The organism is Kribbella sp. NPDC055071, assembly GCF_053608045.1.
Window position 1 is genome coordinate 1 of record NZ_JBSGUS010000023.1, and the last position, 113,306, is coordinate 113,306.

98 protein-coding genes, 1 tRNA gene and 1 pseudogene (1 of these 100 running past the window's edge) are annotated in these 113,306 nt (G+C 68.0%); 42 read left to right on the top strand and 58 right to left on the bottom strand.

What is annotated here, in order from left to right:
• Nucleotides 1-244 precede the first annotated feature (244 nt).
• From pknB to ACWF4Z_RS31010, 6 genes are all read right to left on the bottom strand, one after another.
• The gene (gene pknB / locus ACWF4Z_RS30985) at nt 245-2,086 is read right to left on the bottom strand and encodes a Stk1 family PASTA domain-containing Ser/Thr kinase (RefSeq protein WP_452246711.1); all 1,842 of its coding nucleotides are present in this window, start codon (nt 2,084-2,086) and stop codon (nt 245-247) included.
• Between the two features lie 124 nt (nt 2,087-2,210).
• A complete protein-coding gene (locus tag ACWF4Z_RS30990) occupies nt 2,211-3,665 on the bottom strand; it encodes a peptidoglycan D,D-transpeptidase FtsI family protein (protein ID WP_452246712.1) in 1,455 nt (484 codons plus the stop codon).
• Complete coding sequence (locus tag ACWF4Z_RS30995) at nt 3,662-5,047, bottom strand: FtsW/RodA/SpoVE family cell cycle protein (RefSeq protein WP_452246713.1); 1,386 nt, start codon at nt 5,045-5,047, stop codon at nt 3,662-3,664. The genes ACWF4Z_RS30990 and ACWF4Z_RS30995 overlap by 4 nt, the downstream gene beginning before the upstream one ends.
• Nucleotides 5,044-6,423 carry a PP2C family protein-serine/threonine phosphatase gene (locus ACWF4Z_RS31000; RefSeq protein WP_452246714.1) on the bottom strand — a complete coding sequence of 460 codons (1,380 nt, stop codon included), beginning with the start codon at nt 6,421-6,423 and terminating at the stop codon, nt 5,044-5,046. The genes ACWF4Z_RS30995 and ACWF4Z_RS31000 overlap by 4 nt, the downstream gene beginning before the upstream one ends.
• 10 nt (nt 6,424-6,433) lie before the next feature.
• Nucleotides 6,434-6,916, bottom strand: coding sequence for an FHA domain-containing protein FhaB/FipA (locus ACWF4Z_RS31005; protein ID WP_452246715.1), 483 nt, complete (start codon nt 6,914-6,916; stop codon nt 6,434-6,436).
• Between the two features lie 10 nt (nt 6,917-6,926).
• Nucleotides 6,927-7,760: an FhaA domain-containing protein gene (locus ACWF4Z_RS31010; RefSeq protein ID WP_452246716.1), complete on the bottom strand. Its 834-nt coding sequence runs from the start codon at nt 7,758-7,760 to the stop codon at nt 6,927-6,929.
• 159 nt (nt 7,761-7,919) lie between these two features.
• Between ACWF4Z_RS31010 and ACWF4Z_RS31015 the strand changes: the two genes are divergently transcribed.
• Nucleotides 7,920-8,003: transfer RNA gene (locus ACWF4Z_RS31015), tRNA-Leu, on the top strand.
• Nucleotides 8,004-8,050: 47 nt separating this feature from the next.
• Here ACWF4Z_RS31015 and ACWF4Z_RS31020 read toward each other — a convergent pair.
• The gene (locus ACWF4Z_RS31020; RefSeq protein ID WP_452246717.1) at nt 8,051-8,881 is read right to left on the bottom strand and encodes a carbon-nitrogen hydrolase family protein; all 831 of its coding nucleotides are present in this window, start codon (nt 8,879-8,881) and stop codon (nt 8,051-8,053) included.
• A gap of 283 nt (nt 8,882-9,164) precedes the next feature.
• On the opposite strand from ACWF4Z_RS31020, the gene ACWF4Z_RS31025 reads away from it, so the two are divergent.
• On the top strand, nt 9,165-11,858 hold the full coding sequence (locus tag ACWF4Z_RS31025) for a BTAD domain-containing putative transcriptional regulator (RefSeq protein WP_452246718.1): 2,694 nt from the start codon (nt 9,165-9,167) through the stop codon (nt 11,856-11,858).
• On the opposite strand, the gene ACWF4Z_RS31030 is transcribed toward ACWF4Z_RS31025, so the two are convergent.
• Nucleotides 11,832-12,437, bottom strand: a complete 606-nt coding sequence (locus tag ACWF4Z_RS31030) for a GNAT family N-acetyltransferase (protein ID WP_452246719.1) — start codon at nt 12,435-12,437, stop codon at nt 11,832-11,834. The two genes, ACWF4Z_RS31025 and ACWF4Z_RS31030, sit on opposite strands and share 27 nt — an antisense overlap.
• 66 nt (nt 12,438-12,503) lie before the next feature.
• Between ACWF4Z_RS31030 and ACWF4Z_RS31035 the strand changes: the two genes are divergently transcribed.
• From ACWF4Z_RS31035 to ACWF4Z_RS31045, 3 genes are read left to right on the top strand one after another with little or no spacing between them, the layout of a single operon-like run.
• The gene (locus ACWF4Z_RS31035; protein ID WP_452246720.1) at nt 12,504-13,259 is read left to right on the top strand and encodes an ABC transporter ATP-binding protein; all 756 of its coding nucleotides are present in this window, start codon (nt 12,504-12,506) and stop codon (nt 13,257-13,259) included.
• Complete coding sequence (locus ACWF4Z_RS31040; RefSeq protein ID WP_452246721.1) at nt 13,244-15,058, top strand: hypothetical protein; 1,815 nt, start codon at nt 13,244-13,246, stop codon at nt 15,056-15,058. Before ACWF4Z_RS31035 ends, ACWF4Z_RS31040 begins: the two co-directional genes overlap by 16 nt.
• 31 nt (nt 15,059-15,089) lie before the next feature.
• Complete coding sequence (locus ACWF4Z_RS31045) at nt 15,090-16,067, top strand: helix-turn-helix domain-containing protein (protein WP_452246722.1); 978 nt, start codon at nt 15,090-15,092, stop codon at nt 16,065-16,067.
• 39 nt (nt 16,068-16,106) lie between these two features.
• Here the strand turns inward: ACWF4Z_RS31045 and ACWF4Z_RS31050 are convergent, their stop codons facing one another.
• The gene (locus ACWF4Z_RS31050) at nt 16,107-19,712 is read right to left on the bottom strand and encodes a S8 family peptidase (protein WP_452246723.1); all 3,606 of its coding nucleotides are present in this window, start codon (nt 19,710-19,712) and stop codon (nt 16,107-16,109) included.
• Nucleotides 19,713-19,854: 142 nt separating this feature from the next.
• Here ACWF4Z_RS31050 and ACWF4Z_RS31055 point away from each other — a divergent pair, with 142 nt between their 5' ends.
• The gene (locus tag ACWF4Z_RS31055; RefSeq protein WP_452246724.1) at nt 19,855-20,643 is read left to right on the top strand and encodes a PrsW family intramembrane metalloprotease; all 789 of its coding nucleotides are present in this window, start codon (nt 19,855-19,857) and stop codon (nt 20,641-20,643) included.
• 370 nt (nt 20,644-21,013) lie between these two features.
• Complete coding sequence (locus tag ACWF4Z_RS31060) at nt 21,014-22,141, top strand: endonuclease (RefSeq protein WP_452246725.1); 1,128 nt, start codon at nt 21,014-21,016, stop codon at nt 22,139-22,141.
• A gap of 6 nt (nt 22,142-22,147) precedes the next feature.
• Here ACWF4Z_RS31060 and ACWF4Z_RS31065 read toward each other — a convergent pair whose 3' ends face one another.
• On the bottom strand, nt 22,148-24,754 hold the full coding sequence (locus ACWF4Z_RS31065; protein WP_452246726.1) for a hypothetical protein: 2,607 nt from the start codon (nt 24,752-24,754) through the stop codon (nt 22,148-22,150).
• Between the two features lie 184 nt (nt 24,755-24,938).
• On the opposite strand from ACWF4Z_RS31065, the gene ACWF4Z_RS31070 reads away from it, so the two are divergent.
• The 3 genes from ACWF4Z_RS31070 to ACWF4Z_RS31080 all read left to right on the top strand — a co-directional run bounded on the left by ACWF4Z_RS31070 (nt 24,939) and on the right by ACWF4Z_RS31080 (nt 27,618).
• Nucleotides 24,939-26,000, top strand: a complete 1,062-nt coding sequence (locus ACWF4Z_RS31070) for a hypothetical protein (RefSeq protein ID WP_452246727.1) — start codon at nt 24,939-24,941, stop codon at nt 25,998-26,000.
• Nucleotides 26,001-26,070: 70 nt separating this feature from the next.
• On the top strand, nt 26,071-26,901 hold the full coding sequence (locus tag ACWF4Z_RS31075; RefSeq protein WP_452246728.1) for a siderophore-interacting protein: 831 nt from the start codon (nt 26,071-26,073) through the stop codon (nt 26,899-26,901).
• 39 nt (nt 26,902-26,940) lie between these two features.
• Nucleotides 26,941-27,618, top strand: coding sequence for a class I SAM-dependent methyltransferase (locus ACWF4Z_RS31080; RefSeq protein WP_452246729.1), 678 nt, complete (start codon nt 26,941-26,943; stop codon nt 27,616-27,618).
• 3 nt (nt 27,619-27,621) lie between these two features.
• Here ACWF4Z_RS31080 and ACWF4Z_RS31085 read toward each other — a convergent pair whose 3' ends face one another.
• A complete protein-coding gene (locus ACWF4Z_RS31085; protein ID WP_452246730.1) occupies nt 27,622-28,041 on the bottom strand; it encodes a pyridoxamine 5'-phosphate oxidase family protein in 420 nt (139 codons plus the stop codon).
• Between the two features lie 56 nt (nt 28,042-28,097).
• Here ACWF4Z_RS31085 and ACWF4Z_RS31090 point away from each other — a divergent pair, with 56 nt between their 5' ends.
• The 5 genes from ACWF4Z_RS31090 to ACWF4Z_RS31110 all read left to right on the top strand — a co-directional run bounded on the left by ACWF4Z_RS31090 (nt 28,098) and on the right by ACWF4Z_RS31110 (nt 33,567).
• Complete coding sequence (locus ACWF4Z_RS31090) at nt 28,098-28,994, top strand: aminoglycoside phosphotransferase family protein (RefSeq protein ID WP_452246731.1); 897 nt, start codon at nt 28,098-28,100, stop codon at nt 28,992-28,994.
• A 12-nt stretch (nt 28,995-29,006) separates the two neighbouring features.
• Complete coding sequence (locus tag ACWF4Z_RS31095) at nt 29,007-29,465, top strand: group II truncated hemoglobin (protein ID WP_452246732.1); 459 nt, start codon at nt 29,007-29,009, stop codon at nt 29,463-29,465.
• Nucleotides 29,466-29,609: 144 nt separating this feature from the next.
• Nucleotides 29,610-30,665, top strand: a complete 1,056-nt coding sequence (locus ACWF4Z_RS31100) for a quaternary amine ABC transporter ATP-binding protein (protein ID WP_452246733.1) — start codon at nt 29,610-29,612, stop codon at nt 30,663-30,665.
• Nucleotides 30,665-32,617 carry an ABC transporter permease gene (locus ACWF4Z_RS31105; RefSeq protein ID WP_452246734.1) on the top strand — a complete coding sequence of 651 codons (1,953 nt, stop codon included), beginning with the start codon at nt 30,665-30,667 and terminating at the stop codon, nt 32,615-32,617. The genes ACWF4Z_RS31100 and ACWF4Z_RS31105 overlap by 1 nt, the downstream gene beginning before the upstream one ends.
• Nucleotides 32,614-33,567, top strand: a complete 954-nt coding sequence (locus ACWF4Z_RS31110; RefSeq protein WP_452246735.1) for an ABC transporter substrate-binding protein — start codon at nt 32,614-32,616, stop codon at nt 33,565-33,567. The genes ACWF4Z_RS31105 and ACWF4Z_RS31110 overlap by 4 nt, the downstream gene beginning before the upstream one ends.
• Nucleotides 33,568-34,119: 552 nt before the next feature.
• Here the strand turns inward: ACWF4Z_RS31110 and ACWF4Z_RS31115 are convergent.
• Nucleotides 34,120-35,571 carry an FAD-binding protein gene (locus ACWF4Z_RS31115; protein WP_452246736.1) on the bottom strand — a complete coding sequence of 484 codons (1,452 nt, stop codon included), beginning with the start codon at nt 35,569-35,571 and terminating at the stop codon, nt 34,120-34,122.
• Between the two features lie 172 nt (nt 35,572-35,743).
• Here ACWF4Z_RS31115 and ACWF4Z_RS31120 point away from each other — a divergent pair, with 172 nt between their 5' ends.
• On the top strand, nt 35,744-36,340 hold the full coding sequence (locus tag ACWF4Z_RS31120) for a ParA family protein (RefSeq protein ID WP_452246737.1): 597 nt from the start codon (nt 35,744-35,746) through the stop codon (nt 36,338-36,340).
• A gap of 361 nt (nt 36,341-36,701) precedes the next feature.
• On the opposite strand, the gene ACWF4Z_RS31125 is transcribed toward ACWF4Z_RS31120, so the two are convergent.
• Genes ACWF4Z_RS31125 through ACWF4Z_RS31145 form a run of 5 tightly spaced genes read right to left on the bottom strand, consistent with a single transcriptional unit; the run spans nt 36,702 to nt 42,433 of the window.
• Nucleotides 36,702-37,904: an ROK family transcriptional regulator gene (locus ACWF4Z_RS31125; protein ID WP_452246738.1), complete on the bottom strand. Its 1,203-nt coding sequence runs from the start codon at nt 37,902-37,904 to the stop codon at nt 36,702-36,704.
• 57 nt (nt 37,905-37,961) lie between these two features.
• On the bottom strand, nt 37,962-38,834 hold the full coding sequence (locus ACWF4Z_RS31130; protein WP_452246739.1) for an oxygenase MpaB family protein: 873 nt from the start codon (nt 38,832-38,834) through the stop codon (nt 37,962-37,964).
• A gap of 28 nt (nt 38,835-38,862) precedes the next feature.
• Entirely contained in the window at nt 38,863-40,518 is a 1,656-nt protein-coding gene (locus ACWF4Z_RS31135) for a PHP domain-containing protein (RefSeq protein WP_452246740.1), read from the bottom strand.
• 33 nt (nt 40,519-40,551) lie between these two features.
• Nucleotides 40,552-41,112 (bottom strand): GNAT family N-acetyltransferase, encoded by a 561-nt coding sequence (locus tag ACWF4Z_RS31140; RefSeq protein WP_452246741.1) that lies wholly within the window; start codon nt 41,110-41,112, stop codon nt 40,552-40,554.
• Nucleotides 41,113-41,137: 25 nt separating this feature from the next.
• On the bottom strand, nt 41,138-42,433 hold the full coding sequence (locus ACWF4Z_RS31145; protein WP_452246742.1) for an XRE family transcriptional regulator: 1,296 nt from the start codon (nt 42,431-42,433) through the stop codon (nt 41,138-41,140).
• Nucleotides 42,434-42,662: 229 nt separating this feature from the next.
• On the opposite strand from ACWF4Z_RS31145, the gene ACWF4Z_RS31150 reads away from it, so the two are divergent.
• A complete protein-coding gene (locus tag ACWF4Z_RS31150) occupies nt 42,663-42,830 on the top strand; it encodes a hypothetical protein (RefSeq protein ID WP_452246743.1) in 168 nt (55 codons plus the stop codon).
• Nucleotides 42,831-43,426: 596 nt separating this feature from the next.
• On the opposite strand, the gene ACWF4Z_RS31155 is transcribed toward ACWF4Z_RS31150, so the two are convergent.
• The gene (locus ACWF4Z_RS31155) at nt 43,427-44,464 is read right to left on the bottom strand and encodes a GNAT family N-acetyltransferase (protein ID WP_452246744.1); all 1,038 of its coding nucleotides are present in this window, start codon (nt 44,462-44,464) and stop codon (nt 43,427-43,429) included.
• A gap of 34 nt (nt 44,465-44,498) precedes the next feature.
• On the opposite strand from ACWF4Z_RS31155, the gene ACWF4Z_RS31160 reads away from it, so the two are divergent.
• Nucleotides 44,499-45,071, top strand: coding sequence for a hypothetical protein (locus tag ACWF4Z_RS31160; RefSeq protein WP_452246745.1), 573 nt, complete (start codon nt 44,499-44,501; stop codon nt 45,069-45,071).
• Between the two features lie 7 nt (nt 45,072-45,078).
• Here the strand turns inward: ACWF4Z_RS31160 and ACWF4Z_RS31165 are convergent, their stop codons facing one another.
• The 9 genes from ACWF4Z_RS31165 to ACWF4Z_RS31205 form a co-directional block, all read right to left on the bottom strand.
• A complete protein-coding gene (locus ACWF4Z_RS31165; RefSeq protein WP_452246746.1) occupies nt 45,079-46,533 on the bottom strand; it encodes an MDR family MFS transporter in 1,455 nt (484 codons plus the stop codon).
• 64 nt (nt 46,534-46,597) lie between these two features.
• Nucleotides 46,598-47,209 (bottom strand): TetR/AcrR family transcriptional regulator, encoded by a 612-nt coding sequence (locus tag ACWF4Z_RS31170; RefSeq protein WP_452246747.1) that lies wholly within the window; start codon nt 47,207-47,209, stop codon nt 46,598-46,600.
• Entirely contained in the window at nt 47,202-48,791 is a 1,590-nt protein-coding gene (locus tag ACWF4Z_RS31175) for an AMP-binding protein (protein WP_452246748.1), read from the bottom strand. The genes ACWF4Z_RS31170 and ACWF4Z_RS31175 overlap by 8 nt, the downstream gene beginning before the upstream one ends.
• Nucleotides 48,792-48,838: 47 nt before the next feature.
• Nucleotides 48,839-49,996 (bottom strand): acyl-CoA dehydrogenase family protein, encoded by a 1,158-nt coding sequence (locus ACWF4Z_RS31180; RefSeq protein WP_452246749.1) that lies wholly within the window; start codon nt 49,994-49,996, stop codon nt 48,839-48,841.
• Nucleotides 49,993-51,975: an ATP-binding protein gene (locus ACWF4Z_RS31185; RefSeq protein ID WP_452246750.1), complete on the bottom strand. Its 1,983-nt coding sequence runs from the start codon at nt 51,973-51,975 to the stop codon at nt 49,993-49,995. Before ACWF4Z_RS31185 ends, ACWF4Z_RS31180 begins: the two co-directional genes overlap by 4 nt.
• A 5-nt stretch (nt 51,976-51,980) precedes the next feature.
• A complete protein-coding gene (locus ACWF4Z_RS31190) occupies nt 51,981-53,516 on the bottom strand; it encodes an acyl-CoA carboxylase subunit beta (protein ID WP_452246822.1) in 1,536 nt (511 codons plus the stop codon).
• A 62-nt stretch (nt 53,517-53,578) separates the two neighbouring features.
• On the bottom strand, nt 53,579-54,712 hold the full coding sequence (locus ACWF4Z_RS31195) for an acyl-CoA dehydrogenase family protein (RefSeq protein ID WP_452246751.1): 1,134 nt from the start codon (nt 54,710-54,712) through the stop codon (nt 53,579-53,581).
• The gene (locus tag ACWF4Z_RS31200; RefSeq protein WP_452246752.1) at nt 54,709-56,421 is read right to left on the bottom strand and encodes an acyclic terpene utilization AtuA family protein; all 1,713 of its coding nucleotides are present in this window, start codon (nt 56,419-56,421) and stop codon (nt 54,709-54,711) included. The genes ACWF4Z_RS31195 and ACWF4Z_RS31200 overlap by 4 nt, the downstream gene beginning before the upstream one ends.
• Nucleotides 56,418-57,206: a TIGR03084 family metal-binding protein gene (locus tag ACWF4Z_RS31205; protein ID WP_452246753.1), complete on the bottom strand. Its 789-nt coding sequence runs from the start codon at nt 57,204-57,206 to the stop codon at nt 56,418-56,420. The genes ACWF4Z_RS31200 and ACWF4Z_RS31205 overlap by 4 nt, the downstream gene beginning before the upstream one ends.
• Nucleotides 57,207-57,612: 406 nt before the next feature.
• On the opposite strand from ACWF4Z_RS31205, the gene ACWF4Z_RS31210 reads away from it, so the two are divergent.
• Nucleotides 57,613-58,512 carry a phosphotransferase enzyme family protein gene (locus tag ACWF4Z_RS31210; RefSeq protein ID WP_452246754.1) on the top strand — a complete coding sequence of 300 codons (900 nt, stop codon included), beginning with the start codon at nt 57,613-57,615 and terminating at the stop codon, nt 58,510-58,512.
• A gap of 3 nt (nt 58,513-58,515) precedes the next feature.
• Here the strand turns inward: ACWF4Z_RS31210 and ACWF4Z_RS31215 are convergent, their stop codons facing one another.
• Nucleotides 58,516-59,877, bottom strand: coding sequence for a hypothetical protein (locus ACWF4Z_RS31215; protein WP_452246755.1), 1,362 nt, complete (start codon nt 59,875-59,877; stop codon nt 58,516-58,518).
• A 280-nt stretch (nt 59,878-60,157) separates the two neighbouring features.
• Between ACWF4Z_RS31215 and ACWF4Z_RS31220 the strand changes: the two genes are divergently transcribed.
• The 3 genes from ACWF4Z_RS31220 to ACWF4Z_RS31230 all read left to right on the top strand — a co-directional run bounded on the left by ACWF4Z_RS31220 (nt 60,158) and on the right by ACWF4Z_RS31230 (nt 61,904).
• Complete coding sequence (locus ACWF4Z_RS31220; protein WP_452246756.1) at nt 60,158-60,382, top strand: hypothetical protein; 225 nt, start codon at nt 60,158-60,160, stop codon at nt 60,380-60,382.
• A 66-nt stretch (nt 60,383-60,448) separates the two neighbouring features.
• Nucleotides 60,449-61,189, top strand: a complete 741-nt coding sequence (locus ACWF4Z_RS31225) for a GntR family transcriptional regulator (protein ID WP_452246757.1) — start codon at nt 60,449-60,451, stop codon at nt 61,187-61,189.
• A gap of 58 nt (nt 61,190-61,247) precedes the next feature.
• The gene (locus ACWF4Z_RS31230) at nt 61,248-61,904 is read left to right on the top strand and encodes a hypothetical protein (protein ID WP_452246758.1); all 657 of its coding nucleotides are present in this window, start codon (nt 61,248-61,250) and stop codon (nt 61,902-61,904) included.
• 21 nt (nt 61,905-61,925) lie between these two features.
• Here ACWF4Z_RS31230 and ACWF4Z_RS31235 read toward each other — a convergent pair whose 3' ends face one another.
• A complete protein-coding gene (locus tag ACWF4Z_RS31235) occupies nt 61,926-62,756 on the bottom strand; it encodes an LLM class flavin-dependent oxidoreductase (protein ID WP_452246759.1) in 831 nt (276 codons plus the stop codon).
• A 178-nt stretch (nt 62,757-62,934) separates the two neighbouring features.
• Between ACWF4Z_RS31235 and ACWF4Z_RS31240 the strand changes: the two genes are divergently transcribed.
• The 3 genes from ACWF4Z_RS31240 (at nt 62,935) to ACWF4Z_RS31250 (ending at nt 65,845) form a co-directional block, all read left to right on the top strand.
• Nucleotides 62,935-63,822: an N-acetylglucosamine kinase gene (locus tag ACWF4Z_RS31240; RefSeq protein ID WP_452246760.1), complete on the top strand. Its 888-nt coding sequence runs from the start codon at nt 62,935-62,937 to the stop codon at nt 63,820-63,822.
• Complete coding sequence (locus ACWF4Z_RS31245; protein WP_452246761.1) at nt 63,819-64,487, top strand: N-acetylmannosamine-6-phosphate 2-epimerase; 669 nt, start codon at nt 63,819-63,821, stop codon at nt 64,485-64,487. The genes ACWF4Z_RS31240 and ACWF4Z_RS31245 overlap by 4 nt, the downstream gene beginning before the upstream one ends.
• A 116-nt stretch (nt 64,488-64,603) precedes the next feature.
• Nucleotides 64,604-65,845 (top strand): hypothetical protein, encoded by a 1,242-nt coding sequence (locus ACWF4Z_RS31250; protein WP_452246762.1) that lies wholly within the window; start codon nt 64,604-64,606, stop codon nt 65,843-65,845.
• A gap of 169 nt (nt 65,846-66,014) precedes the next feature.
• Here ACWF4Z_RS31250 and ACWF4Z_RS31255 read toward each other — a convergent pair whose 3' ends face one another.
• Complete coding sequence (locus ACWF4Z_RS31255) at nt 66,015-68,078, bottom strand: YhgE/Pip family protein (protein WP_452246763.1); 2,064 nt, start codon at nt 68,076-68,078, stop codon at nt 66,015-66,017.
• Nucleotides 68,075-68,803: a hypothetical protein gene (locus ACWF4Z_RS31260; protein WP_452246764.1), complete on the bottom strand. Its 729-nt coding sequence runs from the start codon at nt 68,801-68,803 to the stop codon at nt 68,075-68,077. The genes ACWF4Z_RS31255 and ACWF4Z_RS31260 overlap by 4 nt, the downstream gene beginning before the upstream one ends.
• A gap of 56 nt (nt 68,804-68,859) precedes the next feature.
• Here ACWF4Z_RS31260 and ACWF4Z_RS31265 point away from each other — a divergent pair, with 56 nt between their 5' ends.
• Nucleotides 68,860-69,471, top strand: a complete 612-nt coding sequence (locus tag ACWF4Z_RS31265; protein ID WP_452246765.1) for a TetR/AcrR family transcriptional regulator — start codon at nt 68,860-68,862, stop codon at nt 69,469-69,471.
• Here the strand turns inward: ACWF4Z_RS31265 and ACWF4Z_RS31270 are convergent.
• The 9 genes from ACWF4Z_RS31270 to ACWF4Z_RS31310 all read right to left on the bottom strand — a co-directional run bounded on the left by ACWF4Z_RS31270 (nt 69,452) and on the right by ACWF4Z_RS31310 (nt 80,572).
• Nucleotides 69,452-70,999 carry a molybdopterin-dependent oxidoreductase gene (locus tag ACWF4Z_RS31270; protein ID WP_452246766.1) on the bottom strand — a complete coding sequence of 516 codons (1,548 nt, stop codon included), beginning with the start codon at nt 70,997-70,999 and terminating at the stop codon, nt 69,452-69,454. The genes ACWF4Z_RS31265 and ACWF4Z_RS31270 overlap by 20 nt on opposite strands.
• A 270-nt stretch (nt 71,000-71,269) precedes the next feature.
• Nucleotides 71,270-71,821, bottom strand: coding sequence for a MarR family winged helix-turn-helix transcriptional regulator (locus ACWF4Z_RS31275; RefSeq protein WP_452246767.1), 552 nt, complete (start codon nt 71,819-71,821; stop codon nt 71,270-71,272).
• Nucleotides 71,822-71,979: 158 nt separating this feature from the next.
• Complete coding sequence (locus ACWF4Z_RS31280) at nt 71,980-73,281, bottom strand: hypothetical protein (RefSeq protein ID WP_452246768.1); 1,302 nt, start codon at nt 73,279-73,281, stop codon at nt 71,980-71,982.
• Nucleotides 73,282-73,355: 74 nt separating this feature from the next.
• A complete protein-coding gene (locus ACWF4Z_RS31285; RefSeq protein ID WP_452246769.1) occupies nt 73,356-74,192 on the bottom strand; it encodes a hypothetical protein in 837 nt (278 codons plus the stop codon).
• Nucleotides 74,193-74,452: 260 nt separating this feature from the next.
• Nucleotides 74,453-77,566: an ATP-binding protein gene (locus tag ACWF4Z_RS31290; protein WP_452246770.1), complete on the bottom strand. Its 3,114-nt coding sequence runs from the start codon at nt 77,564-77,566 to the stop codon at nt 74,453-74,455.
• Entirely contained in the window at nt 77,563-78,186 is a 624-nt protein-coding gene (locus ACWF4Z_RS31295; RefSeq protein ID WP_452246771.1) for a hypothetical protein, read from the bottom strand. Before ACWF4Z_RS31295 ends, ACWF4Z_RS31290 begins: the two co-directional genes overlap by 4 nt.
• 34 nt (nt 78,187-78,220) lie before the next feature.
• Nucleotides 78,221-79,300, bottom strand: coding sequence for a hypothetical protein (locus ACWF4Z_RS31300; RefSeq protein ID WP_452246772.1), 1,080 nt, complete (start codon nt 79,298-79,300; stop codon nt 78,221-78,223).
• On the bottom strand, nt 79,297-79,803 hold the full coding sequence (locus ACWF4Z_RS31305; RefSeq protein ID WP_452246773.1) for a DUF4365 domain-containing protein: 507 nt from the start codon (nt 79,801-79,803) through the stop codon (nt 79,297-79,299). The genes ACWF4Z_RS31300 and ACWF4Z_RS31305 overlap by 4 nt, the downstream gene beginning before the upstream one ends.
• 106 nt (nt 79,804-79,909) lie before the next feature.
• Complete coding sequence (locus ACWF4Z_RS31310) at nt 79,910-80,572, bottom strand: GNAT family N-acetyltransferase (protein ID WP_452246774.1); 663 nt, start codon at nt 80,570-80,572, stop codon at nt 79,910-79,912.
• A gap of 13 nt (nt 80,573-80,585) precedes the next feature.
• On the opposite strand from ACWF4Z_RS31310, the gene ACWF4Z_RS31315 reads away from it, so the two are divergent.
• Entirely contained in the window at nt 80,586-81,512 is a 927-nt protein-coding gene (locus ACWF4Z_RS31315) for a hydroxymethylglutaryl-CoA lyase (RefSeq protein WP_452246775.1), read from the top strand.
• 171 nt (nt 81,513-81,683) lie between these two features.
• Here the strand turns inward: ACWF4Z_RS31315 and ACWF4Z_RS31320 are convergent, their stop codons facing one another.
• Nucleotides 81,684-82,364, bottom strand: a complete 681-nt coding sequence (locus ACWF4Z_RS31320; protein ID WP_452246776.1) for a hypothetical protein — start codon at nt 82,362-82,364, stop codon at nt 81,684-81,686.
• A 322-nt stretch (nt 82,365-82,686) separates the two neighbouring features.
• Between ACWF4Z_RS31320 and ACWF4Z_RS31325 the strand changes: the two are divergent.
• A pseudogene (locus ACWF4Z_RS31325) lies at nt 82,687-83,637 on the top strand (serine hydrolase domain-containing protein).
• A gap of 22 nt (nt 83,638-83,659) precedes the next feature.
• Here the strand turns inward: ACWF4Z_RS31325 and ACWF4Z_RS31330 are convergent.
• Complete coding sequence (locus tag ACWF4Z_RS31330; RefSeq protein WP_452246777.1) at nt 83,660-84,496, bottom strand: SDR family NAD(P)-dependent oxidoreductase; 837 nt, start codon at nt 84,494-84,496, stop codon at nt 83,660-83,662.
• Nucleotides 84,493-84,684: a hypothetical protein gene (locus ACWF4Z_RS31335; protein WP_452246778.1), complete on the bottom strand. Its 192-nt coding sequence runs from the start codon at nt 84,682-84,684 to the stop codon at nt 84,493-84,495. Before ACWF4Z_RS31335 ends, ACWF4Z_RS31330 begins: the two co-directional genes overlap by 4 nt.
• A 145-nt stretch (nt 84,685-84,829) precedes the next feature.
• Here ACWF4Z_RS31335 and ACWF4Z_RS31340 point away from each other — a divergent pair, with 145 nt between their 5' ends.
• Entirely contained in the window at nt 84,830-85,372 is a 543-nt protein-coding gene (locus tag ACWF4Z_RS31340) for a PadR family transcriptional regulator (protein ID WP_452246779.1), read from the top strand.
• A gap of 40 nt (nt 85,373-85,412) precedes the next feature.
• Here the strand turns inward: ACWF4Z_RS31340 and ACWF4Z_RS31345 are convergent, their stop codons facing one another.
• Nucleotides 85,413-85,886, bottom strand: a complete 474-nt coding sequence (locus tag ACWF4Z_RS31345; RefSeq protein WP_452246780.1) for a nitroreductase/quinone reductase family protein — start codon at nt 85,884-85,886, stop codon at nt 85,413-85,415.
• Nucleotides 85,887-86,002: 116 nt separating this feature from the next.
• On the opposite strand from ACWF4Z_RS31345, the gene ACWF4Z_RS31350 reads away from it, so the two are divergent.
• Nucleotides 86,003-86,734: a TetR/AcrR family transcriptional regulator gene (locus ACWF4Z_RS31350; RefSeq protein WP_452246781.1), complete on the top strand. Its 732-nt coding sequence runs from the start codon at nt 86,003-86,005 to the stop codon at nt 86,732-86,734.
• Here ACWF4Z_RS31350 and aat read toward each other — a convergent pair.
• Nucleotides 86,727-87,392: a leucyl/phenylalanyl-tRNA--protein transferase gene (gene aat, locus ACWF4Z_RS31355; protein ID WP_452246782.1), complete on the bottom strand. Its 666-nt coding sequence runs from the start codon at nt 87,390-87,392 to the stop codon at nt 86,727-86,729. The genes ACWF4Z_RS31350 and aat overlap by 8 nt on opposite strands.
• Nucleotides 87,393-87,605: 213 nt before the next feature.
• Between aat and ACWF4Z_RS31360 the strand changes: the two genes are divergently transcribed.
• Both ACWF4Z_RS31360 and ACWF4Z_RS31365 read left to right on the top strand, forming a co-directional pair.
• Nucleotides 87,606-88,301, top strand: a complete 696-nt coding sequence (locus tag ACWF4Z_RS31360) for an EcsC family protein (protein ID WP_452246783.1) — start codon at nt 87,606-87,608, stop codon at nt 88,299-88,301.
• A gap of 38 nt (nt 88,302-88,339) precedes the next feature.
• Entirely contained in the window at nt 88,340-88,726 is a 387-nt protein-coding gene (locus tag ACWF4Z_RS31365; protein WP_452246784.1) for a VOC family protein, read from the top strand.
• Here ACWF4Z_RS31365 and ACWF4Z_RS31370 read toward each other — a convergent pair.
• On the bottom strand, nt 88,669-89,544 hold the full coding sequence (locus ACWF4Z_RS31370; RefSeq protein ID WP_452246785.1) for a helix-turn-helix transcriptional regulator: 876 nt from the start codon (nt 89,542-89,544) through the stop codon (nt 88,669-88,671). The genes ACWF4Z_RS31365 and ACWF4Z_RS31370 overlap by 58 nt on opposite strands.
• A 63-nt stretch (nt 89,545-89,607) precedes the next feature.
• Between ACWF4Z_RS31370 and ACWF4Z_RS31375 the strand changes: the two genes are divergently transcribed.
• Nucleotides 89,608-90,687, top strand: coding sequence for an adenosine deaminase (locus ACWF4Z_RS31375; RefSeq protein WP_452246786.1), 1,080 nt, complete (start codon nt 89,608-89,610; stop codon nt 90,685-90,687).
• Here ACWF4Z_RS31375 and ACWF4Z_RS31380 read toward each other — a convergent pair.
• The 4 genes from ACWF4Z_RS31380 to ACWF4Z_RS31395 all read right to left on the bottom strand — a co-directional run bounded on the left by ACWF4Z_RS31380 (nt 90,679) and on the right by ACWF4Z_RS31395 (nt 94,319).
• Entirely contained in the window at nt 90,679-91,473 is a 795-nt protein-coding gene (locus tag ACWF4Z_RS31380) for an ABC transporter permease (RefSeq protein ID WP_452246787.1), read from the bottom strand. The two genes, ACWF4Z_RS31375 and ACWF4Z_RS31380, sit on opposite strands and share 9 nt — an antisense overlap.
• Nucleotides 91,473-92,462 (bottom strand): ATP-binding cassette domain-containing protein, encoded by a 990-nt coding sequence (locus ACWF4Z_RS31385; RefSeq protein WP_452246788.1) that lies wholly within the window; start codon nt 92,460-92,462, stop codon nt 91,473-91,475. Before ACWF4Z_RS31385 ends, ACWF4Z_RS31380 begins: the two co-directional genes overlap by 1 nt.
• A 141-nt stretch (nt 92,463-92,603) precedes the next feature.
• Nucleotides 92,604-93,299, bottom strand: a complete 696-nt coding sequence (locus tag ACWF4Z_RS31390) for a PadR family transcriptional regulator (protein ID WP_452246789.1) — start codon at nt 93,297-93,299, stop codon at nt 92,604-92,606.
• Nucleotides 93,300-93,365: 66 nt separating this feature from the next.
• The gene (locus ACWF4Z_RS31395) at nt 93,366-94,319 is read right to left on the bottom strand and encodes a helix-turn-helix domain-containing protein (RefSeq protein WP_452246790.1); all 954 of its coding nucleotides are present in this window, start codon (nt 94,317-94,319) and stop codon (nt 93,366-93,368) included.
• Between the two features lie 82 nt (nt 94,320-94,401).
• On the opposite strand from ACWF4Z_RS31395, the gene ACWF4Z_RS31400 reads away from it, so the two are divergent.
• Complete coding sequence (locus ACWF4Z_RS31400; protein ID WP_452246791.1) at nt 94,402-94,665, top strand: hypothetical protein; 264 nt, start codon at nt 94,402-94,404, stop codon at nt 94,663-94,665.
• 54 nt (nt 94,666-94,719) lie between these two features.
• On the opposite strand, the gene ACWF4Z_RS31405 is transcribed toward ACWF4Z_RS31400, so the two are convergent.
• Nucleotides 94,720-95,946: a DUF418 domain-containing protein gene (locus ACWF4Z_RS31405; RefSeq protein WP_452246792.1), complete on the bottom strand. Its 1,227-nt coding sequence runs from the start codon at nt 95,944-95,946 to the stop codon at nt 94,720-94,722.
• Nucleotides 95,947-96,046: 100 nt separating this feature from the next.
• On the opposite strand from ACWF4Z_RS31405, the gene ACWF4Z_RS31410 reads away from it, so the two are divergent.
• The gene (locus ACWF4Z_RS31410) at nt 96,047-96,868 is read left to right on the top strand and encodes a class I SAM-dependent methyltransferase (protein WP_452246793.1); all 822 of its coding nucleotides are present in this window, start codon (nt 96,047-96,049) and stop codon (nt 96,866-96,868) included.
• 73 nt (nt 96,869-96,941) lie between these two features.
• On the opposite strand, the gene ACWF4Z_RS31415 is transcribed toward ACWF4Z_RS31410, so the two are convergent.
• Entirely contained in the window at nt 96,942-97,085 is a 144-nt protein-coding gene (locus tag ACWF4Z_RS31415; protein WP_452246794.1) for a hypothetical protein, read from the bottom strand.
• 102 nt (nt 97,086-97,187) lie between these two features.
• On the opposite strand from ACWF4Z_RS31415, the gene ACWF4Z_RS31420 reads away from it, so the two are divergent.
• Nucleotides 97,188-98,045 (top strand): DNA-formamidopyrimidine glycosylase family protein, encoded by an 858-nt coding sequence (locus ACWF4Z_RS31420; RefSeq protein ID WP_452246795.1) that lies wholly within the window; start codon nt 97,188-97,190, stop codon nt 98,043-98,045.
• A gap of 65 nt (nt 98,046-98,110) precedes the next feature.
• Complete coding sequence (locus ACWF4Z_RS31425) at nt 98,111-98,434, top strand: rhodanese-like domain-containing protein (RefSeq protein WP_452246796.1); 324 nt, start codon at nt 98,111-98,113, stop codon at nt 98,432-98,434.
• A gap of 203 nt (nt 98,435-98,637) precedes the next feature.
• Here the strand turns inward: ACWF4Z_RS31425 and ACWF4Z_RS31430 are convergent, their stop codons facing one another.
• The 3 genes from ACWF4Z_RS31430 to ACWF4Z_RS31440 are packed head-to-tail and all read right to left on the bottom strand — an operon-like array spanning nt 98,638 to nt 101,537.
• Nucleotides 98,638-99,762 (bottom strand): sensor histidine kinase, encoded by a 1,125-nt coding sequence (locus tag ACWF4Z_RS31430; RefSeq protein ID WP_452246797.1) that lies wholly within the window; start codon nt 99,760-99,762, stop codon nt 98,638-98,640.
• Nucleotides 99,763-99,777: 15 nt separating this feature from the next.
• Entirely contained in the window at nt 99,778-100,965 is a 1,188-nt protein-coding gene (locus ACWF4Z_RS31435) for a sensor histidine kinase (RefSeq protein ID WP_452246798.1), read from the bottom strand.
• A 26-nt stretch (nt 100,966-100,991) separates the two neighbouring features.
• Nucleotides 100,992-101,537, bottom strand: coding sequence for a hypothetical protein (locus tag ACWF4Z_RS31440; RefSeq protein ID WP_452246799.1), 546 nt, complete (start codon nt 101,535-101,537; stop codon nt 100,992-100,994).
• A gap of 154 nt (nt 101,538-101,691) precedes the next feature.
• Between ACWF4Z_RS31440 and ACWF4Z_RS31445 the strand changes: the two genes are divergently transcribed.
• From ACWF4Z_RS31445 to ACWF4Z_RS31455, 3 genes are all read left to right on the top strand, one after another.
• Nucleotides 101,692-102,342, top strand: coding sequence for a response regulator (locus ACWF4Z_RS31445; protein WP_452246800.1), 651 nt, complete (start codon nt 101,692-101,694; stop codon nt 102,340-102,342).
• 147 nt (nt 102,343-102,489) lie between these two features.
• Entirely contained in the window at nt 102,490-105,861 is a 3,372-nt protein-coding gene (locus tag ACWF4Z_RS31450) for a phosphodiester glycosidase family protein (protein ID WP_452246801.1), read from the top strand.
• Between the two features lie 40 nt (nt 105,862-105,901).
• A complete protein-coding gene (locus ACWF4Z_RS31455) occupies nt 105,902-106,828 on the top strand; it encodes a S66 peptidase family protein (protein ID WP_452246802.1) in 927 nt (308 codons plus the stop codon).
• On the opposite strand, the gene ACWF4Z_RS31460 is transcribed toward ACWF4Z_RS31455, so the two are convergent.
• A complete protein-coding gene (locus ACWF4Z_RS31460) occupies nt 106,825-108,603 on the bottom strand; it encodes an ABC transporter ATP-binding protein (protein ID WP_452246803.1) in 1,779 nt (592 codons plus the stop codon). The two genes, ACWF4Z_RS31455 and ACWF4Z_RS31460, sit on opposite strands and share 4 nt — an antisense overlap.
• Complete coding sequence (locus ACWF4Z_RS31465) at nt 108,600-110,363, bottom strand: ABC transporter transmembrane domain-containing protein (protein WP_452246804.1); 1,764 nt, start codon at nt 110,361-110,363, stop codon at nt 108,600-108,602. Before ACWF4Z_RS31465 ends, ACWF4Z_RS31460 begins: the two co-directional genes overlap by 4 nt.
• 213 nt (nt 110,364-110,576) lie before the next feature.
• On the opposite strand from ACWF4Z_RS31465, the gene ACWF4Z_RS31470 reads away from it, so the two are divergent.
• Nucleotides 110,577-111,998 carry an MFS transporter gene (locus tag ACWF4Z_RS31470; protein ID WP_452246805.1) on the top strand — a complete coding sequence of 474 codons (1,422 nt, stop codon included), beginning with the start codon at nt 110,577-110,579 and terminating at the stop codon, nt 111,996-111,998.
• On the opposite strand, the gene ACWF4Z_RS31475 is transcribed toward ACWF4Z_RS31470, so the two are convergent.
• Nucleotides 111,985-113,001: a GTP pyrophosphokinase gene (locus tag ACWF4Z_RS31475; RefSeq protein ID WP_452246806.1), complete on the bottom strand. Its 1,017-nt coding sequence runs from the start codon at nt 112,999-113,001 to the stop codon at nt 111,985-111,987. The two genes, ACWF4Z_RS31470 and ACWF4Z_RS31475, sit on opposite strands and share 14 nt — an antisense overlap.
• 149 nt (nt 113,002-113,150) lie before the next feature.
• On the opposite strand from ACWF4Z_RS31475, the gene ACWF4Z_RS31480 reads away from it, so the two are divergent.
• A protein-coding gene (locus tag ACWF4Z_RS31480) for an ATP-binding protein (RefSeq protein WP_452246807.1) crosses the window boundary here: on the top strand, nt 113,151-113,306 show its start. 1,038 nt of this gene lie beyond the right edge of the window; the window shows 156 of its 1,194 coding nt (coding positions 1-156); its start codon is at nt 113,151-113,153; its stop codon lies beyond the right edge, outside the window.

Genomic DNA, 113,306 nt, shown 5'->3' on the forward strand with positions numbered 1-113,306 from the left:
AGGGTCGAAGATCGCGCAGCGACGCCGAAGGCGCCCTTGACGCACACCACCGCGACCAGCACCATCACGCAGCCCGGAGACCGCGCCACCACAGTTGCCTCGCGCCAAACCACACGAGCGGCGAACCCACCATCCGCGCCCCCCGCCGCAGGCGGCAACAGGACCAGACGCGCAGCGGCGACCAATCAACCCACACGTCCGCCACAAGAACAAAACCCCCGGCGGGGCCGGGGGTTTTGTGGGTTTAGCCGATGGTTATGACTGGGGTGGAGGGGCCGCTCGGGGGTGGGGAGTCGGTGGGGCCGCTGGGGGGTGGGGACTGCTCGTCCAGCTTGTTCACCGTCAGGGTGATCAGCGAGCCCTTGGGGCGCTGGGTGCCGGCCGGGTAGGGCTGCGAGAGGACCGTGCCGTCGGCCTTGGTCGGGTCGTTGCCGAACACGTACCCGACCCGGAAGCCGAGCTGGGTCAGTGTCAGCTTCGCGTCGTCGTAGACCTGGGTGACGACGTCGGGCACCTCGACGTTCGACTTACCGCTGGAGATGGTCAGCGTGAACTCCTGACCCGGCGGGTACTGCTGACCCGGGTCCGGGCTGACCGCGATCACGGTGCCCTTCTTCTCGTCGCTGTCCTGCTCCACCGACTTCTGCTTGACCTTGAACTGGCCCTTCGCGTCTTCGAGCGTGCTGCGCGCCTTCGACTCCGACATCCCGATCACGTCGGGCACGGAGAACGCCGACGGTCCGGACGACACCACGAGGGCGACGGTGGAACCCTGGTCGGCCTGGGTGCCACCCTCCGGCGTCTGCGATACGATCTGGCCCTTGCCAACCGTGTCGCTCTTGGCCTGGGTCGAGGTGACCTTCAGGCCCTGGCCGGTCAGCAGGCTGGTCGCCTCGGTCAGCGACTTGCCGCTGACATCTGGCACCTGCACCTTGACCGGCGTCGAGGTGGTCGGAGTGTTGCCGGCGGTGTCGTCCTTGCCCAGGTTGGTGAACAGGGCGTACGCGCCGACAGCAACCGCCACGATGGCCAGTCCGAGCAGGAAGTACGCCAGGCCGCGGTTGCGCCGCGACCGGGCGTCGTCCCGGTCGTCATCGTCGTCGCCGCCCGGAGGCAGTAGGTCGTCGGCCGCGGACTGCCGGTACGTCTGGGTCGCAGCAGGCGCGATCCGCGTCGGCGACATCGCGCGCGTCTCGGCCATCGCGGCCACCGGCGCCATCGGCGCGGTGACCTGCTGGCCGGCGAGCACCCGGTGGATGTCCTGCCGCATCTCGGACGCGCTCTGGTACCGCTCCTCACGGTTCTTCGCCAGCGCCTTCAGGACGACGGCGTCGACCTCCGGCGGGATGTCCGGATCGAACGACGACGGCGGCAGCGGCTGCTCCCGGACGTGCTGATAGGCCACCGAGACCGGCGATTCGCCGACGAACGGCGGACGCCCGGTGAGGAGTTCGTAGAGCAGGCAACCGGTCGAGTACAGGTCGGAGCGCGCGTCCACGGTCTCGCCGCGGGCCTGCTCGGGCGACAGGTACTGCGCCGTACCGATGACGGCCGCGGTCTGGGTCATCGTCGAGGACGTGTCGGCCACCGCGCGGGCGATACCGAAGTCCATCACCTTGACCTGGCCCTGCGGGGTCAGCATCACGTTTCCGGGCTTGATGTCGCGGTGGACGATGCCGGCCCGGTGGCTGTAGTCGAGCGCCTCGAGCACGCCGGAGGTGATCTCCAGCGCCCGCTCCGGCATGATCTTGCGGCCCTCGCGGATCAGGTCGCGCAGCGTCTTCCCGACCACGAGCTCCATCACGATGTACGGGATCGTGACGCCGGAGCCGTTCGGATCGGGTTCCTCGCCGGTGTCGTACACCGAGACGATGGTCGGGTGGTTCAGAGAGGCCGCCGACTGCGCCTCGCGGCGGAATCTGGCCTGGAAGGTGGCATCACTGGCCAGATCGACCCGCAGCCGCTTGATGGCGACGGACCGGCCGAGCCGGTTGTCCACACCCTGTCGGACCTCGGCCATGCCGCCGCGGCCGAGCGGTTCGCCTTCTTCGTACCGGCCGCCGACGAGACGTGCCTGCGATGTCATGACTCAGCCTTCCAACCTGTCTGCGATAGACCCAAAAACACACTCAATTTGCCCACGGTAGCTGCCGCCACACCTGGATCCCCGTTGGAAAGACGCGCTGTAACGGCATCATTCCGTATCGTCGTCATTGGCCGAGCACCGCCTCCATCACCTTTTTGGCGATCGGAGCGGCCAGCGCGCCGCCGGCGATGTCGTTGCGCGGGACGTTCGCGTCCTCGATCAGAACGGCGACCGCGATCTTCGGGTCCTCGGCCGGTGCGAACGCCGTGAACCACGCGAACGGCGGACGGTCCTTCGACGTCTGCGCCGTACCGGTCTTGCCGGCCACGGTGACGCCGTTGATCTGGCCGGGCCTGCCGGTGCCGTTCTTCACCACGTCGACCATCATTCCCGTCAACTGGGCCGCGACGTCCGCCGTAACGGCCTGATGCAAAGCTTCCGGCTTCGTCTCCGAGACCGTCTTCAGGTCCGCGGTCTTCACGTTCTGGACCAGGTAGGGCTTCATCACCACGCCCTTGTTGGCGATCCCGGCCGACACCATCGCCATCTGCAGCGGCGTGGCCCGGACGTCGAACTGGCCGATCGCGGACTGCGCGGTCTGCGGCAGGTTCGGATCGCCGGGGAACTGGCTGGCCGCGACTCCGGCCAGCTCGGTCAACGGCTTCTCGCCGAAGCCGAACTTGGCCGCCTGCTGCTGGAGCGCGTCCGCGCCGAGCGCCAGGCCCACGCTGCCGTAGGCGGTGTTGCAGGAGTATCGCAGCGCGATCGTGAGGGTCGCCTGATCGCTCCCGCCACAGTTCTTGCCGTCCTCGTTGACCAGGGTGGTGGTGGTCTGCGGCAACGACAGCACGGCCGGGGACTGCACCTTGGTCTCCGGCGTGTACTTGCCGCTGGACAGCGCCGCCGCCGCGGTGACGAGCTTGAACGTCGAACCCGGCGGGTAGAGCTCCTGCACCGCCCGGTTGGACAGCGGCTTCGTCGGATCGGTGAGCAGTTTGTCCCAGGTGGTCGCGACCTTGGGCAGGTCGTGCGAGGCCAGCGAGTTCGGGTCGTACGACGGCCGCGTCGCCATCGCGAGGATCCGCCCGGTCTTAGGCTCGATCGCCACCACCGCGCCGGTCTTCCCGGCCAATCCGTTGTACGCCGCCTGCTGGGCCGCGGCATTGATCGTGAGCGTGACGCTGCCGCCCTGCTGCGGCCGGTTGCTGATCACGTCGATGATCCGGCGGAACGCCATCGACGGGTCCGAACCGTTCAGCTCGGAGTTCATCGTCAGCTCGATGCCGCCGCGGCCGTACACGTAGGAGTAGTACCCGGTCAGCGGCGCGTAGGTCGGCCCGTTCGTGTACGTGCGCTGGTACTTGAACTGGTCGTCGGACGGCTTGCTCTGGGCGATCGGCGTACTGCCGATCAGGATCGGCCCGCGGTTGACCGAAAACTGCGAGTCGCGCACCCGCTTGTTGTCGTTGCGGCCGTTGATCTCGTTCGCCCGGAACGCCTGCAGGTACGTCGAGTTCGCCATCAGCGCGAGCATCAGGATGATGGCCGCCAGGGCCAGCCGTCGAATCGCCGAGTTCACTGCTTCTGCACCGCCATCGCGATCGTTTCGTCGGACACGGGAGCGGCCGGGGTCTGCGGTCGCCTCGCCTGGTCGCTGATCCGCAGCAGCATCGCGATGATCGCCCAGTTCGCGACCAGCGACGTACCGCCCAGGGCCATGAACGGCGTGGCCAGACCGGTCAACGGGATCAGGCCGGTGACGCCACCGACGATCACGAAGACCTGCAGCGCGAACGACATTGCCAGACCGGTCGCGACCAGCTTGCCGAAGATGTCGCGGCAGCCGAGCGCCGTCCGGAGGCCGCGCTCGACGATCAGCGTGTAGATCAGGATGATCGCGATCAGCCCGGTCAGGCCCAGCTCTTCGGCCATCGAGGAGATGATCATGTCGCTGTTCGCGTACAGCGTGAGCTCCGGGTGACCCTGCCCCAGGCCGCGGCCGAGGATGCCGCCCCAGGCCTGACCCATCAGGCCGAGCTTCACCTGGCCGCCGTCAATCGCCCACGGGTCCATCCAGTCGGTCACGCGTCGGTGCACGTGGCCGAAGGCCATGTAGGCGAAGTAGGCACCGCCCGCGAACAGGACGCCACCGATGATCAGCCAGCCGGCCCGCTCGGTGGACACATAGAGCAGGAACAGGAACAGACCGAAGAACAACAGCGATGAGCCCAGGTCGCTCTCGAAGACCAGAACGCCGAGACTGACCAGCCAGGCGATCAGGATCGGCCCGAGGTCCCGGGCCCGCGGCAGGTCGAGGCCGAGGAACCGGCGTCCGGCCAGCGTCAGCACATCGCGCTTCACCACCAGGTAACCGGCGAAGAAGATGACCAGGCAGACCTTGGCGAACTCGCCGGGCTGGAACGACATCCCGGCGACGCGGATCCAGATCGGGGCGCCGTTGACGTTGGCTCCGATGCCGGGGACGAGTGGCAGCACGAGCAGGATCAGACCGGCCAGGCCGAGGCTGTAGGTGAACGCCTGCAGCCGGCGGTGATCGCGGATCACGAGGATCACCGCAAGGAATCCCACGACACCGACCGCGGTCCAGGTGATCTGCTGCGGTGCGAACGGGACGCCCTTGGTCCGGCCGATCGCCGTCAGTCCGATGTCGACGCGGTGGATCATCGCGACGCCCAGCCCGTTCAGCAGGACGGCACACGGGAGGATGACCGGGTCCGCGTACGGCGCACGGAACCGCAGCGCCAGATGTGCGATCAGGGCGAGCAGGCTGATGCCGAGGGCGTAGTACCCGGTGCTGGCCGGGACGCCGTTCTGCAGGGTCACGCCGATGTTCACGTACGCCGCGACCGAGACGCCGACCGCGATGATGAGCAGCAGCAGCTCCACCCCACGCCGGGTGCGCGGCATGATCTGGATGACCGACGTCGAGGCGATGCTCATCGGACCCCGTCGCAGTCGTCGGGGTCGACCGGCGTACTAGGAGTGGTGGACGGTGTCGGGGTCGTCGATGCCGGCACCGTGGCCGGCGGCTTCGCGGGGGTGGTGGCCGGCGGGGTGCTCGGCTTGGGCGTCGGAGTCGGAGTGGGCTTCGCCTTGGCGGCGCACTCGTCCGCGGTCCGCTGCAGCTCACTCACGATCGTCCGCGCACCGGCCAGGTCGTCGGCCTGGATGTCGTTCTCGACCTGCTGCCGGTTGTACGTCGGAAGCTTGTCGACCTGCAGGGTCTGCCGTTCGAACACCTTCGTCAGCGTCAGCCCCGGCATGCCGGCGTCGACACCCTTGAAGATCGCCACGTAGTCGCCGTCGGAGCCGACGTAGTACTGCTTCTGGGTCCAGCTGTAGGCGAACCAGGCACCGCCGCCGATCAGGCCGAGGATCACCACCAGTACGGCGATCCGTCGCAGCCAAGGAAAGCGCTTCGGGGGACGGGGCGCGTACCGCAGCTCCTCCGGGTCGAGTGGGCCCGCGTGCCGGCCGCCACCTCCACCGCCGAGCCCGCCGGGGACGGTGAGGGTCTGCTCGCCGCGGCCCGTCCCGCCCTGGGCCAGCTCAGCGGCGGCACCGACGAGCTGCGGTGCGACTCCGCTCGTGGGCGGCGTCTCGACCACGTCCGCCACCACGCAGGTGACGTTGTCGTTCGACCCGGCCTCGAGCGCATGCGTGATCAGCTCCACAACGACGGAGTCCGGCGTACCGGAGGCCATCGAGGCGGCGATCACCTCGTCGCTCACGTAGTCGGGCAGGCCGTCGCTGCACAGCATCAGGCGGTCGCCGGCGCGGACGTCCAGGATCTCGAGGTCCGGATCGGAGTCCGGCCGGCCGTCGAGCACGCGCAGGATCAGGTTGCGGTGCGGGTGGGTGAAGGCCTCCTCCTGCGAGATCCGGCCCTCGTCGACCAGCGACTGCACGAAGGTGTGGTCGTGGCTCAGCTGGTACAGCACGCCGTCGCGCATCCGGTACGCGCGGGAGTCGCCGAGATGAGCCAGCCCGAGCCGCTGCCCGTCGAACATCAGCGCGGTGACGGTCGAGCCCATCCCCTCGCGCTCGGGGTCCTCCTCGACCAGCTCCGAGAGCCGCTCGTTCGCCCGGTGGACAGCACCGGCCAGCGCCTCGATCATGTCGTCGCCGCTGATCTCGGCAGTGTCGAGCCGCCGGATCACCTGGACCGCCGCGGAGCTGGCCACTTCACCGGCGGCGGCGCCGCCCATTCCGTCCGCGAGCAGCAGCAGGTGCGGACCGGCGTACGCCGAATCCTCGTTGTTGCGACGCACGCGTCCGACGTCGGACAGTGCGGCGTAGTCGAGCGACAGGGTCATCGAGGCAGGCCTACTTCGCGATGTTCAGCGTCGTCCGGCCGATCCGGATCGAGCCGCCGATCTCGGCCGCCATCGGGTGGGTCACCCGCTGGCCGTCGAGGTACGTGCCGTTGGTGGAGCCCAGGTCCTCGACCCACCACTGGCCTTCGGACTGGAACAACCGCGCGTGCCGGGTCGAAGAGTAGTCGTCGTCGAGCCGGATCTGACAGTCGGAGCCGCGGCCGATGATGACCGGGTCCTCGACCAGGGTCGCGCCGACACCGGCCTGCGGGCCGTCCGCGATCGTCACCGATCCGGGCAGGCCCTTGCGCTTCTTCACCGGCTTGGCGGCCTTCGGCGTCCGCGAAACCTGCGGCACGGCGGGCGCCGCGGCGCGACTGTCGACCTTCGCGCCGAACAGATCGGACCTGATCACGGACAGGACGGCCAGGACGAACATCCACAACAGGGCCAGGAACCCCAGTTTGATCAGGGTCAGGGTCAGTTCCGACATGGAAGCTCAGTCACCACCCGCTGCTCGGCGGCTGGGCCATCGGCTCGTCCGCGAGGCGCAGCGTCATCGTCGTGTTCCCGATCCGCACGGTCGAGCCGTCCACCAGCTCGGCCTCGGTGGCCCGCCGGCCGTTCACCAGGGTCCCGTTGGTGGAGCCCAGGTCGACCATGACCACCCGGACCCCGTCCGGACCCTCCGGCATCAGCCGGATCTCCGCGTGCCGCCGGGAGACACCGGGGTCGTTGATCTGGATGTCCGCGTCGGTGCCGCGGCCCAGCACCACGCCGGGCGGGTTGACCGGACGGCGCCGGCCGTTGACCTCGAGCATCACCTGAGGGTGCCCGCGGCGCGGTGGCTGCTGCTGCGGCGGTGGCGGCTGGTGCGTGACCATCTGCCCGTCGTTCGGCGGCACGTAGGGCTCCTGCGGGTAGGCCGGCTGCTGGTAGGACGGGGGTGGTTGCCGCCGTTGCGGCGTCCCGACCGTGGCACTGACGACGGCGAACTTACCCGTAGGGAGGTCGTCCTGCTGGGTCAGCTCGATCTCGATCGGCCCGGAGAACGTGTACCGCTGGATGTCGGCGTGGTCGCGCAGCTCGTTGGCGAGCTCGGTGTTCAGGGTCCGGCCGTAGGCGTTGAGTCGCTCGAAATCACCCGGGCCGAGCTCGATCGTGAAGTGGTTCGGCACCAGCCGCCGGTCCCGGGACAGGATCCGCGCGGTGTTGTCGATCTCACGCTTGAGGGCGGCGGCCAGCTCGATCGGCTCGACGTCTCCCTTGAACGCGCGCGCGAAGACGCCGCTCACCAGGCCTTCCAGTCGTCGCTCGAAGCGCTGCAGCGGTCGCACGCCTCCTCCTCCACGGTCGGTACGTCGAAACCTCGTCCACCGGTCGGGCGGACACACCGGGTACGACGATCGATCGTATCGGGAGGTTCGACCGAACCCGCAATGTGAAGCTCCACGACATCCCGTGCTAATGTTCCTTCTCGTCGCGAAAGCGGCAGCGCGCGGGTGGCGGAATAGGCAGACGCGCACGGTTCAGGTCCGTGTGCCCGAAAGGGCGTGGGGGTTCAACTCCCCCCTCGCGCACAGAAAGTCCCGGTCGACGACCGGGACTTCTTGCGTTTGAGCTGCCGTCAGATGGCGGTCCGGTTGGTTGAGCGGGGGTCGCTCACGGCTCGGGTGCGGTAGATCTCACCCTTCAGGGCCGCTGTGCGCCAGGGGCGGGCGTGGGTCAGCGGCACGGTCAGGGCCGGGTCGTCGCGGTCCAGAGTGAGGACGGCCAACTGCGCCTGGCCGGTGACCTGGGCGGCGTAGCTGCCAGCCGGGGTGATCACGCCGGACGGCATCAGGTCGAGGGTCTGGGTCGGCAGGGACATCGAGATCCAGTAGCAGTTGATCGCGGCATGCGCGCGGGCCTTCAGCTCGAAGATCGCGTCCACCGGGTAGGCCGACAACAACAGGCACTCGACGCCGAGACGCTCGTACTGACCGAACAGGTGCGGGAAGTTGATCTCGACGCAGATCGCGGTGCCGAACCGGTACCCGTCGACGTCGAAGACGACCGGGTCGAAGCCGGGTGAGTAGAAGTGGTTGATCTCCGTGTGCGAGCAGAACCGCTTGTCGTAGCGATCGATGAGCTCGCCGGTGTCGGAGATCACGTACAGACTGTTGTGCGGGCGATGTGGCGGCGTGAGCGGATGCGCGGAGCCGAGCACGACCCACAGGTTGAGCTCCGCGGCCAGCGCCATGATCCGCTCGAGCTCCTTGCGGACGATGTCCCAGTCGACCTGGGACCAGTCCGCGATCTGCTCCTTCGCATACCCGGTCAGCATTCCTTCGGGAAACTGCACCAGCCGCGCTCGCTTGGCCGCTGCCTCCCGCATCAACGCACGCACCGTCTTGCCGTTCACCCGCGCGTCCGCACTGATCGTCGGCTGCGCAGCGCCGATCCGAATCCCCGTCATCCCCCAACTCTCGCACCGACCCCCGACAAAACCAGGGACCTCGGCGCGTCCCTCCGCCACGTCCGACTTTGTGCACCGGATCCGTGTCTTTCCGCGGTGCGCGTACGGATCTCGTGCACAAAGTGCGCATCGGAGGGAGTCGGTGGTTGTCGTAGACAACTAGTTCAGGAGCCTTGGTAGGCCTCGCCTTTGTGCATCTGTCGCCTCCTTTGGTTGAGGAAAGAATCACCGGCTGGGGTTGACTGGTACCTTGTGCGGGCCTTGAATCCGCAGGTCGGTCCGGGTGGAGGCAGCGATGGAGTTCGGCGTACTGGGTGAGATCGAGCCGGTCGAGCTGGGGCATCTGCGTCAGCGCGCGGTCCTCGCCGTACTCCTGCTGGAGATAGGACGTCCGGTGACCGCGGACCAATTGATCGACCGGGTCTGGGGTCAGCACGCGCCGCAGCGAGCTCGGGAGTCCTTGTACGCCTACGTGTCCCGGCTGCGGACCGCACTCGACGACGACCTGTCCCGGCAAGCCGGCGGCTACGTCCTACACGCCCGGCCGGAGTCGGTCGACGTGCATCAGTTCCGGCGGTTGGTGGCAGACGCGACTGCCGAACAGTCCACCGCGTTGTTCGAGGAGGCGCTCGGTCTGTGGCGTGGTTCGCCGTTCGCCGGTGTGGACACGCCATGGTTCAACGAACAGCGCGATCGCCTCGAAGCCGAGCATTTCCAGGCAGAGCTCGATCTCACGGACCTTCGGCTCCGCCACGGCGAGTACGGCGTACTCCTGCCGGCACTGCGGGCCCGAGCACGGACCCACCCGCTCAACGAACGGGTCGCTGGCCAACTGATGCTGGCACTCCATCGCGCCGGTCAGACGGGCGATGCGCTGGAGGAGTACGCGCGCATCCGTCGTGCCCTGCTGGACGAGTTGGCGATCGAGCCCTCAACCAGACTTCAACAGTTGCAGCAAGAGCTCCTCGCCACCGAGCCTGTCCGCGGGTCGGTTCCCCAGCAGTTGCCAGCAGCAACGGCTTCGTTCGTCGGGCGCGCGCGGGCCCTGAAGCAGTTGTCGACGGCGCTGGCCAGTGAGGCCCAGCCGGCGACGATCGCGGTGTCTGCGGTTGGCGGGGTCGGCGGAATCGGCAAGACGGCGTTGGTGCTGCACTGGGCCCACGACAACCTCGGACGGTTCCCGGATGGGCAGCTGTTCGTCGACCTGCAGGGCTTCGACCCCAGTGAGCCGCCGCTGTCCGCGGACCGGGCCATGAGCACAGTCCTGCAGGCGCTGGGGGTCGAGCGGATCCCGTCCGAGCCTCAGGCACGGACAGGTCTCTACCGGACCATGCTGGCCGGCAAACGTCTGCTGCTCGTGCTCGACAACGCCAAGGACAGCACGCAGGTCACTCCGCTCCTTCCAGGCACAGCTGGTGGCGCGGTGATCGTGACCAGTCGGAACCGGCTCGGTGGGCTGGTGACGCGGCACGGCGCCGTACCGGTGGATCTTGACGCGCTGGAGCCGGCCGATGCCCGTGACCTCTTGCTGCGTCAGATCGGTTCGGATCGGGCGAGCGCCGAGCCCAAGGCGTTCGAGGAGCTGCTTGCGCACTGCGCCGGTCTGCCGCTCGCACTGGCGATTGTTGTGGCTCGAGCGGCCGGACGGCCCGATCTACCGCTGTCTGCGCTCGCCGATGAGCTACGCGACGCTGAGGCGCGATTGGACGCATTCGACGCGGGTGAGTCCGATGCGGGCCTGCGCGCGGTCTTCGAGACGTCGTACCGCGCGCTGGACCCAGACGCGGCCGTCCTGCTCGCTTTGCTCGCGCATGCGCCCGGATCGGACATCAGTACGACGTCCGCCGCCGCACTGGCCGGTGGTAATCCCAGACCGGCCCTACACCGGCTCGAGAGCGCCAGCCTGATCCAGCAGCACACCGGCGGCCGCTACCGCATGCACGACCTGATCCGCCTCTTCGCCCGAGACCAACACGTCCCCACCGAAGACCAGGCCCTGAACCGCCTGATCGACCACTACGTACACGGCGCGATCGAGGCGGACCGGACGCTGCGGCCAGGCCGCATACCGCTGGAGCTCGAGCCGACCGCTCCGCTGAGTCTGAGCGACAGTGCCGAGGCGCTGGCCTGGTTCGACGCCGAGATGGACAACCTGCTGGCCGCTCAGCGCTTCGCGTCCGAGACCGGCCGGTTCTCGGCCGTCTGGCAACTCGCGTGGGCGCTCGCGCCGTACCAGGCCAAGCGCGCGCAGAACGCCGCCGCGACGGAGGTGTGGGAGCGAGCGCTCGCGATCGTTCCTCACATCGACAGCGTGTCCGCGCGGGCGCTCGTTCATCGGTTCTACGGCCGCTTCCAGGCGCAGGTCGGGCATTACGACGAGGCCATCCGGCAGCTGGAGATCGCCTCCGACTACGCCGACCGCAGTGGTGACGACAAGGAGCGCGCGTCCTGCCAGCAGACGCTCGCGGTGGTCTATCTCCGGCAGGGTAACCCCGAGCGTGCTCTGCACTACGCGATCGGCCAGGTCGAGCTGTACCAGGGTATTGGTGCGGACATGCAACTGGGCGCTGCACTCGCCCTGGTGGGCTGGATCTACGTCAACCTCGGCCGGTACGACGAGGCTCGATCGGTCTGCCTGTCCGCCCTCGAGGCGTTCCGCCGGCTCGGCGACCCCGACGGCATCGGCGATGTCCTCGACACGCTGGGAGTGGCAGCTTTGCGAGGCGGTGACCCGGCCGAGGCCGTCGCGAGCTTCGAGGAGGCGCTCGCCTTGTACCGCGCCAGCGGCAACGACGCACACGAGGCAGACACCCTTGACCGCCTCGGCGATGCTCAGCTCGCACTGGGCCAACCCGCTGAGGCCCGTGTGTCTTGGCAGACCGCAGCAGCCCTCTTCGAGCGCCAGAACCGTCCCGAATCAGCCGACGAAACTCTGGCCAAACTCAACGCCTCAGTCGACGGCAGTGCTCCGACCTAGGTAGGTGACCACGGTGACGTCCGGGACCGGGATCGGGTGGAAGCCGAGGCGTTGGTAGAAGGCGCCGGCCGGGGTGTTGGTGGTGAGCATGACCAGGTGGATGGCGTCGACGTTGCGTGCCTGCAGCGTGGAGAGCAGACGCATCATCAGGGCCCGGCCGTGGCCGGAGCGTTGGTACTGCGGGAGCAGGTCGATGTGGAGGTGCGCCGGGTAGTCGGCGACCTCGGGGATGACCATCCGCTCGGGGTTGTGCAGCAGGGCGATCATCTGCTCGGCGGGGCTGGAGGGCGTGGTGGTGGGAGCCGGATAGGCGACCGTCGGGAGGTACTCGGTGCGGAATCGCCGGGTGAACGCCGGAGTGTCCGCGCAGCCGAGGATGTACCCGACCGCGCGGCCGTCGTCGTCGAGGACGAACGCGGACTCCGGCTCGAGGTCGACGTACGGATAGGCGAAGATCGTCGGCATCAGCTCGAGGTCCGGGAACAGCTCGCGGGCGTCGCCGCCGTTGTCGGCCGTCCGGACGCAGACGTCGGCGACGGCGGCTCGGTCGCTGGCGCGGTACGGGCGGATCTCCGGCATCGCGGGCCTCCTCCGGCAGGGGTGTGAGAGCGCTTGCATGCTACTCGCCGAGGATAGGTTGACCGGATGGAACAGGCGTTGGAGCTGGTAGGGCTGACCAAGATCTTCGGGTCGGAGCGGGCGGTCGACGAGCTCAGCCTGAGCGTGCCGAAGGGATCGTTCTTCGGGATGCTGGGCCCCAACGGTGCGGGCAAGACGACCTCGTTGTCGATGGCCGTCGGGCTGTTGCGACCCGACGCGGGCACCGCGCGGATCTTCGGGGTCGACGTCTGGCAGGACCCGCTGCACGCGAAGGCGCTGGTCGGCGTGCTGCCGGACGGGCTGGCGATGCCGGAGCGGTTGACCGGGCGCGAGGTGCTGACGTACCTGGGCTTGCTGCGCGGTCTCGATGAGGGCGAGGTCAACGCTCGTACGACGGAGCTCCTCGAGGTGCTCGAGCTCGATCACGAGGACGACAAGCAAGTGATCGGGTATTCGACCGGGATGCGGAAGAAGCTCGGGCTGGCCGTCGCGCTGCTGCACGCGCCGCGGCTGCTGGTCCTGGACGAGCCGTTCGAGGCGGTCGATCCGGTGTCGGCGGCGACCATCCGGACCATCCTGAACAGGTTCATCGCCGGCGGCGGGTCGGTGGTGATGTCGAGCCACGTGATGGCACTGGTCGAGCAACTCTGCGACCGGGTGGCCGTCGTCGCCCAGGGCAAGGTAGTTGCCCAGGGCACCGTTTCCGAGGTGCAGGCCGGTGGCAGCCTGGAGGACGCGTTCGTCGCGCTGGTCGGTGCGTCGACGCGAGGCGCGGACGGTCTGACGTGGCTGTCGGTCTGACCGCGCGCACGCTCGTCCGGATGCGGTTGGCGGCGTTCCGGCATGCCTTGAGAGACCCGAACCGGCTGACCTGGATCTGCACCGGCGCGTTTGTGGGCCTTGTGCTCGCGGGCGGGACGATCTGGTCCGCTGCGGGAGACAGTGACCTGCTGGTTGTGGCGCTCGCGGTGTGGATGCTGGGCTGGGTGGTCGGGCCGTTGTTCGCAGGTGGCGGAGACGAGACGCTCAAGCCGGAGTACTTCGCCATGCTGCCGATTCCGCCGCGCACACTGGCGGCGGGTCTCCTCACCGCCGCACTGGCCGGTGTAGCGCCGATCATCAGCCTCATCGCGCTACTGAGCCTCGTAGTGGCCGGTGGACAGCTGAGTGTCGTTGCTGCGGTTGTTGCGGTGCCGGCGCTCGTACTGCAACTGTTCTGCTTCATCTTGGCGTCCCGGCTCGCGGTTGCCGTGTACGGCGTACTCCTGCAGATCCGCGCGGGTGCGGTGATCGCGGGACTGGTGAATGCGTTCATCCTGGCGTTCATGGCGCAGGGGTGGGCGCTGATCGTCGCGTTCGTGTCGACGGACGTGCAGGGCACCATGGCCAAGGCGGCGCGGATTGCGCCGTCCGGTTGGGGTCTGGTCGCTGTTGAGGCCGCTGGCCGTAATGACTGGTTGAAGGCGGTCCTGGCGCTGGCGGGGTTGCTGTTGCTGGGCGCCCTGATGTTGCTCGCCTGGTCGGCGCTTCTGGTTCGTCGTACGGCGGCAACCCGGACAGGCGGCAAGATCCGCCGGGTCCTGTCCGCCACCGGACCACGCGGCGCTGCCGGGGCCAAGGAGTTGCGGTCGTGGACGCGTGACGTGCTCTACGGGTACAAGGCCGTGTTCGCGATCAGCTACGGGTTGTTCTTCTGTCTGATGCCGCTAGCCGTCGGCTGGAAGGCGATGTTGCCGTGGGCGGGCGCCGCGACCGTGATCATGGCCGGAGCGATGTCCTCGAACCTCTATGGCTCTGACGGTACGGCGCTGTGGACCACACTGATGACTCCTGGGTCGGCCCGACCAGATGTGCGCGCACGGCAGCGTGCGTTCGTCCTTGTCTTCGGTCCACCGGCTCTGGTGATCACGCTGCTGCTGACGTGGTGGTCCGGCTCCAGCAGTGCCTGGCCGCTCGTGCTGAGCGTGCTGCCTGCGCTGCTCGGTGGTGCGGCCGGTCTGGTGGTGGCCTGCTCGGTGTACGCCGCCGTACCGACGACTGATGCGCACAAGCGGTCCGGAAACCCGTTGAACTCCGGTGAGAACGAGGGCGAGACCATGGGCCTCGTCTACGTGATGCTCGTCCTGGTCTCCATCACAGCCGGACCTGCACTGCTCGTCGCCCTGGCCGCGTCCTGGTGGGGTGTCCCGGTCGGTGTGCTGACCGGCGTACTCCTCTGGTGGTCCCTTGGCCGCGCAGCCGCCACGCGCCTGGACCGCCGCGGTCCGGAGCTCCTAACCCTGCTGAGGCACGGCCGGTCCACCCCAACGCAGTCCAAACAGACCACGTCCCTGGAGTCTCTCCCGCGCTGGCGCCGGACTACCGCAGGCCTCTGCCTGGGCTTCGGAGCGATTCCCCTCGTCCCCCAAGCCGTCGTCCCGACCATCTTCAAACTGACCGGCAACGCCGGCACCAAGTCCTGGTTCCTGGCCCTCTACGCCGGCCCTCGATGGCAGTGGTCGGTCATCGCCGCCATGGCAGCCCTGGGCCTCTCCATGTACACCTACGCCGGTCTGACCTACCTGAATGCCAAGAAAACGCTACCTGCAACGTTGGAGTGACTGGTTAGGTGTGGGGGTGGAGGTGGGGTAAATGCAGGAAAGCTTGTTGTTGGACGCTCGCGAGGAGCAGGCTTACCGGTTGCTCGTCGGGCTGGCGGTGGCCCGGTCGGCGGAGCTGGCGGAGGTTGCCGAGTTGCCGCAGCAGGAGGCGGTCGACGTGCTGCAGCGGCTGCAGGCGAAGGGGCTGGTCGCGGTGCAGGAGGCCGACGAGCCAGTGTTCCGGCCGCTTCCTCCGGACGTGGCCCTTGGTACGACGCTGCTCCGGCGGCAGGAATCACTCGAGGCCGCCCGGAAGACGGTCGCGGCGCTGAGTGAGGAGTTCCGCGCGAGTGCGAACCGGCGGGACGCCCACCACCTGGTCGAAGTGGTTGTCGGCGCGACCGCGCTGCGTGAGCGACTGCGCGACCTGCAGGAGTCCGCGCGGACGGAGATCCTGTGGTTCTGCCGAGCCAACCCGCTCGCCATGCAGGGTGCCGAGAACACCGAGGAGTACGGCGCTCTGTCCCGCGGCGTCCGGTATCGCGCGATCTACGAGCGCGCCCTGCTCGAGACGCCGGGCGAGCTCGACACGATCGCCGAAGGTGTCGGCTGGGGTGAGGAGGCCCGCACCCTCCCGACGCTCCCGGTCCGGCTGGCGATCGTGGACCGGGCGACCGCGATCTGCCCGCTCGTCCGCGACGACGAGACCATCGGCGAACCGACCGCCGCGGTGATCGGCCGCGGCCAACTCCTCGACGCTCTCCTGGCCCTCTTCGAGAGCCGCTGGGAGCAGGCAACCCCGGTGAAGCTGCAGCCCGACGACGACACCGTCGTGGTGGAGGGCTTGGACGACTCCGAGCGATTCCTGCTGTCCTTGCTGGTGGCCGGCGTACCCGACAAGTCCATCGCGTCCCAGCTGGGTATCAGCCGCCGTACGGTCCAACGCCGCCTCGACCGCCTGATGGCTCTGGCCGGCGTAGACACCCGCACCGGTCTGGCCTTCCAAGCCGCAAAACGCGACTGGCTCTGAGGAGCTGGGGCGGCCGATCGGCCGCCCCAGCTCAACGGACTACTTGACGCCGTACGCCCGGATCACGGTCTGCGTGACCTTCGTACCGCCCGCACCGCTGGCCTGCACCTTGAGCGACACGCTGTCGTGCGCGTTCGGTACGACGGCCAGGTAGTGCCCGCGGGCGCCAACCGTCACGAGCCGCTTCCAGCTGGTGCCTTCGTCGAAGGATGCCCACGCCTGCACAGCCGTTGCCTTGGGTACGTCGAGGCCGACAACGTGGGTGCGGGACGCGACGCGGCCGGTGAGATCGGTGGGGACCTTGTAGCCGATCTGCAGCAGCGAAAGCGGCACGGCCTCGTCATCCGGTTGTTTGGTGGACCGGAACTCCCAGGACGTCTGCGTACGCGTTCCCCAGGCCCACTCGCCGTCCGGATCGATCCGCTCGGTCGACAGGTCGAGCTTGTACGACGCATCGCCGCTGGACGTGATCACGTCCTGCCAGGCGTTCGGGAGGTTGGCCACGACCGCGCCGTTCCGGGACAGGACCGCCGAGGACGACGTCGTCTCGCCGACCGTGTAGTGCCCGTCCGCATCCACGAACGACGGGATGCGCAACGACAACCGGTCACCGGTGCGTGTCGACACCACGCCAGGCGCCGCGGCGGGCCGGACCACCGGACCGAACCAGGTCTCGTTCGACGAACCACTGCGGTAGCTCTGCGGCAACGCCGTCATCCCGCCGGCCAACGGGTTCATGTCGTCCCAGGTGTAGAGGTGGTGGACCCGGTGTTGCCAGAGCGAGTCACCGGAGGTCACCCACTCCTCGCGTACCTTCGGGGTCTCGACGAACCGCTGTGCGTCGTTCCACGAGTACTCCTGCCACGGGCGCCACCCGAACCGCTGCTCCTTGGCCCAGTTGAAGCCACCGTTGTCGGTGTACCGGGTGGTGATCCGCGCACTGTTCGCCGCAGTCACCTTGTAGGTGATCTTCGCGGGGATAGACCCGGTCGAGACCTGCTGGACGTCGTACAGATACGGGCTCGACGTGGTCAGCGTCAGGTCGACAGAGGCGTGACCCCGGGCAATCCGATCGAGGAGCTTCTGACCGTCCTTGTACGTCGTGACCATCGCCGGAATCGGCTCCCGGTCACCCGTAGGCCGCCACACCGTCCACGCCGACCAGTCCGCCGGCCGGATCAGGATGATGGCCGCCGCACCCGCGGCAGCTGCGGCCGCGATCTGCGCCTCCTCGTCGTCGGACGGCAACACCACCAGCGCACCCTTCGCCCGATCGAGCGACGAAACGAGCGAGAACCGCCGCTTACCCTCGTACGACGGGGACTGGTGCAACAGGTTGATGTCCAGCGGTCCATTCACCCCAGAAACGGCAGCCTGGACCATTGGCGCGACCAACTGCCACCGCGACGAGAACTCGAACGTGCCGTCCTTGACCGGCTTCGTCGGTGTGACATTCACCTGCTTGACCGTGCTGAAGTGCATCACGCCGTGACTGATGGACCGGCCGTTCGCGTACTGCCGGTGCACGTAGTAGCTCAGCACCGCCTGCTGCTCGGACGGTTTCGGCGTTTGGATCGTGATCGGCACCGCCTTCCGCGCGTCGATCAGGATCTCCGTGTCCTTGCTGACCACGATGTTCGGGTCGGTGAAGAGACTGACCTGCTCGTCCTGCGGATCGCTGTTCTCGACCAGCGCGTGCAGCAGGTAGGTGCCTTCCTCGACCTCAGCCGTGTACGACGAACCGTCACCGATCCACCCGAGCACGTCCGATCGCGAGTTGTCGCCGAACAGCGAGACCACCGGAACGCCGGTGGGCTTCCCATCCAGACCAACGGCCCGCAACGTCACCTTGTGCTTCGCACCGGACCGCAGCGCACCAACGGCAGTGTGCGTGACAACCCCATCAGGGCCGGTGGCAACGATCCACCCGCTGTACAGGCCACGCGCCAGCCCCGCAGCCTGCACCGGTACGTCGACACTCCCGCCCGCCGGCACCGTCACACTGGCCGGAACGCCGAACCCGCCGGCGACCGGCTGACCGCTGTCAAGGTTGGTCATGGCAACGGTCAGGTTCAGCGTGACCGCAGTCGCACCCAGGTTCTGGTAGGTGATGGTCCTGGTGGCCGCGTCGGCCGTGCTCTGCAGTCCGAAGTCCGCGACGCCGGTAGCGAAGACCTTCTGCGCGGTCGCGCGGGTGAGGTCCACACGGCCGCCGCCCTGCTGGTAGACGGTCTGGTTGGCCTGGGTCTTCGCCGTACTGACCAGCGCGTTCTTCAGCTGGTCTGCCTTCCAGTCCGGGTGCTGCTGCGCGATCAGGGCCGCCGCACCGGCCACGTGCGGCGTGGCCATCGACGTACCCGAGGCGGCCGTGTAGAGGTCGTCCACCGGGTCGCCCATGATCGTGCCGGCCGCGCGGGCCGCGATGATGCCGACGCCGGGTGCGGTGATCTCCGGCTTCAGGCCGCTGTCGCCGAGCCGCGGTCCGCGGCTGGAGAAGTCCGCCAGTTGGTCGTTGCGGTCGACGGCTCCGACGGTCAACGCGGCGGCCGCGGCACCCGGCGTACCGACCGTTTCGTCTGCGCCTTCATTGCCGGCCGCGACGACGAACAGGGTGCCGGACTGTGCGGTGATGTCGTTGACCGCCTGGCTGAGCGGGTCGGTGCCGTCGGTCGCTTCACCGCCGAGGCTCATGTTCACGACCTTCGCGCCCTCGGCCGCGGCCCACTCCATCCCGGCGATGATCCACGAGTCGTAGCCGTACCCGTCGTCGCCGAGCACCTTCCCGACGAGCAGATCGGCCTTGGGCGCCACGCCCTTCCGGGTCCCACCGGCGCCTGCGCCCGTACCCGCGATGGTCGCCGAGACGTGCGTCCCGTGGCCGAAGTGGTCCTGGGTGCCGGACGGGCTGCCGGAGAAGTCGACGGACTCCTTGACCTTGCCGACCAGGTCCGGGTGGGTCGCGTCGACACCGGTGTCCAGTACGGCGACCTTCACTCCTGAGCCTTCGTAGCCGGCCTTCCAGGCGTCGGGTGCACCGATCTGCGGGACGCTCTTGTCCAGCACCGGACGCACCTTGCCGTCCAGCCAGATCTTGCTGATCCCGCTGTTCAACGCGCGCGCACCGGCGGCAGGTTTGAGCGACTTCCACAGCTCCGGCAGCTGGTCCTTGGCCGCATCCACAGCGCGGCCGCCGATCGACGGGAGGTCGCGGGTGGTCGTCGTACCGGCGAGGGCCTGAGCGCTCCGCAGGCCGCCACTGTCCTTGACGATCAGCGGGAGCTGCCGCGCGGCAGAGTCGCCGAAGCCGTCCGCGATCAGCTCGTCGACGTCGAACAGGTCCGCGTCGAGGACGCCGGTCGAGATGTACGGAACGGCGTCGCTCGGCAGAACCCGGAGGCCGCCGTCGGCCTCGATCGTGTGGAACGAGACGCCTTCGCGGCCGGCGGCCGGGTGGACGGTGGCCGCCTTCTTGCCGGCACCGGCGTCGGTCACCTCGACGACGTCACCGGTGATCAGGGTGACGGTGCTGACCTTCGGGTCCGCAGCGCCGGTCGGGGGTGCGGCGGCCGCGGACGGGGTCACCGTCACCGCGGCCAGGGTCAAGGCCGCTGCGAGGGTGGCAGCGGTGATCCTGAGGGAGGACATGGGCAGGTTCTCCTCTTCCAGAGGTTGGGGGCACACCTCTTCTTTCGACAGAGTTTGCAATCAGGTCACGGGGATGCGCCCTGTCCATCACTGCCGTCCCTGCGACATGGCGCAACCACGCCAGTCCGGGCACCATCTGTCCATGAGCGCACAGATGCTGGTCCGCAGGTGGGCATGGGTCGGGACGTTCCTGATCGGCGGGGGTCTGTACCTCGCCGTGCTGGCGGTCCTGACCGACACCGGGAACCCGAATCTGTTCCCGACCATGATCCTGCTCGGGGCGCTCGTCGTACCGCTCACGTTCGTCACGTTCGCGGCCGGCCGATCCGGGCGCTGGCTGATCGACGGACCGACGCTGGGCGGCTGCCTGCTCTTCGGCGGTGTGACCGGGGTAGTCGTCGCGGGCCTGCTCGAGTACGACGCGATGCGGCGACTGGGGACCCTGCCGATGGTCGGGGTCGGGCTGATCGAGGAGGCCGCCAAGCTCGTCGTACCGGCCGTCCTGGTGGTCTTCTTCGGTCACCGCTACCGGAACTCGCTCGGCCAGGGGATCGTGATCGGCGTGGCCGTCGGCACCGGCTTCGCCGTGCTGGAGACGATGGGCTACGCGTTCGTCGCGCTGCTGCAGTCCAACGGCAACGTCGGCGCCGCCGAGGCGACCCTGTTCATCCGCGGCCTGTTGTCACCGGCCGGTCACGCCGCCTGGACCGGACTGAGTTGCTGGGGCCTGTGGCGGTTCGTGATCGCGCCGAACGGCAAGCACTTCGCCGGCTTCGTCGGCATGTACGCGCTGGCCGTCGCTCTCCACACCGCCTGGGACGATATCGGCGGGCGGATCACGTACGCAGTCGTTGGCGTGATCTCGATCGGCCTGCTGCTCTACGGCCTGAAGCGAGCCCAACGCAGCGACGCCGTCCTGGTGCCCGCCTGATCGGTCAGTGACCTGTCAGTAGCGTGAGACGGCCTCTCCCAGCCATGGACAACGCGTGCCGGGCTGAGTACCGTCCGTAAGCGGCGTCCGCACCACGCCACCGCTGGAGGGCCCGTGCGCCCTCCCCTTGTTCGGTGAGGTGCTGCCCGCCAGTAGCGCCTCGCTGGTGGATGGGCAGAGCGGCCCGCGGCAGTTCGTCGCGGCCTGATGGGGGCCCAGCCACCCAGGTGGGGCGGCGAGCGACACTCACTCGTTCACCGCCCCACCGGTTCAAACCTTCACCTGGTGTTCGCGATCGTGATGTTCGGCGGCCGGGCGCGGTGGGCAGACTGATCTCAGTTCGGTCCCCCAACCGCCCCTGGGAGTCACCGTGTCGCGCTGGTTTCGTCCTGCCCTGATTGTCACCACTGTCCTCGCGCTGCTCGGCTTCGGCATCACGCCGTCGACCGCGGCGACGCCCATCACCGTCGGTACGGCGATCGGCCGCCAGGACGGATCGAGTGCCTCGGTCACCGGCTACGTGGTCGGTCAGCCGACCGCCACCACGACCGTCGTCCGCAGCAACTTCCCGAACGACTTCGCACTCGCGCTGGCCGACTCGGCCACCCAGACGAGTACGTCGTCGATGCTCTATGTCCAGATCCCGTCCGCGTTCCGCGCGTCGTACGGACTGCAGACCAACCCCGGACTGCTCGGCCAGAAGATCACGGTCACCGGGACGTTGGCGGCGTACTTCTCGCACGCCGGGTTGAAGGACGCGACCGCGTTCACCGGAGGCGGGTCGTCGGATCCAGGTGATCCGCCGACCGATCCGGGTGACTACTACGCGGCCGCCGCGGGCAAGTCCGGCGCGGCGCTGAAGGCCGCGCTGCACACGATCATCTCGAACCAGACCAAGCTCAGCTACGACCAGGTCTGGACCGCGCTCCAAAGCACCGACCAGGATCCGAACAACAGCAACAACGTGATCGAGATCTACTCCGGCCGCTCGATCAGCAAGACCAGCAACGGCGACGGCGCCGACGACTGGAACCGCGAGCACGTCTGGGCCAAGTCCCACGGCGACTTCGGTACGGCGACCGGCCCGGGAACCGACGTCCATCACCTGCGCCCCGAGGACGTGTCGGTGAACGCGGCCCGCGGCAACCTCGACTTCGACAACGGCGGTACGGCGGTGGCCCAGTGCTCCGGCTGCACGGCCGACTCGGACTCGTTCGCTCCCCGGGCCGCCGTCCGTGGCGACATCGCCCGGATGATCTTCTACATGGCCGTGCGCTACGAAGGCGACGACGGGTTCGCGAACCTCGAGATCAACAACTCGGTCAACAACGGGAGTGCGCCGTACATCGGGAAGCTCTCGGTGCTGAAGGCGTGGTCGGCGGCCGACCCGCCGGACGCGTTCGAGCAGCGGCGCAACGAGGTCATCTACACGACCTTCCAGCACAACCGGAACCCGTTCATCGACCACCCGGAATGGGTGACCTCGATCTGGCCGTGACCGCCGCTACTGGCGGAGGTTGACCACGTCGGCGCCGCGGGCCGTCGTGGTCGGCCGCGGCGCCGGAGCCGCCGCCAGTTCGTCCTGAGCAGCCTGGGCCGTGGGGTGGGCGATACCGGAGTTCGCGGCGGCGAGGCCCATCCGGTCCTGGACCCAGGCCAGCATGCCGGGGTCGGCGATCGAGACATGCCGGCCGTGGTCGCGCAGCAGGCCCTTGGAGACGAGCTCCCAACGGGCACCGTCGAGACCCCAGTTGCCGACGCCGACCACTTCCTTCATCGGCAGGCCGTGCGGACGGGCGGCGGCCTTCGCCAGCAGCTCCCGCTCGTTCGGATCGCTGTCGCGCCAGGCGGCGTCGTACAACAGCTGGGACCGCAGGTTCAGCTGGAGCATCGCGGTCCTGGCGATCTGGTCGGTGACACCGACCTTGGGGTCGGACAGCTCGAGCGCCGAGCCGGCCAGCGTCCGCAGCCTGCTCGGGTTGCCGTTGGCCGCCTTGACCAGGCTCTTCACCGCCTCCGGCTCGATCGCGATCCGGGCCTGCTGCAGCGGCACGGTGAGTGCGGTACTCAGCTGGGCGTCGGTCAGCGCGGTGACGTTGCGGATGTCGAACCGGTCGGTGACCGAGGTCTCGATCTGGGAGTGCCCGCCCGACGCCTCGGCCAGCCGGGTCGCGGCCATGTCGCCGCCGGCGCCGATCAGGAACAACGGCTTCCCGTTCGCCTGCAGCATCGCGGACAACTCGGTCAGGCGGACCAGATCGTCGTCGTTGGCGCAGTCGAGGTTGTCGACCATCATCAGGATCGGCTCTTTGTGCTTGGCGGCCACATCGCTCAGGTACGTCGCGAGCTCGCGCAGCGTGCTGCCGACGTTGTCCTTCGACACATCGTCGGCCCGTTGGTTGACGCCGAGCTCCAGGACACCGGACGGGCCGACGCGCAGCTGCTTGTCGGTCCAGGCCTTTCGGCTCCGCACGGCCAGGTCGCCCGCGAGCTTCTTGAGCTTCGCAGCCTCGGCCTCGCCGTACTTGGCGCTGAACTTCGACATGTTCTCGTTGATCGAGCGGACGAAGCGAAAGGCCAGCGGCTCGCGCGACGACGCGTCCACCCGCAGCGAGACCCACTGTTGCCGCTTGGCCAGTCGCTGCACCTTGTCCAGCTCCTGGCTCGTGCCCATGCCCGGAGGGCCGGTGAACAGGATCGACGTTCCGCCGGGGCGGAGCCGGTCGAGTGAGATCGGCTCACCCTGGTCGTTGACCCGCTCGACTTCGTGCACCGGCTTCGTCGTACCGAAGACCTTGCCGGCCAGCGCCGCGCCGTCGGCGGTGGGGTGAACCGGCGCCATCTGGTCGCCCGGCTCCGCGTTGCGCATCAGCTTCCGGGTGGCGACCTCCGGCCGGGTGGGTGCCGCCTGCCGGCCGGTGACTTCCTTGTTGATCCACTCCATGAAGCCGGTCGTGGAGATCGTGACGAGGCCGCCTTCCTCCTCCCGGAGCAGACCGCGAGCGACCAGGTCCAGGCGGGCCTGGTCGAGCCGCTGCCAGGCGTCGCGACCGGCGTCGCGGTAGACCTCGGGCATCACCAGTCCGTTGAGACCCTGCGCGGCGACCATCGCGAGCAGGTCCTTCTGGGCGTCGTCCTTGGTGTTCGTCCAGTCGATCCGGTGCTCGGCGCGGTCCTTGTGCTTCACCCGGGCGATCGCCTGGCGGGCGACCTCGGGGGTGATGCCGGTCCTGGCCCGGCGGGCGTACGACAGCGACGTGTCGGCCAGGCGGCGAAGCCGGCTCGGGTCGCCGTTCGCGGTCTTGACCAGCGCGCCGATCGCGTCGACGTCGTACTGGATGCCGCGGTCTTTCAGTGGCACCGTCAAGGTCGACCACAGTTCGACGTCAGACATCGGCCCGACGGCGCGTACGTCGAACTGGTTGGTGACCGTGGTGGCGATACCGGACATCCGGTGGGACGCCTTCATCAACCGGCTGGGCGCCTTCGTGCCGCCGGCCGTGATCAGCCAGACGTCGCGCTTGCTCTTCTCCAGATGGATGGCGAGCTCGTTCAGTCCGGCCAGGTCCCGGTCGTCCGCGACGTCGATGTTGTCGACGAGCAGGAGGATCGGCTTACCGTTGCTGGCGGCAAGCTCTCCGAGCTTGTCACCGAAGTCGTTGAGGGTGGTGCCGATCTTGTCGTGCTTGGTCGTGTCCCACTGCCGCTTCAGGATCCACGTCGTGAACCACAGGCCGACCCGCGCCTCCACACCGGCCTGGGTGTTGCGCGGGCTGGTGGTCAGATCGCGGACGGTGCCGCGCAGATCGCCGGCCCGCAGGACTCCGTAGCGCTGGTGCAGCAGGCCGAGATTGGCCTTGATCGCGCGGGTGAGCAGGTTCTCGAGTTTGTCGCCCTTCGAGGCCCGGATCGAGATCGTCGTCCAGCCGTGCTTGTCCGCGGTCTCCTTCGCCTTGTCCAGCTCCCGGGTCTTGCCCAGACCGGGTGGCCCGGTGAAGAGGATGGCCTTGCTCTTCGGAAGCGGGTAGCCGATCGAGATCGATCGGCCGAGCCGGTCTCGCCGCATCACGGTGTACGCCGGGCGCGGCGGCGTACCGAAGACCGGGTCCATTGCTTCAGCGTGCGGATCGCAGCAGTCCCTGACACGGGCTGTACATGTCCTGACGGTTAACAATCACCTGCCGGAAGTTGAATGGCGGACCGTCCCGCCGAACTGGTCTAATCTCGCGACCCGATCGCGCAGGGTTACGCCGAAAACCTTGTCGGGGCGTTCGGGCCGCGGTCACCCTCGGTGCATGACGATGAAACGAGTGATGGCGGCGCTGTTCGCAGTGCCTATGGTGGGGCTGTTGCTTGGCGCGCTGCCGACGGCGGCACAAGCGGCCCCGAACCCGAACCTGCACGTCACCTCCGTGACGCTCAGCAGGGCCAATGTGGTGGTCTCCGGGACCAACACCGTGCCGGCGACAGTCACGGTCAAGGGTGGCTACGACTCCACCGACCCCAGTGACCAGAAGCTGACGCTCTACGTGATTCTGGAGCGCGCAGGCGGTACCGGACCGCTGCACTATCTGTTCTCCACCGACCTCCCGCGCACTGCGGGCACGGTGCAGGACGGCACCTGGAGTGGACCAGTCAATGTGCCGTCCACGGCCAACGGCACCTTCAAGGTGACCGGTGTGTTCGCCGGCACCTTCGGCGCCAACCCCGGTGACATGACCGACCCGACGCCGTACGCCGGACCGTCGATCGCGGTGAAGGGGAACGACATCCCGAAGATCACCGCCAAGGTCACCCCGAAGATCGTGCCGTTCAACAAGCCGTTCTCGATCACCTGGGCGGTCACCAACTCGGCCACCGGCAAGGCGTACGGCTCGAAGATCAAGGTGGTGCTCGGCGGCGACAACGTGTGCGCCGAGAACTTCGGCCCGGGCTACACGAACCTGACCGGCACCAACGGCCTGATCACCAAGTCGTACCCGGCGGGCGCCGCCAACTTCCTCAACTGCCTCATCCTGCCGGGCAACCCGAGTGGGATCAACGGACTGGGATTCTTCGTGGCGCGCCCCGGCATCGTTGCTGCCGCACCGTCGAAGACCAGCGCGCCGGTCGGCTCGCTCGTGCCCGTGAACGGCTCGGTGGCCGGACCGCCGTCCGGCTGCCCGGTCAACCTGCAACGCCTGTACGGCGCCACCGCCTGGCGGACGGTCGGTACGACGAAGGTCCGTCAGAGCGGGCGATTCACCCTGACGGCGCAACCGGCGTACAAGGGTCCGATCTCCTACCGGGTGTCCTTCCCGGCCTGTACCCCGTATGTCGCGGGGGTCAGCAAGGCGTTCTCGATCCGCGGTCTCTGACGCGTTGGGCGGGTGGGTTAGGCTCAGTTAGGTATACCTAACCTGCCCGCCCCGAGAGGATCGTGGTCGCGTGACCAGCCCCGCACCCCGCCGTAACCGTGTCTGCAAGCGCGCCGTCGTCCGCCGGACCGAGCGGATCACGCCGCACATGATCCGCGTCGTGCTCACCTCCGACGACTTCGCGGACAACGGATGCAGCGATCACTACGTGAAGCTGCTGTTCGGCCGGCCCGGTGTCGATTACCCGGAGCCGCTGGACATGGGGGTCATCCGGGAGACGTACCCGTCCGATCAGTGGCCGACCATGCGGACCTACACGGTGCGTAGCTGGGACGACGACAGCAAGGAACTGATCATCGACTTCGTCTACCACGGCGACGAGGGTGTCGCGGGCCCGTGGGCGGCGTCGGCTCAGCCGGGTGACGTGCTGTGGTTCAACGGTCCCGGCGGTGCCTACACACCGGAGGAGGCCGCCGACTGGCATCTGCTCGTGGGCGACGAGAGCGCGCTGCCGGCGATCGCCTCGGCGGTCGAGGCGCTGCCGGCGGGTTCGCGGGCGACCGTCCTGCTCGAGGTGGAGGACGAGACCGAGGAGCAGAAGTTCAGCGGTCCGGGCGACGTCGAGGTGACCTGGTTCCACCGGTCCGGCGGCAGCGATGGTCGAGGGGACGGTCTGGTCGCTGCGGTCGAGGCGCTCGACTTCCCCGCGGGTGACGTGCAGGTCTTCGTGCACGGCGAGGCCGGATTCGTCTTCCGGATCCGCAAGAATCTCTTCGCCGACCGCGGTCTGCCGCGCGACCGGGTCTCGCTGTCCGGCTACTGGCGACTGGGCAAGAACGAGGACGGCTGGCAGGCCGAGAAGGCCGAGACCGCCCGCAAGGAGCGGGAAGCCGCCAACTGAGCTGAAAACCAGATGCGCGCGGGCGGCGTCGTACGGGTCATGGAAGACCCTGTCTCGTTCGACCGATTCGCCGCTGAGTACGACCGTTTCGTGAGTCTGCAACCCGGGCAGCACGCCGAATGGGTGCTGGGGCTCGGCCTGCAAGGGCAGCGGGCGCTCGACGTCGGCTGCGGCGCCGGACACGCGACCGAACCGCTGGCCGACCAGTACGACGAAGTCCTCGGCGTCGACCTGAGTGAACCGATGATCGAGCTCGCCCGGCGCAAACGGTCCAGGCCGAACATCGAATACCGCGCGGCCGATGTCTTCGCGGTCGACGACGACGGTTTCGACCTCGTCTACAGCCACACGATGATGCATCACCTGCCCGACTACCGGGTCGGCCTCGAACACCTCAAGGCGCTGGTACGTCCGGGCGGGACGGTCGCCGTGGTGGACAACGTGAGCGATCGGTATCCGACCCCACCGCGGTGGGTCTACCTGCTGGGCGCGTGGCTGGGCCTCCCGCGGCAGGTCCGGCGGCTTGGGCTGCGGGACGCGTGGTTCGAGTTCCGGTTCTGGCACAGCAAGCCGTGGCTCGAGCACCTGCTCAGTGACAGGTACCTGTCCCGGACCCAGTTCCGCGAGGTGTACGACGGCGTCTTCCCCGGCGCCCAGTACACGGACCTCGGCTTCGCCCTCGCGATGCGCTGGACCGACGGCCGTCTCGTGGCCTGACCGCTACTCGATGACCCCGGTGACGATGCGCCGTGGGGTGATCTCGAACATCGAGTCCTCCGGCGGGTCGGCCAGGTACGCGTCGCGGAACTCCTTCGGCAGGTACTTCGCCACCATCGCGTGCAGCAGCTCGGTGGACAGTGGCTGGAGCCGAGTGTCGCCCTGAACGTTCACGTACTTCGCGGTCGGGCCTTCGGCCGTCTGGACCGACAGCGACAGCCCACCCGCACCTTCGCGATACAGCCGTGCCTTCTTCGAGTTGGCCGGAGTCATCACCTGGAAGGTGTTGTCCGCCGGCACATGGTGGAACCAGACCGGCGCCACGTGCGGCGGCCAGCCCGGGTCGTTGATGGCAAGCACCGCCACCAGCGGCTGCGCGAGGAACTCGGCGATCTCATCGTCACCCATCTTCCGAAAACCCATGCCGTCCACCCTTGCAGCAGCTACCGACAAATTGGCTTGTTGGCTTGCCTAGGGTGATGAGGGTGTTCGAGATTCCCGCGAAGTTGGTCCGGAACCACAGCGTGAGCGGAGCCTCGTGGCTCGCGGAGTTGCCCGCGACGGCAGCGTCGTACGTGCAGCGGTGGCAGTTGACGGTCAGTGGTGAGCCGTTGAGTGGTGAGGCGTCGCTGATCCTTCCCGTCGTACGGCGGGATGGCACCGCGGCGATGCTCAAGCTCCAGCAGGTGAACGACGAGAGCGAGGCCGAGGCGCTCGCGCTCCGGACGTGGAATCACGACGATGTCGTCGAGGTTCTGGAGGACGATCCGGCGACCTCGACCCTGCTGCTCGAACGACTCGAGCCGCAGACACTGGATGATCTCCCTGATCACGTTGAGGCCACGTCGATCGTGGCGGAGTTCCTGGTCCGGTTGACCGCCGTACCTGCTCCGCCTGGGGTTCGGCGGCTCGCGGACATCGCGGCCGCCATGGTCGATGCGGCACCTGGCGTGATCCCGCGGTTGAGCGATCCGGAGGAGCAGCGGTTGACCCGGCGCTTCGTCGCGCAGACGGCCGAGCTGCTGCCGGAGTCCGGCGATCGCTTACTGCACTGGGATCTGCACTACCTCAACGTGATGGCCGCGCAGCGGAAGCCGTGGCTGGTCATCGATCCGAAGCCGCTGGCGGGCGATCCGGCGTTCGACATCTTTCCGGTGTTGTGGAACCGGTGGGACGACCTGGTCGCGACCGGGAACCTGCCGGGCGCGATCCGGGATCGGTTCGACCTGATGCTGTCGGTCAGTGGGATCGACCGGGACCGGGCGCTGGGCTGGACCGCGGCCCGCATTCTGCAGCAAGTGATCTGGGCGGTCGGCGGTGGCGACACCCGGATGGATCCCGAGCTGGGTGCGGTCGCTCGTGCCCTCTTTGCGTGATTACATCATTACGTGACCACTCCGACGTTGTACGAATGGGCCGGCGGGCATGAGGCACTGCGGCGGCTGACCGAGGTGTTCTACGACAAGGTCCTCGAGGACCCGATCCTCGCGCCGGTGTTCGCGCACATGAGCGATCAGCATCGCGAGCACGTGGCGATCTGGCTGGGTGAGGTCTTCCGTGGACCGACCCGGTACACCGACGAGCTCGGCGGCTACCCCGGGATGCTCTCGCACCACATCGGCCTCGCGTTGACCGAGGAGCAGCGGGCCCGGTGGGCGACCCTGATCGCGGCCAGTGCGGATCCGGCCGGGCTGCCGGACGATCCGGAGTTCCGGTCGGCGTTCGTCGCGTACGTCGAGTGGGGTACGCGGATCGCGCTGGCCAACTCGCAGCCGGGCGCGACCCCGCCGCCGAAGGCGCCCGTTCCGCACTGGGGTTGGGGCGAGGCCCCGCCGTACCAGCCCTAGGTGCCTGGCTGGGCTTACCTGGTTGCGCTTAGCTGACTGCGCTTAGCTGACTGGGCAGACACCCGCGCGGGCGCCGACGGACTAGAGGTTGGATACAGTCGCGGTTCACGACGAATCCGCCGGCGGGGATGCGAGGGTTAACCTGTGACCGCTCAGCTCGAGTATCCCGAGACCCAGGACGACGACGCGCTGCTGTCCGTCCAGGGTCTGTGGAAGGTCTTCGGTCCCAAGGCCCAGCGGGTCCCGCGCCGGCCCGAGCTCGCGGCCCTCGACCGGGCCGCGCTGTTCGCGAAGACCGGATGTACGGCGGCCGTCCGCGACCTCAGCTTCGACGTGGCGCCGGGCGAGGTCTTCGTGGTGATGGGGCTGTCCGGGTCCGGCAAGTCCACGCTGGTCCGCTGCCTGACCCGGTTGATCGAGCCGACGGCCGGCGGGTTGTACTTCGAGGGCGAGGATCTGCGCGCGGCCGACGAGAAGCGGCTGCGGGCGCTGCGGCGGAGCAAGTTCTCGATGGTCTTCCAGCACTTCGGCTTGCTGCCGCACCGCAAGGTGATCGACAACGTCTCGTACGGTCTGGAGATCCGTGGCGAGAGCAAGCCCGATCGCCGGCGGCGTGCCCAGGAGGTCATCGACCTGGTCGGCCTGGCCGGCAACGAGCAGCTTTATCCCGAGCAGCTCTCGGGCGGCATGCAGCAGCGCGTCGGCCTGGCCCGCGCGCTCGCTAACGATCCCGACGTCCTGCTCTTCGACGAACCGTTCTCCGCACTCGACCCGCTGATCCGCCGGGAGATGCAGACCGAGGTCGTCCGGCTGCACCGCGAGGTCGGCAAGACGATGGTGTTCATCACCCACGACTTGTCCGAGGCGCTCAAGCTGGGTGATCGGATCCTGCTGATGCGCGACGGCGCCGCGATCCAGCTTGGCACCGGCGACGAGCTCGTCGGTGCGCCGGCCGACGACTACGTCCGCGAGTTCGTCCGCGATGTGCAGCGAGCCGACGTGCTCACGCTGCGCTGGATTCTCCGCGAGCCCCGGCCCGACGAGCCGCTCGACGGGCCCGAGCTCGGTCCTGACGTCCTGGTGCGCGAGGCGACCCGGCTGGTGCTCGAGGCGGATCGCCCGGTCAAGGTCGTCCAGGACGGCACGCTGCTGGGCGTGATCGGCGACGAGGAGATCCTCGCCGTCGTCGCGGACAGCTGATGGCGTCCATCACCGGCGGGGTGGAGATCGAGGTACGGCGGCCGCGGCGTGGCGTGGTCGTCGGAGTGCTGCTCGTCGGGTGGGTCGCGGCGTACTTCGTCCTGCGCGGCATCGACACGCTGGCACTCGGCGGCCAGGAGACGACGCCGTTCCATCGGTGGCTTACCGACCATCGCGACGATGCGGGCCAAGGCAACGTGGTCTTCGACGCGATCCGGATTGCCGTCGACCACTTCGTCGTACTGCTGCAGAACGTGATCTCGCAGCCGTCGTTCGACCGACCGGTTCCGGTGATCGGGTGGCTGGGGGTCGTCGCGGTGTCGACGTACCTGGCCTGGGCGTTCGGCAACTGGAAGGTCGCTCTGCTGACCGCTGTGGGGCTCGGCTTCGTCGGGGCGCAGGGGTTGTGGCAGGAGAGCATGGACACGCTCGCGCTCACGATCGCGGCCGTACTGTTGTCGTTGCTGGTCGCGATTCCGCTCGGCATCTGGGCCGGGCTGTCCGATCGAGCCTTCAAGGTCGCCACGCTCGTGCTGGATCTGATGCAGACGCTGCCGACGTTCGTGTACCTCGCGCCGTTGACGCTCTTCTTCGCGATCGGCCCGGCCGCCGCGACGATCGCCACGCTCATCTACGCCGCGCCGCCGGCCGTCCGGTTGACCGCGCACGCGATTCGCTCCGTCCCGCCGGAGAGCGTTGAGGCGGCTCGCTCGCTGGGATCGACGCGCGGGCAGACGCTCACCAAGGTCCTGCTGCCGATGTCGCGCTCGACGGTTGTCGTCGGCATCAACCAGACCATCATGGCTGCGCTGTCGATGGTGACCGTCGCCGCGCTGATCGATGCGCCCGGCCTCGGCCAGACCGTGCTGAAGGCCTTGCAGACGCTGGATGTCGGCGTCGCGTTCAACGCCGGGCTCGCGATCGTGGTGATCGCAATCGTGCTCGACCGGGTGACGACCGCTGCCGGTGACCGGCCGTGGCGTACGGCGAACGTCCGCCGACGGATCCTGCTCGGTGCGGGAGCGGTCGGGGTGCTGGTCGCGATCTGGTTCTCGCGGACGTATGTGTGGGCGGCGTCCTTCCCGTCCGAGCTGAACCTCGGCCCGCGGATCGCGGCGATCGCTTCCGACGTGACGAACTGGATCCAGGACGTCTTCGGCGGATTCACGTACGGCGTCCGCGACCTGGTGACCAATGCGTTGCTCAACCCACTCGAGGGGCTGCTGACCGGGTCGCCGTGGTGGCTCGTGTCCGCAGTCATCGTCGTACTGGCAGCTGTGTTGGGCGGTTGGCGCGGTGCCGTGCCGGCGGTCGTCTGCCTGGGGCTGCTGGTCGCGACGGGGGTCTGGAACGACAGCATGATCACGCTCGCCTCGACGCTGCTCGCGACGGTCGTGGTCGTCGTGGTCGGGCTCGCGCTCGGCGTGTGGGCCGGACGGAACCGACGCGTGGACATCTGGATCCGGCCGGTGCTGGACGCGGGGCAGACGATGCCGCCGTTCGTGTATCTGGTGCCGTTCCTCGCGCTGTTCGGCACCAGCCGGTTCACCGCGATCGCGGCCGCGGTGGTGTTCGCGGTGCCGGTCACCACCAAGATCGTTGCCGATGGCATCAAAGCGGTGCCGGTCGCGACCGTCGAGGCGGCGAACTCGGTCGGGTCGAGCGCGTGGCAGGTGATCAGCAAGGTGCAGCTGCCGGTGGCCCGGCGGGCGATCACACTGGCGGTCAACCAGGGCCTGATCTACGTGCTCTCGATGGTGGTCGTCGGCGGTCTGGTCGGCGCGGGTGCGCTCGGCTACGACGTGGCTGCCGGATTCGCGCAGAGTGAGTTGTACGGCAAGGGGTTGGCGGCCGGGCTGGCGATCGTACTGCTCGGGGTCATGCTCGACCGGGTGACGCAGGCGGCGGCACGCCGTACTGGGAATTTTCGAAGTAGAGGAGACAAGCGGTGAAGAAGCTCCGGTACGCCGGCGTCCTGACGGTCGTCGCACTCGCGCTGGCGGGATGCGGCGGGGAGAAGGTCGGCGCGGACAAGCCGGCCGCCGGTGGCAAGGAGTGCGGCAGCTTCAACCTGACCGTCAGTCCTTGGGTCGGTTACGAGGCGAACGCCGCGGTGGTCGCCTATGTCGCGACGAAGGATCTCGGCTGCAAGGTGGTGAAGAAGAACCTCAAGGAAGAGATCGCCTGGCAGGGCTTCTCCACCGGCGAGGTCGACGTGAACCTGGAGAACTGGGGTCACGAGGACCTGAAGAAGAAGTACATCACCGACGACAAGGTCGCGGTCGAGGCCGGTTCCACCGGAGTCAAAGGCGTGATCGGGTGGTACGTGCCGCCGTGGATGGCGGCCGCGCATCCGGACATCACCGACTGGAAGAACTTGAACAAGTACGCGGCGCTGTTCAAGACGTCGGAGTCCGGCGGCAAGGGACAGTTGCTCGACGGGGACCCGTCGTACGTCACGAACGACGAGGCGCTGGTGAAGAACCTGTCGTTGAACTACAAGGTGGTCCAGAGCGGTAGCGAGACCGCGCTGATCCAGGCGTTCCGCGACGCGGAGAAGAACAAGAAGCCGCTGCTCGCGTACTTCTACGAGCCGCAGTGGTTCTTCAACGAGGTCAAGCTCGTCAAGATCAACCTGCCGGCGTGGAAGGCCGGCTGCGACACCGACCCGGCCAAGGTCGCCTGCGACTACCCGCCGTACGACCTGGACAAGATCGTCTCCAAGAAGTTCGCCGACTCCGGCAGCCCCGCCTACACCCTGGTCAAGAACTTCCAGTGGACCAACGAAGACCAGAACGCCGTAGCCCGCATGATCGCCGTCGACAAACTGACCCCCGACGCAGCAGCGGAGAAGTGGGTCAACGCCAACCAGCCCAAGGTCAACACCTGGCTCGGCAAGTAAGCACAAACAAGAGAGAGCGTTATTCAGAGAAGAAATATCGGTTCTTGTAAGGGATGTGGGCAAGACCGTCACCGCTGCGTGATCGTGCTGGTCGGTGCCCGCGGGGAGTTGTGAGCCGGGTTCAGGTGATTCGGTCGGTCGGCGTGGATCCGTGCCCGGTGTGGTTCGGTGCAGAGTTTGGTGATCGGACCGGTCCGGGTGCAGCGCGGGCGTAGCCGGGTGGTTGACACACCTTCTGGTGGGTGTGAACAAGAAATAACTTGTGTACACCCACCACAAGCTGTTCAAGCCCTCCGCGAATCGTCCGTTCCACGCCCAATCCCGCCACCCGGACAACACCGACCACATCGCGAGAACCCGGCCCGCCCGGGTGTCGAGTCGTGGATCCGGGTCAGGAATCGGCCGCGAGTTTCGCCGATATCCACGACTCGAAAACCCCGGCCCGAACCACTCGCCACGACTCGAAAACAGCCGCCGCGCAGCGGTGTCCGCTCAAACCACACATCCGCCACCGGGACCTGTTGTTGTCTGTTCCTTCTTCAAACCTCAGAACTAGAAGATGCCTGGGCCGGGGGTGAGGATGTTGGCTGGGTCGTGGTGGTGCTTGAGGGTTTGGAGGTGGGGCCAGCGGGGGCCGTAGTGGCGGCGCCAGTCGGTGGGGGTGAAGGGTGTGGACTCGATGGGGTAGCGGGTGGCGCCCAGGTCTCGGGCTCGGTCGAAGAGACGCTGGTTGCGCTTGACCATCCGGGTGCCGAAGTCGGTCGGGGCGCCGTGGGGGCCGGCGGTCATCAGCGTGAAGAGGTAGACCCAGTCGCTGCCGTCGCCGACCGGTAGCCGCAGGGACGGGCGGGTCAGCCTGGACCTGCGGTGGGCGTACATCAGGACGAAGCCGCCGACGCCGACGTCCTCCGGGGTGAGCGTGCTGACGACCTCGGTCACGTACTGCTCGACCGACACCTCCGGGAGCCACAGCGTCATCCACGGCTTCTGCAGGTGACTCCAGTCGAGGGCCTGGTTCAGCTGATCCACCGCGTCGTCGATCCGGGTGACGTGCGGGAGGAAGTCGTTCTCGGTGACCATCGCCTCGGCGGCGGGCTTGGTCAGACCGCGGAGCAGGTGTGCGTCATCCGGCGGGGTCGCGGCCGGGTGGAAGGTGAAGGCGTTGAGGTGGTGAACCTCGCCGTGCTCACCGGGCCGCCACCAGTCGCCGTAGATCTCGCTGATCTCACTACGGTTGATCAGCGTCTTGAAGTCGGCAAAGAAATCCTTCGAACTCGTGTACGCGAGCTCGTGACCCCGCACCCGCTCCGGCGCCGGGATCAACCGGACGGTCGCCTTGGTGATGATGGCGTACTGACCGAGCCCGGCGAGCACCGCCTCGAACAGGTCCCGGTCCCGCGTCTGGGAGCATCGACGTACCTCGCCCGTCCCGGTGACGACCTCGAGCTCGAGCACGCTGTCCACCTGGCTGCCGGACTGGATCGCGGGCGGAATCCCGCCGAGCGACAGCGTCCCGCCGAAGGTGAGACCGAGGAACCCGGTCAATGCCGGCGGGGTCAACCCGTGCGCGTTGGCCGCGTTGGTGAGCTCCAGCCAGTCGGCGCCCGCGTCGACGATCGCCCGGTCCGGCCGGATCTCGTGGATGGTCTTCAGCGCGCGCATCTCGATCAGCAGCCCGCCGACCAGCCCTTGCCCGTCGGTGGTGTTGGCCAGGCCGCGCGGCGCGACCGCGATCCGATGCCGGACGCAGTACCGGATCATCGCCTGGATGTCGGCGACCGAGCCGGGCACAAGGACCGCCTGCGGTACGACGGAACGGTAGTGGCCACCGTCCGTGGCGTCCTTCTGGCGGCTCGGCAGATCCAGCAACAGCCGACCGTCCAGCCGCGGAACCGGGTCGACATCGTGCCCCGATTCGGCGGCCCAGGACCGTCGGACCGGGCTGAAGCCCGCCGCCAGTACGCCGAGACCGAGCACTCCCAAGACCGTGCGACGACTGCTCATCAGACCCCTCCCGGATGGCATCCGAGCCGCACGTTATCCCCTCGACGGCTCACCCGAACAGGTTGAAGAAGGGTTGAGCTTGTTCATCGGGGCCGTAGGCAATTATCACGAACACGTCGAGCAACGCCGACGACACGCCGAAAATTGGGCCGAACCGGGTAAGTTCACTCTCATGATCATCGTGACAGCTGCACTGAAGGGCGGGGTCGGGAAGACAACCACGTCGGTGTACTTGGCCTCGTTGGCATCTTCCAACCGTCGCACAGCCACTCTGGTCGACGCGGATCCACAAGGCAGCGCAGCCGACTGGATCGAAGCATCCGACGACCAGCACCTGGCCAGGATCGAGATCGCCGAGGCGCCGACCGAGCGTCTCCTGACCAAAGCTCTGGACAAGGTCCCGCCGGAGGGGATCGGCATCGTCGACATGCCGCCGTCCCACGAGCGCCTGCTGAACAAGGCACTCGAACGGGCCCGGATCGTGATCATCCCGACCCGGATCGGCGGGGTGGAGACACCCCGGGTCAAGGCCGTGCTCGAGTTGGTCCCGGACGGGGTGCCGGCGGGACTGGTGATCTGCTCGGCCCGGACCTACACCCGCAGTTACCAGGACGCCATGCAGCAGTACGCCGACGACGGCATCCCGGTGTGGGGATCGATCCCGGAGCGGGTCTCGATCACCGCCGGCCCGACCGGCCCCCTCGCCGCCGACGGCCTGGAGTCCTACAAAAAGGTCTGGCGCAAAATCCTCGCCGCCGCCCGCACCTGACGCCCTCCCAACCAACCACCCTCACGCCACCCCCACCCTCACGCCACCCCCACCCTCACGCCACCCCCACCCTCACGCCACCCCCCACCCTCACGCTCACGCCACCCTCACCCTCACGCCACCCCCACCCCACCCCGGCCGTACGCCACCACCGCCCGGCCCCGAACAATCTCGTGGGAGATCCCGTCAGCTTGTCCCTTCTCCGCTCGCATTCCAGGGGGAGAACGGACCATCTCATGGGATCTCCCATGAGATTGCGAGGGGCCGGTGACAGCCCGGGCGGGCGGGAAGGCGGGCGGGAAGGGTGGGGTGGCGGGAAGGGTGGGGTGGCGGGAAGGGCGGGCGGGGTGTGGGGTGGCGGTCAGCGGTGGAGGGGTGGTTCGCCGCGGACGTAGGCGCGGATCACGGTTGCGGCTGCGCCGCGGGCCCAGTCGTCGAAGGTGTGTGAGCGCAGCATCAGGCGGCAGTTGCCCGCGGCGCCGAACGCGTGCTCCGCGAACGCGAGGCGCATCCGCTCCTCGTACAGGTCGTACTCCGCCACGCCCTCACCCGCGATCACCACCAGTTCGGGGCCGACCAGGTTCACCATCGCGGCCAGTGCCGCGCCGATTACCTCACCGGCCCGGTCGAACGCCTCCCGCGCATGGGCGTCACCCTCGTGCGCCAACTTGATCGCACCGGCCAGATCCAGGTCCGCCTGCCCGGTCGTCTCCCGGGTCCGTGCCAGGATCGCGTCGGACGAGGCAACGGTCTCCACGCAACCACGCCGGCCGCAGGTGCAGACGAGGTTGCCGGGTGCGAGTGGGAGATGGCCGAGCTCGCCGGAGACGCCGTACGCGCCGGACACGACCTCACCGTTGATGTAGAGCCCGCAGCCGATCCCGGAACCGATCGTGACCACGGCGAACGAGTCCGCGTTCACGCCGACACCGAACCAGTGCTCGGCCACGGTCAACGCCCGTACGTCGTTCGTCACGACAATCGGCACCTTGAACCGCTCGCCGAGCAGCTCTGCCACCGGTACACCACGCCAGCCCATCAGCGGCGAGTCACGGACGACGCCGTGCTCTCCGTCCACATCGCCGGACACCGCGACGCCGATCCCGACCAGCGGTCCAGCCATCGCCTCACCGGACTTCAGCGCACCGATCAGGCCCTTGACCAGCTCGGCGACCTGCTCGATCACCAGCTCCGGCGCGGTGTCGTCGATCTGCTCGTGCCGAACGCTCAGGATCGCGGAGGTGAAGTCCGTCGCGACCCCGATCAGACCGGTCGGGGTCAGCTTCACCCCGATCACCGAAACGCTGCTCGGTACGACGGTCAGCGGGCTGACCGGCCGCCCGATACCGAGCTGGTTGTCCAGCTCGACCGGTACGGCGGCCTGGTCCGTGACGAACCCGGTCTCGATCAGCGGCGCGACCGCCTTGGTGACGGCCGCCTGGGACAGTCCGGTCCGGCGGGCGATCTCTACCCGCGGAATCGGCCCCTGGGTCAAGATCTTGGTCAACACCTCGACCCCGGCCGGCGTGGCCAGGGGAAGGGGACGATGAGGACGCAGCGGCACAGGACCAACCTACCGGCGCAAGGCCGCACAACCGCACAAATCCGGCGCTGCGGAGCGCTATGACAGCGTTGGTGAGGCCAACGCCCAGCGGATTGTCCGGGTGAGGGCTTCGCCGGAGGCGCGGACCACGGTGTGCTCGGCCAGCGGGAGGTAAGGCAGTCGGAGCGGCCAACGCGTCCACCACGGCAGCAGCCCGACTGCAGCCGTAGAGAGGATGCCGTACGCCGGTCGGGCCGCCCACGGCACCGGTGGGTGCACAAGCATGAAGCGCGCGGCTTGGCGGGCTTCCGCCGTACCGCGGAGCTCTGGCTGGTATTCGGCCAGCACTTGGCGCAGCTCGGCCACCGTGGTCGGTGGGTCGACCACACCGAGCTTGCCGGCCACGAGGGCCGCGTCTTCGACGTACAGGTCCTGCTCGGCTGAGGTGAGCGGGTTGGCGCCGTACCGCTGGTGGGCGGCGAGGAAGCTGTCCACCTCGGCCACGTGGACCCACTTGAGCAGGTGTGGGTCGGAGGCTCGGTACTTCACCCCGCTCGGGCTGGTCCCACGGACCCGCTCGTGCACCGACTGGACGTGCGCGATCGCCGCTTCCGCCGCCGGGATATCGCCGTACGTCGTGATCGCCAGGAAGTAGCTGGTCCGGCGCAACCGTCCCCACGGGTCGCCGCGATAGCCGGAGTGCGCCGAGACCGCGGCCATCGCCAGCGGGTGCAGCGATTGCAGCAGTAAGGCCCGGAGTCCGCCCGCAAACATCGATGCGTCGCCGTGGACGCGACGAATCGGGCGGTCCGGGGCGAACCAGCGCGGACCGGGTGTGTTGTGCACCCGGTCGCGCTCGGCATGCGGGTCTGGACCCGCCACCTTCGTCAGGATCATCCGCGCCAGCCCGTCCCGCAACGGGTCCAGCGGTCCAGTCGTGGTGGGGGCCATGCACCCAGTCTCCCCACCACTCCAAGCTTTAGTAGACGTCCACGAAGATCGGGTTCGTGTACAGCCAGGTGTCGAGCCACGGGTCGCCGTCGGCGTTCGGGTGCTGGATCGGGCCGGCCGGGTCGATCCGGCGGCCCAGGTAGCCCGGTCCGTTCCGGCGGCCGTCGCTGCCGCGGACCCGGACGTAGTGTGACCGCTCTGCGCGGCCGAGCGGGATGCGGAGCTCATACGTGCCGGACTTCCGGTGTACGTCGACCTGCTCGACCACTCGAGTGTCAGGCGCCTTCCAGCTGTCCTTCTCTGCGGTCTGCCCGGTGACGATCCCGCGGATCACGTCCACGGTCGCCAGCCGCGGGAGGAGGCCGTGGAAGTTCGGCCGGGTCGCACTGGTCACCGTCACCCGCAGCTCCAGCCGCTGGGACCGGTGCGCGCGCAGACGCCCGCCGAGGGTGACACCACGCTGCGGCGAACCCACCGGAGCGAGCCGTACGTCGATGCCGTCCACCAACTGCCCGTGGTCCACCCACACGCGCCCAGCCCGCAGACCGGCCATCACCTCGAGGTACCCGTACCGGCTGACGCCCACGTGAGTGCGGCTGAACTGACCCGGCCAGAAGTCACTACCAGGCTGCGGTACGCCGGAGTCGGTCGGAGAAGGCTTCCACCCGAGGCTGTCGAAGTTCTGACCGGGCGGGAAGTCACCGTCCTTCCAGGTGTCCCAGATCGTCCGGTGGTTGTCGCTGTTCGACGTGATCGAGAACAGTCGGCCCTCGGCGAGCATGCTGTCCCACAGACCGCCGACTGTCGCGGTGGCCCAGTCGAAGCCGCCGTACGTGCGGTATGCGTCGACCGGGTACCCGGGGAAGCTGCCGGCGCCGGGCGAGTTGACGTACTCGCCGCGCTGGTTGGTCGTCGTACCGCGGAAGGCGGCCCAGGCCGGGTCGGCGTCGCCCTGCGAGCCGGGTGCACCTTCCATGCCGATGCAGACGCCAGTGTCGCGCCAGGCGCGGATCTCGTGCGGTGCGTCGATGCCCAGCCTGAGCGGATGGTTGGCGAGCACCAGCACGTCGTCGACGTACTTGCTCTGCTTCTGCGCGGCCAGCCACTGCAGCGCCTTGATCGCGTGCTGCTCGTTCTCCGGTGTGTCCGCGGACCGGCTGGTGAGCTTGCCGTCGTACTCACGCTCGAACTGCTGCAGCAGGGCTACGTTGTTCGGGCCGGGCGCGACCAGGACCGTGGCGTGCTCGGCCGAGGGGATGTACCACTCCAGGCCCTGGAAGATCAGCATGCGCGGGTTCTCGGCGCGGGCCTTGAGCACCTCGACGTTCTCGGCGGCAGCACCCTTGTCGGCGTGGCCGAAGTTGCTGTGCTCGGTGAACGCCATCCAGTCCAGCCCGAACTGCGCACCGCGCTGGGCGTGCTGGCTGAAGTCGTACTTGGCGTCGTGGCTGTACCGCGTGTGCACGTGGTGATCGCCGACCAACCAGGCCAGCTCAGGATCACTCCCGTACGACGAAGTCTCGCTGGAGGCAAACGCCTCCGTCGAACCCACCGCCGCGACGGCGAACCCGGCGCCCAGCAGACCGGCGCCGCGGATCAGACCGCGCCGCGACACCCCCTGCGGGTCGAGTGCCTCTTCCGGCACCTCTGGATCGGCCCACTCCGGGACCTGCTGTGTCACCATGAGCGGCAACCTTGCTGGTCCGGACAAATGCCGTCAAGGCGCCAGTCGACGCTCAGATGAACGATCGGCGTACTCGTGCTCGAGCAACGAATAGAGCAAGGAATCGCGCCATTCACCGTTGGTGAACACGTGATCGCGGAGATGACCTTCGTAGCTGAAACCGAGCCGCTTCACGACCGCGATCGAGGCTGCGTTCTCCGGGCCGATGGCGGCGGTGACCCGGTGCCGCCCGAGCGTGGTGAACGCGAAGCGCAGCAGCACCCGGGAGGCATCCGTTGCGTACCCGCGGCCCCACTGGTCGGCGTTGATCGCGTAGCCCAGCTTCGCGCCCCACGACCCGCTCGGCGCGATCCGCCCGAAGCCGATCACGTGATCGTCGTCCTGGCGGGTGACGGCGAGCATGTGATCGGGCCGGTCCTCCCGTGCCGATCGCTCGATGATCCCGGCCAGGACCTCGGCGGCCCTGGTCCGGTCGTAGCTGTCGAACGCCATCCAGGCGGTCACCCGGTCGTCGCCGGCGATCGCCAGATAGTCGTCGAGATCAGAGGTCCGAAATTCGCGCAGTGTCGTCAGTTCACCGAGCAGGGGCTCCATGCGCGCAGGCTATCCGTCAACTGGTCTAGCGATTGAAGGTCTGCATCGGGGTCCGGGTGAACATCTCGATCTCCTCCTGGAGATCCCGGGCGTCGTCGGCACGGCCGGACAGCCGCAGCGCCTGGTGGACCCGGCGGGCCGAGTGCACCACGCCGTTGATCCGGCGCTCGGTCGGCAGGCCCAGCACCGGCGCGATCGCGTCGGCCGCGCCGTCCAGCTCGCCACTGGCGATCCGGCTGATCGCCATCGCGGCCTGGCTACCGGCCGCGTCGCCGAAGGCCCACTCCGGGTGGTTCTGGTCGGTGTAGGCGTCGACGGCCTGCCGCGAGTACCGCTCGGCCTGATCGACTTCACCGGGCAGCCAGGCGAGCGCGTCAGCGGCGTAGTACAGCTGGCGGTTGCGGCCGAAGGTGCACAGGCCGCCCATGTCGTCGAGATCGTCGTTCCGCACCGAGCTCCAGGCCTGCTCGGCCCGCTCGAGCGCGGCGCGGGTGGCCTCCGGGTTGCCCAGGGCGGCCCAGGCACGAGCCTCGCTGACCGGGAGCCAGACGCTGGTGGTGCTGTTGGCCTGCTCCGCATACCCGGCGCCGAGCTGGGCATACCGGACCGAGTCGTGCGGGTTGCCGGCCCAGTACGACACCAGGGACTGCAGGCCGCGGACCCAGGCGCGCAGGCCGTGGTGGTCGGCGTTGTCTGCACACAGGAACGCCGTCCGCGCCTGCGTCAGCGCAGCGTGCGGGTTGCCGAGGTCGTGGGACGCCTTGGCGAGCAGACCGCCGGTGACGCCGCCGAGGAAGTACAGCTGCCGCAGGTGCTCCGGGCGTTGCCGGCTCTCCAGCAGGGCGAAGACCAGATCCTGCGTCTCGACCAGCTGGCCGAGGATCTCCGGCAGCGGTCGCTGCGGATACGCCTTCGCGACGTGGCGTACGTCGTCGTACACCTGTTCCATGGCCTCGCTTCCGAGACCGGACTGGGCCGCGAGGGCAAATGCCCTCGCGCGGCTGGCAGCCATGTCGAGAACCTCCATCTCATTACCTGTCGTGATCCGTCCACTCGCGGCAGGTGCCGGCACCACCTGGGCGGCCTGCTCGGGGACGTACGGCGCGAGGAGCTCCTCGACCGGCTTGCCGAACATGCGTTGCAGGGTGCGCCGGGTCTGAGGAGTGGTGCCTGCACGCTCGCCCGATGCGAGGCGCCGCAGGTGCCGCTCGGTGATGGTTCCACCCAGCTCGACGAACTCGGCGACGATCTCGGAGTAGGTCTGGTTCCGGCGCTGGATCAAGTGCGCCAGGACCGTCTTAGGCGCCAACCTCGCCGCCATCGTTCCTCCCGTTCACGTCAGAACAGACGTTGTCTCGACTCATGCCCCACGACAAGGTGCTGTCCTCCAGATGTCCGCGAGAGGTCCGGAAGAGGTCCGGCAAAGGTCCTCTTCAGGTCCTAGAGCGGTCACGTTGGGCTCGTGCACCATTACTGCCATGACAACCAGTAAGTCCAACTGGTTGCAAGGGCTCAGAGTTACGGGGTGAGAGGTAGTGACCATCGCGGAAATGACGTCGAGGCAGCACCGACGCAGGGTTCGGGTCTGGTTCGGTGAGCATGTGATCGCGCAGTACGTCGCGGAAGCGCCGCTCGCCGCCCGCTACGAACAGGCCATGCGGCGCCGTTTCGCCGGTCTCCGGGTCACCAACGACCTGCTCGGCCCGCTCGACAACTGAAGCACCTGAAGCACCTGAGACACCTGAAACAACCTGATCTCCGGGTCCTCCTCAGACTCGGTAGCTGCCGCCTGGAGTCTCCTCACGTCCAGGAGCAGCACAACTGGAAGGTCCGTGGCACTCCTCAGTCCCGGACGAAACCCAGGTGCGGTCCGGGGCACTCCTCAGCTCCGGACCGCACCGCCCAACAAGCCCGGCTGGGCTTGGCGGCTGAGTTCCCTGTATCGCCGCCGCCCAGCCGTTCCAACCCACCTCCTGGCCGACACCTCGGGCCAGGCGGGGCCGAGTGTCCTGGGCGGTAGGACACCGGAGACTCCCGACACCTCACCGGGAGTCTCCCCCTGAGGTGGCCGACTCCGCTGTGTGACCGCCGCGCCTGGGTGGTCACACAGCGGAGTCTTTCCCGTGTAAGCGCCCGCTGTGGTCCCCCACCCGACACCCCGAGCCCGTGCCCGTGCCCGTGACCATCTCATGGGATAACCCACGGGCTTGCTCGTTCTCCCCCGAAATCCCCGGGGGAGAAGGGCCTATCTCATGGGATATCCCATGAGTTGGGGCTTGCTGGTGGGGAGGGGGTTCAGGGCCGGGCTGGACCGCTAGATGTCCGGTTTGGGTCCGGTGTCCTGGTCCGGCTCGATCGCGTAGACGGCGAAGGGGGCGTCGGGGTGGAGGGCGTCTGAGCCCTCGCGGTAGGCCTCGGTGGTGATTTCGCCGGTATAGGTCATGCCGATGCGTTCCATCACCGCCCGGGACGCGGTGTTGTGCCGTTCGGTGAAGGCGATGACCGCTTGGGCTCCCAGCGTCTCGAAGGCGAACTCCAGACCGGCCCGGCCGAGTTCGCTCGCCAGACCGCGACCACGTGCGGACTCGGCAAACGCCCATCCGAGCTCCAGCCGATCCGCGGCCCACGCGGGGCCGACCAGCGCGGCGATCGCCGCCGTGACCGGGTAGTCAGCCGACAACCGCGACAATCCGCCGCGGCCGGCCAGTGCGTCATCGGTCCGCTCGTACGCCATCCACTTCCCGACGGACTCCCGCTCCCAGCCCGCCTGGAACTCGACGGCCCGCCGCGCGGCCTCGTCGACGGACCAGGAACCGGCGTACCAATAGGCGACCAACGGGTCCGAGTACAGCCGGACCAGGTCCGCCACATGTCCGGTCAGGACCCCGTTCGGTCCGGTGATCGGCTCGAGCCGCAGGCGCGGGGTGAACCTGGTCCCGACCACATGCGCCACCAGATCGCGCAACCGACGATCGCCGTCGGTCCGGTTGACCATCAGCAGCTCGAGGTCATCCGGCCCGGCCCACGCCGACGCGTCGTGCTTGCCGATCTCCAACAGCGGACGGCTGAGGTCCCCGTCGACGGTGATCAGGTAGTCGAGCTCCCGCCGTACGCGTCCCTCGTACTCCCACTCCCAGTCGGCGACGGTCCACACGATGTCGCGGACCTTCCACCCGGTCTCTTCCTCGACCTCCCGGACCAACGCCTGCTCCGGCGTCTCGCCCGGCTCCAGGTGGCCCCCCACGATGTCCCAGATCCCGGGGAGCAACCGTCGTTCCGGCGTACGACGTTGCAGATAGACGCGATGCTGTTCGTCCCGGATCAAGGCACCCACACAGTCGACCGCTCGCATGACGTCAACCTAAGCCGTGGCAGAGTGCAACCTCGTGTCGAGCACTCAACCAGACGACGCAGCGAAGCGGTCAGGCAATCGCATCACCCTGCTGTTCTTCGTGGCAGCGGTCAGCTTCGCTGTTACCGGCGCTGTTGCCGGCGAGCGCCTCGCTGGCTTGCTCGGCGCGGCGGTGGGCCACAGCGAGTTGGCGCTTCGAGCGATCGGCTGGTGTTGGGGCGGTCTGCCGTGGGTGGTGCTCTCGACGGCGATCGTTCTCCACCACCGCGCGCTCCTCACCAGCGGTGTGCGGACGGGACTCAAGTACGTACTCCCGATCTGGGTCGGCAGTGCGGCGTTTCTGCTGCCCGGCCGAACCAGCAGTCTGGAACGCCGCTTCGGCAGCGCGTGGCCGGACGCCAGGCCACTGGGGTTCGGCTGGGGCTGCGGCGCCGCCACGGTCGCGGCGATGCTATTGGTCGTGATCATTACCGGGGTGATCCTGAAGAAACTCCCCGGACAACGAACGAAGCGCGGCCTCGGCGCTCTGGGTGTCGGCGCAGCAGTCGTCTGGGCGGCACTGACCGCGGCCGGCCTGATCGCGGCCTTGGCGGCACCACTCCCCTAGGTGTTCGTCAGCGGGTGCCGAGTGGTTGTTCTTCGATTCTGTTCGGCATGAAGAGGACGGCGGCGACGAGGAGTACGGCGGCGATCGCGGCACCGTAGTAGACATCGTGGATCGCAGGGGCCAGGACCTCGCCCGGGAGCTTCTCGAGGTCCGCGTGGTTGTCGCCGAGGCGCGCCGCGACCACGCCGTTCGCCACCGCGCCGAAGACGGCGACGCCGACCGCGCTACCGACCGACCGGGCGAACATGTTGGCGCCCGTCACGACCCCACGAGTCGTCCAGTCCACCGACGACTGCGCGGCCACGACCGACGGTGACGCCGAGAAACCGAGCCCGATGCCGATCACGAAGCACGCCGCCGCAAGCCGCAGTACGCTGCTGCCGGCGTCGACCGTGAGCAGCAGAGCGGCTCCGAGTACGACGATGATCGCGCCCATCAACATCGTCGTACGGAATCCGACCCGCAGGTAGATCCGGCCCGCCACCGACGCCGCGATCGGCCACCCCAGCGTCATCGCGGCCAACGCGAACCCGGCGACGAGCGCCGACGTGTGCAGCACCCCTTGAGCGAACAGCGGCACGTACGTCGACAGCCCGATCATCAACAACCCGATCAGCAGCGCGGCCGAGTTGGCGGAGTTGAGGACCCGATGGCCGAGCACCCACAACGGCAGGATCGGCTCGGGCGCGCGACGTTCGACGATCACGAACGCCGTCAGCAGGACCGCGGCCCCGGCCAGGATCGCGATGCTCAGCACCGAGTCCCAGTCCCACATCACGCCGCCCTCGAGCAGGCCGAGCAACAGCAGCGAACCGCCGACCGCGAGCAGAATCGCGCCCGCGTAGTCGATCTGATGGCTGGTCTTCTGCGTGACGTTCTCCTGGAACCGGCGGACCAGCACCCAGGCAGCGGCGAGGCCGAGCGGGACGTTCACGAAGAAGATCCAGCGCCAGGAGATGTAGTCCGAGAACACGCCGCCCAGCGTCGGGCCGACGAACGACGCGATCCCCCACACGCTGGCGATGTAGCCCTGGACCTTGGCCCGTTCCGCGACCGTGTAGATGTCGCCGACGATCGTCATGCCCATCGGCTGGACCGCGCCCGCGCCGAGCCCCTGGATCAGCCGGAACACGATCAGCGCCGGCATGCTCCAGGCGAACCCGCACAGGATCGAGCCACCTACGAACAGCCCGACCCCGAGCAGCATGATCGGCTTGCGCCCGCGCAGGTCGGCGAGCTTGCCGTAGATCGGTACCGAGACCGCCTGCGCCAGCAGATAGATCGAGAACAGCCACGGGAACTGCGTGAACCCGCCGAGATCGTCGACGATCGACGGTACGGCGGTGGCCAGGATCGTGGCGTCGATCGCGACCAGCCCGATGCTCAACATCACCGCGAGCAGGATCGGTCCCCGCTCCGACCGCAGCCCCACACTCGCCCGGTCGATCCGCTCAGTAGTCATATCGCTGATCAATGTATGTGATCAGACAACAATTCCCGTATCCACCAACCGACAGATGGGACGGTCACACCGCGGGATCCCCTAGTGCCTGATCCAGGATGCGGCTCCATTGCCGGACGATGCCTTGCCGCCGGGCGCTGTCGTCGGTCAGTAGGTCGGCGAGGCCGAGGCCGCGGGCCATGTCGAGGACGCCCTGCACGGTCTCCCGTACGCCGGGGGTTCGTTCGCTCACGTCTAGGACCTCCAGCAGGGCGCGGTGTGCCTGCCGTCCGACATGGGCTTCTAATCGGACGATCTGGGTTCTCAGCGCTTCCTCGGTTGAGGCGGCGACCCAGAGGTGGAGGGCGGCTCGGAAGAGGGGGCCGGTGTAGACGCCGGCCAGCATGCCGACGATGGCCTCGGTCCGGCCTGGGCCGCTTGGAAGGGCAGCGGCCTGGGCGCGGATCTCAGCCAGTCGCACTTCGGTCATGTACTCGACGGCGGCCGCAAAAAGATCCGCCCGGGTGGGGAAGTGGTGCTGAGCGGCTCCCCGTGACACCCCGGCTCGGGTCGCGACCACGCTGACCGTGGTCGCGGCGTACCCGACTTCGGCCAGCGACTCCAGAGCGGCCTCGAGCAAGCGCTGCCGGGTGGCCCGGCTGCGTTCCTGCTGGGGTTCCTTGAGGGTCTCAGTCACCGGCCGCCTCGCGGGCCCGGAGTTGTCGCCGCAGGATCTTCCCCGACGCCGCCTTCGGCACCGCGTCGATGAACTCCACCTGACGGACCTTCTTGTACGGCGCCACCCGCGCCGCGACGTACTCCATCACGTCGTCGGCACTCAGCGACACCCCAGGCATCGGCACCACGAACGCCTTCGGAATCTCGTTGCCATCGGCCTCGACCCCGATCACCGCCGCGTCCGCGATCCGGTCGTCGGTGAGCAGCACGGCCTCCAGCTCGGCCGGCGGCACCTGGTAGCCGTGGTACTTGATCAGCTCCTTGACCCGGTCGACGACGAACAGGTAACCGGCCTCGTCGACCCGCCCGAGATCGCCCGTGTGCAGCCAACCGTCGGCGTCCACGGTCGCGTCGGTCTCGGCCGGACGGCCCAGATACCCCTTCATCACCTGCGGCCCACGGATCCAGATCTCGCCGGTCTCGCCCGTACCAACATCGTTGCCGTCGGCACCGACCAGGCGCATCTCGGTGTTCGGGAAAAGCTTGCCCACGGCACCGGGTGACGGATCCGGATCATCCTGCGGTACGGCGTGCGTCCCCGGCGACAACTCGGTCATCCCGTACGCCTGCAGCACCGCGTGCAACCCGAGCCGCTTCGCGCACGCCTCGGCCAGGTCGGCGTCCAAGGGAGCTGCCGCCGACGTCACGTAGCGCAGAGCCGACAGGTCCACGCCGTCCACGGCCGGGTGCTTCGCCAGCGCCAGTACGACGGGCGGTGCGACGAACGCCCGCGTGATCCGCTGCTCGTCGAGCGTGGTCAAGAACTGCTGCAGCTCGAACTTCGGCAGCACCACCACCGTCGCCCCGAGCCGGAACGGCAGATTCATCAACACCGACAGCCCGTAGATGTGGAAGAACGGCAGGATCGCGATGATCCGCTCGTCATCGCCGACCGTGATCATCACCTCGGCCTGCGCCATGTTGGACGCGATGTTCCGGTGCGTCAGCATCACGCCCTTGGCCGCGCCGGTGGTCCCGCTCGAGTACGGCAGTACGGCGATGTCCTCGCCTGGATCGATCTCCACCTCGGGCTCGGGAGCCGTCGACGCGACCAGCTCCAGCACCGACCGGTATCCCTCGGCGCTGTCGCACACGAAGATCTCACCGACGTCCGTGTCCTCGACGGCTGCCGTCGCGACCGGCAGGAACAGCGAAATCGTCACCAGCAACTTCGCCTTCGAGTCGATCAGCTGCTTGTGCAGCTCGTCCGCGGTATAGAGCGCGTTGACCGTGGTCACGGTCGCGCCGGCGCGGGTGGCGCCGTAGAACACGACCGGCCAGAGGATCGTGTTGGGGCTGTAGAGCGCGATGACGTCGCCCTTGCGGATGCCGAGCTCGGCCAGCCCGGCCGCGACCCGGCGGGTCATCGCGTCCAGTTGCGCGTAGCTGATCTCGCGTCCGCTCACCCCGTCCACGAGCGCCGGGTGATCGCCGTACTCCTGGGCCTTTCCGAGCACCGCGTCATGGATCGGAACGTCGAGGAGGTCGACGGGCGGGAACTGGCTCGTGATGATCGTCTTGCCCCTTTCAACGCTGCCCACTGCCTGGTGGAGGAACTCTGACCTACTCCGCAGTAATACGGAAGATGTCAGTACGACTTCGGCAGTCCCAGGCTGTGCTGCGCAACGAAGTTGAGGATCATCTCGCGGCTCACCGGCGCGATCCGGGTCGCCCGCGCGGCCGCGACCAGCGAGGCCACGCCGTACTCGACCGTCATGCCGTTGCCGCCGAGCGACTGCACCGCCTGATCGGTGGCGCGCACCGCTACCTCGCCGGCCGCGTACTTGGCCATGTTCGCGGCCTCACCCGCGGCCAGGTCGTCGCCCGCGTCGTACAGGGCGGCCGCCTTCTGCATCATCAGGCGAGCCAGCTCGAGCTCGATCTTGATCTGCGCGAGCGGGTGCGAGATGCCCTGGTGCGCGCCGATCGGGCTCTTCCAGACCTGGCGGTCCTTGACGTAGGCGGTCGCCTTGCCGAGCGCGTGCCGTGCGATCCCCAGTGCGAACGCCGACGCCATGATCCGCTCCGGATTGAGCCCGGCGAACAGCTGCATCAGCGCCGCATCCTCGGCGCCGACCAGCGCTTCTCGCGGCAGCTGGACGTCGTCGAGGAACAACGCGAACTGCTTGTCCGGGCTGATCAGATCCATCTCGATCTGCTGGAACTCCACCCCGGGCGCATCGACCGGGACGATGAACAGGGCGGGCTTGAGCTTCCCCGTCCGCGCGTCCTCGGTCCGGCCGACGACCAGGACAGCCTGGGCGACGTCGAGTCCGGAGATGAAGACCTTCCGCCCGGTCAGCGACCAGCCGTCGTCCGTACGGCGTGCCGTCGTCGTGATCTGGTGCGAGTTGGAGCCGGCATCGGGCTCGGTGATCGCGAACGCCATGATCGTCGTACCGTCGGCCAGACCGGGCAGCCAGCGGTGCTTCTGGTCCTCGGTACCGAAGCGCGTGATCACCGTGCCGCAGATCGACGGCGAGACCACCATCATCAGCAACGGGCAGCCGGCCGCGCCGAGCTCCTCCAGCACGATCGACAGGTCGGCGAGTCCGCCGCCTCCGCCGCCGTACTCCTCGGGCAGGTTCACGCCGAGGTAGCCGAGTTTGCCGGCCTCGAGCCACAGCTCGGTCGTGTGCCCGCCGCTGCGCGCCTGCTGGGTGAACCACCCGTAGCCGTACTTCTTCCCCAGCTCACCAACCGCCTGACGCAGGGCCTGGCGTTCCTCGGATTCGATGAAACTCATGCCTGCTCTCCAACCACGGCCAGTACGGCGCCGACCTCGACCTGTTGACCTGCTGCGACCTTCAACTCGGTGAGCACCCCGTCGGCCGGGGCGGCGATCGTGTGTTCCATCTTCATCGCCTCCAGCCACAGCAACGGCTGCCCTTGCTCGACCTCTTCACCCACCTGCACGCCGACCCGGATCACGGTCCCCGGCATCGGCGCGAGCAACGACCCCGCCGACACCTGCAGGGCCGGGTCCGCGAACCGCCCGACCGGAATCAGGCTCACGCTGCCCAAGGACGAGTCCACACACGTGATCCCGTCGTACGCCGCGACCTCGAACGTTCGTCGTACGCCGTCAACCGCCAGCACCACGCGATCCGGCGCGCTCTCGACGAGCTGAATGTTGCCCTCAGCAACAAGACCGTCCCGGGTCAGCCGATACTCCACCTCGTACGTCGACTCACCCACCCGGAAGCTCTTCCGTTGCGCCTGCGACGGCAGGTTCCGCCAGCCGCTGGGCACCCGCACCGGCCCAACCCGGCCGGCCGCATCAGCCAGCGCCGCCGCCAACGCCGACACGCGCGTCACGGCGGGATTCGGCGGCACTCCGATCCCGTGCTTGTCGAAGAACGCAGTATCGGTGTCCCCAGCCAAAAACGCCGGATGCCGCAGAATCCACACCAGCAAATCCCGGTTGGTCCCCACCCCGTGAATCACCGCCCGCTGCAGTTCGCCGGCCAACCGCCGAGCCACCACAGTCCGATCCGCCCCGAACCCAATCACCTTCGCCAGCATCGAGTCGTAGTACGGCGAAACCTCCGACCCATCCTCCACCCCAGAATCCACCCGGAGCCCGCTTTGCGGAACTTTCTGGTCGCTATACGCAGATTTACTTCCGGAAAGACTTCGTGATCCCACGGCGAAGGCGTACACGCTGCCCGTCTGGGGTTGCCAGTCGTTCAACGGGTCCTCGGCGTACAACCGCACCTCGATCGCATGCCCGACCGTCGGCGGCGGATCCGCTGCCAACCGACCCCCGGCGGCGACGTCGAACTGCAGCTCCACGAGATCCAGTCCGGTGGTTTCCTCGGTGACCGGGTGTTCGACCTGGAGGCGGGTGTTCATCTCGAGGAAGTAGAACGCACCCTCCTCGTCCGCGAGGAACTCGACCGTCCCAGCCCCGACGTACCCGATCGCCGCAGCAGCTTTCCGCGCCGCATCGAAGAGCGACGCACGCATCGACGGGATGCGCTCCACGAGCGGCGACGGCGCCTCCTCGACGACCTTCTGGTGGCGACGTTGGATCGAGCACTCGCGCTCGCCCACCGCCCAGATCGTCCCGTGCTGATCAGCCATGATCTGCACCTCGATGTGACACCCGGACGACAGGTAGCGCTCGCAGAAAACCGTCCCATCACCGAACGCCGACAGTGCCTCGGCCGACGCCGCCTCGATCTCGCCCGCGAGGTCCTCGAGGCGCGTGACGACCCGCATCCCGCGACCACCACCGCCGGCCGACGCCTTCACCAGCACGGGCAGGTCGGCGACCGAGACCTCAGCAGGCGTGAGCTCGGCGAGCACCGGAACCCCGGCGGCCGCCATCAGCTTCTTCGACTCGATCTTCGAGCCCATCGACGAGATCGCATCCGCCGGCGGCCCGATCCAGGTCAGCCCGGCGTCGATCACTTGCTGGGCGAACGCGGCGTTCTCCGACAGGAATCCGTAGCCCGGGTGGATGGCATCGGCGCCCGCGCGTAAAGCCGCCTCGATGATCAGGTGGCCGCGGAGATAGGTCTCGCTTGGTGCGTTGCCGGGGAGGTGTACGGCCGCATCGGCCTCAGCCACGTGGGGCGAGCTCGCGTCGGCGGAAGAGTAGACGGCAACCGTGGACAGGCCGAGCGACCGGGCGGTCCGGAAGATCCGCCGGGCGATCTCAGCCCGGTTCGCGACAAGGACCGAGGAGATCACGCCGGGCGTGTCGGCTGGTGAAGGCATCGCGATCACATCCTGAAGACGCCGAAGGACGAAGTGCCTTCGACTGGGGCCGAGTGGATCGCGGACAGGCAGATGCCGAGGACGGTTCGGGTGTCTCGGGGATCGATCACGCCGTCGTCGTACAGGCGACCGGACAGGAACATCGGCAACGACTCCGCCTCGATCTGGCCCTCGACGTACGCGCGCATCTTCGCGTCGCCCTCCTCGTCGTACGGCTGACCCTTCGCCTCCGACGCCGCCCGCGCCACGATCGACAGCACCCCGGCGAGCTGCTGCGGTCCCATCACCGCAGACTTGGCCGACGGCCACGCGAACAGGAACCGTGGATCGAACGCCCGTCCACACATCCCGTAGTGCCCGGCGCCGTACGACGCTCCCATCAGAATCGAGATGTGTGGGACGGCCGAGTTCGAGACGGCGTTGATCATCTGCGCGCCGTGCTTGATGATGCCGCCCTGTTCGTACTCCTGCCCGACCATGTAGCCGGTCGTGTTGTGCAGAAAGATCAGTGGGGTGTTCGCGCGGTTCGCGAGCTGGATGAACTGCGCCGCCTTCTGCGACTCCTCGCTGAACAGGACCCCGCGTGCATTGGCGAGAATCCCGACCGGATACCCGTGCACCGACGCCCATCCGGTCGCCAACGACGACCCGTACAACGGCTTGAACTCGTCGAAGACCGACCCGTCCACCACTCGGGCAATGACGTCCCGCGGATCGAACGGGATCTTCAGATCCCCGGGCACGATGTCAAGCAGCTCGTCCTCGTCGTACCGGGGCTCGTCGTACGACGGCTTCGGCGCCGGGCCCTGCTTCCGCCAGTTCAACCGCGACACGATCTGCCGGCCGAGCCGGATCGCGTCCTGCTCGTCGACCGCGAAGTAGTCCGCGAGCCCCGACCTGCGCGCGTGCATCGACGCGCCACCCAGCGACTCGTCGTCGGCATCCTCGCCGGTCGCCATCTTCACCAACGGCGGACCGGCCAAGAACACCTTCGCCCCGCCGTCGACCATCACCACGTAGTCGCTCATCCCCGGGATGTACGCGCCACCCGCGGTCGAGTTGCCGAACACCAGCGCGATCGTCGGAATCCCCTCGGCCGACAGGCGGGTCAGATTCCGGAACATCGCGCCGCCGGGTATGAAGATCTCCTTCTGCGTGGGCAGATCCGCGCCACCGGACTCGACCAGGCTGATCACCGGCAGCCGGTTCGCCCGCGCGATCTCGTCCGATCTCAAGGCTTTGCGAAGTGTCCACGGGTTGCTCGCGCCACCCTTGACGGTCGGGTCGTTCGCCGTGATCAGGCATTCGACGCCCTCGACGACCCCGATCCCGGTCACCAGACTCGCGCCGACCGTGAAGTCCGAGCCCCATCCGGCCAGCGGCGACAACTCGAGGAACGGCGAGTCCGGGTCGAGCAGTAGCTCGATCCGCTCCCGCGCCAGCAACTTCCCACGCTTGTGGTGGCGTTCGACGTACTTCTCCCCGCCACCTGCCAATGCCTTCGCATGCTCGACGTCGAGCGCGGCCAGCTTCTCGAGCATCGCGTCTCGGTTGCTCGCGGCCGCTCCGCTTCGCTCCGCGACCGCGGGGGTGATGTGTGTGGTCATGCGGTGAACCCCAGTCGTTTCGCGGCCAGGCCGGTCAGGATCTCGGTGGTGCCGCCGCCGATGCCGAGGATTCGTTGGTCGCGGTACTGGCGTTCCACCTCGGCCTCTCGCATATAGCCGAGGCCGCCGTGCAGCTGCAGTGCCTGGTCGCACACCCACTGCCCGGCCTCGACGGCGGTGTTCTTCGCGAAACAGGTCTCGGCGAAGACGTCCTCGCCTCGGTCGGACCGCTCGGCGACCGAGTGCACGTAGACCCGGGCGACGTCGATCCGGCGGGCCATCTCGGCGAGCGTGTGCTGCACGGTCTGCCGCGAGATCAGCGGCCGGCCGAACGATTCCCGCGCCCGGCACCACTCGACCGTGAGATCGAGCGCCCGCTGGGCTCCGGCGTACGCCTGCGCCGCCAGGATCAGCCGTTCGGCGACGAAGTTGATCGCGAGCTGGACAAATCCCGTCCCGGCCTCGCCGACGAGGTTGGCAACAGGCACGCGTACGTCGGTGAACGACAGCTCGGCGGTGTCCGAACAGAGCCAGCCCATCTTCTTCAGCTTGCGAGAAACCGTGAAGCCCGGCGTGCCCTTCTCGATCACCAGCAGACTGACTCCGTGCGAACCCGGCCCGTCGGTGCGGACCGCAGTGGTGACGAAATCCGCGCGGCACCCCGAGGTGATGTAGGTCTTGGCGCCGTTCACGACGAACACATCGCCGTCGCGGCGGGCCGTCGTACGCAAGGAGGCGACGTCCGAACCGCCGTCGGGTTCGGTGATCGCGAGCGAGCCGATCAATTCGCCGTCGAGGGTCGGTCGCGCCCAGCGGTCGATCTGGCCCTGGTTGCCAGCGGCAACAATGTGGGGAACGGCGATTCCGCACGTCAGCAGGGATGCGACGAGTCCGCCCGATCCGCCAGCGTAGTGCATCTCCTCGACCACGGCGAGCGAGTCGAGCAGCGAGCCACCACCGCCACCGGCCGATTCCGGGAAGGCGACGCCGAGCAGTCCGAGCTGACCCGCCTTCTTGTGCAACTCTCGCGGCAGCTCACCGTCCCGTTCCCAGTCGTCGAGGAACGGCAGCACTTCGGCGGCCATGAACCGGCGGACGGTCTCGCGGAGGGCGTCGCGTTCGGTGCTCACAGCAACTTCTCCGGGACGTCGACGTACCGGGATCGGAGCCACTCGCCGACGGCCTTGGCCTGTGGATCGAAGCGTGCCTGCGAGGCGACGCCTTCGCCGAGCAGACCCTCGACGACGAAGTTGACCGCCCAGAGCTTCGGGAAGATGTAGCGCGTCACGGTCAGCTCCCTGGTCTCCGGCAGCAGCTCCTGGAAGAGCTCGACCGTCAGGGTGTGCGCGAGCCATCGCCACGCCTTCTCCTGCCGCACCCACACGCCGACGTTGGCGTCGCCGCCCTTGTCGCCGGACCGCGCGCCGGCGATCCGGCCGAGCGGAACCTCCCGGGTGCGCGGTCCTCCGCTGGTCGCGAGCTGTGGCAACGGCACTGGTAGGTCGATGTCCTCAACCGGAGTCAATGGCTGTGTCTCCGCGGCCGGCTCAATCACACGCCGAGTCCCATCCGGCAGGACGACCACGTGCTCGACTTCGTGGATGTCGACGTACCCGGCCTTGAAGACGCCGTACGGCGACCCCTCGCCCGGCGGCGCAGTCACATGGAAGCCCGGGTAGCTCGCGAGCGCCAGCTCGACTGCGGCGCTGGAGAATCCGCGGCCGACCAGCTTCGGGTCCGCGTCCTTCACCTCGCAGCGGAAGAACACGCTCGCCTCCCGCTCGGTCTCGGCGTTCGGCGTTTCGGTCCAGGCGACGCTCCACTTCAGCTCGGCCGGCCGCTTGGGGAGCGCCTGCTCGAGCTGCTGCTTGACCAGGTCCGCCTTCTCCTCCAGCTGCAGACCGGTCAGGACGAAGTCGACCTCGTTGCGGAACCCGCCGACGCTGTTCAGCGAGACCTTGTACGTCGGGGGCGGCGGCTCACCGCGGACACCGGAGATGCGGACGCGATCCGGTCCGGCGTCAGCGAGCTCGACCGTGTCGAGGCGCGTGGTGACATCGGGACCGGCGTACCGGGCACCGGTGATCTCGTAGAGCAGCTGGGCCTTGACCGTGTCGATGGTGACCGCGCCGCCGGTGTTGTCGTGCTTGGTGATCACGCTGCTGCCGTCGGCGTGGATCTCCGCGATCGGGAATCCGGGACGGCCGAAGTCGTGCAGTTCGGTGAAGAACGCGTAGTTGCCGCCGGTCGCCTGGCAGCCGCACTCGATCACGTGACCGGCTGCGACGGCTCCGGCGAGTTCGTCGTACTGGGTCCGCTTCCAGCCGTGGTGTGCGGCGGCGGGGCCGACGATCATCGAGGCGTCGGTGACGCGGCCGGTGACGACCACATCGGCGCCCTCCTGGATCGCCTCGGCGATACCCCAGGCACCTAGGTAGGCGTTGGCCGTCAACGGGTCTCCGAGATTGAGCTCCTGGCTTCGCGGGAGGAGATCGTCGCCGGTGACGTAGGCGATCTTCGGCTGCAGGCCGAGTCGCTCGGCGAGTGTTGTGATCGCGTCCGCGAGTCCTGCGGGGTTGAGCCCACCAGCGTTACTGACGATCGTCACGCCGCGATCTAGCGCCTCGCCGAGTCCGGACTCGAGCTGCTTGAGGAACGTCCGCGCGTACCCGAGCTTCGGGTCTTTCAGGCGGTCACGGCCGAGGATGAGCATGGTCAGCTCGGCGAGGTAGTCCCCGGTGAGCACGTCGAGCGGCCCGCCGGTCAGCATCTCGTGAACGGCGCTGAACCGGTCGCCGTAGAAGCCGGACGCGTTGCCGATGCGGATGGGCTCAGTCATTGGAACTGTCCCGGACGTCGGCCCTTCCCGGGCAATCCGGCGAAGGCCTGGATGATCCCCAGCCACTCATCGGCCTGCGCTCCCTCGACCACCACCGCGAGGTCGTCGCGGTGCCGCCGCTGGGTCGCGAGCAGGCAGAAGTCCACGGCTGGCGCGCTCACCCGCTGAGCCGCGTCCTCCGGTCCCCATGACCACGGGTCACCGTCCGGCCCGGTCAGCTCGACGCGGAACTCCTCCGCGGGTGGGGTGCGATCGTTCAGCAGGTACGCGAAGTCGCGGGTGCGGACCGCGAGGTGTGCGACATGCCGCAGCCGGTTGCTCGGCGTACGACGAACGCCCAGCGCGTCGGCCACGTCCTGCCCGTGCGCCCAGGTCTCCATCAACCGGGCCGTCGCCATCGAGGTCGGACTCATCGGAGGCCCGTACCAGGCGACCTTCGCACCCGCGGGCACCTTCTTCAGCGCGTCGGTGACGTCGGCCCGGGTCTCGCGCCAGTACGTCAGAAGCTGGTCGGGCGGTAGCGAGGCCGTCTCCGCCGCACCCTGGTCCACATAGCCGGTCGGGTTCGCGGCAGCCGTCTGCAACGAAACCTTGAACCCGTCGGGATCGGTAGCAGCCAGGTGAGTCGCCTCGTCCGTCCAGGCGAGATGCGCAATCTGATGCGCGATCGTCCACCCCTCAGCCGGCGTAGGCGTCGCCCACTCACCAGCCGCCAGACCACCCACCAGCCGGTCCAACTCAGCACTCTCGGCCCACAGATCAGCCAGCACTTCATCCAGTCGCACGCCGCACTCCCTACGCCGGGACCCGTGCCCCCGACCCTGACACCAATCCCCAAAAGAATCAAGCGTGCTTGTTTTTCCCGCAAGCCCAAAGGACACCGCTTCGCGGCGGCAGTTCTGTTGGCCGCCTCCGGCGGCGCGGGGATCCTGGTCCCGCCCGCATGTACTCGGCGGAAGCTCCTGTAGACAGCGCGCTAGGTGGAACCCGATCCTGTGGTCCCGGCAAAAGGTAGAAGGCAGCACGAACATCCGAGAGCGCGGCGCGCACCTTGGGGCTGGGGGGAGTTCGCCCAGCTCGCTCGTTGGAGCTGATGCCAGGAAGCAGTCGGTTCGTCATCAGACCACGGCACACCGCCCAGGCGGCGAAGCTTCAGACAGGCCTGCATCGCTGTGGTGAGAGACTGCGGGTATGGCTGGGGCAGTTGATCGGACGGCTGCGTTCCGGGTGGTTCGATCTGTTGCCGCCAAGCTGGGGGTGGGGGTCGGGGCGACAGGCGCCGAGTTGCTCGGACCGATTGCCGACAACGCGGTCTTCCGGTTGCCGGGTGGCCTGGTGGCTCGGGTATCGGCTGGATCGTCGTACGAGCGGGCATTGCTCGAGGTCCGGACGGGCCGGTGGCTGGCCGAGCAAGGCGTGTCGGCGGTGAAGCCGCTCGAGTTGATCGACCAGCCGTGGATGGTCGAGGGGCATGCGGTGACGATCTGGCATGAGGTGCCGGACGCCTCGATGGCCAGCACGGCGGAGCTGGCGAGTCTGCTCGGGCGACTACACGCGTTGCCCGTGCCGTCGGACTTCGAGATCCCGCTGTTGGACCCGTTTGTTCGGCTTGCGGAGCACCTGGACGCAGCCGACGGAGCGCTCGACGCCGGCGATCGCCAGTTCATGTCGGAGCGGTTGGACCAGCTCCAGGACGAGTACACGCAAGTGAGTGCCGGCCTGCCGGTGTGCGTCATCCACGGCGACGCCAACCGCAAGAACGCAATTCGTGGGAGTGACGGCATCGCCGTACTCCTCGATCTGGAGCGGTTCAGCATCGGCCCGCGCGAATGGGACCTCGTCGTACCGGCGGTCTACCAGCGGCTCGGCTGGTACGACAACGCCGAGTACGACGCCTTCGTCACCGCCTACGGATGGGACGTGCGCACCTGGGACGGCTTCCCCGTCTTCGCGGCCCTCCGCGAGTTACGCATGACCGCCTGGCTCCTCAGCCGCCTAACCCGAGAACCCCGCCTCCACCCCGAAGCCACCCGCCGCATAGCCACCCTCCGCAACCCAGAAGCCCCCAGATTCTGGACCCCGGGCACCTGACAGCTAAGACGCCACAACGAGGATCTCTCGCGCTCGCTCGCGGAACTCGGAGATCGACCGGTGCCGTCCGAAGCTGGTCAATGCGTTGTCGAACGTTCGCACGTACTTCCGGACGCGCGCGGACTTGATCTTGCCCGCAGCCGCCAGTGCCTCTCCGGCTGTCGCGCAGGCTTGCGCGATTTCACCTGCATCCAGGTAGGACGTTGCGAGCGAGATCCGGCAGAACGTTCGGCTCCGCGGGTGCAGATCGATCGAACCTCTGAGTGCTGCCTGAGCATGTCGCTCGGCCTCCCGCGGCGTGCGGAGGCTCGTGAAGCAGTGCGCCAGTTCGTCGTGGAGCTCTGACTGATCGAAGTACCCGATCCAGTCCGGCTCGCCGTCGGCCTCGGTGCTCTTTGCGAAGCTGGCCTCCGCGTGCCGCATCATCCGGAGGCACGCACGCTTGTCTCCGATGCTGGCCAGTCCGCGCGCCTCCATGGCCGCGTACATTGACCTCACCCGTGGTGTGGCATCCGCGCCCGCTCCGAGCGCCGCCGCCCTCGCCAGATCAACGGCTTCGCGGTGTTCACCAAGGTAGTTGGCCTGGTGGCTCATCAGTGCCAGGACCTTCCCACCCAATGGCCGATGCCCAGAAGCGTGCGCGAGGTTGAGCGCCTGAACGAAATAGCGTCGGGCAAGTCCGTGCCGGCCGACGTCGTACGCCATCGCTCCGGTCTTATATGTGAATTGTGCCGCGACCGAGAACAGTTCACGTCCGATCGCGTCGGTGTAGTTCGCGTGCAGTAGTGGGGTCACCGCGTCAGTCAGGTACTGAACGGCCGCGGATCGCGCGTGGCCGCCACCGAACTGGTGATCAAGACGTTCGAACATCTGCAGAGTTGCGCGAATCGCCTCGACATCGTCGACGCCGACCCGGCCGAGGCCGTGTGTGCGGTAAGGCGGATCCGCGGGAGGCGATACCAGCCATCGAGCCATCGGTGTCGTCAGCGCGCCGGCAGCGACGGCCATGCGAAGGAAGTCCGAGCGTCTCAAGTCCTCTGTCCACAGTCTGCGAGAGGTACGGATCGTTGCCTCGCGGGACTCGGAGAAGGTGAGGCCGAGCGTCAATGGTCGTTCGGCTGTGAAACCGAGCTCACCGAGCGACAACGCGCGGCCCAGACGACGACCAAGCGCCTCGGCGATCAGGTCCGGCTTTGCGCCGCGAGGAACCATTCCTTTCAGCCAGCGGCCGACGTCCACATGGTCACAGCGCACGTCCTTGAGCCCTCGGGCTGCCGCGAGTTCACGAATGTCGCGCGCGAGCGCATTCCGCGAGCAGGCCGCCTCGTCCAGTAGGGCGGCGAGCGACTCGTTGGGCGATCTCATGCAACCTCTTCAGAAGCACTGGTCTGATCCACTCACAGTAGTCGGTTGATCGCGCGGCGGACAGCTGCTCTGTTCGGCGATCCGTGCTCAAGTGCACATGCTCTGCACAGGTTGTTGCCGAGTGCACGGTGTTTGCATCTGCCGGGCGAGCTGACGCAGCGCTGAGATGGAGACATTCCCCTGATCGGCGGGGCCGGCGTTGTGGATTCCCTGCGACCGACGCCGGCTCCGTCCACCACGAGAGGGCTCCCATGCTCAACAAGTCCCTGTGCGGCGGGCGATGACCGACACCACGCGGGTGCCCGACGAGGAGCTGAAGTGGTGGCAGCTGAAGCAGGGTGATCGGGTCAGCCACTTCGACTACGGCGTTGGGACTGTGGATGGCGCCGGACCGGTGTGGGTGTGCATCACCTGGGACAACCCCGACGAGCACGTGAACTGTCACACCGTTGAGATTGTCAGGTACCTCTGCCTGGAGGGGGTGGCTGGTGGGGAAGTGGTCTAGGGCGAAAGGGTTCGACTGGTGTGGAAAGGCTTTTGGTGGGGTGGGGGTGGGTGTTACGTAAGACCAATGCATGCGTCGTTGCCGGGGAAGGCTGCTGAGATTCGGGCGTTGTTGTTGAGTTTGATCGACACGTTGCCGGAGGGTGCGGCGTTGCCTGCGGAGCGGGAGCTTGCGGTGCGGTGGAACGTGGCGCGGATGACGTTGCGGCGGGCGGTGGACGAGCTCGTGATCGAGGAGCTGCTGGTGCGGCGGCACGGCAGTGGGACGTACACGACGCGGCCGAAGGTGGCGCGGTGGCTGGGGATGATCGGGTTCTCCGAGGACATCCGGCGGCGCGGGATGCGGCCGGGGAGCACGATGCTGGAGTTCCGGCACCAGAAGGCTGAACGCTCGGCCGCCCGACGACTGCGGATCCCGGTCGGCGATCCGATCCTCGCGTTCACCCGGGTCCGGCTCGCGGACGATCACCCGATGGTCGTCGAACGTACGACGATGCCGGCCGCCTACGTCCCGGGCCTCCAGGCCGAGGACCTCGACGGCTCCCTCTACGACCTCCTCACCACCCGCTACGGCATCGACCTGGTCAGTGGCACCTCCCGCCTGGAACCAGCCATGCCCGACGCGAAAACGGCCGCGTGGCTGGACATCCCCACGACCCAGCCCTGCCTGGCTCTCCACGGCATCAGCTTCGACAGCCGCGACCGCGTCTTCGAATACACCTCAGCCCTCTACCGAGGCGACCGCTACGCCTTCACCACCGAACTCCGCACCACCCCAACCCCCCGCGCCAACGCCAAGGGGCTGTAGTTGACGGGGCATGATGATTACTTGGTGTGGTTGGTAGGTAACTATCGTGGGGTGGATCATGGATCTCAGTAGCCCGATCAGTGTGGTGGTGCCCTCGTTGGATGGGCCTGTGTTGCGGGTTTTGGTGCAGGCGGAGGAAGGGCTGTCGGGGCGGCAGATCCATAAGTTGGCGGGGTCGGGGAGTGTCGCCGGGGTTCGGCTGGTGCTGCAGCGGCTGGCGGCGACGGGGCTGGTGCATGTTGACGATGTGGGCAACTCGTTGCTCTATCGCCTTAATCGCAAGCACCTCGCGTATCCGGCGGTCGAGTTCCTGGCTGACCTGCGTCGTACGTTGATCGGCCGGCTTGCCGATGAGATCAATGGGTGGAGGGTCCTGCCCGTGCATGCCAGCGTGTACGGCGCTCTCGCTCGTGGCGATGGTGATCTCGACAGCGACGTCGACCTACTGCTGATCCGTCCCGATCACCTGGACGCGGGCGACGTCGGCTGGGAGGAGCAGGCCGGTCGCCTGATGCAGACCGTTGTCGACCTGACCGGCAACCCGGCGCACATCTTTGAGCTGAGCCGCACGGAGCTCGCCGACCACCTGAACGCCGGCGACTCCATCCTCAACGACTGGGCCCACCCCAATCTCCAGCTCACCGGCCTCCCCCTCGACACCCTGCTCGAAGAAGCCGGCCGGCTGGACGACCTCGAGGTAGTCCTTCCCAGGTAACGCGGAAACGGCGCGTGCTGTTCAGCGGTAGTCGTCGAGCCGGCTGACGACCTTGTCGAACACGGCCCGCTCGTGCTCCTTCGGCGCATACAGAACGAGCTCGTCGAAGCCGATCCCGCCGTACCGCTCGACGAGCTGCCCGAAGCCTTCCTCCGACGCCCACGGATCGATCTGCCCGTACGCGAGCAGCAGCCGCCGGATCGTCCGACCGTTGAGCGCCGCGTCCAGCGCCTGCGAGCGCTCGATCGACTTCGCGTAGAACTCTTCCTCGGTCGCCGCACCCGGGAACGTCACCCACCCGTCGCCGTGCGCCGCGACGACCGCGAGCGCTCGCGGCGCGTTGGCGGCAATGATCAGCGGCAACCGCTCCTGCACAGTCCCAGGCGTCATCGCGGCCAGCGAGTACGGGTAGTGCGGGCCGTCGTGGTCGGCCACATCGCCACTCAGCAGCCGCTCAACCACGGTGACGAACTCGTCCAGTCGTTCGGCCCGCTCGCGCGCGGTCCACATCGGCGTACCGGCCATACCGTGGTCGGTCGGCCAGACGCCCGAGCCGATGCCCAGGTCGAAGCGCCCACCGGAGATGTGGTCGAGCGTGGTCGCCTGCTTGGCCAGTATGGTCGGGTGCCGGAACACGACGTTCGCGATCAGCAGCCCGACCCGGATCCGACGCGTGGTGGCGGCCCAGCCCGCGATGACCGTCGGGCCGTCGTGCACCGGTACGGCGGCGTCGCGCGGATTGCGCAGGTTGTCACCGGTCCACAGACCGTCGAAGCCGGCGTCCTCTGCCACCCCCGCCCAGTACGAGGCGTCGTCCCAGCCTGCCGCGTTGACCTTGAGCCCGAATCGCATATGTCCCCTCCCGAGGTTCCCGGCCAGCCTGCCACGCCGACTGGTCCCGAAGCATCCGTTTGCCCGGCCGGACCGCAGGATCGACCCGAGTGGTCTACTCGGGGTGCTTTACCTGGACCCTCAACCACTCGATACGCTGCATTCCTCCCTGGCAGGACTACTCGCACTGGATCACAGCATGACGCAGATCGCGATCGACGGCGGCCAGTCCGCCCTCCGGCTCCGAGTCCTCCCGTCCCGTCGTACCGGCAAGGGCCCCGGCTATACGCACGGTCCCGACGCGATCGCCCGGATGCTCGACGCGATCCGCGTCGCCGCGGTTGAGGCGGAGGTCAATGGGCCGGTCGAGGTCGTGGCGCTCGGGCTGACCGGGTATCCGCAAGCGCATGGAGCGGCCGAGGTGTTCGCAGCCGAGGTTGGCGAGCTGCTCGACGCCGACGAGGTGCGGCTGACGCAGGACATGGTGACCGCGCATGCCGGTGCGCTACCCGACGGGTACGGCGTAGTAGTTGCCGCAGGCACCGGATTGGTCTGCCTGGCGGTCGATCGTGACGGCACCTGGCGCAAGCTGGACGGGCACGGGTACCTGTTCGGCGACGCGGGCAGCGCATTCGCGATCGGTCGTGCCGGCCTGGTCGCGGTCCAGCGCGCGCGGGACGGCCGAGGACCGGTCACCAAGCTCTCGGACACCGCGCTCGATCCGGTCGCCCTGTATCGGTCGTCGACCCTGGTCGACGACGTAGCCCGCTTCGCCCCCGAAGTACTGCGATGTGCCGCCGAAGGTGATCCGGTCGCGGTCGACGTGGTCGTCTGGGCGGCCGAGGACATCGCCGAGACCATCAGCGCGGCAGTGGCGCAGCTCGCCGGCGAAGGGCCGGTCCCGGTCGCGTGTGTCGGCGGCCTGTTCGAAGGCGCCGGCGAACAGCTGCTGGCGCCGGTCCGCGCGGCCGTGGCCCCCCGTGCCCAACTCACCCCCGCGGCCGGGAACTCGCTCGACGGCGCCGAGCGACTTGCGACCGGTCCGGTTCGGACCTACGCCGACCTGATCGTGACACACCATCGATGACCTCACTTGCCCCCGGCATCTTGGTGGTGTCCTGCCAGGCAGATCCCGGGACGCCGCTCGACGCACCCGCCGCGATGGCTCTGATGGCCCAGGCCGCCGAAGCGGGCGGTGCCGGTGCGATCCGGGCCAACGGGCCGGGGGACATCGCGGCGATTCGGGCCGTGACCACACTGCCGATCCTCGGGCTGCACAAGGTTGGTGACCGGACCGGCGTGTTCATCACTCCGACGTACGACGCCGCGGTCGGGGTCGTGGCAGCCGGCGCCGACCTGGTTGCACTGGACGGCACCGACCGGCCGCGACCCGATGGGCAGCGGCTGGATCAGCAGATCACTCGGATCCACGACGAGCTCGGCGTACCGGTCCTGGCCGACGTGGACAGCTTCGAAGCCGGGCTGGCCGCGCGTGCCGCGGGTGCCGACCTGGTCGCGACAACGCTGTCCGGCTACACCGACAGCCGTCCGCCGGCCGGACCCGATGTCGAGCTGGTCAAGCGGTTGGCCACACGGCTGGATTGTCCGGTCGTTGCCGAAGGCAGGATTCGTACGCCGGATGACGTTCGTACCGTCTTCGCCGCAGGCGCGTACGCCGTTGTCGTCGGGCATGCGATCACGGACCCGCTGGACCTCACGGCGCGGCTGGTGGCCGCGATCCCGGCCGGATAAGCAGCCGTCGTACCGGAGCCCGGCATCGGACTCTTCGGGTTTCTGCGCACGCGGAACGAATACCTGCTTGTCTTGATAGTGAACTGACCATCTCGTATGACCGCGGGAGCCCTGAAGTGAGCGAACTTCTCTTGGCCGCGACGTCCCTGGACGTCACCCCACCGCCCGGCCACCGGCTGGACGGCTACGCCGCGCGTGCCGGAGTGGCGACCGGTACGGCGGACCCGCTGCGGGCGACCCTGATCTGGCTGAGTACGGCGGATGGCCCCGGCGTGCTCTGGCTCACACTGGATGCGATCGCGGTCACCAAAGACCTGACCGCCGCATTGTCAGCCGCCGCCGGTGCCGCCGCCGGCATCCCGGCGTCCCACGTGGTCGTGTCGGCCTCGCACACGCACTCCGGGCCGTCCGGCTGGACCGGTGAGATCCATCCGGTCATCCCGGCCGAGCGCGAGTCCGAGCTGGTCGACGCCTTGGTGTCGTCGGTCCTCGGGGCATCGCTGGTGCGGGCGCCTGTGACCGCGTCGTGGCGGTCGGTCGAGGTGGTCGGTGTCGGTACGAACCGGCATCACCGCAACGGGCCGCACGACAACACGGCTGGGATCTTGGCCCTGCATTCCTTGGATGGTTCGCTCGAGGCCGTGCTGCTGGACTTCGCGTGTCATCCGACCACGTACGGACCGGAGAACCTGCAGTACTCCGCCGACTGGCCGGGTGCCGCGCGGGCCGCGTTGGCTCCGGCGGTCGTTGGGTTCCTGCAGGGCGCGGCCGGTGACGTGAGTCCGCGCTTTACGCGCCAGGGCCGCGGTGCCGCGGAGGTGAGTCGGCTGGGCGGGTTGTTGGCGAACCGGGTTCGCGAGGCGCTGGCCGGCCCGGGGCTGGCGTTAGGCGGGTCTGCGCCGGGCATCCGCCGTACGACGCTGGACCTGCCTGTGCGCGCGTTTCCGTCACCGGCCGCGGCGGCCGAGCTGGTCGCTAGCGCTGAATCCCGTGTCAATGGCAACGACGACCCCTCCGGCCGCATCTCCCAAACCCGGCTGGACGGAGCCCGAGGCCAAGCCCTGATGGCGGTCGCCTCCATCCCGCCGGCCCTGGAGCTACCCATCAGCGTCGTCACCCTGGGAGACGTCTGCTGGATCAACCTCCCCATCGAACTCTTCGCTGCCCTCGGCGCCACCCTCCAACAAGACAGCACCCACCCCATCACCCGAGTAGTTGGCTACACCGACGGCTACTACGGGTACGTCGTCGACCCCCCAGCAGCAGACGCCAACACCTACGAAGCCCTCATCACTTACTTCAACCAACCCACCACCAAAACCCTCCTCACCGAAACCACCCACTTCCTCAACAGCTGAACCTCCCCCGCGTGCTGCGGGCTGCCGCCGCTTCCCCGGCAGCGGGTGTGGGCTCGGCGACTGTTGTCGGGGGAGGTGGAGCTCCAGGCCATCGCAATCCGCTGGTCGGCTGGGTTTCAGGCGTGGCGCCTGGGCTCGACGGCGATTGTGATGGCGTGGGGATCGGTGCCTACAACGCCAGTTCGGGTTGGAGTTTTTTGGCTGGCCAGATGCGTTGTTTGCGGGCGGCCAAGGTGGAGGCTGCCAGGGCTATGGCGAACCAAGCGACCAGGGCGAGGAGGTCTCGGCCCAGGGAGGCGTCGGGGCCGCCGTACATGAGGTGGCGGACGCCGTCGATCGCGTAGCTCATGGGGAGGGCGTGGTGGAAGAAGTAGAGGGGGCCGGGGATGGTCTGCCAGGGGAAGGTGCCGCCGGCGCTGACCAACTGGACGACCATCAGGACCAGGCCCAGGAACTTGCCGACGGCACCGAACCAGGCGGACAGCGCGTGCAGGATCGCCACGAACGTGAACGACGTGAGGATCAGGAAGCCGACGGTGAGCCACGGATGGGCCGCGTGGATTCCTAGACCCAGGGTGACGGCGACGAAGACGATGACGGCCTGGCCCGCGCCGATGAGGGCCGGAGGCAACCAACCGCCCAGGGCTACGCGGAACGGCGATTGCAGCGCCGCCAGGGCCCGTGGGGACAGCGGGCGGACCAGGAGGAAGAGGACGTACGCGCCGATCCAGCAAGCCAGACTGAGGAAGAACGGAGCCAGCCCGGCGCCATAGCTGTCCGCTGTTGCTTGGGAGACGTTCTGCAGGGTCACCGGCGCGCCCAGCGTCTCGGCGACCGCCTTGCGCTGGTCGGCAGTGGGGTTGGGGATCTGCTTGACGCCGTTGGCCAGTCCGGTGTTCAGCTGCGTGGCGCCGTTCTTCAGCTGGGTGACTCCGGTGGCGAGACTGTTCACGCCGGTCAGCAGTTGGCCCTGCCCGACGACCGCCTGCTTCTCACCGGTCGCGAGCTGCTGACTGCCGGTCTGCAGGCTACCGAGCCCGGTCTTGAGCTGCGCTGCACCCGTGTTCAGCTGATGCGCGCCAGTTGACGCCGTACTGATGCCAGTCGTCAACGCAGGTGTCGCCTTGGCCAATGCGGCTGCGCCGTTCGAGACCTTGCGGGCTCCGGTGGCGAGTTGGTTGAGCTGCTTGGACGTGGACTGGATCTTCGTGTTCGCTTGTACGACGGGGGCCCGCAGCTTGGCCGTCTCCGTCAGCACCTGCCGGATCTGGTGTTGGCTGAACCCTTGTGCCTTGAGCCTGGCCGCCAGTCCGGTGTCGAACGTCTTGAGATCCTTCACGAGGGTGCCGGACGCGGTCGCGACCTGACGGCCGACACCGGCGATCTTTTCGTTGCCATCGGCAACCTGATCGGCACCGGCGGCGAGCGACTTGGTCTGCGCGGGAAGGGCTGCGGTCTTCCGCTTCAACGTGCCCAGGCCGGTGTCCAGCTGTGCAGCACCATTCGCGAGCTGGGTCGCACCCTGCGAGGCCTGCGTCGTACCGGTTGCCAGCTTGGTCGCCCCGGCGGAGAGCTGCTTCTGCGCGGTGTTGAGCTGGGTCGCACCGGTCTGAAGCTTGGTCGCACCGGCCGCCGCAGTGGTGAGGCCGCTCTGGAGTTGAGCCGCACCGGACGCGGCCTGGCTGATCTGCGTGTGGATCGTGTTGTACCCGGCCAGCAGTTGACTGGCCGCTGTCTCGCTCACCTGCGACGCAACGGTCTTGGTCACCTGGGCGACGACCTGGTTCGCGATCGTGTGGGCGATGTAGTTGTTGGCGTCGTTGGTGAGTAGCTCGAGTTTCGCCTGCCTGGGCGTGAAATCCGCGGTCGACGCGAGGTCGGCGGAGAACGTCGTCGGCAGCACGATCGCGAACTCGTACTTCCCGTTCGACACTCCCGCGGTCGCGTCCGCGCGGTCGACGCGGTGCCAGTCGAAGCTCTTCGACTTGACCAACTCGTCCGCGACCTGCGGTCCGACGTCGAGCTTCTCGCCGGTGGACAGCGTCGTACCGGCGTCTTCGACCACGACTGCGGTGGGGACCTTGTCGAGGCGACCGTACGGGTCGTGGTTGGCGTAAAGGTAGAGGCCGCCGTACAGCACCGGCACGAGCAGCATGGCGATCACGGCCAGCTTCGGCAGGCGGCCGGCGGTCAGCCGCCGCAACTCGCTCAGGGCCATCCGTAGCGCGGTCACGCCTTCTTCTCCTCTACAACATCAACGTCATCGGGTGTGTCAGTTTCTTCTTCGATCGGTACGACGGGCTCGACCGGAGCGATCGGCGCGACCTGCACGGGATCCGGTTGATCGGTCGCCCCAAGCTGCGCGGCCTCGACGTTCAGCAGTCGGGTCGACGCGTCGGCGCAGGTGATGATCACGCCGTACCCGCGTCCCGCCAGCTCACGACCGAGCGCGTACCACTCATGCGGATCGCCACCGTGCCGGTCCGGCATCGTGAAGATGACGAACTTCACCTCCGGCCGCGCCACGGTCAGCTCAGCGAGCAGTCTGGTCCGTACGGCGACCGGCAGGTGCTCGAACCGCTTGTCAGCATGCTCCGCAGCGTCATGCGCGTTCAGCCACTCCAGCACGGCCTTGCGACCAGCCTTCTGGCCAGCGATCGCCAGCTCCTCGCCAACCACCGTCTGAACGGGCAGTGCGTCGTCCGGCTCAGTAATACCGGGTGCGTCGATCACAGCGACTCGCCTACGCAGTACGCCGGGATCGGCGTTGCCGTCGAGCCGCACAGTGCCGGTATCAGGCTTAAGCCGCCCAGACAGACCCAGCGCGGCCGCTACGTGCCCTGCGCCCGGGTAGCCGGCCAGAAGCACCACCTGATGATCGGCAACGCGCACCGACGTCGCGTTCAGCATCGGCGCGTGCGGACCTTGCGCGCTGATCCCGGTGGCCTCGAGCTGCATCCCAGTTCCCCGTTCAATACGGTTGTGTATTCAATACAGAACTGTATCCTACTCCTATGGAAGCACCCAAGCGCCGCCGCTCAGCCACCCGGGCCCGTCTCCTCGACGGTGCCCTCGAAGTGTTCGCCGAGCGAGGGTTCCACGGTGCGTCCGTGGAGGACATCTGCGAGCGGGCAGGCTTCACCCGCGGCGCCTTCTACTCGAACTTCGGGTCCAAGGACGAGTTGGTCCTCGCGTTGTTCCAGGCAACCACCGATCGCCTGCTCGAGCAGATTGCCGCGCTGCTGCCGGACCTTGCGAATCAGCCCGGCACGCTGCTGGACGCCGTACTCGGACTCCTCGACGATGCCGCGCCGGATCAGCGCCAGTGGCACCTGATCTCCACCGAGTTCACGCTGCACGCGCTGCGGCATCCGGAGGCGGCCCGGGCGTTGAACGAGCAGCGGGCGATGTTCCGGGCCAGTCTGACGCAACTGGTCGAGGAGATCGCTCAGACCAGCGGGATGACGTTGAGCGTGCCGGCCGAGCAGTTCGTCCGGATGGTGATCGCCTTGCACGAGGGCGCCCGTTCGCAGAGTCTGCTGGAGCCTCGGAAGGTGCCGGCCGGCTCACTCGAGCACACCTTCCTGCCGATGGTCCTGACCGCGGTCAGCCGACCTTCACGCTGACGGTGTGCAGGCCGGTCGAGCCGTTCGGAGCGGGTGGTGCCGACGCCTCGATCTGCGGGTTTCCCTGGTCGTCGATCGCCCGCACCTGCAGGACGTGGTTGCCCTGCGCCGCGTCCCAGGTCCAATGCCACTGCCGCCAGGTATCGATCGACGCGTCCGTCGCCAGTGTCGCTTGTTGCCAAGCGCCACCATCGACGCGGACCTCGACCTTCGACACTCCGACATGCTGATCCCACGCAACCCCGGCCACGGTCACCGGACCAGGTGACACCTTCTTGCCACCCGGTACGTCGATCCGCGACGACAACTTGATCGGCCCGAGCTCCGACCACCCACGCGGCGTCCAATACCCCTCGAACTGGTCGAACCGCGTCACCTCGATATCCACCAGCCACTTCGTCGCCGACACATACCCATACAGCCCCGGTACGACGATGCGCACCGGAAACCCGTGTTCCACCGGCAACGGCTGGCCGTTCATCGCGAACGCGAGCATCGCCTGACGCTCGTCGAGCAACGTGCTCAACGGCGTACCGGCGGTGAACCCGTCCTTCGACATGGACTGGATCGCGTCCGCGTCCTTGGACGGGCCGGCTTCCTCGAGCAGATCCTTGAGCACCACGCCGGACCAGAGCGCATTCCCGATCAGGTCACCGCCGACCTCGTTGCTCACGCACGTCAGCGTGACCCACTTGTGCACGACCGGGCGCTTCAGCAAGTCGTCGAAGGTCAGGTTGATCTCGCGGTCGACCATGCCGTGGATCCGCAGCTTCCAGTCCGTCGGCATGATCTGCGGGACCGAGAGAGCGGTGTCGATCCGGTAGAAGTCGTCGTTCGGCGTTGCCCAGGGGACCGCGCCGTCGGCCTGTACACCGGCCGGTGGTGCCAGCGTCGGGGGCTGCGGGAGGTTGAGTCCCTTGCGGGCCTCGGCGACGGCGGCGCGGTTTCCGCTGACGACCTTGCCGAGTAGTCCGAGTGCCGCCGAGCCGAGCGCGACGCCGCCGGACAGTTGCAGGAATCCCCGGCGGCTGACGCCGTCCTCGGGGTAGTCGATCAGGGGCTCGAGGCGTCGGGTGAACAGCCGAAGGATGCCGAGCGCGGTGAGCCCGGCGATCAGCGAGGGCAGGAATCCGGTCTGGCCGGAGTCTGCCCGGGTGAGCGCGGCCGCGACCGCTACCCCGGACAGCGCGATGACGATCAGGGCGCCGGCCCAATAGCGGCGTACGGCGAGAATCCCGCCGACTGCGGCCAGTGCGAGCAGGACGATCAGGATGCCGGTTCGCAGGGCGGTCTTGTCGTGGGTGCCGAACAGCGAGATGGCCAGATCCTTCAGCCACGGTGGCACGCGATCGATGAACGCCGAACCGATCGCGACGACCGGGGTCTGCGACGTACCGAGAATTCCGGCGACCACGCTGCCGGCGGCCAGACCGGCCACGGCGGCGAGGATGCCGCCGACCGCTCCACGCCAGCGGGTGACGCCCGGGCCGCGTTTCGTCGCTGACCCGTCCGAGCGGTTTTGCTTCACCTCTCAACCATTACACGCGGCGGGGCGCTCGACACCAGCCGAGCGCCCCATCCGTTGGTCGCGGGTAATGCAGCGGTAATGCTTGGAGATCCAAAGTCCGGGTAGTGCGAGTGGTTCAGGCCCGATCGAAACGCCAGCTCCGGTCAGGTTCAGGTCCCGCCGGGACGTCTGCTCCGGTGGGGGTTCGGATCCGATCGGGACTTCACATCCGGTCGGTTTCAGGTCCGATCGGGACCGTCGGGTCCCGTCGGGCTTCGGTCCGAGCCGGTGTCAGATCCGGTCGGGTGTGATGGGCCCCAGGCCCGGCCGGCCGTTCGGCCAGCGGCGTGCGTTGTCCCGGACCCGGCGGAGCTTGCCGAGAACGGCGTCCCGATCGTCGGCCAGCTGGGACATCCAGAGGCTGTCGATCTCGAGGAGGTGATCCGGCAGTGCTTCGCGCAGCCGCCGCTTTCCCTCCTCGGTCAGCACCGCGAACGAACCGCGGGCATCGTCGGGACACGGCTCCCGGCGAACCAGGCCGAGATTCTCGGCACGGTCCACCAGCCGGGTGATGCCGCCGGTCGTGACGGTCAGCTCCCGGGCCAGAGACGTGAGTCGCTGTTTCTCCCCGTGGCTGCGGGCCAGCCGCAGCAACAGTTCGAACATTGCCATTTGCAGACCACTGCGCTTGAGGGAATGACGCATCAGGTGATCGAGTTCGGCTGCTGCTTCACGCAGCAGGCCGTACGCGCTGATCACGTCGCTTTCCCAGGGTTCGGCGGCGCGAGTGGGTTCTGCATCGGCGAGCGCTAGGGGCGAGCAAAGCGAAGGCGCGATGGTCATGCGCGGACTCTATTAGCTGACTAGGTCACTTCGCTACACGGGGTGACCTTTCAGCTACAGGTCGAGTCCCAACCGAGTCCCCGCTGAGCGTAACCTCGCCCATTCCACCGCGTCCCTGCAGCCCCCAACTCAATCCGGTCTAGCCCGAACCGTCTCACCTACCGGGCGCCGGATGGGCCGGTTGGTTCTGGGGTCGGGGTGGGAGGTGAGCTCGTCGGGCTGCTGCCTCGGGGGCTTGAGCCGAAGCTGCCGGAGCCAGAGGCGCCTGAGCCTCCGGAGCTGGATCTTCGAGGGGGTGTCGACGAGGAGCCGGATGCGCCTGAGCCCGAGGAGCGGCTGCCGGAGCCGCCGCGGGACATCGGGCCGACCGGCGTGGTTGGTGTGGTCGATCCACCGCCTGCCTCGCCGGCGGAATGTGCGGCGGCCCCGGCCACCCCACCCGCCACCTTGCGCGCGCCGTTGATCGACGCGCCGGCGGCGGCGACACCCAGGCCCACCGGGCCGGCCGCGGCCGCTCCGGTCGCGCCCCCGGCGGCAGCCCCTCCGCCGGCCCCTCCGCCCGCGCCGGCGCCTGCTCCGGCGGACTTGCCCATTCCCGAACGTCCGATGTTGAGCGCACCGGTGGCCATCCCGCCGGGATCCGCGACCGCGGTCCCCGACCCGGAGCTGCCCCCGGCAACGGCCGACGTCAGCGGCACCATGAAGCGCAACAGCGCCGGCAGCGCGAAGATCGCCAGGAACAGCATTGCCAGGCCGGTGGCGGTCTGGACGAACGCGTTGCCGGACTGGCCTGCCGGGGTCTCGTTCATCTTCATGGCGGCCGCGTAGATGAGCGCCGCCGCCGGCTTGTACGCGAGGAATCCGAGCGCCCAGCCGCAGTACTTCTTGAACCAGTTCCGCCCGATCTCGGTGTTGGTCGCGGCGGCCGCGAGCGGGAAGGTCCCGGCCAGGATGATCAGCATCGCCGATCGGATCATCAGCAGGATGACCTGGATCAGTGCGCCGACGATGACGAAGACCGAGATGAAGATTGCCAGCAGGCCGGTACCGGAAGGGCCGTAGAGCACCAGCTTGCCGAACGAGGCGCCGAGCGTGGTCTGGTCAGGATGCACCGTGGTCATGATCTGGGACGAGAGCTCGTCGGAGTACGCGGACAGAAGCTGCATGGTGGCGGCACCGGCGCCGCTGACGACCACGAAGATCATCGTTGCCTTGAGCAACTGTTGGAGTGGTTCGGCCCGGTGCTCCCAGGCGGTCCTGATACCGGCCATCACGACCGCCAGGAAGAAGACCACTGCCGTGATCTCGAGGAGATTGTCGTGCAGGAACGCGACGGCGGTGGAGTTCTGCGGTGCGGACGTGTCCGCGTCCGTGGCCAGGACCGGGGCCGGCTGGTTGATCCAGAAGGTCGCGACGCCGTTCATCGCGTTCACGGCCGCCTCACCGATCGACTTCGTCATCGCGTCGAGTTCGTTCCCGATGACAGTTGCGAAAGCGTGACGGATTTGACAGCCAACTTGAGCCGGTCCGCACATCAGACACCACTCCAAGCCACGAAGTCGCTGAGGTCACGGTGCTGGGTGTACGGGTCGCCGACCGCCCCACCCGGCGTCGGTGATTGCACTCGCCAGTCGTCGCCGTACCAGACCAGCGTGAGCGTGAGGCTCATGTACTCCGTCTGCACCGGAGTCGCGAGCATGATGGTGGCCCGGTCGTGCCCGGCGTCGAGGATCCGGAAGCCCGCCAGCTGGACCGTCTCGGAATCCGCGGTCGGTGGCTCCGCGCGCAACACCCGAATCAGCGAATCGGTGTTGGGACCGGGAAGCATCAGCTTCTGCGCGGTCGCGACCGTCTGCCGCTGGTCGGCCAGCGCAGCCACCGCGTTGTAGGCGGCGAACAGTGCACCGGTCGGTGAATGCGCGAAACACCGCCGGAACCCGTCGGCATCGGTCTTCGCCGGGCCAAAAGCGGTTGATCTCGGTACGACGACGCGCCGGCTGACCTCCCATCCGTCCACGGCCGGTGCCTTGGCCGGAACCGTCTGATCCCCGTCCGCCGGACCACAACCGGCCCCACCCTTCGATCCAGCCTGTGATCCAGCAGGCGAGCCGGTCGTAGCCCCGGCCACTGGCTCAGCGGGGTTGGAAGCGCCGCTCGGCTGAGCCATCCCCGAGCCCGGCGACGCCGCCGAGCCCTGCGACGCCCCCGGATCCACCCGCGCCGAGGACGACGTCGTACCCCCGGAGGCGTCGGAATCACCCGATCCGCCGACGAGGAGCAGGATGCCGCAAACCAGCACGGCTCCCACGACGATGCAGGCCGCGACGAATCCCGGCCCGAAGGGTGACTTGGTGTCGTCGTTCTCGCTCATCCCGCTCCCCGCTCTGTCGGCTGAAAACCTCACGACCCAAGCGTGGCAAAAATCGGCGAACCGCCGCGGAAGTTATCCACAGGCCTCCCGAGCGGGTCCGGAGTGACGAGATTTCCCCAAGGTTGTCCACAGCTGTGAATTAGGTGCTGTCAGCAACAATCCTTGCGCTGTTCACCTGGCGGACACCCTCGCGGCGCGGTGCTGGAAAGGTGCGGTGCTGCAAAGGGTGCAGTGGTGGAGCGATGCGGTGATGGAACGGTTCAGGCGCGCTTCCGGGCGCGTTCGACCACCTCGTCCGGCGTGAGTGGGCTGGGTGGGTGGTAGCTGAGGCACATCGGCGCCTTGACGCGCTCGAACCGGAGACCTTCGCCGGCAGCGTAGAAATCGCCGGTCCGCAGCCGGGCGATGTCGTCGACCCGCCCGCCCTTCGCCTTCGCCAGCTCCGTAGCGGCGTTGATCTGCGCTCCCGCGTTGAGCAGGCCGAAGAACTGCGTGGTCGCGTTACCAGGGATCCAGTTGTGCAGTCCCTTCGGAGCCTGTGTCGCAAAGACAAGACCGAGGCCGTATTTCCGGGCCTGAGCGGCGAGCGCGAGGGTGCTCGCCGTACAGGCGGTTGCCGCTCCCGCAGGCGCGTACGTCTGCGCTTCGTCCATCACGAGCAGACCGCCGAGTGGCCGGTCGCCGGCCGGGTTTCGCTTGATCCACGCGAACAGGGCCATCTGGAGCTGATTGACGAAGCTCTGCCGCTGATCCTCGCTGGGCATACCGACGAAGTTGATCACCGAGACGCGGGCACGGTAGCTGTCGGCCGGAGTCAGCAGTACGCCGGGATCGAGCGCCTCACCGTGTCCGCCGAAGAGCGGGTCGACCACCATCTCGGCGTGGAGTGCATCCGCGATGTCGCCCGCGACCTTCGGGCCGTTGCGCAGTCTGCTCACGCCCGGCGGCAGGTCGGCGAGCAGTTCGATGAAGCCCGTGAGATCCGTGCCACCCGCGCGGGCGTAGTCCTCCAGCGCCTCCCGCAGGACGGCTTGCCCGGTCTTGGCCTTCCGCCCGGTCAGCTGCGCCCGCGGGAGCAGACCCGCGACGGCGGCATCGAGCGCATCATTGAACTCGTCGGCATCATCCAGAACGTCGGCAAAGTCGGGCAGCGGCCGGAAGGCCAGCGGTCGTCCCTTGGCTCGTCTCGGCGTCCAGACGACGACCTCCGTTCCTTCCAGGTACGCGCGGGATTTCGCCGCGTCATCGGGTCCCCAGCCGTCCGGCGGCTGCGGCCAGGCGTCGCCGAGCCTGGCGAGGTCGTTGTTCGGATCGAGCACGATCGAGGAGACACCGTGCAACGCGCACTCCTCGATCAGCCGCCGGAGCAGCACCGTCTTCCCGGACCCCGAACCGGCGAACGCGACCGCATGCTTGCGCAAAGCCTTCAGCGGTACGGCGAACGTCCGGTCCCCACCAGCAGTCCGCCCGATCGGCACCATCGGCTCACCCGCCGCCTCAGCCTCAGCCGGACGTGTCACCCGCTGCTCCGCCCGTACGTCGACCTTCGGCTCGTCAGCTTCAGCCAGATCGGCGAAGACGCGTCGGAAGAGCTCGGACGAGCCGGCCGGTCGCCGAGCGATCAACCACTGCAGGAACCCAGGATCAGGATGCGTCCGCAACGCATCCAGCGCCGCGAACGTCTTCAGATCCTCGACCGTGATCGGAACCGACAGCCCACCCGCGGCGGCGAACTCGTTCACCTCGTCGCGCGTCTTCGGCCCACTCGACCAGGGCGTGTTCCGCAGAATCACCAGCCGTCGCTTGCTCACCCCAGGCTCCAGCCCGGCCTCGGTACGCGCGGCCCGCAACCGTGTCAGCGCAGCCCGAGCGTTCTCGCTCCCGATGGCCCGGAAACACCAGTGCATCTCGTCGTCGGTCTGCTCGTCGAGCGTCCGCCGCAACCGAGCGTGCAGCGCGGGCTTCCGACCCCGCGGAGGGTCGAGCTCAAAGTCCTGACCGTCCTCACCGAGCTCGGCGATGTACGAACTCAGCGCCGCGGCCAGCAGGACCGGCACCCGCTGATCCTCGGTCTGGTGATCGAGCGCCGCATCGATATCCGCAGCCTCCCGCAACTCCGCGAACCTGGTATCCAGTCGACCCATTCCGGTCGGCGCCGCATGCTTACCAGGCCGAACCGGCTCCGGCTCCGGTTCCGCGTTCAGATCGGCGAGCTCGACCAGTCGATCGGTCTCGAGACACCGGCGGATGTGACTGTCCACCCGCTGCAACAACCGCCGCGGCGTGAAACTCCTGGCGCCGTTGTTCTCGAAGGCGGCCGGAAGGATCGGCCAGGTCGCGTACGGCGGAACGAAGTGGGCCGTCGCGTACAGACTCGCCAGCCGCCGGGCAACCAGGTCGATCGCGATCTGCGCATCCGGGAGTTGACTCTGCATCGGGACGACCCGGAAGCGATCGGACGCCGGACTGGTCGCCACAGTCGTGATCAGCGTCCACGTCGCCGGGATACAGGCGACCACGGTCAGCGTGCGCTGAGTCTGCTCCCGGAGTTCCATCAACCCGTCGGCGAGCTCATTGACCAGCTTCACAGTTGCCGCCTGCGCCGAAGACTCATCCGTACGTCCGGTCGAGACCTGCGCCATCACACTGTCGATCTGGTCCACTGCGAGCACGGTCGGACCAGTGAGCGCCAGCAACCGGGACAGGTCACCCAGAATCTGTTGGGGCAGCCGGCGCCCACGCCGGAATCCCCAGGTGTCTCGGTCCTTCTCCTCGACATCGCCGTCCAGCTCGAAGTAGCTGTAGCCGACGTCCTGCGCGGCCAGATCCGGACTGCGGTACAGGACGAGTGCCCGCGCGGTGTTCTGGCAGTCCGTCCCAACGCGCGCGTCGATGCGCTTGAGCCCGGCGATGAACGCGTCGAGGTCCACCCGGGTGGCGGCACGCTCACCGCGAAGGGTGGCCTGAAGGTCCGGGTCGAGACCCGCCTGTTCTCCCAGCCGATGCAGCAGGATCGTCAGTTGGTCGCCCAACCCGGGATGGAATCCCTCGAGAATGCCGCGGACCGCGCTCGGCCAGAACGAGGTGCCGTTGACGAGTTTGATCAGGAAGAAGTACCCCTCGGTCTCCTGAACCCGCTGCCGAACCCACCCGAGCAGATGCGTCTTACCGACACCCTTCTCCCCTTCGAGCGCGATTCCGATCGGGCTTCCGCTCGTACTGCGGCGTGCGGCCGCGACCGAGGCAAGCACGGTCTGGACCACCGTGGCGTGCAGTCCGGCGACGTGGTGTTCGGCAGGGCTCCAGATCGCGTCCGGTGTCACCGCCCAGTTGAACTGGGCTGCGGCGAGAGCCGCCCGTTCGTCGTTCTTCACGGGTTCTCGATCTTCAGCAGGTGTCGGCTGCTGCCGCCGAACCGAACCGCCGCGTCATGGTCGGCCGGGCGCAGAGCCTGCTGATTCGCTTCGGCCTGGACGTGCACCCCGGGCTGCCAGGAGAGCTGTTCGAGTGCGCGGTCGAGGTCCTCGCGTGGCACGTCGGGCAGCTCCGCCCGCAGCGCGGCGAGCCCCACCCACGGCAGACCCGACGCCGCACTGAGTTTCGAGTACGCCGTTCGGACCTGAGACTCGACGTCCGACGCGGGCTCGGTGGCGGGGAACAGGTCGGCCAACCGTTGTCCGGTCCGTTGCAGGTATCGGTGCAGACCGCCGAGGATTGCGTACAGCGCACCGCCGACCGAGCCGGCCCGGTCCGGGCGCTCCGCGGAGAGCTCGGTCTCGCACCACACGGCGCCGTCGTCGGTGAGTTCGTGGACGAAGGAGCGGCCGACCTTCTCGCTGGTCACGAGCTTGAGGTCGTTCAGTTTGTGCCGGTTCGCGCCGTCGAGGGTGAGCCCGGTGACCTCGCGAAGTTCCGGGTTGGTGAGTGGTCGTCCCTGGGCCAGCAGCGCGAACAGGACGGATCGCTCCTTGAGGGTCAGCGATTGAGCGGGCACGGGGTCCTCCGGTCGGATGAGCTGGTACGTCGGTTCATTGCGGGTCGTGCTCGTTGACAACGCGGACGCCGCCGGGCTCGGCGAGTATCCGGACGTTCTTCACGCTCTCGGTCCACACCCCACGGACCTCGATCCGGCGATGGCTGCGATGCGCGGCAAGGGCGATCTCGTACGCCGCTTGATCGGCCAGCCGGACCCAGATCACCCGGCGAGCCGGTGCGCGGTCCGCGATCACCAACCGGCCGCGCACCTTGACGCGGTGCCGGTCGTCGCCGGTCTCACTGTCGTGCAAGGCCTCGACCACGCCGGTGATCGTTGCGGGCCCCTCCGGCGGCGCGGCTGCTCCCGACGACTCGCGCCGGCGTCGCGACAGGTCCTGGATGAGCTGTCCCGCCCCGGCCGGAAACGACACGACCTGATCGGGGAGATCGGACGGAACCCCACGACCCCAACGGAACGCGAGCTGGAACGGCCGCCCTAGCTCCTCGCCCGCCAGCGTGCTCAACGCCGCGCAGAACTCCGGCCCGACGGCCGGATCCAGGTCCGGCTCGACCAAGGCTCGTCGTACGTCGTTGGTCGCTTGGAACATCCGGATCAGGACCTGGCGTCCGACCGGGATGCGATCGGGTCGGGGTTCGAGTGGGATGAGGAAGGCCCAGGTGATTTCTCGCGCGGTGACGTTGCCGAGGTGGATGCCGCCGAGCAGGTCCGCCACGGCGTTCGCCGTACCGGGCTCGAGTCCCGGTGCGGCCAGCACGTCGGCGGCCGCCGTACGCAGCATGTCGTGGACGCCCTGGAGCGCGCCCAGGCCCGAGGGTAGCGGTACGAATCCGTCCGGGCCTGTCTGCGCGGGTGCTTGGTAGACGGCCGAATCGACCAGTGGATAGGCGATGTCGCGGGCGATCTCGCGGGTCGGGCGGCTTTCGATGTGTTCGAGGGCGACGAGGAGTTCGCGCAGACGGGCGGCGCCGTCGCCCATTCCGTCGTGCGGTGGGACGAGGACTTCGTCGGTACCGTTCGACCAGATCGCGGCGCCGTGCCAGGTTCGTTCGGTGCGGGACCAGCCGGCATCCGCCAGATAGTCGTTGACCTCGCCGACGCCGATCTCGGTCATGGCTGCGTGCTCTCCACGCCGACCAGTTGCCGCAGTGTTGTGACGGTCAGCACGTTGGCCGTCGGCACGGTGACCCGGACGTGCTTCTTGCTGCTCGGCTCCGCGATGAGCTGCTGATCCCGTAGCGATACGTAGTAGCCGACATCCCGCAGCAGGAGGCCGCCGGTGTTGAGAGCGGCGTACTCGGCTGCGTTCTTCGGCACGATCACGAGGAACAGGTACCGAGGCGCGGTGAAGTTGGAGCCGGCGAGTTGGTTGAACTGGGTCTGGCTCAGGCCGTCGAAGTCGAAGGCGGCCGCGCGGCGTTGCGGGCGCGAGGTCGTCTTGACCTGCACCTCGATCATCGGCGACCAGCCGTAGCGGGACAGGCCCGGCAGCTTGATCCCGAGGTCGACGCCGTCCTGGTCGACATCGTCCTTGAAGACCAGCAAACCCGCCGCGGACGCGAGGACCCGAACGTAGTCCTCACCGAACTTGCCTTGGTGCACGAGCGCATCAAGCATCCGACCCCCGGAACGCAACCTCTCCCCCGCGATCCACTGTCGCCATCGACCCTAGGGGCCGCACGACCAACTTGTCAGCCGATCGGCGTTTCGCCTTCTACAACAGTCATTTGATCAACAGGGCTTCAGATCCGACGGGTGCGTAGCCCGCGGCGAGGAAGGCCCGGAGGGAGGCCGCGTTGCCTGGCGTTATCTGTGCCCAGATGTGGGTTTCTGGAGGGATGAGAGCTCGGGCGGCCATTGCCAGTCGGCGGCCGTGTCCTTGGCCCTTGGAGTGATCAGGGACCTCGATCGCGACCTCCAGGCGACCGGCGAGGCCTCGGCCGATGACGACGAATCCGCTGCTGGGATCCTGGTCGGCGCCGTACACATGGACGTCGTCGCGGTACTGGAGCGCTCGGGCGACGCGGTGGTGGTGGGCGAGGTCGGTGAGCTCGGTCAGGCCCGCGGTCTCGGCAGTGCGGTCGGCCGAGTTGGTGAGGGCGGGCGCGAGCAGCATGGCGTCGAGGGAGCTGACGCGGCGATCGGTTGCCTGTTCGAGCGCCGTGAGGAACGGCGGGTTCGTCGGGGCGGCGAGGTCATCCGGTGGGAGGTGTTCGGCGACCCATGCGGCGTCGACGTCCGCGGCGATCACGATGTGGCCGGTGAACGCGATCACGGCCGACTCGCGGTTGGACGGTGGTGGTACGACGGTGATGGCGAGATCCGCGGGTGGGAACACGCCGCGTTCGACGGCGTGCAGAATGTCGGCGAGACTCTGCACAGGCATGGAGGTGAGACTAATGCGGAAGCCGCAGCTGGTCCGGGCCGAAGGGCTGCCGGATCGCGTGACGATCTACGAGGTCGGGCCGCGGGACGGTCTGCAGAACGAGTCCGCGATCGTCGATGTCGCGGTCAAGGCCGAGTTCATCCGGCGTCTGGTGGATGCCGGGCTCACCACCATCGAGACCACGAGCTTCGTGCATCCGAAATGGGTCCCGCAGCTCGCGGACGCCGCCGAGTTGCTCGAACAGCTCGACCTCCCCGAGGGCGTGCGGGCGCCGGTCCTGGTTCCGAACGAGCGCGGTCTCGACCGTGCCCTCGCTGCCGGCGTTCGCGAGATCGCGATCTTCGCCAGCGCGACCGAGACCTTTGCGGCCAAGAACCTGAACTCCACGCTCGACGACCAGTTCGCGATGTTCACCCCGACGATCCAGCGCGCGCTGGCCGAAGGGTTGAGCGTCCGCGGGTACGTGTCGATGTGTTACGGCGACCCGTGGGAGGGCGACGTACCGATCGATCAGGTCGTGAAGGTCGGCGCGCGCCTGGTCGACCTCGGCTGCCACGAGCTGTCCCTGGGCGACACGATCGGCGTCGCGACACCAGGCCAGGTCACCGCGCTGATCGATTCCTTCACCGGCGCCGGCGTCGACGTCGACAAGCTCGCCGTCCACTTCCACGACACCTACGGCCAAGCCCTGGCCAACACCCTCACCGCCCTCCGCGCAGGCATCACCACCGTCGACTCCTCCGCCGGCGGCCTCGGCGGCTGCCCCTACGCCGAATCCGCCACCGGCAACCTCGCCACCGAAGACCTCCTCTGGCAACTGGACGGCCTAGGCATCCAAACAGGCGTCAACCTGGAAAAACTGGTAACCACCAGCACCTGGATGGCCACCCACCTAGCCAAACCCTCCCCCAGCCGAGTAGTCCAAGCCCTAGCCGGCTAACTACCTACAACTCGGTGGAATCTTGTGGCCGATCGCTCGACCAACCAATCCGCACCAAGGCAAGCGAACGGCACACACGACTCCGGGTTGGCCACCCTGCTGCTGCATGGCCCAAGTCTCAAGAACCGGACCTGTCGAGCGATTTCTCTGCGACCCACGGTCAAGTGTGCATCAGTTGTAGAGCCAGTACAGATTGGTTCGGTCAGTGGAGCCGGCATAGCTGTAAGTGTGCGCGTAATAGTTGTTCATGATCGAGGCGTTGTCCGACGCTGGTCCGTTGTACTGCGACAGGCCTAATACCACGCCAGTAGCCTGCGAGACACGGTTCGCCCGGTACTGGACTGTGGCCTTGCAGCTGGAGTAGGAGTTGTTCATCTGCACGTTGATGTTGCCTGCCCACAATCTTGGTGCACCATCGTAGGCATCGCCGGAGACTTTGAAGCAGGCTCCGTCGGCGGCGTTATAAACGGAGTATCGGATGACCCGCCAATCAGGCCACTGACTTGCAACGCAGTTGCTTCCAGGCGGGGCATAAACCAGCACTGGATTGACAGATCCGGACTCGAACCCGTTTCCGGCGGCCTCGATTGGCCACGTGGTTCCGATATTGTTGTCCTGACAGAGCTGCTTGCTGTCGAACTTGAAGCCGTTGTAGTAGGCGTCGACCTTGTTCGCGGAAGCGACAACTCCATCGATGCGCGTGGTGATCCCGCCAGAAATACTGCCGGAAATCTCAACTCGATGGGTGGGCCTAGCTGGCTCGGCCGTCGCGCCGTTGGCGGTCGCGAGTGGCAACGCGGCCGTGCACACTAACGCCGCACCTGCGAAAGCAGCGATGACATGATTCCTCATTCTATTGCCTTCCGTCGGTTTCCGGGAGAGCTTCGCCTGAGCGTCGAGAATAGGAGGCGCCGAGTACCGCGCCTCGATTATCTGATGATCTTCGAGTGCAGTGAGGAAATCAACGGAGGGTGACGAATCTGCAGCTTGTTGCAAAACCGTCCTAGGCTACCTGCGGTTCTCCAGGCATGAGCGAGGACAGCCAGCCGGGTGCAGCGCAGCTCTGAACCGTATCGAGCAAGCCCTGATGGACCGTCTCCAGGACACTTTGCTGGAGTTCGGTTCTCGTTCATCGGCCGCCAAGTCACCCTCGATGTAGTCCGGCAGTGTCCTGATCACCTACCGCGGTCGGGCCGTGCCGTCCCGCTCGTACGGCCTGGCCGACAAGGCGCGGTCGTTGCCCAACAGACCCACCACGTTGTTCGGCCTGGCCTCGATCGGCAAGGTGTTCACCGCCGTTGCGGTCGCGCGGCTGGCACAGCGCGCCAAGCTGCAGTACTTCGACACCATCGGCCGACACCTGGACGGGTTTTCGGCCGAGGTCGCCGACCAGGTGACGATCCACCAGATGCTGACCCACACCTCGGGCCTGGGCGACTACTTCAGCGACCCCGGGTACTTCGAGGCTGCCCGCACGTGGACCAGCGTGCAGCAGGTGATGGACGGCACCGGCGAGTTCGTCCGGAAGGAGACACTGACCTTCCCGCCGAGTTAAAGCAACTTGGCGTACCACGTGCTCGCGGAGATCGTGGCGCGGGTGTCCGGGCAGGAGTACCACGACTACGTCCGCGAACACATCTTCCGCGCCGCCGGGATGGGCAGCGCCGACTTCTACACCACGCCGCAGTGGCGCACGAACCCCTCCATCGCCCATAACTACTATCGTCCGGAGGGGTCGGCGGACAGGGTCGAGTCCATCGACCAACAGGGCTTCCTGCCCGGCGCGTTCGCGAGCTGCGCCCAGCTGGAGCGCTTCGCCCGCGCGCTGTCGGAGGAGAAGCTGCTGAACCCCGCGTACACCCGGCTGACGCTCAGCCCGAAGCTGCCCACGGAACCGCCGCCCGGCTCGGGGCTGACGATGTTCACCGGCTACGGCCCGGGCGCCAGCCTCGCCGGCGACCGATGGTCGAATGGACACAACGGTGACAGCAGCATCGGCGGCGTGGCCGAGCTGACGCTCTACCCCGAGCACGGGTATGTGACAGCAATCATGTCCAACTACGAGATGGACAGCATCCGCGGGATCCCGAGCCTGGCTCGGAAGCTGATCATCGAGCCGGGCTGACAAACGGGCCGGTCAGCTTTGATCAGGTGAACGGTCCGACCGGGAAGGGGCCCCGCAGCTTCTCGGTGGCTGACCAGAGTCGGGCCGCGAGCGCTTCGTCGTACGAGGTGGACGAAGAGCGAACCGGGGTGAAGCGGTTGTAGTACCGGCCGGGTGTGAAGTCGGGGCCGACGGCGAGTTGGACCACCGGCTCAGCACCGCGCCGGGTGGACAGGGAGAGTGCGTGCATGGCGGCGACCTGCAGTCTCGGGAACTCTCGGCCGAGGTCGGTGCGGACCATCCCGGGATGCAGCGCCGCGACGGCGAGGGCGGGATAGCGGCGCTGGAGTTCGTAGCTGAACAGCAGGTTGGCGAGCTTCGTCCTGCTGTAGGTGAGGAACGTGTCGAAGTCCCGTTCATTGTCCAAAGCGTCCGGGTCGAGTCGGACGACGCCGCCGCCCATCATCGGCGCCCGATGGCCTTCGGAGTTCACGTTCACCACCCGGCTGCCGGCGTGCAGGAGAGGGAACAGCAACGCGGTCATCGACCACGGCGCGAGGTGATGGACGGCGAGGTTCAGCTCGAGTCCTTCGGCGGTCGTCCGCCGGGTCCGGGTCATCACTCCGGCGTTGTTCACCAAGGTGTCGACCTTGTCGGTGACCGCCGCGAGCTGCTTGACCGCCCGCTCGATCCCTTCGAGCACGGACACGTCCGCGACGATCACGGTCGCGCTCTTGAGCTCGCGACCGAGCGAGGCCGCTTTCGCCGGATCACGGCCGATCAGCACCAGCCGGTGACCAGCTGCCGCGAGCCGGTGGGCCGCGCGGCGGCCGAGGCCTGACGTAGCGCCGACCAGGACCACGGTCTTCGGGGTGCTCACCGCGGGGCGTCCACGGTGATGCCGCGCAGTTCGAACCCCGCGACCACGACGCTGTCCCGGGCACCGCGCACTCCGGCGTACGCAGTGAATCCTCGCAGGGCCAGGGCCAGGGCACGGGTGGTGGCCCTGCCGGTCCCCCCGTTCGCCCCGGTGATCAGTACTGCGCCCTGCTGCTGACTGTCGGACATCGTCGACTCCTGGTTGCTTGAATCCTGACACTACCCTAGGGACATGTCCCATGGGACATATTACGAGAATGCAGGTGTCCGGAGGGACATGTCAAGATGTTCGGCAGAACCCGCCGCGACGGTGGGACCAACGGGAGGCTGGGAGATGTCGCTGCGGCATGGTCTGCTCGGCCTGCTCGCCGAAGGCCCGGCCAGCGGCTACGACCTGGCCCGCCGGTTCAGTGAGCTGCTCGGGACGGTCTGGCCGGCCCAGCATCCGAAGATCTACGCGGAACTGAACAAGCTGGCCGACGAGGGCCTGATCGAGGTCGAGAGCGAGGGGCCGCGCCGGCGGAAGGCCTACCGGATCAACGAGGCGGGCCTGGCCGAGGTGAAGCACTGGCTGTCGCAGGTCGAGGTCGACCACACGATGCGGTTGCAGCCGATCCTGCGTTCATTGTTCTTCTGGCTGATGGACGCCGACGACCTGCAGCGCCATCTCGCGGCCGAAGCCGAGTTCTACAACGGCATCGCCGCGCAGTACCGGCAGTACGCCGAGGCCAAGGACCGCGGCGAGTTCGGCAACAGCCCGCAGACGCAGGCGCTGCGAGTCGCGATCGAGGCCGGGATCAAGCTCTACGCCGCCCTCGGCGAGTGGGCCGAGTGGGCCCAGACCGTTCCCCCCGCCAGCAAGCCGGACGAGACCTAGCCGGCCAGTCGGTCGAGCCTACCGGAGCCTGATCCCGACGTCAGGCTGTGTGGATTTTGAAGATGGGGACGCCGGGGGCTATGCGGTGGAGGGTTTCGTCGGGGGAGTTCTTGGTGACGTCGCCGCTGAAGAAGGTGCCTACTTCCCAGGCCCACTTCTTCAGGTAGAGGCGGAGGACGGGGAGTTTGTCGGCGTCGGGGAGTTCTTCGGCGCGGAAGGTTTCTACGGTTCGGCCGATGCGGAGTTGGCCTTCCTGGGTGGCGCGGAGGTTCTTGACCCATTGGGTGTGGCCGCGAGGGGCGGTCAGGTAGCGCTGGCCGTCCAGGACGAGCAGGTTGACGGGGTTGCTGCGCCACTCGCCGCTCTTGCGGCCGCGGACCGACAGGACCCGGCTGCCCATCAGGCTGATGCCGAGGTTGGTGAGGCCGGCCACGATCCCGTTCATCGCGCGCATGCTGCCCTCGCCGCCCGTGAACACCCGCTTGCTGTCGTAGGTCTGCTTGTACTCCGGCATCGTCGTACTCCTTGAAGTCTGTTTAGAGAGCGGTGCTCTCTGTTGTGATCAGTGAACATCAGAGCTCTGCTCACTGTCAAGAGCACTGCTCTCGGTTTTGTGGCACACTGGCAGTCATGAACGCCGGACGTACCGCACGCGACCGAGCCAGGGCCGAGCTGACCGACGAGATCAAGGCAGCCGCCCGGCGGCAGCTTGCGACGGAAGGACCGGCCGGGCTGTCGCTGCGCGCCGTGTCCCGCGAGCTCGGGATGGTGTCGTCCGCGCTGTACCGGTACTTCCCGAGCCGCGACGACCTGCTGACCGCCCTGATCATCGACGCGTACGACGCTCTAGGTGCGGCGGCCGAGTCAGCCGCGGTGAAGTCGGGTGCCGCGTTCGCGGTTGGTGGGGGCGAGGTGCCGGACGACTGGGACCCGTTGCGGACCTGGATGGCTGTGTTCGCCGCCGTTCGCGATTGGGCGCGGGCGAATCAGCAGGAGTACGCGCTCATCTACGGATCGCCCGTGACGGGCTATCAAGCTCCGCAGACGACGATTCAGCCGGCGATCCGAGTGCCGCTGGTGATCCTCGCGCTGCTGCAGCAGGCCCAGCAGGTAGGGCGATTGACCCAACCCGAGGACGCGCCCGAGCCGGACGGCGTACTGGCCGAGCAGGTGAAGGTGCTGGCCGCGCTGGCGCCGCTCGTACCACCGCCGATCCTGCTGCGGATGATGATCGTGTGGACGCAGCTGTTCGGGATGATCAGCTTCGAGCTGTTCGGTCAGCTGGTCGGGTCGATGGATCCCGCGGACGAGTTCTTCGCGGCGGCCGCCCGGCAGATGGCCGCGTTCGTGGGTGTCAGCTGAACGCCGCAGGCAGCGGCAGCTGCACAGCCTTCGTGACCCGCTGAATATAGGTCTCGCGCGGAATCGCGATCGCGCCAAGAGTGGCGAGGTGATCGGTGACCCACTGGATGTCGAGGACGCGACCCTCGGCGTACTCGTCGTCCAGCAGTTCGATCAGCCCGGCCACAGCAGCCTTCGACCCATCCGTCCGGTGGTGGAACATCGACTCACCGGCGAAGAGCCCGCCGATCGCGACGCCGTACAGCCCGCCCGCGAGCTCGTCACCGTCCCATGCCTCGACCGAATGCACCCAACCCATCCGGTGCAGTTCCGTGTACGACGCGATGATCCCGGCGTCGATCCACGACCCGGGCCGGCGCGGGTCGGCACACGCGCGGATGACCTGATCGAACGCCGTGTTCACCCGGATCTCGAACTTCCCCCGCGCCCGCCGCATCGTCCGCGTCGGCCGATACCCGGCCACCTCGATCACGCCGCGATCGACCGGCGACCACCACAGCACCGAGCCCCGGTGATCGGGCATCGGGAACAGGCCCCGCCGGTACGCCGCCAGCACGGTCCCGGGAGCCAGATCCGCACCACCCGCGACCACGTCGCTCGCGCCGGCGACCCCGACCGGCGGAAACTCCCACACAGAAGCAGCTGGCTCGACAGGCACACCCCCATCCTGGACCACAGCTGTCCTGGACCAGAGCAGCAGGGCAGCGCGGGACGAGCGAGGCGGTGTGAGCGCAGGAGGAGGAGAGCAGCCGGGTGGTGTGAAAGCTCCAGGGAACACCCGGGGTTTCTCCCGAGTGGCGGGGGCACCGGAGCCACGTAGAGTTGAAGCACGCCCGGGCTCAACGCGTGGGGACGGGCGGGAAGGAGCACCGTGGCCGGAGTAGCCAGGTTTGTCGCCAGCAGTCTCGCGCCCGCCGCGCAGCGGTTCGCGCCGCAGGCGGCCGGAGGCGTGCTGCGTCAGATTCTCGAGATCGCGATCGACGGATACCAGCGGTTCCCCGGCGCGGAGCGGATCGCGGACAACAAGCTGGCCAAGGCCGGTGGCGATCCGGAGCTCGCCATCGACGCCGTGATCGACCAGCACATCCGCCTGGCCGGGGTGCAAGGCTTCGTGACCAGCATCGGCGGCCTGATCACGCTCCCGGTCGCCCTGCCCGCCAACCTGACCGGTATCGCCGTGGTCCAGGCCCGGATGGTCGCGTCGATCGCGCACCTGCGCGGGTTCGACCTCGACGATCCGCGCGTCCGGACCGCCGTGATCACGTGCCTGCTCGGCGAGGACGGTGTGACCGATCGGCTGAAGAAGTCCAGCCTGGTGACGTCGCCGCTGGCGATCGCGACGGCGCCGGTCTTCGACCCGGAGCTCGATCGGCAGATCTCCGGTGAGGTGGTCGCCGAGCTGATCGCCCGGATCAGCGGCAAGCGGATGGCGCTCACGGTCACCCGTCGCGTGCCCCTCCTCGGTGGCGCGGTCGCCGCGACCGTTGACGGCTGGTCGACGTACCGGGTCGGTCAGTTCGCCGACCAGAGCCTGATCCGCCGAGTCCGCCGCCCGATCGAGCCCTGACGTCCGTACGGCGACAACCGGCAGGGAGGCCGTGTCACGTGGCAGCGCCGTTCTGGGGGCCGATGCTCGACTGCCCTGACCCGTTGGAGCTGGCCGAGTTCTATCAGCGGGTCGCGGGTGGGGAGCTGGCCGTCGTCCACGAGACGTTCGTGGAGCTGCGGTTCGATGCGTTCAGCCTCGGTTTCCAGCGCGATCTGAACTATCGGGAGCCGACGTGGCCGGATCCGCGCGTACCGCAGCAGTGTCACCTGGACTTCATGGCCGCTGACCTGGATGCCGAGCAGGCGCGCGTGATCGAGGCCGGCGCCACACCGACCGCCGTACAGCCTGACCCGAGAGCCTTTCGGGTCTTCCTGGATCCGGCCGGTCACCCGTTCTGCTTGACCACCTGGCGTACGCCGACCGGGCCGTCCGAATCGCGCTGAGCCAGTCGGGTCAGCGGCAGTCGGTTGCGCGTCTCCTCGTCCGCCGGTGTCTCGATGAACAGGATCAGGTCCGGGTGCGCGGGCAGCGCGAACTCGGTGACCGTGAAGCGCAGTTCGCCGGCGATGGGATGGACCACGTGCCGCGGTCGCGGTGAGCAGGCGGCGACCTCGTGTTGCGCCCACAGCCGGGCGAACTCGGGACTCACCCCCCGCAGCCGCTCCAGGTCGGTCTCCCAATCGGGGTCGCCGACGTGTTCGCCGTACGCCGATCGCAGGCGGCCGACCAGATACGGGACCTCGGTGTCGTAGTTCAGCAACTGCTGCCGGGCGGTCGGCTCCGTGATCACGCACCAGAGCAGATTCCTGTGGATGCACGACACCGCATGCCAGTTGTGGAAGAGATCGCCGTACGCCGCATTGCTCCGGATGATGTCGAACCGGGTGTTCGTGATCAACGCCGGCAAGGGGTCGAGTGCGTCGAGGATCTCGCCGAAGACGATCTCGCTCGCACACTCGGTCGACCCCGGTGGACGCGACGGCGTCGCCTCGGCCAGGCGGTAGAGGTGCTCACGCTCGATCGAGGTGAGCCGCAGCGTCGCGGCAACCGCATCGAGAACCTGCACGCTCGCCTTGATCGGTCGGCCTTGCTCGAGCCAGGTGTACCAAGTCACGCCGACCCCGGCGAGCTGAGCCAGCTCCTCGCGGCGCAGTCCCGGCGTACGACGTCGTCCGCCGGCGGGCAGGCCGACCTCGGCAGGCGACACCCGCGCCCGCCGCGCCTTCAAAAACTCCCCGAGCTCACCCCGGTGTGTACTCACCCACCCATGCTGACTGACCGCGCCGACAGTTTCGAGCCGTTTCACGGTGCGATCATGGCTTGCATGATCACTCCCGAGCAGCTTTCCGCGGCGCCGAAGGTTCTGTTGCACGACCACCTCGATGGTGGGTTGCGGCCGGAGACGGTGGTGGAGCTCGCGCGGGAGATCGGGCATGTGTTGCCGCGGACGGACGCGCGTGAATTGGGTGAATGGTTCGTCGAGTCGGCGGACTCGGGGTCGCTGGAGCGGTATCTGGAGACGTTCGACCACACGGTCGCGGTGATGCAGAACGCCGCCGCGATCAAGCGGGTGGCGAGCGAGTGCGTGCAGGATCTGGCCGCGGACGGGGTCGTGTACGCCGAGATCCGGTACGCGCCGGAGCAGCACCTGACGGCCGGTCTGACCCTCGAGCAGGTGGTGGACGCGGTGCGGGAGGGCTTCGAGGAGGGGATGGCGCTCGCGGAGCGGCCGATCGTCGCGCGGCAGTTGCTCACCGCGATGCGGCACCAGGCGCGGTCGATGGAGATCGCGCAACTCTCGGTCGCCTATCGGGACGCGGGTGTGGTCGGGTTCGACATCGCCGGCGCGGAGGCGGGATACCCGCCGACCCGGCATCTGGACGCGTTCGAGTACCTGCAGCGCGAGAACGCGCACTTCACCATCCACGCCGGCGAGGCGTTCGGGCTCCCGTCGATCTGGCAGGCGATCCAGTGGTGCGGCGCCGACCGGCTCGGCCACGGCGTACGCATCATCGACGACATCACGTACGACGAAGCCGGTGAGAAGGCCGAGCTCGGGCGGCTCGCGGCGTACGTCCGGGACCGCCGGATCCCCCTGGAGATGTGCCCGAGCTCCAACCTCCAAACCGGCGCCGCCGCCTCGATCGCCGACCACCCGATCGGCCTCCTCACCAAACTTCGCTTCCGCGTCACCGTCAACACCGACAACCGCCTGATGAGCGGTACGTCGATGAGCCGCGAACTAGCCCTCCTCGCCGAGGCCTTCGGCTACGACCTCACCGACCTCCGCTGGTTCGCCATCAACGCCATGAAGTCCGCCTTCCTCCCCTTCGACGAACGCCTCGCCTTGATCGACGGCGTGATCAAGCCCTGGTACGCGAACGCACTAGCGGGCTCAGACTGAGCGCTGGTACGTGCGGAAGGCCCGGGTGGAGAGCCAGCCGACTATCAGCGTGAACGCCAGCAAGTAGGCGCTGTGGCGGAGGACCGAGGGCCAGTCGGGGTTGGCGGCGAGGGCTTGGCGGGCGGCGATGGCGGCCCAGTCGACCGGGTTGAAGCGGGCGGCGACGTTCACCCAGTGGGGTGCCACCTTCGGGTCGATCATGATCGACGACATGAACGTGAGCGGCAGCGAGACGAACTGCGAGATGCCGATCAGTGCCGTCTGTTCCCGGGTCAGCAGCGCGACCGCGTTCGACAGCGAACCGAACGCGACCCCGACCAGCATCGCCACCCCGATCGTCACGAGGTAACCGGCCACGCCACCCTGATACCGCGCGCCCGCGGCGAACCCGATCGCGAAGACCAGGATCGTCTGGATCACCGTGTTCGTGGCGTTGCTGACCAACTGCCCCGCCATCAACCCGCCGCGGCTGACCGGCGACGCCAGCATCCGGTCCATCACCCCACGCTCCATGTCGGCGATGAACGTCGTACCGTTCCAGCCGCTCGTCATCAGCGCCGTCATCATCACGATCCCCGGCGTCAGGAACGCGATGTACGACGAGTTGCTGAACCCCGGCAGGTTCACAATCCCCTTGAACAGCTGGCCGAACAGCAGCAACCAGATCGCCGGCTGGATCAACGTGAACGCGATCAGTGCAGGCTGTCGGTACGACGCCCGCAGCCATCGACCCGTGATAAAGCGCGTGTGGGCAACAAACCCACCGGGCACAGTCGCGATACTCATCACGCCGCCTCCTTCTCCTGCGAAGCAACCTTGAACGACCGACCCGTGTACCGCAGATACACATCGTCGAGCGACGGCCGTGAAACAGTCACCGCCGACACCGGAATCGCCTTGTCCTCAAGGGCTCCCAGTACAGCGGGAACCGCGGTCGCACCGTGGTCGACCCGCGCCCGCAGGATGTTGCCCTCGACAACGATCTCACCGACCCCCGGCAAGTGACCCAGCAACCGTCGGATCCCTCCGTCGGTGTCCGGCGAGACCAGCTCGACCTGCACGGAGTCACCACGCAGCTCAGCTTTCAAGGATTCCGGGGTGCCCTCGGCAACGATCTTGCCGTGGTCGACGATGGCCAACTGATCAGCCAGCCGATCGGCCTCTTCCAGGTAGTGCGTGGTGAGCAACACCGTCAGGCCTTCGTCTCCTGACAGCCGGCCGACCTCGTTCCACAGGTCGGCCCGTGCCTCCGGATCGAGACCGGTGGTCGGCTCGTCGAGGAACAGCACCGACGGCCGATGCACCAGACCGAGTGCGACGTCGAGCTTGCGCTGCATCCCACCGGAGTAGGTCTTGACGGCCCGCCCACCGGCCTCGGTGAGGTCGAAGCGCGCGAGCAGTTCGGCCGCTCGCTCAGCCGCCTGCTGCCGGGACAGGCCGTAGATCCGCCCGCTCAGGACGAGGTTCTCGATCCCGGTGGCCATCGGATCGGAACTCGACTTCTGCGGGACGTACCCGATCGACCGCCGGACCAGGTCCTGCTCGCGGGCAACGTCGTACCCGGCGACTCTCGCCGTACCGGAATCGGCCCGGGACAGCGTGGTGAGGATCTTGACGGTGGTGGACTTGCCGGCGCCGTTCGGCCCGAGCAGGCCGAGTACGACGCCTGCCGGCACACTGAAGCTCAATCCGTCGAGCGCGCGGAGTGGTGGTTTCTTGCGACCGGCCGGATAGGTCTTGACCAGATCGATCGCTTCCAGGGCATGCGTGGACATCAGACTCCCTTTGCTGTGATGGGGAGTCGGTCCGACCTGGCTATCCTGATGAGTGCGCCTTGGGTGCCAGGTCTTCGGACCGACTCGAGGAACCGCGGCCCTTGACCCTGGTGTTGCCGCACCGTGGGTCGAGGGCCGTACTTATCGGGCTTCCGGTGGGACCGCCTTCATCCAGGCGAACTCCGTACCGAAATACTTGACCGGGTCCTTGAGCTGCTCGCTCGGCGTGATGCCCTCCGCCTCGAAGAGCTTCCACGCCTTGCGCCAGAACGCGGACCCACCGAGGGAGTCCGCGCGGATCTCCTCGGTCAGTTGATGGACGTACGCCGACTCCGCCTGCAGCAACGCGAGCCGGAACTCCGACTCCACCCAGAAGATCCTGGGGAACTCCATCGACGCCATGTGCTCGTGCATCGCGCTGATCTGCTCGATCTCCGCGTCGACAGCCTTCGCCCGCTGCTCCAGCAGCTCGACCGTCCGGTCGGGCGACAGGCCGGCGAGGTAGGAAAGACCGGCCTCCAGCGGGTGGAACTCGCGCGACGGCGTCCCGACCAGCTCGGTCAGCCAGTCGGTGAACTCGGCCTTGCCGGCCTCGGTGATCCGATAGATCGTCCGCTCGGGGCGGTTGCCCTCGCGGACGGTCTCCATCGCCTCGATGAAGCCGTTCTTCTCCAGTGCGGCGACGACCGAGTAGAGCGAGCCGTAGTTGACCTTGATGCTCCCGTCCTTGCCGCGGGACCGGAGCATCGTGGAGATCTCGTACGGGTGCATCGACCGCTCGCTCAAGCAGCCGAGCACGGCGAACGCCAGCGGATTCGCGACCTTCCGCTTGGCCATGGCGATCCTCCTCGATCTCAAGTACTCGAAATCGAGTATTAGGCCGAGAGTATCCGCTGTCAAGTATTAGCCGGCAGTCTGGAACGTCCGGCGGTAGTCCTGCGGGGGTACGCCGACGACGCGGCGGAAGTGGTGTCGCAGCAGTGCCGCCGTACCGAACCCTGACTCGGAGGCGATCTGCTCGATACCCATCCGGGTCTGCTCGAGGAGCGTCCGTGCGCGCAGCACCCGCTGGGTGGTGACCCACTTCAGCGGAGTCGTCCCGGTCTCGGCGACGAAGCGCCGGGCGAACGTCCGCTCCGACATCTGCGCGCGCCGGGCCAGCGCCGGCACGGTGTGCTCGATGGTCAGGTTGTCGACCATCCAGTCGAGCACCGGCTGCAGGCTCTCGCCGGACGACTCCGGGACCGGGACCTCGACGTACTGGCGTTGGCCGCCGTCGCGCTGCGGTGGGACCACCATCCGCCGGGCGATGCGGGTGGCGACCGCGCTACCGAGCTCGCGGCGGACCAGGTGCAGGCAGGCGTCGATACCGGCCGCGGTGCCGGCGCTCGTGATGATGTTGCCGTCGTCGACGAACAACACGTCCGCATCCAGCTTGGCGGTCGGGTACAGCTCGTTGAACAGCTTCACGTACCGCCAGTGCGTCGTACACGGCCGTCCGTCGAGCAGTCCGGCTGCGGCCAGCACGAAGGCGCCGGAGCAGACCGTCAGCAGGATCGCGCCGCGGGCCTCGGCCTTGCGCAGCGCGGCCAGGATGCGTTCGTCGTACGCGTCCCGCCAGGTGGTCGCCGGGACGCCGATCAGGTCGGCGGTCTCGAGCTCTTCCAGCCCGTACGGCGCGACGACGTGGGAGTGGCTGCTCGTCCGCAGGGGTTCTCCCGGGCGGGTCGAGCACACCTTGAAATCGAACGCGGGCACACCGTCGTCGGTCCGGTCGATCCCGAACACCTCCGACAGCACCCCGAACTCGAACAGGGCGACGTCCTCCATCAGGACCACCGCGATCTTCTGCAGCATGCGAACAGTATGGCAGGAATTTGTGGAAGTATGTCAATAGTGCCAGTGGTGGCTGTATCTGATTGGTAGCATGATTACTGCCATGACCGGATACATCGTTTTCGTAGTCCTCATACTGGCCGTGATCGCGGCTCTGGAGATCAGCAACAGGCGCAATTCCACCGGTCTCAGCACCGGTCGGGACGGCAGCTGGGTGGCTGACGACCGCGACGTGGCCCGGACCAAGCTCGACCTGCTCGCCCTTGGCGCGTCGGCCGAGCCCTTCAACCACAAGCCCGCCGGGACCACCGCGACCGTTCACTCGATCCGACTCGCCCGGCTTCACCACGGCCGCCACGCAGCCTGAACCACCCGAGCGGATATCCCTGCAGGGGTAGGGATATCCGCTCGCGTGCGTCGGTCAGGCGCTGGCGAGCTTCCGCTTCCAGGTGGGAGCAGCGGCGTTGGTGACTGCGCGCAGGACACCTTCGACCGGGCCGTAGCCGAAGCGGGCCAGCCAAATGTGACTCAGCAGCACCTGCAGGGCGAAGACCCCGACCGCGATGCCAGTGGTCTCCAAGGGCGACACCTGACCCACGAGGCCAAGGCCGACGCCGGTGAAGATCAGCATCATTGCGACCGACTGACCGAGGTAGTTGGACAGGGCCATCCGTCCGGCCGGAGCCAAGAGGCGCCGTACGTCCTGTCCTCGGTCGGAGTGCATGATCCGCAGCACGGTCGCGACGTACGCCGCACTTAGGAACGGCGCGGTCATCACACTGATCAGCACGGCGCCTGTGTCGTTGTTACCGCCCGTGGATGCGTAGATGACCCCGCCGACGATGCCGATCGGGAAGCCAACCAGCTGCATCAGCCGCAGGACTGCCTCGCGGCCGGTGAGGTTGGCGAGCAGCCGGCGCCGACCGGCCACCATGCCGAGTAGGAAGACGGCCAGTGTGGTCGGGCCTTGCACTGTGAGCTGAGCCAGGCCGAACGTCGGCAGCGCGCGGAGGTGTTCACCGATGATGTCGCCGAACGAGCCGGCCAGGTTCGTAGCAGTCTGCTGTGCGGCCGCGACCGCCGAAGTGGGGTCGAGGATCGCCGAGGTGTCGACGAACATCGCCGCAGCGGCCAGCGTGACGAACAGGTAGACGTAAATCGCGCCGGCGGCGATCAGCGCGGTCCGGTCCTTCACTCGCCGCATCGCCAGCAAAACAAGGCCGATCAGCGCATAGACGCTGAGGATGTCCCCGGTGGTCAGGAAGATCGCGTGCAGACCGCCGATCACGAACAGGCCGGCCAGCCGCCGCAGCATGCGTGGTTTGAAGGCCGCTCCGGCCCGCTGCGCCGCCTCCATCTGCAACTGGAAGCTGTAGCCGAACAGGAACGAGAACATCAGGTAGAACTTCATGTCGACGAACGCCGCGCCCAACCAGGTCACCGCGTGGTCGAGCCCCGACGAGTACGCCGGGTCCTCGGCGACGTGGATCGGATAGCCGGAGGCGGCGAAGGTGATGTTGACGATCAGGATGCCCAGGAGGGCGAAACCGCGCAGCGCGTCGATGTCGTGGATCCGCGCCCGATTCAATACCTGGCTCATGTGCTCCAGCACATCAGCGCAGGCTCCCGCGCACAGTCGCGCTGCCACCTCCCTCAGGGTGGAGTTTGCTCTACCCCCCAACTACCGCCACTGCCCCTGAGGGCAAAAGGGCAGGCGCTCGGCGGACCAGGCGTGGGACAGTTCGGAGGTGGCGGATTACCGGGAAGTGAATCGGGCCAGCTGGGACGAGCGCGTGCCTGCGCACGTGGCGTCCCCGGGCTATCAGGTGGCGTCCTTCGAGGAGGACCCGGCGTTCCTCAGTGGGGTCGTGCGGTTCGACGCTCCACTGCTGGGTGACATCACGGGGTTGCGTGGGGTGCACCTTCAGTGCCACATCGGCACGGACACGGTCTCGCTCGCGCGGTTGGGCGCCAAGATGAGCGGCCTGGACTTCTCGCCACCCGCGATCGAGCAGGCGCAGGCACTCGCGGACAGGCTCGGGTTGACCGTGGACTTCCACGTCGCCGATGCGTACGACGCGGTCGAGACGCTGGGTGCTTCGTCGTACGACCTGGTCTACACCGGGATCGGTGCGATCTGTTGGCTCCCCGACATCCAGCGGTGGGCGCACACCGTCGCCGGGCTGTTGAAGCCCGGTGGACGGCTCTTCATCCGCGAAGGTCACCCGATGCTGTGGGCGCTGGGCGAGACCGATGCCGGTCCGCTGCTGAAGTACCCGTACTTCGAGACCGAGGCGGGCATCGTGTTCGACGCCGGTGGGACATACGTCGACACCGACGTCGTCTTCACCGAGAACCTCAGCCACGAGTGGAACCATGGTCTGGCCGAGATCATCACCGCGCTCCAGACCGCCGGTCTGACCTTCGGGTCGCTCGCCGAGCACGACAGCGCGCCGTGGAACGCCCTCCCCGGCCTGATGACCGAGGATGCTGCCGGTGAGTGGCGTCTCACCGACAACCCGGAACGTCTACCAGCCACCTACACGCTGCAGGCGCACAAGCCGCTCTAGTGCGGCGACTAGTGAGCTGCGCGCCGCTGCTGGACCTTCCTTCCACCTACACGCCGCAGGCACACAGGCCGAACTAGTGAGCTGCGCGCCGCTGCTGGACCTTCTGGAAGGCTTCCTTGATCTTCCGCTGGTTCTCCGGCTTGCTCAGCTCACGCTGCGCGACCCGAGCCACTGTGGCGACGACGGCGCCCTTCACCAACGTCTTGACGAATCCCATGGGGGGACCTCCTCTGTGTTCCTACCGACGGTAGCCGTTCGGTCAACCAGCCTCCATGGGTGATCCTCCCGAACTGTCCCTGGCGTCAGGCACACTAGGTGGGTGCCTGAGTTGCCGGAGGTGGAGTCGCTGGCGGTGTTCCTGCGGGAGCGAGCCGTCGGCCGGGCGTTCGTGCGCGCCGATATCACCGCGATCAGTGCGTTGAAGACGTACGATCCGCCGATCTCGGCGATGGTCGGGCTGCTGATCGACGATGTGCAGCGGCACGGCAAGTTCCTGGACATCTCCGCGCAGGGCGTGCACCTGGTGATCCACCTGGCCCGCGCCGGGTGGCTGCGGTGGAAAGAGGAGCAGTCCACCACGCTGGTGCGGCCGGGGAAGGGCCCGATCGCGCTGCGGACCGTGCTGGACGACGGCTCCGGGTTCGACCTGACCGAGGCCGGCACGCAGAAGAAGCTCGCGGTCTACGTGGTGCGCGATCCCGCCGAGGTCCCCGGGATCGCCAGGCTCGGGCCGGATCCGTTCACGCTGACGCTCGAGGAGTTCGGCGACATCCTCAAGCGCGAGGGCCGGGTCCAGCTCAAGGGCGTGCTGCGGAACCAGTCGGTCATCGCCGGCATCGGCAACGCCTACTCCGACGAGATCCTGCACGTCGCGAAGATGAGCCCGTTCAAACCCGCGTCGAACCTGTCCGCCGACGAGCTGAAGATCCTGTACGACGCCATGCGCGAGACCCTCCAGGACGCGGTGAATCGCTCGGCCGGCCTCGCCGTTCAGGACCTGAAGTCGGAGAAGAAGTCCGGGCTGCGGGTGCACGGCCGGACCGGCCAGAAGTGCCCGATCTGCGGGGACATCGTCCGTGAAGTGAGCTTCGCCGACTCCTCGTTGCAGTACTGCGCGACCTGCCAGACCGGCGGCAAGCCGCTGGCCGACCGGCGCCTGTCGAAGCTCTTGAAGTAAGACCGCTGGTAGCGCGGGTGAACGGTGTGCATGATGGCCGCCCGGTCATCTGACATGCTTGTCACATGGCTCAGAATCAGGACATCCCGTCGGTCGTCGTGGCCGAGCTCGACGACGCGTTGCTGGCGGAGGCGTTCGTGCTCGACGTCCGCGAGCCGGACGAGTGGGACCGCGGGCACATCGACGGTGCCAACCACATCCCGCTCGGTCAGCTGCAGGAGCGGGTCGGCGAGGTGCCACTGGACCAGAAGATCCTCTGCGTCTGCGCCGTCGGCGGCCGCTCCAGCATGGCCACCCAGTTCCTCAACACCGTCGGCCGCGAAGCCATCAACCTCGACGGCGGCATGCACGCCTGGCAAACCGCCGGCCGCCCAGTAAGCACCAACTAACACCCCACCCCACCCCACCCCACCCCCCGCGGTACGCCCCCCGCTCCCCGGAACCATTTCAGGGGTCGGCCCCTGAAATGGTGGGTTGCGCACCGGCATACGAGCGGGCCACCCACAGTTTCAGGGGCCGGCCCCTGAAACTGTGGATCGGCGGGGGACGGGGTGAGTGGCGGGGGTCAGGGGGGTGGGTGAGGAAGCGGGGGTCAGGGGCGGTGGGCTCGGCGTTTGGGGGTTGGCAGGGTTACTTCTACTCGCCAGCCGCCGCCGGGGATCGGGCCGGCGACCAGTCGACCGCCTTGTTCTTGGATGCGTTCTCGGAGGCCGATGAGGCCGCGGCCGGTGCCGGACAGGCGGGGGTGTTCGCGGCTTGCGTGGTCGTTTTCGACGCTGACGGTGAGGCTGCGGCCGGCGCCGTTGACCAGGACTCGTACGGCGGCTCCCGGCGCGTACCGTAATGCGTTCGTCAGGCTCTCCTGCACTACGCGGAAGGCGACGTGGGCCGTCGGTGCGGCCAGGCCGTCGCGTTCGCCTTCGAAGCGGCACGACACATCGAGTCCGCCCCGAGCGGCCCGCGTCACCACCTCGTCGATCAGCGACAGATCCGGCCCGCTCACCTCGGTCCCGCCGAGCAACTCGACGAGCCGCTGCAGGTCGTCCTGACCCTGCCGCGCCGACTCCGCGATCCCCGAGAAGACCTGCTGCGCCTTGACCGGATCGCGATCGATCAACCGCTGCCCGGCCGCGGCCTGGATCACCATCACGCTGATCGCGTGCCCGACGATGTCGTGCAGCTCGGACGCGATCCGGGTCCGCTCGTGCCGTACGGCGAGTTCCGCGAACAGCTCGCGTTCCTCCTCGAGCTCGCGTCCCCTGCGCGCGAGCTCGAGGGCCGCCTCACGACGAAGCCGTAAGACGGTGCCGGCCAGGAAGCTGGGCACGCTGAACATCACCAGCGCAACCTCACTGGTGTCGCCGAGAACCCACCACAGCACCGACAGATACACGACCAGCCCCACCGCAACCACCCAGGCCGCACGGCCGGACCACCCCAGCGCGGCCACCACCGTCAGCAGCGCAACGATGGCGAACGTGGTGTCCGGAAACCACCCGTAGTTGCCGAGGATCGCCGGGACCAGCAGGAACAGACCGCCGAGCAGCGCGACGATCCGTGGATGGGTCCGCCACCAGATCAGCGTGAGCCCGCAGCACATCAGCATTGCCGTGAAGACGTTGCCGAGCAGGGTCGTAGGCCAGCCGTGCACCGCAGTTGGCACCGCGACCGCGGCGGCAACCGTCACCGCGATCCCCACCTGCTCGAGCCTCCGCACGGCCGTCACCTCGGATCAGCCGACAACCGGTAGTTGCGCGACGGCCCCGGCCCGGCCCTTGCTGACCTTCACCTCGAGCGAACCCCCGAGCAACCGGGCCCGCTCCTTCGCCCGTACGACGGCCGCCTTCAGGTCGGCGCTCTCACCCACCTGCCCGTTCACCCGGATCTCGAGAGCGTCCGCCTCGAACCGCACCGCGACCTCGATCGGAGCATCAGCCTGATCGGCGAGCGCGGTGATGAGGTGCTCGACGATCCGGTACGCCGAAAGCTCGACAGTCGCCGGCAGTGCGCGCGGATCCCCCGTCACGCTCAACCGCGAGTGAGCCGTCCGCAGCCGGGCGAGCAAGGTATCGAGGTGTGCGACTGTCGGCGTCGGCGCCAACGCCACATCGTCACCACGCAGCAGGCCAACGATCTCCCGCATGTCGTCGAGCGTCTGCCGACTGCCGGACTCGATCGACTCCAGCACCGCCTTGGCCTCAGCCGGCGGCAGACCGTCTGCCGACTCCGCCGCCGTCGTCAACTCACCAAGCCGGTCTTGCAACAACCCGTCAAGCTGCTGGGACAGCCGAGCCCGGTCGTCCGCAACCTCGAGAGCAGCACGCTCGTCCCGCAATTGCCGCAGCTCCTCCTCGCGGATCGCCAATTCCTGGTTCATCGCGCTGCGATGCCGAGCCGCCAGGCCAACCGCGAACACGATCAGAACGACCGGCGCGGCCAGCGCGATGACGGTCGGGCCGGTGGTCGCGTCGACCACCAACACGACGCTGGTCAGTACGACGCTGAGCCCGCAGACGATCCACGCCGCGGCCCGCTTGACCGTCAGCGCCCCGAGGAACGTCAGCACGAAGACGAGTGGGAGGCCCGCACCGCAGCGGGTCACCCACCCGAACAGGACGTCGTGCAACACCATCACCGCGATCGAGACACCGGTGACGGCGAGGATGCCTCGCCGCCACCAGAGCACCGGAATCGTGGCCCCCGCGAACACCGGGATCATCCAGACCGAGTGCGAGCTCATCGCGTGAGCCATCGACCCCTCCGCGATGGCCTTGCTCACCTCGGCATCCGGCATGTTCACGTTCTCCAGCATCAGCGCCACACCGAGCGCGGTGAGCCCGCCCGCAAGGAGCCAGTCGACAGGCTTGATCCGTCGACTCGACTGCATACCGCGACTCGTCTGCTGCTGGATCGCATTCATCGCAGGCTCCTACTCGCAGCAATCGCTCAGGCGGCCAGGCGCTGGTCGGCCGACGCCAGGCTCGCGGACTGCTTGGTGACTCGATTCTGCACGAGCAGACCGATGCCGTAGAAGAGTGCAGTGCCCGGAAGGGCAACCATCAGGCCGTTCCAGATCGTGTCGATCGACGCGTCCCTGGCCAGCATCACGACCAGGAGTACGACGATGCCGGCCAGCCCGATCACGTGGTTCAGACGGGCGCCGGCGAACCGGGCGACGCCGTACGCGAGGGCGAATGCCAGCGGGAGGACCACGCCGCACCGGGTGACCCAGCCGAACGCGAGGACGTGGGCCAGTGTGGTGACGGTGGTGACTCCGATGACCCCGAGGATGTTGGTCCGCCGCCACAGGATCGGCAGCGTGACCAGCAGGAACGCCGGAATCATCGCCCAGGTGGTCGTCGAGAGCGGGTGGGCGAGGTCTGAGCTCGACCCGGCGGACGTGTTCTCGACCATCAGGAACACACCCACTGCGGTCAGTACGCCGGCCAATACGTAGTCGAGGGGCCGGATTCCCTTGAAGATCTCGTTCATCGGACTGTCCTTTCGCTGCGGGCCCGGATGACCCATGCAGCGAAGGTAGATTTCGGCGTACGTCGTCCTCGTCTGGCGCAAGGACGATTCTCGGGACCGGCCGTCCTCCGTGAGGATGACGCGGTCGCCGTCCGGATGAGGGCACAATCACCGTGTGATCCGCGTGCTCGTCGCCGACGACCAGACCCTCGTGCGTACCGGCTTCCGGGTGATCCTGGAGGCCGAGGGCGACATCGAGGTGGTCGCCGAGGCCGACACCGGTACGGCGGCGATCCGGCAGTCCCAGCTGGTCGAGCCGGACGTGATCCTGATGGACATCCGGATGCCCGAGCTCGACGGGCTGTCCGCGACCGAGGAGATCCGCCGGCACCCGAACCCACCGACGATCATCGTGCTGACGACGTTCGACCAGAACGAGTACGTCTACCGGGCCTTGCGCGCTGGTGCGGCCGGGTTTCTGCTCAAGGACTCCCCGTCGACCCGCCTGATCGCGGCCGTCCGCGCCGCGGCCACCGGCGACTCGCTGATCGAGCCGGCGATCACCCGTCGGCTGGTCGAGCAGTTCGTCGTGCCGACCGAGCCGACCGCGCTGCCGTCGGAGCTCACCGCGTTGACCGACCGTGAACTCGACGTACTGCGGTTGATCGCTCGCGGACTCTCGAACGCCGAGATCGCGGCGGAGCTCGTGGTCGCCGAGACCACGGTCAAGACGCATGTCGCCCGGGTGCTGACCAAACTCGGGGTCCGGGACCGGGTGCAGGCCGTCGTGGTCGCGTACGAGACCGGCTTCGCCAACCGGGGCTGAGCCAACCGCAGCTGAGCCAACCGGAGCTGAGCCAACCGGAGCTGAGCCAACCTCGCTGAACAGCAGGTGAAAGACCTTCCGGTTCCCCGCTGGAGAGGTTAGTTTGTCACCGGTCGTGCGCGCGACCGTTCCGTTGGGGAGGCTCCTGTGTCGCTACTCCGTCCGCTGACCGCTGCCATCGGGGCCGGCGGCCTGTTCGCCGGTGCCCTGGTCGGCCCAGCCGTCGCACATCCCGCGCCGAGCGGGAGCATCCCCGATGCGGGCATCGCCGGGAACGGCGTACTGACCAGCCGAGCGGACAGCCCGGTCGCGCCGGGCGTCAACTACACCTCGTTCGAACGCCTTGATCCCAAAGGCTGGCAGCGCGGCGACATCCTCACGACCGATCTGGACAAGTACGGGGTCACCGTCGACTACGTCAATACCGGCAAGGTCTCCGGCGGCCAGCCACTCAGCCAGCAGTTGGCGCGCAAGGGCGCGATCGCCGGTGTCAACGGCGACTTCTTCGACATCAACGACACCACCGCGCCGCTCGGCGTCGGCGTGGAGCGGACCGGGCAGCTGATCAACGCGCCGGCCGCAGGCCACAACGACACCGCGGTGATCGGCACGAACGGTCTCGGCGCGATCGCGCAGCTCTTCCTGCAAGGTACGGCGACCGACGGCCCGACCAAGCTCGAGCTCACCAACCTCAACTCGCCGAGCGTCAACTCGGGCGGCATCGGCCTCTACACCCCGCAATGGGGTGACGTCGCCCGGACCAGGACCGTCGACGGCCTGCCGACCGTGCGCGAGGTGATCCTCCGCGATGGCGTGGTCGTGTCCTCCGCCACCACTCCGGCGGCCACCCCACTGGCCGCGAACGAGCAGGCGTTGATCGGTCGCGAGGCCGGGGCCGACGCACTCACCGCTTTCCAGGTCGGTGACAAGGTCGAGGTGCAGTACGGCCTGCGCCCCGACGCGGCGAACGTCGCGGTCGGCATCAGCGGCAACACCCAGCTCGCGAAGGACGGCAAGGTGCCGGCCGACGTACCGGACGCCGACCTCGCGCCGCGGACCGCGATCGGGTTCGACGCCGACGGCAGCCGGATGATCCTGCTGACGGTCGACGGCCGGGCGACCGGTTCGCGCGGATTGTCGCTCAAGGAGATGGGTGAGCTGATGATCGGCCTCGGCGCCGACGATGCGCTCAACCTGGATGGCGGCGGCTCGTCCACGATGCTGGCCCGGACTCCCGGCGAGGCGGCGCCGCAGGTCGTGAACGACCCGTCCGACGGCAACGAACGACTGATCCCGAACGGCGTCGGCCTCGTGCCCGTCAAGGGATCCGGTCGACTGAAGGGCTACCGCGTCGAAGCGGTCGGCACTGCGGCCGAGAGCCCGGACAGCGACCTGTCCCGCAGCTCCCGCGTCCTGACCGGTCTCAGCCGCGTCCTCACCGCCACCGGGTACGACGAGACCTACGCGCCCGCCTCCGGTACGCCGTCCTGGCACGCCGGCAGCAATGTCCGCGTCGATCAGCACGGTGTGGTGACGGGCCGCAAGGCCGGCGACGTCGTGGTCACGGCAGCACGCGGTTCGGCGAACGGGAGATTCCCGATGACAGTCCTCGGTACCCCGACTCGCCTCGCACCCTCGACCCGGCAGGTGTCCCTGTCCGACGCATCCTCCAAGGGTTTCTTCGAGATCGACGGGTACGACGCCGACGGCTTCTCCACCTGGATCGAACCGCGCGACGTCGAGCTGACCTACGATCCGGCCGCCGTGAAGGTGGTTGCGCGAGGCAACGGCTTTGACGTCAACGTGCTGAGCAACGACGCGGTCTCGACCGTGATCACGGCCAAGGTCGGTGCCCTGAGCACCCAACTCAGTGTCACCTCCGGCCTGGCGAGCACAGTCGTGGACGAGCTGGACGATGTGACCAAGTGGGCGGCGAACGCCGTACCGGTCGGTGCTGCGACGGCGTCACGGTCTGCAGCCGTTGGGCACGACGGTGGTCAGGCGATCGCGCTCGACTACTCACTCACGGGCAGTACGGCGACGAGGGCGGCGTACCTCTCCCAGACTCCGCAGCAGACGCTGCCCGGACAGCCGCAGAAGCTGGGCGCGTGGGTCTACGGCGACGGCAAGGGCGCGTGGCTGCGGGCGAACGCGTACGACGCGGCCGGCGGGACTGCGCAGACACTCAACCTCGCGGCGGCGGTGGACTGGACCGGCTGGAAGTACGTCGAGGCCGCCATCCCACCGGGGTTGACGATGCCGCTGCGGTTCTGGCGGATCTATGTCGTGGAGACCGTCCCGACGCGGCAGTACTCGGGCCGGATGATCATCGACGACCTGACCGTGCGGAGTGCGCCGCCGGTGACGGTTGCCCCGCCGGCGAAGGTGATCGACCCGATGGTCGTGACGGACGGAACGGTGACCGGCAGCGGTCGGTGGCGGTTCGCGGTGATGTCGGACGCGCAGTTCACCGCCGACGACCCGAACTCGGACTACGTGAAGCAGGCGCGGCGGACGATCCGCGAGGCGCTCGCACAGAATCCGGACTTCCTGGTGATCAACGGCGACTTCGTCGACCGTGCGTTCGGGCCTGATATCGCGCTGGCCAAACAGATCATCGACGAAGAGGTCGCGGGCAAGGTGCCGGTGCACTACGTGCCGGGTAACCATGAGACGTACGGGCCGAGTGACCTGTCGGAGTGGACCAAGGTGTTCGGCTCACCGACCAGCACGTTCGACCACAAGGGCACGCGGTTCATCCTGCGTGACTCGTCGCTGGGGTCGCTGCGGGCCGGTGGATTCGACCAGATCCTCGACCTGCGCAAGCAGTTGGACTCCGCGGCGACCGACCGGACCATCAAGAACGTCGTGGTGATGGCGCACCACCCGATCGACGATCCGTCGCCGACGCAGAACTCGCAGCTGGGTGACCGCAAGGAAGCCGCGATGATCGTCAAGTGGCTGGCCGACTTCCGGGCCTCGACCGGTAAGGGTGCGGCGTACATGGCGGCGCACGCGGGCACCTTCGCAGCGACCCGGACCGACGGCGTCCTGCTGCCGCTGACCGGCAACTCGGGTAAGAGCCCGGCCGCCGCTCCGGACGCGGGTGGCTTCACCGGTTGGGCTCTCGTCGGGATCGACCCGAAGGCCATCGCGGCTCCGGCCGGTGAGCGCTCGTGGTCGGCGCCTGAGCGCTCATGGTTCCAGGTGGAGCTCCGGCCGCATGTGGACTCGCTCGAGCTCGCCGCGCCGACGTCACTCCAGCGTGGCCAGACCGGCACGGTGGCGGCCACAGTCATCCAGGACGGGCGACACGTCCCAGTGGCGTTCCCGGTGTCGTCGGACTGGTGGGGTTCGTCGTCGCTCCACATCGGCTCGGCCCGGACCGCGCCGTTCTGGTCGGTTGCGTCGTACGACCCGGCAACGGGTCAACTCACCGCACTGCGCCCCGGAACCGTCCAGCTGGGCGTCACCGTCAACGGGGTCTCGAAGAGCACCACGGTCACGGTGGATTGGTAGGAGTCGTGCTGCACACGTCTGCGGGGGTAGCGTCTGGCCGGTGGATGAGCTGAGGGTGCCGCGCCGATTGGTGGCCGGGGATCGGGTTGCTGTGGTGGCGCCGTCGGGGCGGGTGGAGGCCGAGCGGCTGGAGGTTGGGGTCGAGCACCTGAAGGGGTGGGGGCTCGACGTCGAGCTCATGCCGTCGGTGCTGACCCAGCACGAGCGGCTGCCGTACCTGCCGGCCGACGACAAGGCGCGGGCCGAGGATCTCCGGAACGCTTGGCTGGACCCGCAGTTCGCGGCGGTGTTCTCCGCCCGTGGTGGAGTCGGTGTGCAGCGGATGATCGAGTACGTCGACCTTGATGCGCTGGCCGCGGTGCCGAAGTGGTTCATCGGGTTCAGCGACATCACCGCGCTGCACGAACCGCTGAACGCTCGCGGCCTGGTCACGATCCTTGGTCCGGTGGCGTCCGGTGTGGAGCAGTTGGGTGACGCGGACGGCCGCGAACGGCTGCGGGCGTTGCTGTTCGAGCCGGAGAGCGTCAAGGATCTGCTCGCCCCTCGCGGCGGTCGCACAGTCGTCGAGGGTGTCGCCGAAGGTGTCCTGAGTGGCGGCAACCTTGCGCTGCTGGCATCGAGCGTCGGTACGCCGACGCACGTGCGGCCGGACGGGATCGTCGTACTGGAAGACACCAATGAATACCCGTATCGGGTGGACCGGTTGCTCACGCAGCTGCTGCGGTCCGGGTGGTTCGATCAGGTCACCGGTGTAGTGGTCGGTGACTTCGGTAGTCGAGACGATCAGATCGGCGAGGTGATCCGGGAGCGGCTCGAGCCACTCGGCGTACCGATGGTGGAGGGGGTGGCGGTCGGACACGAGACGCCCAACCTCGCCGTACCGCTGGGGCTGCCGGTCCGCCTGGACGCGACCGCCACCACCCTCACACCTTTGTTCCCGACCCCAACCCTTTCCCTTAGCTTTTAGCGGTCACCGTGCCAGGAGTGCCAGAGCGCCGCGTAGGGGCCCTGAGCATCGACCAGCTCGTCGTGGCCGCCCAGCTCGACGATCTTGCCGTCCTCGACCACCGCGATCACGTCCGCGTCGTGGGCGGTGTGCAACCGGTGTGCGATCGCCACCACGGTCCGGCCTTCGAGGACGCCTGCCAACGAGCGCTCCAGGTGCCGAGCGGCCCGCGGGTCCATCAACGAGGTCGCCTCGTCCAGGACCAGCGTGTGCGGGTCCGCCAGCACCAGCCTGGCCAGTGCGACCTGCTGCGCCTGTGCCGGCGTCAGCGAGACCCCACCGGAACCGACCTCGGTGTCCAGCCCGTTGTCGAACCCGGCGACCCAACCATCGGCGTCAACCGATCGCAGCGCTGCCCACAGGTCCGCATCGGTCGCCTCGGACCGTGCGAGCCGCAGGTTGTCGCGAACGCTGCCCACGAACACGTGGTGCTCCTGGTTCACCAGCGCAACGTGACTCCGGACCTGCTCTGCTGACATCTCGTCGAGGGCTGCACCACCCAGGGTGATGTCACCGACCCGCGGTGAGTAGATGCCTGCCAGCAGCCGGCCGAGCGTCGATTTCCCTGCTCCAGAAGGACCGACGAGCGCTACGCGCGCACCCGGCTGCACGGTCAGGGTGACACCGTGCAGCACGTCGCGCCCCTCCAGATAGCCGAATCGCACGTCGTCGGCGTTCACGGTCCGGCCGTCCGGCTCGGCACCTCCGTCGACAGCAGCCTCTTCGACCTCACGGACGCCGACCAGCCGGGCCAGTGACACCTGGGCGACCTGGAGCTCGTCGTACCAGCGGATCATCATGTTGACCGGCTCGACCAGCATCTGGATGTACAGCGCACCCGTGGTGAGTGCACCGACGGTGATCCAGCCCTGGATGGCCATGCCGCCGCCGAAGACCAGCACGGCGGCCAGTGCGACGGTGTGGGTCATGTTGATCACCGGGAACAGGATCATCCGCAGATACAGGGTGTAGCGCTCCCAGGCGACCCACTGACCGATCCGGGTGTCGCCCAGCTTGATCCGGCGGTTGCCGAGCCGGTGCGACTCGACGGTCCGGCCGGCGTCGACCGTCTCGGCCAGCCCGGACGCCACCGCGGCATACCCGGCGGCCTCCGATCGGTACGCCGAAGGCGCACGCCGGAAGTACCACCGGCCACCGATGATCAGGATCGGCGTCGCGATCACCACGGCCACCGCCAGCGCGGGCGCGGTCACGATCAGTGCGCCGATCAGCAGCCCGGCCCAGATCACGGCGATGGTCAGCTGCGGCACGGCGTCGCGCATGGCGTGCGAGAGCCGGTCGATGTCCGTGGTGATCCGGGACAGCAGGTCACCTGTCCCGGCCCGCTCCAGCACACCTGGCGGCAGGCCGACCGCACGGACCAGGAAGTCCTCCCGCAGGTCGGCGAGCATCTCCTCGCCGAGCACTGCGCCGCGCAGCCTGGTCAGCCGGACGAACACCGTCTGCACGGCGAGCGCACAGACGAACCCGATCACGACGGACGGCAGCTTCACGTCGGTGCGGCCCTGGGACAGCGTCTCGACCACATTGCCGAGCAGCCAGGGGCCGACCATGCCGCTCAGCGCGGCTACCGCGTTCACCAGCGTCAGCCAGAGGAACTTGCGGCGGTGCCGCTGGAACAGCGTTTTGATGTAGGCACGCACGGTTGCGCTGCCTGCCACCGGCAGCCGAGCAGCTTCCTGCGGGGCAGCCGGGTCGTACACAGGGCGCTTCACAGCGACTCCTCGAGAGTTGGTTCGTCTTCACGGGTGACGGTCGCGCGGTAGCGCGGGTTGGTGTGCACCAGCTCGTGGTGGGTGCCGACGGCATCGACTCGCCCGTCCGGCACGAACACGACCCGCTCCGCGCGATCGAGCATCAGCGGGCTGGACGTGAACACCACAGTGGTCTTGCCGGCTCGCAGCAGCACCAGACCGTCGGCGATCCGGGCCTCGGTGTGCGCGTCGACCGCACTGGTCGGCTCATCCAGCACCAGCACGGACGGGTCGACGTACAGCGAACGCGCCAACGCCACCCGCTGTCGCTGACCACCGGACAGGGATCGTCCCCGCTCGGTCAGCAGCGCCTGCATCGGATCTGACACACCATCCGGCAGGGTCTGCCGCAGTACGTCGAGAATGTCCGCGCACTGTGCTGCGTCGAGCGCGGTCTCCGGAGAGACCTGACCACTCGCAGGCACGTCGAACAGCTCGCGGACTGTCCCCGACAACAGCACCGGGTCTTTGTCCTGTACGAGCACGACAGTCCGGGCCGAGTCCAGCGGGAGATCGTCCAGTGCCACCCCACCGAGCAACACCGAGGCGTCTTCGGCCTCAGCGGCCGGACTGTGACCGCCCAGCCGGTCAGCCAGTCGGCCGCCAGCATCCGGGTCGCCGCAGACCACTGCGGTGAAGCTGCCGGCCGGGACATGCAGGCCGGAGACCGGGTCATCCAGGTCACCGTCGGGCAGCTGAGCCGCTCCGGTCGCCTTGGTTTCGTCGGTCCGCTGCAGCGACAGCACCCGGGCAGCCCGGCGCGCCGACACCTTCGAGAAGATGAACGCGCTCGCCGTCTCCTCGAACGTCTGCAACGGCACCAGCATGAACGTGACGAACCCGTACGTCGTGACGAGCTCGCCGACCGTGATCCGGCCCGACAGCACCAGCCGGACACCCAGCCACACGATCACGACCAGGAACACGCCGAACATCAACACCTGCATCGCCGAGATCAGCGACCACATCCGGGCGCTCCGGACCGCGCTGGCCCGGTACTCCTGCGAGGCCGTGCGGTAGCGGTCCAGGAACAGTTGCTCACCGCCGATGCCGCGCAGTACGCGCAGCCCGGCAACGGTGTCGGCGGCGAGCTCGGTGGCCCGGCCGCCCTTGGCCCGCTGAACGTCGGCGCGACGCTCGGCGGGACCCATCAGCGGCACGATCGAGAACGCCAGCACCGGAACGGCGACCAGGACCACCAGGCCGAGCTGCGGTTCGTAGAACAGCAGGCCGACGACCACCGCGAAGCAGGTCAGCAGCGCGGCCGTGAACCGGCCGACCACCTCGACGAACCAGCCGATCTTCTCCACGTCGCTGCTGCTCACGGCCACGACCTCACCGGCGGCGATCCGCCGGGTCAGCAGCGAGCCGAGGTCAGCGGCCTTGCGGAACAGCAACTGCTGCAGGCGTGACGCCGTACTGATCCAGTTGGTCACGACCGCCTTGTGGAAGAACGAGTCGGCACCGGCCTTGGCCGCGCCGAACGCGAGCAGCAGCAGACCGGCCAGGATCAGCTTGGGCCAGGACTTGTCGATCGCCGCCTGGACAGCGATACCGACGGCGACCGGCGCAGCGGCGATACCGCCGAAGAAGAGCATCCCCCAGAAGACCGCGACGGCCTGGCCGCGGAGCTGCTGATGCTCCAGCCAGAGGATGAGTCGGAGACCGGACCGGGTGTCGGGCACACCCGGATCGGCGAACGGGACAAGGCGCAAAGACATGACGTCTCACAAGAGGCGTAGAAGGGGTGTGAAGAGGGGCACCTGACCAGGCGAATAGATCAAGCCTAGGCGCCGCCTCCGACACTCCGTCAAACCGTTTTACGCCGGAAGCGCCGGCCTGCGTCCAGGCCGTGTCCAGGCCGTGTCCAGCCCGGGGGAATCGTTTCCCGAGGCGGTAGTACAGTTTTCAAGCGGGCGATCGAGAGGAGACCGGTGGAGGCGCCTACGCGGAGGCGGCGGCTGCTGGTCCTGGCGATCTGCTGCTCGAGCCTGTTCATCGTCGGCCTGGACTCGACGATCGTGAACCTGGCGCTGCCGGCGATCCGGTCCGAGCTGGGCGCCTCGGTGTCGAAGCTGCAGTGGACGATCGACGCGTACACGCTGGTGCTCGCGAGCCTGCTGATGGTCTCCGGCTCGACCGCTGACCGGATCGGCCGCCGGCGGACCTTCCAGGCCGGGCTGCTGATCTTCGGGGCCGGGTCGCTGCTGTGTGGCTTCGCCCCGACCATCGACCTGCTGATCGTGTTCCGGATGGTGCAGGCCATCGGTGGCTCGATGCTGAACCCGGTCGCGATGTCGATCATCACCAACACGTTCACCGATCCGCGGGAGCGCGCCCAGGCGATCGGGGTCTGGGGTGGCGTGGTCGGGCTGAGCCTGGCCGTCGGCCCGGTCGTCGGTGGGGCGCTGGTCGACTCGGTGGGCTGGCGGTTCATCTTCTGGATCAACGTGCCGGTGACGATTGCCGCCGTACTGATGACCGCGTTCTTCGTGTCCGAGTCGCGGGCGGCGGTGCCGCGCCGGATCGACCCGGTGGCGCAGGTCCTCGTCGTACTGCTGCTCGGTGGGCTGACGTACGGGATCATCGAGGGCCGGTCGGCCGGGTGGGGCTCGCCGCTGATCATCGGGTGCTTTGTGCTGTTCGCGGTGGCGCTGGTGTCGTTGGTTCTGTACGAGCGTCGCCGTGCGGAGCCACTGCTGGATCCACGGTTCTTTCGGAGTGCGCCGTTCTCGGGCGCGACTTTGATCGCGGTGTGCGGGTTCTCGGCGCTGTCCGGGTTCTTGTTCCTGAATTCGCTGTATCTGCAGTCGGTGCGTGGGTTCACCGCACTGCATGCCGGTCTGCTCACGTTGCCGATGGCTGCGATGACTGTGGTGTTCGCACCGATCTCAGGCTGGCTCGTCGGCCACCGTGGCCCGCGACTGCCGTTGGTTGTCGCCGGAAGCATGCTCACGGTCGCTGGCCTGTTGCTGTCGCGCCTGGGCAACTCCACGTCGACTGTGATGTTGCTGGTCAGCTATCTGGTCTTCGGACTCGGTTTCGGCATGCTGAACGCGCCGATCACGAACGCCGCGGTTTCCGGCATGCCACGCGCGCAGGCCGGGGTCGCAGCCGCGATCGCGTCGACCAGCCGTCAGGTCGGCGTGTCCCTCGGCGTCGCGATCGCCGGCACGGTCCTCACCGCTCGCCTGGTCGGTCCGTTGGAGACCGGGTTCGTACATGCGGCCCAGCTGAGCTGGTTCATCATCGCGGGATCCGGCGTACTGGTGCTGATCCTCGGACTGATCACGACCAGCGCGTGGGCACGTCGTACCGCATCCTCAGTCGCAGACGATCTCGTCAAAGCTCGATGATGCCGGCTCGGCCGAGGGCTTTCAGGCGGCCGCGGAGGATCTTCTGCCGGCGCTCCTCCTCCGGGAACAGGTCGATGTACGCCGTGCCCTTCGCGGCCAGGAGGTCGTCGTCCAGGCGTCGTACCGTGCCGGCCGGGAAGCGATGGGTCATCGCGGCCTGCACCGCGGACATGTCGATACCGGTCAGGAGCTCGGTGAGCTGCTCCTCGGTACTGATGCCGAGCCGGCCGAGGATGCCGAGGATCCACGCGTAGTGGTTGGTCTTCGCGTGGGGCGCGTCGGGATAACGACGGGTCAGGTACGACGTGAGTGTCGCCGTCGTCAGATCACGGGGGGTCTTGTCCGGCTCGGCCGCGGCGAGCTCGCGGTAGAGCCGGTCGATCTCGGTGAACTCGTTGTCGGCCAACTCCATCAGCGCCGCGGCGAGCAGGAAGCGCCGGTCGAACTCGGGCTTGCGGGCCGGCGGGATGTCCAGCTTGTACCGGATGTCGTGCTCGAACTCGGCCCACGCGTGCTGGACCGCCGTACGCACCTGGATCTCCATCGTCAGGTTCTTCAGTACGGCGTACTCCGGCAACTCGCGGCGATGGGCGTTCAGCCGGACCAGGTAGTGCTTGCTCGCGTACCCGAACACGCCCTGCGCCCGGGTGTGCGCGCCCATGTCCGTGTGCTCGACGATGTCGAACTCCGCCTCGATCACCTCGCAGACCCGGTCCACCGCCTCGACCAGGAACGTGATCACCCGAGCCGCGACCAGGTCGGTGATCTGGTTGAGCGGATCGTCGTACTTGGGCCGAGTGGGGTCGTCGGGGTGCGGTTTGGCCGCCTTGACCAGGAAGGACTCGGGGTCCTTGGCGCGTGCGGTCGCGCTGAGGTAGTTGATGCCTTCCTCGTCGCCGATCAGCTCGTCGATCAGGGACTCCAGCTTGCGGGCACCGCCGACGTACTGCTGATGCACCCGCTCGTACAGCGCTCCGGCCTGCTCGGCCCACTCCACCCGCATGCCGGAACCATAGTGCGCTACCACTCGCTCGTGCTGTCTACCATTTTCTACTCTTTTCACTAGAAAGCTGTAGAGACCGATCGCGACACGCTCTCGCGCCGGCTAGGTCAATCTAAGGAAAACGCTAGACGGGCTCATACAGTGACAGCATGGATCCGATCCGGAATCCCTATGCGCCCGGCGCCGGTCAGCGGCCGCCTGAGCTGGCCGGTCGCGACACCGAGGTGCGGCAGTTCGAGGTGGTGCTCGAGCGCGTCGCCGCGGGCCGGCCCGAGCGGAGTCTGGTGCTGTCCGGACTGCGTGGC

What these genes read in the sequence shown, in the direction of transcription:
- ACWF4Z_RS31280 (WP_452246768.1), bottom strand. Translation starts at nt 73,281, where the DNA reads ATGACGAAGTCGATCGGTGAGGCGGCCGTGAACGCGATGAACGGCGTC.
- ACWF4Z_RS31465 (WP_452246804.1), bottom strand. Translation starts at nt 110,363, where the DNA reads ATGTCTTTGCGCCTTGTCCCGTTCGCCGATCCGGGTGTGCCCGACACC.
- ACWF4Z_RS31035 (WP_452246720.1), top strand. Translation starts at nt 12,504, where the DNA reads ATGGAACAGGCGTTGGAGCTGGTAGGGCTGACCAAGATCTTCGGGTCG.
- ACWF4Z_RS31150 (WP_452246743.1), top strand. Translation starts at nt 42,663, where the DNA reads ATGACGTCGAGGCAGCACCGACGCAGGGTTCGGGTCTGGTTCGGTGAG.
- ACWF4Z_RS31210 (WP_452246754.1), top strand. Translation starts at nt 57,613, where the DNA reads ATGGCTGGGGCAGTTGATCGGACGGCTGCGTTCCGGGTGGTTCGATCT.
- ACWF4Z_RS31375 (WP_452246786.1), top strand. Translation starts at nt 89,608, where the DNA reads ATGATCACTCCCGAGCAGCTTTCCGCGGCGCCGAAGGTTCTGTTGCAC.
- ACWF4Z_RS31285 (WP_452246769.1), bottom strand. Translation starts at nt 74,192, where the DNA reads ATGAGCGAGAACGACGACACCAAGTCACCCTTCGGGCCGGGATTCGTC.
- ACWF4Z_RS31080 (WP_452246729.1), top strand. Translation starts at nt 26,941, where the DNA reads ATGGAAGACCCTGTCTCGTTCGACCGATTCGCCGCTGAGTACGACCGT.
- ACWF4Z_RS31475 (WP_452246806.1), bottom strand. Translation starts at nt 113,001, where the DNA reads ATGCGGGTGGAGTGGGCCGAGCAGGCCGGAGCGCTGTACGAGCGGGTG.
- ACWF4Z_RS31275 (WP_452246767.1), bottom strand. Translation starts at nt 71,821, where the DNA reads ATGACCATCGCGCCTTCGCTTTGCTCGCCCCTAGCGCTCGCCGATGCA.
- ACWF4Z_RS31400 (WP_452246791.1), top strand. Translation starts at nt 94,402, where the DNA reads ATGACCGGATACATCGTTTTCGTAGTCCTCATACTGGCCGTGATCGCG.
- ACWF4Z_RS31215 (WP_452246755.1), bottom strand. Translation starts at nt 59,877, where the DNA reads ATGAGATCGCCCAACGAGTCGCTCGCCGCCCTACTGGACGAGGCGGCC.
- ACWF4Z_RS31180 (WP_452246749.1), bottom strand. Translation starts at nt 49,996, where the DNA reads ATGAGTTTCATCGAATCCGAGGAACGCCAGGCCCTGCGTCAGGCGGTT.
- ACWF4Z_RS31020 (WP_452246717.1), bottom strand. Translation starts at nt 8,881, where the DNA reads ATGACGGGGATTCGGATCGGCGCTGCGCAGCCGACGATCAGTGCGGAC.
- ACWF4Z_RS31245 (WP_452246761.1), top strand. Translation starts at nt 63,819, where the DNA reads ATGACCTCACTTGCCCCCGGCATCTTGGTGGTGTCCTGCCAGGCAGAT.
- ACWF4Z_RS31340 (WP_452246779.1), top strand. Translation starts at nt 84,830, where the DNA reads ATGTCGCTGCGGCATGGTCTGCTCGGCCTGCTCGCCGAAGGCCCGGCC.
- ACWF4Z_RS31390 (WP_452246789.1), bottom strand. Translation starts at nt 93,299, where the DNA reads ATGGCCAAGCGGAAGGTCGCGAATCCGCTGGCGTTCGCCGTGCTCGGC.
- ACWF4Z_RS31425 (WP_452246796.1), top strand. Translation starts at nt 98,111, where the DNA reads ATGGCTCAGAATCAGGACATCCCGTCGGTCGTCGTGGCCGAGCTCGAC.
- ACWF4Z_RS31130 (WP_452246739.1), bottom strand. Translation starts at nt 38,834, where the DNA reads ATGGCCCCCACCACGACTGGACCGCTGGACCCGTTGCGGGACGGGCTG.
- ACWF4Z_RS31395 (WP_452246790.1), bottom strand. Translation starts at nt 94,319, where the DNA reads ATGCTGCAGAAGATCGCGGTGGTCCTGATGGAGGACGTCGCCCTGTTC.
- ACWF4Z_RS31385 (WP_452246788.1), bottom strand. Translation starts at nt 92,462, where the DNA reads ATGTCCACGCATGCCCTGGAAGCGATCGATCTGGTCAAGACCTATCCG.
- ACWF4Z_RS31085 (WP_452246730.1), bottom strand. Translation starts at nt 28,041, where the DNA reads ATGGGTTTTCGGAAGATGGGTGACGATGAGATCGCCGAGTTCCTCGCG.
- ACWF4Z_RS31200 (WP_452246752.1), bottom strand. Translation starts at nt 56,421, where the DNA reads ATGACTGAGCCCATCCGCATCGGCAACGCGTCCGGCTTCTACGGCGAC.
- ACWF4Z_RS31050 (WP_452246723.1), bottom strand. Translation starts at nt 19,712, where the DNA reads ATGTCCTCCCTCAGGATCACCGCTGCCACCCTCGCAGCGGCCTTGACC.
- ACWF4Z_RS31300 (WP_452246772.1), bottom strand. Translation starts at nt 79,300, where the DNA reads ATGACCGAGATCGGCGTCGGCGAGGTCAACGACTATCTGGCGGATGCC.
- ACWF4Z_RS31005 (WP_452246715.1), bottom strand. Translation starts at nt 6,916, where the DNA reads ATGTCGGAACTGACCCTGACCCTGATCAAACTGGGGTTCCTGGCCCTG.
- ACWF4Z_RS31345 (WP_452246780.1), bottom strand. Translation starts at nt 85,886, where the DNA reads ATGCCGGAGTACAAGCAGACCTACGACAGCAAGCGGGTGTTCACGGGC.
- ACWF4Z_RS31155 (WP_452246744.1), bottom strand. Translation starts at nt 44,464, where the DNA reads ATGCGAGCGGTCGACTGTGTGGGTGCCTTGATCCGGGACGAACAGCAT.
- ACWF4Z_RS31235 (WP_452246759.1), bottom strand. Translation starts at nt 62,756, where the DNA reads ATGCGATTCGGGCTCAAGGTCAACGCGGCAGGCTGGGACGACGCCTCG.
- ACWF4Z_RS31190 (WP_452246822.1), bottom strand. Translation starts at nt 53,516, where the DNA reads ATGCTCGAGAAGCTGGCCGCGCTCGACGTCGAGCATGCGAAGGCATTG.
- ACWF4Z_RS31265 (WP_452246765.1), top strand. Translation starts at nt 68,860, where the DNA reads ATGGAAGCACCCAAGCGCCGCCGCTCAGCCACCCGGGCCCGTCTCCTC.
- ACWF4Z_RS31240 (WP_452246760.1), top strand. Translation starts at nt 62,935, where the DNA reads ATGACGCAGATCGCGATCGACGGCGGCCAGTCCGCCCTCCGGCTCCGA.
- ACWF4Z_RS31185 (WP_452246750.1), bottom strand. Translation starts at nt 51,975, where the DNA reads ATGCCTTCACCAGCCGACACGCCCGGCGTGATCTCCTCGGTCCTTGTC.
- ACWF4Z_RS31000 (WP_452246714.1), bottom strand. Translation starts at nt 6,423, where the DNA reads ATGACCCTGTCGCTCGACTACGCCGCACTGTCCGACGTCGGACGCGTG.
- ACWF4Z_RS31135 (WP_452246740.1), bottom strand. Translation starts at nt 40,518, where the DNA reads ATGGTGACACAGCAGGTCCCGGAGTGGGCCGATCCAGAGGTGCCGGAA.
- ACWF4Z_RS31030 (WP_452246719.1), bottom strand. Translation starts at nt 12,437, where the DNA reads ATGCCGGAGATCCGCCCGTACCGCGCCAGCGACCGAGCCGCCGTCGCC.
- ACWF4Z_RS31335 (WP_452246778.1), bottom strand. Translation starts at nt 84,684, where the DNA reads ATGTCCGACAGTCAGCAGCAGGGCGCAGTACTGATCACCGGGGCGAAC.
- ACWF4Z_RS31105 (WP_452246734.1), top strand. Translation starts at nt 30,665, where the DNA reads ATGGCGTCCATCACCGGCGGGGTGGAGATCGAGGTACGGCGGCCGCGG.
- ACWF4Z_RS31315 (WP_452246775.1), top strand. Translation starts at nt 80,586, where the DNA reads ATGCGGAAGCCGCAGCTGGTCCGGGCCGAAGGGCTGCCGGATCGCGTG.
- ACWF4Z_RS31070 (WP_452246727.1), top strand. Translation starts at nt 24,939, where the DNA reads ATGACGATGAAACGAGTGATGGCGGCGCTGTTCGCAGTGCCTATGGTG.
- pknB (WP_452246711.1), bottom strand. Translation starts at nt 2,086, where the DNA reads ATGACATCGCAGGCACGTCTCGTCGGCGGCCGGTACGAAGAAGGCGAA.
- ACWF4Z_RS31140 (WP_452246741.1), bottom strand. Translation starts at nt 41,112, where the DNA reads ATGGAGCCCCTGCTCGGTGAACTGACGACACTGCGCGAATTTCGGACC.
- ACWF4Z_RS31055 (WP_452246724.1), top strand. Translation starts at nt 19,855, where the DNA reads ATGAGCGCACAGATGCTGGTCCGCAGGTGGGCATGGGTCGGGACGTTC.
- ACWF4Z_RS31305 (WP_452246773.1), bottom strand. Translation starts at nt 79,803, where the DNA reads ATGCTTGATGCGCTCGTGCACCAAGGCAAGTTCGGTGAGGACTACGTT.
- ACWF4Z_RS31440 (WP_452246799.1), bottom strand. Translation starts at nt 101,537, where the DNA reads ATGAACGAGATCTTCAAGGGAATCCGGCCCCTCGACTACGTATTGGCC.
- ACWF4Z_RS31220 (WP_452246756.1), top strand. Translation starts at nt 60,158, where the DNA reads ATGACCGACACCACGCGGGTGCCCGACGAGGAGCTGAAGTGGTGGCAG.
- ACWF4Z_RS30995 (WP_452246713.1), bottom strand. Translation starts at nt 5,047, where the DNA reads ATGAGCATCGCCTCGACGTCGGTCATCCAGATCATGCCGCGCACCCGG.
- ACWF4Z_RS31320 (WP_452246776.1), bottom strand. Translation starts at nt 82,364, where the DNA reads ATGAGGAATCATGTCATCGCTGCTTTCGCAGGTGCGGCGTTAGTGTGC.
- ACWF4Z_RS31230 (WP_452246758.1), top strand. Translation starts at nt 61,248, where the DNA reads ATGGATCTCAGTAGCCCGATCAGTGTGGTGGTGCCCTCGTTGGATGGG.
- ACWF4Z_RS31145 (WP_452246742.1), bottom strand. Translation starts at nt 42,433, where the DNA reads ATGGCGGCGAGGTTGGCGCCTAAGACGGTCCTGGCGCACTTGATCCAG.
- ACWF4Z_RS31380 (WP_452246787.1), bottom strand. Translation starts at nt 91,473, where the DNA reads ATGAGTATCGCGACTGTGCCCGGTGGGTTTGTTGCCCACACGCGCTTT.
- ACWF4Z_RS31350 (WP_452246781.1), top strand. Translation starts at nt 86,003, where the DNA reads ATGAACGCCGGACGTACCGCACGCGACCGAGCCAGGGCCGAGCTGACC.
- ACWF4Z_RS31120 (WP_452246737.1), top strand. Translation starts at nt 35,744, where the DNA reads ATGATCATCGTGACAGCTGCACTGAAGGGCGGGGTCGGGAAGACAACC.
- ACWF4Z_RS31225 (WP_452246757.1), top strand. Translation starts at nt 60,449, where the DNA reads ATGCATGCGTCGTTGCCGGGGAAGGCTGCTGAGATTCGGGCGTTGTTG.
- ACWF4Z_RS31415 (WP_452246794.1), bottom strand. Translation starts at nt 97,085, where the DNA reads ATGGGATTCGTCAAGACGTTGGTGAAGGGCGCCGTCGTCGCCACAGTG.
- ACWF4Z_RS31310 (WP_452246774.1), bottom strand. Translation starts at nt 80,572, where the DNA reads ATGCCTGTGCAGAGTCTCGCCGACATTCTGCACGCCGTCGAACGCGGC.
- ACWF4Z_RS31045 (WP_452246722.1), top strand. Translation starts at nt 15,090, where the DNA reads ATGCAGGAAAGCTTGTTGTTGGACGCTCGCGAGGAGCAGGCTTACCGG.
- ACWF4Z_RS31115 (WP_452246736.1), bottom strand. Translation starts at nt 35,571, where the DNA reads ATGAGCAGTCGTCGCACGGTCTTGGGAGTGCTCGGTCTCGGCGTACTG.
- ACWF4Z_RS31065 (WP_452246726.1), bottom strand. Translation starts at nt 24,754, where the DNA reads ATGGACCCGGTCTTCGGTACGCCGCCGCGCCCGGCGTACACCGTGATG.
- ACWF4Z_RS31090 (WP_452246731.1), top strand. Translation starts at nt 28,098, where the DNA reads ATGAGGGTGTTCGAGATTCCCGCGAAGTTGGTCCGGAACCACAGCGTG.
- ACWF4Z_RS31435 (WP_452246798.1), bottom strand. Translation starts at nt 100,965, where the DNA reads ATGAATGCGATCCAGCAGCAGACGAGTCGCGGTATGCAGTCGAGTCGA.
- ACWF4Z_RS31165 (WP_452246746.1), bottom strand. Translation starts at nt 46,533, where the DNA reads ATGACTACTGAGCGGATCGACCGGGCGAGTGTGGGGCTGCGGTCGGAG.
- ACWF4Z_RS31260 (WP_452246764.1), bottom strand. Translation starts at nt 68,803, where the DNA reads ATGCAGCTCGAGGCCACCGGGATCAGCGCGCAAGGTCCGCACGCGCCG.